119 protein-coding genes, 1 pseudogene, 7 riboswitches and 1 other annotated feature (2 of these 128 only partly in view) are annotated in these 115,343 nt (G+C 41.3%); of the genes and pseudogenes, 32 read left to right on the top strand and 88 right to left on the bottom strand.

Going from position 1 to position 115,343, the window contains the following annotated elements; all coding sequences use genetic code 11:
* From NSQ34_RS06675 to fadH, 3 genes are all read right to left on the bottom strand, one after another.
* Positions 1-883: the 5' portion of a manganese catalase family protein gene (locus tag NSQ34_RS06675; RefSeq protein WP_024424718.1), read on the bottom strand. It extends 14 nt beyond the left edge of the window; only the first 883 of its 897 coding nucleotides appear in the window; its start codon is at positions 881-883; the stop codon falls past the left edge of the window.
* A 429-nt stretch (positions 884-1,312) separates the two neighbouring features.
* On the bottom strand, positions 1,313-2,533 hold the full coding sequence (locus NSQ34_RS06670; RefSeq protein ID WP_034281946.1) for an EAL-associated domain-containing protein: 1,221 nt from the start codon (positions 2,531-2,533) through the stop codon (positions 1,313-1,315).
* Positions 2,534-2,597: 64 nt separating this feature from the next.
* Positions 2,598-3,362 carry a 2,4-dienoyl-CoA reductase gene (gene fadH, locus NSQ34_RS06665; protein ID WP_034281588.1) on the bottom strand — a complete coding sequence of 255 codons (765 nt, stop codon included), beginning with the start codon at positions 3,360-3,362 and terminating at the stop codon, positions 2,598-2,600.
* A 138-nt stretch (positions 3,363-3,500) separates the two neighbouring features.
* On the opposite strand from fadH, the gene NSQ34_RS06660 reads away from it, so the two are divergent.
* From NSQ34_RS06660 to NSQ34_RS06645, 4 genes are all read left to right on the top strand, one after another.
* The gene (locus tag NSQ34_RS06660) at positions 3,501-4,358 is read left to right on the top strand and encodes a metallophosphoesterase (RefSeq protein WP_081124329.1); all 858 of its coding nucleotides are present in this window, start codon (positions 3,501-3,503) and stop codon (positions 4,356-4,358) included.
* Between the two features lie 156 nt (positions 4,359-4,514).
* Positions 4,515-5,012 carry a L,D-transpeptidase family protein gene (locus tag NSQ34_RS06655; protein WP_342501057.1) on the top strand — a complete coding sequence of 166 codons (498 nt, stop codon included), beginning with the start codon at positions 4,515-4,517 and terminating at the stop codon, positions 5,010-5,012.
* Positions 5,013-5,085: 73 nt separating this feature from the next.
* Positions 5,086-6,363, top strand: a complete 1,278-nt coding sequence (locus NSQ34_RS06650; protein WP_034281582.1) for an MFS transporter — start codon at positions 5,086-5,088, stop codon at positions 6,361-6,363.
* Positions 6,364-6,622: 259 nt separating this feature from the next.
* The gene (locus tag NSQ34_RS06645; protein WP_024424712.1) at positions 6,623-6,838 is read left to right on the top strand and encodes a hypothetical protein; all 216 of its coding nucleotides are present in this window, start codon (positions 6,623-6,625) and stop codon (positions 6,836-6,838) included.
* Positions 6,839-6,990: 152 nt separating this feature from the next.
* Here the strand turns inward: NSQ34_RS06645 and NSQ34_RS06640 are convergent, their stop codons facing one another.
* A complete protein-coding gene (locus NSQ34_RS06640; RefSeq protein WP_217008572.1) occupies positions 6,991-7,887 on the bottom strand; it encodes an EamA family transporter in 897 nt (298 codons plus the stop codon).
* A gap of 113 nt (positions 7,888-8,000) precedes the next feature.
* On the opposite strand from NSQ34_RS06640, the gene NSQ34_RS06635 reads away from it, so the two are divergent.
* The gene (locus tag NSQ34_RS06635) at positions 8,001-8,918 is read left to right on the top strand and encodes an AraC family transcriptional regulator (RefSeq protein WP_268468668.1); all 918 of its coding nucleotides are present in this window, start codon (positions 8,001-8,003) and stop codon (positions 8,916-8,918) included.
* Between the two features lie 126 nt (positions 8,919-9,044).
* Here the strand turns inward: NSQ34_RS06635 and NSQ34_RS06630 are convergent, their stop codons facing one another.
* On the bottom strand, positions 9,045-9,221 hold the full coding sequence (locus NSQ34_RS06630) for a hypothetical protein (protein WP_169737552.1): 177 nt from the start codon (positions 9,219-9,221) through the stop codon (positions 9,045-9,047).
* A 498-nt stretch (positions 9,222-9,719) separates the two neighbouring features.
* On the opposite strand from NSQ34_RS06630, the gene NSQ34_RS06625 reads away from it, so the two are divergent.
* Positions 9,720-10,181 carry a YkyB family protein gene (locus NSQ34_RS06625; RefSeq protein WP_008356877.1) on the top strand — a complete coding sequence of 154 codons (462 nt, stop codon included), beginning with the start codon at positions 9,720-9,722 and terminating at the stop codon, positions 10,179-10,181.
* Positions 10,182-10,217: 36 nt separating this feature from the next.
* Here NSQ34_RS06625 and NSQ34_RS06620 read toward each other — a convergent pair whose 3' ends face one another.
* From NSQ34_RS06620 to NSQ34_RS06610, 3 genes are all read right to left on the bottom strand, one after another.
* Entirely contained in the window at positions 10,218-11,126 is a 909-nt protein-coding gene (locus NSQ34_RS06620; RefSeq protein ID WP_024424709.1) for a chemotaxis protein, read from the bottom strand.
* A 73-nt stretch (positions 11,127-11,199) separates the two neighbouring features.
* A complete protein-coding gene (locus NSQ34_RS06615) occupies positions 11,200-12,510 on the bottom strand; it encodes an MFS transporter (protein WP_144496614.1) in 1,311 nt (436 codons plus the stop codon).
* A gap of 124 nt (positions 12,511-12,634) precedes the next feature.
* The gene (locus NSQ34_RS06610; protein ID WP_024424707.1) at positions 12,635-13,174 is read right to left on the bottom strand and encodes an RDD family protein; all 540 of its coding nucleotides are present in this window, start codon (positions 13,172-13,174) and stop codon (positions 12,635-12,637) included.
* A 301-nt stretch (positions 13,175-13,475) separates the two neighbouring features.
* On the opposite strand from NSQ34_RS06610, the gene NSQ34_RS06605 reads away from it, so the two are divergent.
* The gene (locus NSQ34_RS06605) at positions 13,476-13,628 is read left to right on the top strand and encodes a hypothetical protein (RefSeq protein WP_162842519.1); all 153 of its coding nucleotides are present in this window, start codon (positions 13,476-13,478) and stop codon (positions 13,626-13,628) included.
* A 64-nt stretch (positions 13,629-13,692) separates the two neighbouring features.
* On the opposite strand, the gene NSQ34_RS06600 is transcribed toward NSQ34_RS06605, so the two are convergent.
* Positions 13,693-14,577 carry a cation diffusion facilitator family transporter gene (locus tag NSQ34_RS06600; RefSeq protein WP_024424706.1) on the bottom strand — a complete coding sequence of 295 codons (885 nt, stop codon included), beginning with the start codon at positions 14,575-14,577 and terminating at the stop codon, positions 13,693-13,695.
* 293 nt (positions 14,578-14,870) lie between these two features.
* Between NSQ34_RS06600 and NSQ34_RS06595 the strand changes: the two genes are divergently transcribed.
* The gene (locus NSQ34_RS06595) at positions 14,871-16,040 is read left to right on the top strand and encodes an aminotransferase A (RefSeq protein WP_024426854.1); all 1,170 of its coding nucleotides are present in this window, start codon (positions 14,871-14,873) and stop codon (positions 16,038-16,040) included.
* 25 nt (positions 16,041-16,065) lie between these two features.
* Here the strand turns inward: NSQ34_RS06595 and NSQ34_RS06590 are convergent, their stop codons facing one another.
* A complete protein-coding gene (locus NSQ34_RS06590; RefSeq protein WP_342501056.1) occupies positions 16,066-17,895 on the bottom strand; it encodes a PAS domain-containing protein in 1,830 nt (609 codons plus the stop codon).
* Between the two features lie 156 nt (positions 17,896-18,051).
* Complete coding sequence (locus tag NSQ34_RS06585) at positions 18,052-20,178, bottom strand: penicillin-binding protein 2 (protein WP_176967477.1); 2,127 nt, start codon at positions 20,176-20,178, stop codon at positions 18,052-18,054.
* Between the two features lie 337 nt (positions 20,179-20,515).
* On the opposite strand from NSQ34_RS06585, the gene NSQ34_RS06580 reads away from it, so the two are divergent.
* Positions 20,516-21,310 (top strand): CAP domain-containing protein, encoded by a 795-nt coding sequence (locus tag NSQ34_RS06580; RefSeq protein WP_176967478.1) that lies wholly within the window; start codon positions 20,516-20,518, stop codon positions 21,308-21,310.
* A gap of 97 nt (positions 21,311-21,407) precedes the next feature.
* Here NSQ34_RS06580 and NSQ34_RS06575 read toward each other — a convergent pair whose 3' ends face one another.
* The 10 genes from NSQ34_RS06575 to NSQ34_RS06530 form a co-directional block, all read right to left on the bottom strand.
* Complete coding sequence (locus tag NSQ34_RS06575) at positions 21,408-22,280, bottom strand: NAD(P)-dependent oxidoreductase (RefSeq protein WP_081124320.1); 873 nt, start codon at positions 22,278-22,280, stop codon at positions 21,408-21,410.
* 13 nt (positions 22,281-22,293) lie between these two features.
* Entirely contained in the window at positions 22,294-23,079 is a 786-nt protein-coding gene (locus tag NSQ34_RS06570; protein WP_144496611.1) for an SDR family oxidoreductase, read from the bottom strand.
* A 73-nt stretch (positions 23,080-23,152) separates the two neighbouring features.
* Positions 23,153-25,114: a methyl-accepting chemotaxis protein gene (locus tag NSQ34_RS06565; RefSeq protein WP_125586297.1), complete on the bottom strand. Its 1,962-nt coding sequence runs from the start codon at positions 25,112-25,114 to the stop codon at positions 23,153-23,155.
* 113 nt (positions 25,115-25,227) lie between these two features.
* Positions 25,228-26,256, bottom strand: coding sequence for a spore photoproduct lyase (gene splB, locus NSQ34_RS06560; protein ID WP_024424698.1), 1,029 nt, complete (start codon positions 26,254-26,256; stop codon positions 25,228-25,230).
* A gap of 82 nt (positions 26,257-26,338) precedes the next feature.
* On the bottom strand, positions 26,339-26,581 hold the full coding sequence (locus NSQ34_RS06555; protein WP_044331928.1) for a transcriptional regulator SplA domain-containing protein: 243 nt from the start codon (positions 26,579-26,581) through the stop codon (positions 26,339-26,341).
* A 100-nt stretch (positions 26,582-26,681) separates the two neighbouring features.
* On the bottom strand, positions 26,682-28,400 hold the full coding sequence (ptsP, locus tag NSQ34_RS06550; protein ID WP_041106058.1) for a phosphoenolpyruvate--protein phosphotransferase: 1,719 nt from the start codon (positions 28,398-28,400) through the stop codon (positions 26,682-26,684).
* Positions 28,400-28,666 (bottom strand): phosphocarrier protein HPr, encoded by a 267-nt coding sequence (locus NSQ34_RS06545; RefSeq protein WP_003211078.1) that lies wholly within the window; start codon positions 28,664-28,666, stop codon positions 28,400-28,402. Before NSQ34_RS06545 ends, ptsP begins: the two co-directional genes overlap by 1 nt.
* Before the next feature lie 93 nt (positions 28,667-28,759).
* The gene (gene ptsG / locus NSQ34_RS06540) at positions 28,760-30,859 is read right to left on the bottom strand and encodes a glucose-specific PTS transporter subunit IIBC (protein WP_024424696.1); all 2,100 of its coding nucleotides are present in this window, start codon (positions 30,857-30,859) and stop codon (positions 28,760-28,762) included.
* A 202-nt stretch (positions 30,860-31,061) separates the two neighbouring features.
* Positions 31,062-31,916: a transcription antiterminator gene (locus tag NSQ34_RS06535; protein WP_024424695.1), complete on the bottom strand. Its 855-nt coding sequence runs from the start codon at positions 31,914-31,916 to the stop codon at positions 31,062-31,064.
* A 55-nt stretch (positions 31,917-31,971) separates the two neighbouring features.
* On the bottom strand, positions 31,972-32,961 hold the full coding sequence (locus tag NSQ34_RS06530) for a LacI family DNA-binding transcriptional regulator (RefSeq protein ID WP_046310778.1): 990 nt from the start codon (positions 32,959-32,961) through the stop codon (positions 31,972-31,974).
* A gap of 93 nt (positions 32,962-33,054) precedes the next feature.
* Between NSQ34_RS06530 and NSQ34_RS06525 the strand changes: the two genes are divergently transcribed.
* Positions 33,055-33,198 (top strand): hypothetical protein, encoded by a 144-nt coding sequence (locus tag NSQ34_RS06525; protein ID WP_162842493.1) that lies wholly within the window; start codon positions 33,055-33,057, stop codon positions 33,196-33,198.
* Positions 33,199-33,251: 53 nt separating this feature from the next.
* On the opposite strand, the gene NSQ34_RS06520 is transcribed toward NSQ34_RS06525, so the two are convergent.
* The 6 genes from NSQ34_RS06520 to NSQ34_RS06495 form a co-directional block, all read right to left on the bottom strand.
* A complete protein-coding gene (locus NSQ34_RS06520) occupies positions 33,252-34,346 on the bottom strand; it encodes a Xaa-Pro peptidase family protein (protein ID WP_034281559.1) in 1,095 nt (364 codons plus the stop codon).
* 104 nt (positions 34,347-34,450) lie between these two features.
* Entirely contained in the window at positions 34,451-36,370 is a 1,920-nt protein-coding gene (locus tag NSQ34_RS06515) for a heavy metal translocating P-type ATPase (RefSeq protein WP_176967479.1), read from the bottom strand.
* A 288-nt stretch (positions 36,371-36,658) separates the two neighbouring features.
* Entirely contained in the window at positions 36,659-37,147 is a 489-nt protein-coding gene (gene stoA, locus NSQ34_RS06510) for an endospore biogenesis thiol-disulfide oxidoreductase StoA (RefSeq protein ID WP_065214300.1), read from the bottom strand.
* A 54-nt stretch (positions 37,148-37,201) separates the two neighbouring features.
* Entirely contained in the window at positions 37,202-38,518 is a 1,317-nt protein-coding gene (locus NSQ34_RS06505) for a polysaccharide biosynthesis protein (RefSeq protein WP_024424690.1), read from the bottom strand.
* 113 nt (positions 38,519-38,631) lie between these two features.
* Positions 38,632-39,282 (bottom strand): cell wall hydrolase, encoded by a 651-nt coding sequence (locus NSQ34_RS06500; protein WP_070325763.1) that lies wholly within the window; start codon positions 39,280-39,282, stop codon positions 38,632-38,634.
* 306 nt (positions 39,283-39,588) lie between these two features.
* Positions 39,589-39,783, bottom strand: a complete 195-nt coding sequence (locus NSQ34_RS06495; RefSeq protein WP_176967480.1) for a hypothetical protein — start codon at positions 39,781-39,783, stop codon at positions 39,589-39,591.
* Positions 39,784-39,950: 167 nt separating this feature from the next.
* Here NSQ34_RS06495 and NSQ34_RS06490 point away from each other — a divergent pair, with 167 nt between their 5' ends.
* The gene (locus tag NSQ34_RS06490) at positions 39,951-40,139 is read left to right on the top strand and encodes a DUF2187 family protein (RefSeq protein WP_003211747.1); all 189 of its coding nucleotides are present in this window, start codon (positions 39,951-39,953) and stop codon (positions 40,137-40,139) included.
* Between the two features lie 122 nt (positions 40,140-40,261).
* Here the strand turns inward: NSQ34_RS06490 and NSQ34_RS06485 are convergent, their stop codons facing one another.
* Complete coding sequence (locus NSQ34_RS06485; protein ID WP_176967481.1) at positions 40,262-40,480, bottom strand: hypothetical protein; 219 nt, start codon at positions 40,478-40,480, stop codon at positions 40,262-40,264.
* 368 nt (positions 40,481-40,848) lie between these two features.
* Positions 40,849-41,595: a glucose 1-dehydrogenase gene (locus NSQ34_RS06480; RefSeq protein WP_034281548.1), complete on the bottom strand. Its 747-nt coding sequence runs from the start codon at positions 41,593-41,595 to the stop codon at positions 40,849-40,851.
* A 168-nt stretch (positions 41,596-41,763) separates the two neighbouring features.
* On the opposite strand from NSQ34_RS06480, the gene NSQ34_RS06475 reads away from it, so the two are divergent.
* Positions 41,764-42,120, top strand: coding sequence for a winged helix-turn-helix transcriptional regulator (locus NSQ34_RS06475; protein ID WP_061109758.1), 357 nt, complete (start codon positions 41,764-41,766; stop codon positions 42,118-42,120).
* 476 nt (positions 42,121-42,596) lie between these two features.
* Here the strand turns inward: NSQ34_RS06475 and queF are convergent, their stop codons facing one another.
* The 5 genes from queF to NSQ34_RS06450 all read right to left on the bottom strand — a co-directional run bounded on the left by queF (position 42,597) and on the right by NSQ34_RS06450 (position 46,250).
* Positions 42,597-43,094, bottom strand: coding sequence for a preQ(1) synthase (queF, locus tag NSQ34_RS06470; protein WP_024426839.1), 498 nt, complete (start codon positions 43,092-43,094; stop codon positions 42,597-42,599).
* A gap of 15 nt (positions 43,095-43,109) precedes the next feature.
* Complete coding sequence (gene queE, locus NSQ34_RS06465; protein WP_176967482.1) at positions 43,110-43,841, bottom strand: 7-carboxy-7-deazaguanine synthase QueE; 732 nt, start codon at positions 43,839-43,841, stop codon at positions 43,110-43,112.
* Positions 43,834-44,274, bottom strand: a complete 441-nt coding sequence (gene queD / locus NSQ34_RS06460) for a 6-carboxytetrahydropterin synthase QueD (RefSeq protein WP_034281544.1) — start codon at positions 44,272-44,274, stop codon at positions 43,834-43,836. The genes queE and queD overlap by 8 nt, the downstream gene beginning before the upstream one ends.
* Positions 44,275-44,931, bottom strand: coding sequence for a 7-cyano-7-deazaguanine synthase QueC (gene queC / locus NSQ34_RS06455; protein ID WP_024424683.1), 657 nt, complete (start codon positions 44,929-44,931; stop codon positions 44,275-44,277).
* Positions 44,932-45,090: 159 nt separating this feature from the next.
* Positions 45,091-45,135: riboswitch (PreQ1 riboswitch) on the bottom strand.
* Positions 45,136-45,206: 71 nt separating this feature from the next.
* Positions 45,207-46,250 (bottom strand): membrane protein, encoded by a 1,044-nt coding sequence (locus NSQ34_RS06450; RefSeq protein ID WP_034623360.1) that lies wholly within the window; start codon positions 46,248-46,250, stop codon positions 45,207-45,209.
* A gap of 244 nt (positions 46,251-46,494) precedes the next feature.
* Between NSQ34_RS06450 and NSQ34_RS06445 the strand changes: the two genes are divergently transcribed.
* The 3 genes from NSQ34_RS06445 to motB all read left to right on the top strand — a co-directional run bounded on the left by NSQ34_RS06445 (position 46,495) and on the right by motB (position 50,532).
* Positions 46,495-48,597 carry an ATP-dependent Clp protease ATP-binding subunit gene (locus NSQ34_RS06445; protein WP_120207160.1) on the top strand — a complete coding sequence of 701 codons (2,103 nt, stop codon included), beginning with the start codon at positions 46,495-46,497 and terminating at the stop codon, positions 48,595-48,597.
* A gap of 377 nt (positions 48,598-48,974) precedes the next feature.
* Positions 48,975-49,769, top strand: a complete 795-nt coding sequence (gene motA, locus NSQ34_RS06440; RefSeq protein WP_024424680.1) for a flagellar motor stator protein MotA — start codon at positions 48,975-48,977, stop codon at positions 49,767-49,769.
* Positions 49,762-50,532: a flagellar motor protein MotB gene (motB, locus tag NSQ34_RS06435; RefSeq protein ID WP_144496609.1), complete on the top strand. Its 771-nt coding sequence runs from the start codon at positions 49,762-49,764 to the stop codon at positions 50,530-50,532. Before motA ends, motB begins: the two co-directional genes overlap by 8 nt.
* 193 nt (positions 50,533-50,725) lie before the next feature.
* On the opposite strand, the gene NSQ34_RS06430 is transcribed toward motB, so the two are convergent.
* Positions 50,726-51,181, bottom strand: coding sequence for a MarR family transcriptional regulator (locus tag NSQ34_RS06430; protein WP_034281539.1), 456 nt, complete (start codon positions 51,179-51,181; stop codon positions 50,726-50,728).
* A gap of 204 nt (positions 51,182-51,385) precedes the next feature.
* On the opposite strand from NSQ34_RS06430, the gene NSQ34_RS06425 reads away from it, so the two are divergent.
* Entirely contained in the window at positions 51,386-52,891 is a 1,506-nt protein-coding gene (locus tag NSQ34_RS06425) for an ATP-binding protein (RefSeq protein WP_034281538.1), read from the top strand.
* Positions 52,892-52,937: 46 nt separating this feature from the next.
* On the opposite strand, the gene NSQ34_RS06420 is transcribed toward NSQ34_RS06425, so the two are convergent.
* From NSQ34_RS06420 to NSQ34_RS06395, 6 genes are all read right to left on the bottom strand, one after another.
* Entirely contained in the window at positions 52,938-53,180 is a 243-nt protein-coding gene (locus tag NSQ34_RS06420; protein ID WP_024424676.1) for an aspartyl-phosphate phosphatase Spo0E family protein, read from the bottom strand.
* 300 nt (positions 53,181-53,480) lie between these two features.
* On the bottom strand, positions 53,481-54,011 hold the full coding sequence (locus NSQ34_RS06415) for a cupin domain-containing protein (protein ID WP_034281537.1): 531 nt from the start codon (positions 54,009-54,011) through the stop codon (positions 53,481-53,483).
* Between the two features lie 16 nt (positions 54,012-54,027).
* Positions 54,028-54,666 (bottom strand): methylthioribulose 1-phosphate dehydratase, encoded by a 639-nt coding sequence (locus NSQ34_RS06410; RefSeq protein ID WP_034281536.1) that lies wholly within the window; start codon positions 54,664-54,666, stop codon positions 54,028-54,030.
* Positions 54,630-55,325, bottom strand: a complete 696-nt coding sequence (locus NSQ34_RS06405; protein ID WP_034281534.1) for a 2-hydroxy-3-keto-5-methylthiopentenyl-1-phosphate phosphatase — start codon at positions 55,323-55,325, stop codon at positions 54,630-54,632. The genes NSQ34_RS06410 and NSQ34_RS06405 overlap by 37 nt, the downstream gene beginning before the upstream one ends.
* Positions 55,325-56,575 (bottom strand): 2,3-diketo-5-methylthiopentyl-1-phosphate enolase, encoded by a 1,251-nt coding sequence (gene mtnW / locus NSQ34_RS06400; RefSeq protein ID WP_176967483.1) that lies wholly within the window; start codon positions 56,573-56,575, stop codon positions 55,325-55,327. The genes NSQ34_RS06405 and mtnW overlap by 1 nt, the downstream gene beginning before the upstream one ends.
* A gap of 72 nt (positions 56,576-56,647) precedes the next feature.
* A riboswitch (SAM riboswitch) is annotated at positions 56,648-56,749 on the bottom strand.
* 44 nt (positions 56,750-56,793) lie between these two features.
* Positions 56,794-57,984, bottom strand: coding sequence for a pyridoxal phosphate-dependent aminotransferase (locus NSQ34_RS06395; RefSeq protein WP_176967484.1), 1,191 nt, complete (start codon positions 57,982-57,984; stop codon positions 56,794-56,796).
* Between the two features lie 163 nt (positions 57,985-58,147).
* Positions 58,148-58,307: riboswitch (SAM riboswitch) on the top strand.
* A gap of 79 nt (positions 58,308-58,386) precedes the next feature.
* On the opposite strand from NSQ34_RS06395, the gene mtnK reads away from it, so the two are divergent.
* Both mtnK and mtnA read left to right on the top strand, forming a co-directional pair.
* The gene (gene mtnK / locus NSQ34_RS06390) at positions 58,387-59,580 is read left to right on the top strand and encodes an S-methyl-5-thioribose kinase (RefSeq protein ID WP_061109968.1); all 1,194 of its coding nucleotides are present in this window, start codon (positions 58,387-58,389) and stop codon (positions 59,578-59,580) included.
* Positions 59,581-59,586: 6 nt separating this feature from the next.
* A complete protein-coding gene (gene mtnA / locus NSQ34_RS06385; RefSeq protein ID WP_176967485.1) occupies positions 59,587-60,648 on the top strand; it encodes an S-methyl-5-thioribose-1-phosphate isomerase in 1,062 nt (353 codons plus the stop codon).
* A 24-nt stretch (positions 60,649-60,672) separates the two neighbouring features.
* On the opposite strand, the gene NSQ34_RS06380 is transcribed toward mtnA, so the two are convergent.
* The 3 genes from NSQ34_RS06380 to NSQ34_RS06370 all read right to left on the bottom strand — a co-directional run bounded on the left by NSQ34_RS06380 (position 60,673) and on the right by NSQ34_RS06370 (position 63,603).
* On the bottom strand, positions 60,673-60,810 hold the full coding sequence (locus NSQ34_RS06380) for a hypothetical protein (protein ID WP_162860203.1): 138 nt from the start codon (positions 60,808-60,810) through the stop codon (positions 60,673-60,675).
* An 89-nt stretch (positions 60,811-60,899) separates the two neighbouring features.
* Positions 60,900-61,391 (bottom strand): methylated-DNA--[protein]-cysteine S-methyltransferase, encoded by a 492-nt coding sequence (locus tag NSQ34_RS06375; RefSeq protein WP_065214290.1) that lies wholly within the window; start codon positions 61,389-61,391, stop codon positions 60,900-60,902.
* 1 nt (position 61,392) lies between these two features.
* Positions 61,393-63,603 (bottom strand): PAS domain-containing sensor histidine kinase, encoded by a 2,211-nt coding sequence (locus NSQ34_RS06370; RefSeq protein ID WP_176967486.1) that lies wholly within the window; start codon positions 63,601-63,603, stop codon positions 61,393-61,395.
* A gap of 293 nt (positions 63,604-63,896) precedes the next feature.
* Here NSQ34_RS06370 and NSQ34_RS06365 point away from each other — a divergent pair, with 293 nt between their 5' ends.
* A complete protein-coding gene (locus NSQ34_RS06365) occupies positions 63,897-64,916 on the top strand; it encodes an acyltransferase family protein (RefSeq protein ID WP_041116436.1) in 1,020 nt (339 codons plus the stop codon).
* Between the two features lie 222 nt (positions 64,917-65,138).
* Here NSQ34_RS06365 and NSQ34_RS06360 read toward each other — a convergent pair whose 3' ends face one another.
* The 5 genes from NSQ34_RS06360 to htpX all read right to left on the bottom strand — a co-directional run bounded on the left by NSQ34_RS06360 (position 65,139) and on the right by htpX (position 68,679).
* Complete coding sequence (locus NSQ34_RS06360; RefSeq protein ID WP_170825835.1) at positions 65,139-65,312, bottom strand: hypothetical protein; 174 nt, start codon at positions 65,310-65,312, stop codon at positions 65,139-65,141.
* Positions 65,305-65,469, bottom strand: coding sequence for a hypothetical protein (locus NSQ34_RS06355; protein ID WP_087975542.1), 165 nt, complete (start codon positions 65,467-65,469; stop codon positions 65,305-65,307). Before NSQ34_RS06355 ends, NSQ34_RS06360 begins: the two co-directional genes overlap by 8 nt.
* Positions 65,470-65,475: 6 nt before the next feature.
* Positions 65,476-65,994, bottom strand: coding sequence for a YetF domain-containing protein (locus tag NSQ34_RS06350; RefSeq protein WP_176967487.1), 519 nt, complete (start codon positions 65,992-65,994; stop codon positions 65,476-65,478).
* 294 nt (positions 65,995-66,288) lie between these two features.
* Positions 66,289-67,635, bottom strand: coding sequence for a TrkH family potassium uptake protein (locus NSQ34_RS06345; RefSeq protein WP_080652937.1), 1,347 nt, complete (start codon positions 67,633-67,635; stop codon positions 66,289-66,291).
* A 144-nt stretch (positions 67,636-67,779) separates the two neighbouring features.
* Positions 67,780-68,679, bottom strand: a complete 900-nt coding sequence (gene htpX / locus NSQ34_RS06340; RefSeq protein ID WP_024424664.1) for a protease HtpX — start codon at positions 68,677-68,679, stop codon at positions 67,780-67,782.
* A gap of 278 nt (positions 68,680-68,957) precedes the next feature.
* Between htpX and NSQ34_RS06335 the strand changes: the two genes are divergently transcribed.
* Complete coding sequence (locus NSQ34_RS06335) at positions 68,958-69,674, top strand: DUF1836 domain-containing protein (protein WP_120207166.1); 717 nt, start codon at positions 68,958-68,960, stop codon at positions 69,672-69,674.
* Positions 69,675-69,797: 123 nt separating this feature from the next.
* Entirely contained in the window at positions 69,798-69,995 is a 198-nt protein-coding gene (locus NSQ34_RS06330) for an alpha/beta-type small acid-soluble spore protein (protein ID WP_034281522.1), read from the top strand.
* 36 nt (positions 69,996-70,031) lie between these two features.
* Here the strand turns inward: NSQ34_RS06330 and NSQ34_RS06325 are convergent, their stop codons facing one another.
* The 4 genes and pseudogenes from NSQ34_RS06325 to NSQ34_RS06310 all read right to left on the bottom strand — a co-directional run bounded on the left by NSQ34_RS06325 (position 70,032) and on the right by NSQ34_RS06310 (position 73,863).
* Complete coding sequence (locus tag NSQ34_RS06325; protein ID WP_342501055.1) at positions 70,032-71,210, bottom strand: anti-sigma factor domain-containing protein; 1,179 nt, start codon at positions 71,208-71,210, stop codon at positions 70,032-70,034.
* Positions 71,207-71,962, bottom strand: coding sequence for an RNA polymerase sigma factor SigI (gene sigI, locus NSQ34_RS06320; RefSeq protein WP_003210952.1), 756 nt, complete (start codon positions 71,960-71,962; stop codon positions 71,207-71,209). Before sigI ends, NSQ34_RS06325 begins: the two co-directional genes overlap by 4 nt.
* Before the next feature lie 215 nt (positions 71,963-72,177).
* Positions 72,178-73,069 (bottom strand): annotated as a pseudogene (locus NSQ34_RS06315) (TerC family protein).
* Positions 73,065-73,171, bottom strand: a riboswitch (yybP-ykoY riboswitch). It overlaps the preceding pseudogene by 5 nt.
* 77 nt (positions 73,172-73,248) lie before the next feature.
* On the bottom strand, positions 73,249-73,863 hold the full coding sequence (locus tag NSQ34_RS06310) for a DedA family protein (protein ID WP_342501054.1): 615 nt from the start codon (positions 73,861-73,863) through the stop codon (positions 73,249-73,251).
* 246 nt (positions 73,864-74,109) lie between these two features.
* Here NSQ34_RS06310 and NSQ34_RS06305 point away from each other — a divergent pair, with 246 nt between their 5' ends.
* On the top strand, positions 74,110-76,530 hold the full coding sequence (locus NSQ34_RS06305) for an EAL domain-containing protein (protein WP_342501053.1): 2,421 nt from the start codon (positions 74,110-74,112) through the stop codon (positions 76,528-76,530).
* 30 nt (positions 76,531-76,560) lie between these two features.
* Here the strand turns inward: NSQ34_RS06305 and NSQ34_RS06300 are convergent, their stop codons facing one another.
* The 3 genes from NSQ34_RS06300 to NSQ34_RS06290 form a co-directional block, all read right to left on the bottom strand.
* On the bottom strand, positions 76,561-77,025 hold the full coding sequence (locus NSQ34_RS06300; RefSeq protein WP_087975546.1) for a MarR family transcriptional regulator: 465 nt from the start codon (positions 77,023-77,025) through the stop codon (positions 76,561-76,563).
* 357 nt (positions 77,026-77,382) lie between these two features.
* The gene (locus NSQ34_RS06295; RefSeq protein ID WP_034281517.1) at positions 77,383-77,547 is read right to left on the bottom strand and encodes a stress protein; all 165 of its coding nucleotides are present in this window, start codon (positions 77,545-77,547) and stop codon (positions 77,383-77,385) included.
* A 37-nt stretch (positions 77,548-77,584) separates the two neighbouring features.
* Positions 77,585-77,740 (bottom strand): hypothetical protein, encoded by a 156-nt coding sequence (locus tag NSQ34_RS06290; RefSeq protein ID WP_087975683.1) that lies wholly within the window; start codon positions 77,738-77,740, stop codon positions 77,585-77,587.
* A gap of 192 nt (positions 77,741-77,932) precedes the next feature.
* Between NSQ34_RS06290 and NSQ34_RS06285 the strand changes: the two genes are divergently transcribed.
* Positions 77,933-78,262, top strand: coding sequence for a MerR family transcriptional regulator (locus NSQ34_RS06285; protein ID WP_024424656.1), 330 nt, complete (start codon positions 77,933-77,935; stop codon positions 78,260-78,262).
* Between the two features lie 34 nt (positions 78,263-78,296).
* Here NSQ34_RS06285 and NSQ34_RS06280 read toward each other — a convergent pair whose 3' ends face one another.
* The 7 genes from NSQ34_RS06280 to NSQ34_RS06250 all read right to left on the bottom strand — a co-directional run bounded on the left by NSQ34_RS06280 (position 78,297) and on the right by NSQ34_RS06250 (position 84,696).
* Entirely contained in the window at positions 78,297-78,695 is a 399-nt protein-coding gene (locus NSQ34_RS06280; RefSeq protein ID WP_268456748.1) for a hypothetical protein, read from the bottom strand.
* Positions 78,696-79,003: 308 nt separating this feature from the next.
* A complete protein-coding gene (mgtE, locus tag NSQ34_RS06275) occupies positions 79,004-80,362 on the bottom strand; it encodes a magnesium transporter (protein ID WP_024424654.1) in 1,359 nt (452 codons plus the stop codon).
* 207 nt (positions 80,363-80,569) lie between these two features.
* A riboswitch (M-box (ykoK) riboswitch) is annotated at positions 80,570-80,734 on the bottom strand.
* 132 nt (positions 80,735-80,866) lie between these two features.
* Entirely contained in the window at positions 80,867-81,007 is a 141-nt protein-coding gene (locus NSQ34_RS06270; protein WP_003212346.1) for a hypothetical protein, read from the bottom strand.
* 281 nt (positions 81,008-81,288) lie between these two features.
* On the bottom strand, positions 81,289-81,807 hold the full coding sequence (locus tag NSQ34_RS06265; RefSeq protein WP_122631240.1) for a PepSY domain-containing protein: 519 nt from the start codon (positions 81,805-81,807) through the stop codon (positions 81,289-81,291).
* 93 nt (positions 81,808-81,900) lie between these two features.
* Positions 81,901-82,590 (bottom strand): PepSY domain-containing protein, encoded by a 690-nt coding sequence (locus NSQ34_RS06260; protein WP_024426816.1) that lies wholly within the window; start codon positions 82,588-82,590, stop codon positions 81,901-81,903.
* A 66-nt stretch (positions 82,591-82,656) separates the two neighbouring features.
* Positions 82,657-84,006: an ATP-binding protein gene (locus tag NSQ34_RS06255; protein WP_268456751.1), complete on the bottom strand. Its 1,350-nt coding sequence runs from the start codon at positions 84,004-84,006 to the stop codon at positions 82,657-82,659.
* A 3-nt stretch (positions 84,007-84,009) separates the two neighbouring features.
* Positions 84,010-84,696 carry a response regulator transcription factor gene (locus NSQ34_RS06250; protein WP_024424649.1) on the bottom strand — a complete coding sequence of 229 codons (687 nt, stop codon included), beginning with the start codon at positions 84,694-84,696 and terminating at the stop codon, positions 84,010-84,012.
* Positions 84,697-85,139: 443 nt separating this feature from the next.
* Between NSQ34_RS06250 and NSQ34_RS06245 the strand changes: the two genes are divergently transcribed.
* The 3 genes from NSQ34_RS06245 (at position 85,140) to NSQ34_RS06235 (ending at position 89,452) form a co-directional block, all read left to right on the top strand.
* Positions 85,140-86,099, top strand: coding sequence for a S8 family peptidase (locus tag NSQ34_RS06245; RefSeq protein WP_024424648.1), 960 nt, complete (start codon positions 85,140-85,142; stop codon positions 86,097-86,099).
* Positions 86,100-86,212: 113 nt separating this feature from the next.
* Positions 86,213-86,404, top strand: a riboswitch (cobalamin riboswitch).
* A gap of 149 nt (positions 86,405-86,553) precedes the next feature.
* The gene (gene metE, locus NSQ34_RS06240; RefSeq protein WP_103132213.1) at positions 86,554-88,842 is read left to right on the top strand and encodes a 5-methyltetrahydropteroyltriglutamate--homocysteine S-methyltransferase; all 2,289 of its coding nucleotides are present in this window, start codon (positions 86,554-86,556) and stop codon (positions 88,840-88,842) included.
* Between the two features lie 139 nt (positions 88,843-88,981).
* Positions 88,982-89,452, top strand: a complete 471-nt coding sequence (locus NSQ34_RS06235) for a nucleoside deaminase (RefSeq protein ID WP_024424646.1) — start codon at positions 88,982-88,984, stop codon at positions 89,450-89,452.
* A 238-nt stretch (positions 89,453-89,690) separates the two neighbouring features.
* Here the strand turns inward: NSQ34_RS06235 and NSQ34_RS06230 are convergent, their stop codons facing one another.
* Positions 89,691-90,107, bottom strand: coding sequence for an organic hydroperoxide resistance protein (locus tag NSQ34_RS06230; protein ID WP_024424645.1), 417 nt, complete (start codon positions 90,105-90,107; stop codon positions 89,691-89,693).
* Between the two features lie 161 nt (positions 90,108-90,268).
* Between NSQ34_RS06230 and NSQ34_RS06225 the strand changes: the two genes are divergently transcribed.
* Complete coding sequence (locus NSQ34_RS06225; protein WP_024424644.1) at positions 90,269-90,715, top strand: MarR family transcriptional regulator; 447 nt, start codon at positions 90,269-90,271, stop codon at positions 90,713-90,715.
* 32 nt (positions 90,716-90,747) lie between these two features.
* Here NSQ34_RS06225 and NSQ34_RS06220 read toward each other — a convergent pair whose 3' ends face one another.
* The 6 genes from NSQ34_RS06220 to purU form a co-directional block, all read right to left on the bottom strand.
* The gene (locus NSQ34_RS06220) at positions 90,748-91,176 is read right to left on the bottom strand and encodes an organic hydroperoxide resistance protein (protein WP_024424643.1); all 429 of its coding nucleotides are present in this window, start codon (positions 91,174-91,176) and stop codon (positions 90,748-90,750) included.
* Positions 91,177-91,346: 170 nt separating this feature from the next.
* Complete coding sequence (locus NSQ34_RS06215; RefSeq protein WP_024424642.1) at positions 91,347-91,481, bottom strand: hypothetical protein; 135 nt, start codon at positions 91,479-91,481, stop codon at positions 91,347-91,349.
* On the bottom strand, positions 91,471-92,607 hold the full coding sequence (locus tag NSQ34_RS06210) for a Rap family tetratricopeptide repeat protein (RefSeq protein WP_024426809.1): 1,137 nt from the start codon (positions 92,605-92,607) through the stop codon (positions 91,471-91,473). Before NSQ34_RS06210 ends, NSQ34_RS06215 begins: the two co-directional genes overlap by 11 nt.
* Positions 92,608-92,731: 124 nt before the next feature.
* Positions 92,732-93,979 (bottom strand): glutamate-5-semialdehyde dehydrogenase, encoded by a 1,248-nt coding sequence (locus tag NSQ34_RS06205; RefSeq protein ID WP_268456753.1) that lies wholly within the window; start codon positions 93,977-93,979, stop codon positions 92,732-92,734.
* Positions 93,980-93,991: 12 nt separating this feature from the next.
* Complete coding sequence (gene proB / locus NSQ34_RS06200) at positions 93,992-95,089, bottom strand: glutamate 5-kinase (RefSeq protein WP_024424639.1); 1,098 nt, start codon at positions 95,087-95,089, stop codon at positions 93,992-93,994.
* 55 nt (positions 95,090-95,144) lie between these two features.
* Positions 95,145-95,363, bottom strand: a binding site (T-box leader).
* 43 nt (positions 95,364-95,406) lie between these two features.
* Complete coding sequence (gene purU / locus NSQ34_RS06195; RefSeq protein WP_024424638.1) at positions 95,407-96,309, bottom strand: formyltetrahydrofolate deformylase; 903 nt, start codon at positions 96,307-96,309, stop codon at positions 95,407-95,409.
* A gap of 161 nt (positions 96,310-96,470) precedes the next feature.
* Between purU and NSQ34_RS06190 the strand changes: the two genes are divergently transcribed.
* On the top strand, positions 96,471-96,656 hold the full coding sequence (locus NSQ34_RS06190; protein ID WP_024424637.1) for a hypothetical protein: 186 nt from the start codon (positions 96,471-96,473) through the stop codon (positions 96,654-96,656).
* 136 nt (positions 96,657-96,792) lie between these two features.
* Here the strand turns inward: NSQ34_RS06190 and NSQ34_RS06185 are convergent, their stop codons facing one another.
* Complete coding sequence (locus tag NSQ34_RS06185; RefSeq protein ID WP_024424636.1) at positions 96,793-97,107, bottom strand: multidrug efflux SMR transporter; 315 nt, start codon at positions 97,105-97,107, stop codon at positions 96,793-96,795.
* Positions 97,104-97,433 carry a multidrug efflux SMR transporter gene (locus tag NSQ34_RS06180; protein ID WP_025092310.1) on the bottom strand — a complete coding sequence of 110 codons (330 nt, stop codon included), beginning with the start codon at positions 97,431-97,433 and terminating at the stop codon, positions 97,104-97,106. Before NSQ34_RS06180 ends, NSQ34_RS06185 begins: the two co-directional genes overlap by 4 nt.
* 67 nt (positions 97,434-97,500) lie before the next feature.
* Positions 97,501-97,610: riboswitch (guanidine-I (ykkC/yxkD leader) on the bottom strand.
* A 222-nt stretch (positions 97,611-97,832) separates the two neighbouring features.
* Between NSQ34_RS06180 and NSQ34_RS06175 the strand changes: the two genes are divergently transcribed.
* On the top strand, positions 97,833-97,967 hold the full coding sequence (locus NSQ34_RS06175; RefSeq protein ID WP_073204910.1) for a YrzI family small protein: 135 nt from the start codon (positions 97,833-97,835) through the stop codon (positions 97,965-97,967).
* Between the two features lie 209 nt (positions 97,968-98,176).
* The gene (locus NSQ34_RS06170; RefSeq protein WP_025092309.1) at positions 98,177-99,220 is read left to right on the top strand and encodes a trifunctional transcriptional activator/DNA repair protein Ada/methylated-DNA--[protein]-cysteine S-methyltransferase; all 1,044 of its coding nucleotides are present in this window, start codon (positions 98,177-98,179) and stop codon (positions 99,218-99,220) included.
* A 14-nt stretch (positions 99,221-99,234) separates the two neighbouring features.
* Here the strand turns inward: NSQ34_RS06170 and NSQ34_RS06165 are convergent, their stop codons facing one another.
* The 5 genes from NSQ34_RS06165 to NSQ34_RS06145 all read right to left on the bottom strand — a co-directional run bounded on the left by NSQ34_RS06165 (position 99,235) and on the right by NSQ34_RS06145 (position 102,117).
* Positions 99,235-99,780 (bottom strand): GNAT family N-acetyltransferase, encoded by a 546-nt coding sequence (locus NSQ34_RS06165; RefSeq protein WP_024424633.1) that lies wholly within the window; start codon positions 99,778-99,780, stop codon positions 99,235-99,237.
* A gap of 17 nt (positions 99,781-99,797) precedes the next feature.
* On the bottom strand, positions 99,798-100,286 hold the full coding sequence (locus tag NSQ34_RS06160; RefSeq protein WP_025092307.1) for a small multi-drug export protein: 489 nt from the start codon (positions 100,284-100,286) through the stop codon (positions 99,798-99,800).
* A gap of 105 nt (positions 100,287-100,391) precedes the next feature.
* Positions 100,392-101,150, bottom strand: a complete 759-nt coding sequence (locus tag NSQ34_RS06155; RefSeq protein ID WP_198456772.1) for a hypothetical protein — start codon at positions 101,148-101,150, stop codon at positions 100,392-100,394.
* A 4-nt stretch (positions 101,151-101,154) separates the two neighbouring features.
* Positions 101,155-101,481 (bottom strand): PadR family transcriptional regulator, encoded by a 327-nt coding sequence (locus tag NSQ34_RS06150; RefSeq protein ID WP_024424630.1) that lies wholly within the window; start codon positions 101,479-101,481, stop codon positions 101,155-101,157.
* Between the two features lie 114 nt (positions 101,482-101,595).
* Complete coding sequence (locus NSQ34_RS06145) at positions 101,596-102,117, bottom strand: acyl-CoA thioesterase (RefSeq protein WP_008346212.1); 522 nt, start codon at positions 102,115-102,117, stop codon at positions 101,596-101,598.
* A gap of 179 nt (positions 102,118-102,296) precedes the next feature.
* Here NSQ34_RS06145 and NSQ34_RS06140 point away from each other — a divergent pair, with 179 nt between their 5' ends.
* Positions 102,297-103,178 (top strand): dimethylarginine dimethylaminohydrolase family protein, encoded by an 882-nt coding sequence (locus tag NSQ34_RS06140; protein WP_135031937.1) that lies wholly within the window; start codon positions 102,297-102,299, stop codon positions 103,176-103,178.
* A 38-nt stretch (positions 103,179-103,216) separates the two neighbouring features.
* Here NSQ34_RS06140 and NSQ34_RS06135 read toward each other — a convergent pair whose 3' ends face one another.
* From NSQ34_RS06135 to proG, 10 genes are all read right to left on the bottom strand, one after another.
* Positions 103,217-104,185: an oligopeptide/dipeptide ABC transporter ATP-binding protein gene (locus tag NSQ34_RS06135; protein ID WP_024426800.1), complete on the bottom strand. Its 969-nt coding sequence runs from the start codon at positions 104,183-104,185 to the stop codon at positions 103,217-103,219.
* Positions 104,175-105,092, bottom strand: a complete 918-nt coding sequence (locus tag NSQ34_RS06130) for a C40 family peptidase (RefSeq protein ID WP_268456757.1) — start codon at positions 105,090-105,092, stop codon at positions 104,175-104,177. Before NSQ34_RS06130 ends, NSQ34_RS06135 begins: the two co-directional genes overlap by 11 nt.
* On the bottom strand, positions 105,092-106,171 hold the full coding sequence (locus NSQ34_RS06125; protein WP_024426798.1) for a dipeptide epimerase: 1,080 nt from the start codon (positions 106,169-106,171) through the stop codon (positions 105,092-105,094). Before NSQ34_RS06125 ends, NSQ34_RS06130 begins: the two co-directional genes overlap by 1 nt.
* Positions 106,168-107,109 (bottom strand): LD-carboxypeptidase, encoded by a 942-nt coding sequence (locus NSQ34_RS06120; protein ID WP_041116390.1) that lies wholly within the window; start codon positions 107,107-107,109, stop codon positions 106,168-106,170. Before NSQ34_RS06120 ends, NSQ34_RS06125 begins: the two co-directional genes overlap by 4 nt.
* A 315-nt stretch (positions 107,110-107,424) precedes the next feature.
* Positions 107,425-109,047, bottom strand: a complete 1,623-nt coding sequence (locus NSQ34_RS06115) for a peptide ABC transporter substrate-binding protein (protein WP_041116388.1) — start codon at positions 109,045-109,047, stop codon at positions 107,425-107,427.
* Positions 109,047-110,057, bottom strand: coding sequence for an ABC transporter ATP-binding protein (locus tag NSQ34_RS06110; protein WP_268456758.1), 1,011 nt, complete (start codon positions 110,055-110,057; stop codon positions 109,047-109,049). The genes NSQ34_RS06115 and NSQ34_RS06110 overlap by 1 nt, the downstream gene beginning before the upstream one ends.
* A 7-nt stretch (positions 110,058-110,064) precedes the next feature.
* Positions 110,065-111,027, bottom strand: coding sequence for an ABC transporter permease (locus tag NSQ34_RS06105; protein ID WP_046310708.1), 963 nt, complete (start codon positions 111,025-111,027; stop codon positions 110,065-110,067).
* On the bottom strand, positions 111,024-111,959 hold the full coding sequence (locus tag NSQ34_RS06100) for an ABC transporter permease (protein ID WP_024424621.1): 936 nt from the start codon (positions 111,957-111,959) through the stop codon (positions 111,024-111,026). The genes NSQ34_RS06105 and NSQ34_RS06100 overlap by 4 nt, the downstream gene beginning before the upstream one ends.
* A gap of 18 nt (positions 111,960-111,977) precedes the next feature.
* Positions 111,978-112,802 carry a M55 family metallopeptidase gene (locus tag NSQ34_RS06095; protein WP_025092296.1) on the bottom strand — a complete coding sequence of 275 codons (825 nt, stop codon included), beginning with the start codon at positions 112,800-112,802 and terminating at the stop codon, positions 111,978-111,980.
* 189 nt (positions 112,803-112,991) lie between these two features.
* Positions 112,992-113,816, bottom strand: a complete 825-nt coding sequence (gene proG / locus NSQ34_RS06090; protein ID WP_268456760.1) for a pyrroline-5-carboxylate reductase ProG — start codon at positions 113,814-113,816, stop codon at positions 112,992-112,994.
* Between the two features lie 168 nt (positions 113,817-113,984).
* On the opposite strand from proG, the gene NSQ34_RS06085 reads away from it, so the two are divergent.
* Positions 113,985-115,274 carry a trypsin-like peptidase domain-containing protein gene (locus tag NSQ34_RS06085; RefSeq protein WP_268456761.1) on the top strand — a complete coding sequence of 430 codons (1,290 nt, stop codon included), beginning with the start codon at positions 113,985-113,987 and terminating at the stop codon, positions 115,272-115,274.
* A 33-nt stretch (positions 115,275-115,307) separates the two neighbouring features.
* Here the strand turns inward: NSQ34_RS06085 and NSQ34_RS06080 are convergent, their stop codons facing one another.
* Positions 115,308-115,343, bottom strand: partial view of a ring-cleaving dioxygenase gene (locus tag NSQ34_RS06080; RefSeq protein ID WP_268456763.1) — the final stretch only. It continues 921 nt past the right edge of the window; 36 of the gene's 957 nt are visible here — the last part of the coding sequence; its start codon lies beyond the right edge, outside the window; its stop codon occupies positions 115,308-115,310.

The following is a 115,343-nucleotide window of genomic DNA, read 5'->3' as shown; positions in this document are numbered from 1 at the left end:
ATCTCATCAGCCGTTTCGCAATTTCATCAAAATCCTCTTTTGAAATGCCTGGAGCAAACTCTTCCGGTAATTCTCTATAATCTGGCACAGGTGCACCTTGCGGGGTGCCCTCAATGACTGTCAGCGGCTTTCCATCAATCGGATGGCTGCCTTTCCAAATTTTATTAATATCCTTGTAATCCGTATCACTAAATGTATACAGCTTTGTATGAACATTCTGATCTTCAAATTTTCTCGCTGAGTCAAAGTATTTGTTGTCGAGGTTTGGGATTGGCAGCATTTTCCCCACATCTACTCCTGTAGCGACTTCAAGTGCCTTTGCATATGCCACAATATGCACGCCGCCCCTGACAAGTAAATAACCGATCATCTCTCTTGCTGTAGGATGGTCCGTCATTTCATATACGCGCATTTTGTGCGTACGTGCTCCGCATTCAAGAAAGAAATTATGGAGAAGATCAAGAATGAGGTTGCCGCTTGAGAACACATTCTCTCCGGTCCAAGGTTTTGCCATTGAATCAAACGGATAGCCTGTTTGGGCTGTTTGAATAAAATGCTGTGTATTTCGTTTATCGACAGCTGCCTTCATCGGCGTCGTATCTGGGTCCCCGCCATGGGTGGTTCCTGTAATCATGAGATTGATGGCTGTGGTTACAAGCTCAACATGACCGAATTCTTCAGCCGTAATACTGGATACGAGGTCATAAAACGGTTTAAGTTTTCGTTTTCCTCTAAAGTTAAAGGATTGAAACATGTAATTATTTAATGTGGACATTTCACCGAATTTTCCGCCGAGTAATTCTTGCACAGCAGCGGCACCATTTGCATCTGGGTGATCTGGCCTTGGCAAATCAATGAGCAGCCGCGTGTCACGTTTGATCATGATGTTTCCCTCCTACCGTCTAACTATCATCACTTAAGATGTATGGAAGGTTTGGGCTGTCCTATGCATGAAGGGAAAGATTGAAGCACAAAAAAAACTTGGCGGGGGTAGCGCCAAGTTTTTTGGATCTTGATCTGATAGAGGGGTTGGGGAACAGAGAGTAGCTTCTCTCTATAACTAAATGATAATGATTATCAGTTTCATTGTCAACCATTTTTTATTTCTTTTTTCTATCAAAAAAAGCAGCCTGCGAGGCTGCTCAGATTGAGACAAAAGGCTAAAATGCCTTTTGTTTATATTTCAGCGTGATAGAAAACCTTTGAAGTCTAGGAAGGACGAGTACCAGAGCGGAGCGAATTGTACATTCGTGAGCACTGGCACATAGGAGTGACAACAACGAATGCGAGGGTTTGTCTTCACGCCGCGTCTTCAAATTAATCCATCTTGCTCATATAAATAAGCATACGGAAGGTCTATAAACAAATACATATCACCCTCTAAAGGATAAGAAAACGTACGTATCCTCTCACCGGTTTCTAAATCACTGTAAATATCGCTGAAAAATCCTTTTCCGCTAATTCTCATTTGAAGAATATTTTCTAGGAAATAAGGACGCCAGCTCCAGTTTTTTTCTATATACTCCGGCTGAAACAGCCATTCTTCTTCTTTTTTAAACACATTTCCAGTGATTTGAAAGCCTTCTTCATTACACATATAAATCCGGAAGCTGCAATCTGTTAGTTCAAGTGCCAGTTTTTGAATGAGCTCATCATTTGTGCTGCACGATTTCTTTAAAGTCGTAACAGCTAGATGAATTCGTTTATAGAATGTTTCAGAATGTTCGTAGACAGCTTGCAGCTTCTTTTTCTCATGGGCAATAAATTGCTGGAATTCTTCTCTAAGCTGATCTTTTCGGTGGCTTCGGTCGATTAATTCTCCTGCAGGCTCATGAAGATAGAACCCTTGAAAATATCTCCCGCCATTTCTCCAAGCATACTGCAGCTGGAAATTTGCTTCAATATCCTCATAAATTAAGGCAGCTCCTATTTTTCTTGCAAGCAATGAAATGCTGTACAAGACATATTCATAGGAAGGAGATGGAGCCGATGCCTTTAATGCCTGTAAATCTATTTTTAATAAATCAGGTGAAAGCAAGGCAATCCGGTCCAGATTACTGCTTTCTTTTCCTATATTTGAGACGGCGATCTTAATCCCATATGTACGATAATACGTTAACGTATGGTATAGCTGTTCAATGTCGCCGCTAAACGTATGCTCTGCAAACTCAATAACAAACCGGTTAAGCTGAATGCCCCTTGCTTCATATTCCTTTAAAAGTTCTAAAAAGCTTTCACCATGATCCAGCATAAGGATATTGGCATCATGATTAATAAAAATGAGCAAATCGTCATCTGCAGTTGTGAAGAGATCAAGTGCTTGAGTCAATACTTTGTGATCTACTTCCAATTTATATTCGTCAGGAATAGATGAATCCGTAAAGAAGGAGCCTAGGCTGACCGTTTCTGACTCAAGCTTCATTCTTCCTAGAATCTCATAGCCTATCACTTTTTGCTCTTCCGCACTGAATATTGCTTGATAGTGCGGGAAAACATCTTCAATATTCGTTAAAATATCCAATGGATCGACCATTTTCATCACCTGCTTCTCTCTTTGTGTGATTATACCACATCAAAAGCAGGTCTTACATCGTCAATCAAAATGGTGATTGGTTGAGCCATTGTCCCCCATCCATCGTGATACAATCTCCATTTATATAAGACGCATGCTCAGACAATAAAAAGCTCGCAAGCGCTGCAATTTCCTCAGGTGTGCCCAGTCTGCCAAGAGGAACACTATCTAATGTTCTTTGCGCTGCCTCTTCAGATTCCCATAGTTTATCTGCACCGCCTGTTCTCTCAATTGGACCTGGTGCGATCGCATTGACGCGAATGCGATATTGCTTCCCCCATTCCACAGCAAGCGTTCGAGTAAGAGACAACACACCGGCCTTTGCTGCCGCCGAATGCGCCACGCCTACACCAGCACCCCATGCATAGGTGGCCACCATGTTAATCATACTTCCCCTTTTCTTTTGACGAATCCAGTAATTCCCCACTGCATGGCTGCAAAAAAATGTACCATTTAACACAATATCAATGACAGCCTTCCAGCCGTTAGGAGACAGTTTTTCTGCTGGCACTAAAAAATTTCCTGCTGCGTTGTTAATGAGGGCATCGACATCACCAAATGTATCCACTGCAAACTTGACCATATGGTCAGCATCCTCCGGGTTTCGTACATCCATTTGGAAATAAGCGACCGATCCGCCCTTCTGCTTCATTTCTTTTGCCGCTTTTTCCAGCGTCTCTTCCGTTCTACCAGTAATCACGACATTCCAGCCTTCAGCTGCCAAATGAGCAGCCATCGCCTTCCCCATACCGCTTGATCCCCCTGTGACAATCACTGTTTGTTTCGTCATTTGTTCTCCCCCTCTGTGTCATTTGAATGACTATTCATTCATTATTGTCTATCATATCATGATTGACCCTCGGTGCACCATATGGGAGATTTTCCAAATATGATGCTATACTTAATTTTATTTATAAAGGAGTCTTATATGAAGCAGCTTTCCCGCAGACAATTTTTAAAAGGAGCAGCTGGTGCGAGTATTCTCGGTTTTTTGGCTGCAAGTTGTGGATATGGATATGCCAGGTACATTGAGCCGCGCATGATCGATACCGTGTCACTGACCATTCAAGATGCTCAGCTTCCAGCTTCATTTGACCAGTTTAAAATAGCCCAATTTAGTGACGTTCATTTGAGTGATACATTCCCTGCGAAGGATCTACAAACCATCGTCCAGAAAATCAATGCTGCATCTCCAGATCTCATTGTGTTCACAGGTGATCTCGTTGATTTTCAAGCATCCTCTGAAGAGCATGAAAAAGCGAAGGCTTATTTGAATAAGCTTCATGCTCCGTTCGGTAAGCTTGCCATCTACGGAAATCATGACTACGGACCATTTGGCGTGGAGCTCTATGAGAAAACAATGGAGGCTTGTGGATTTACTTTATGTAAAAATGATGTGTTTCTATTAGAAAAAGATCATGCGCATATTCAGATTGCTTCACTGGATGATCTCATGATGAGCTTGCCTGATTACGATTTGATCAAACGGGAAGTATCAACTGATTTATTTACGTTACTGCTCGTCCATGAGCCTGATGCCGCTTTAGAGCTGAAAACAACACCTATTAACTTGCAGCTTTCCGGGCATACGCATGGCGGTCAAGTGCAGCTGCCTTTCTATGGACCGGTTCTCACAGCACCTTACGGCCGTACATATGTAGAAGGTTTATACGGCATCGATCAGCACCGCATCTATGTCAACCGTGGACTTGGAACAACGCGGCTGACGCTTCGGTTTTTAGCCAAACCCGAGTTAACCTTTTTTACCTTGACATCTCGCGTATAAATAGAAGCCAAACCGCCCTCTCCTGCATATGTATAATCAAAGTTCTTTTTCATGACAAATGTTAGGAGAAACCTTACTGGGCCTGATTCCGTCCATATAGTATGTCAAGTGACGGCATCATGGCTTCTTTTATTTGAGTAAAAGGAGTGTGCTTTGGTGCTTCGATACACGGTGAAAAGTGGAGAAACCCTTGCTTCTATAGCACTTGATTTTCGAACTACAACAAATGCCTTAAAGGCTGCAAATCCGTCACTTCAAGCTCGCGAGCCCGAACAAAATGAGGTCATTATCATTCCTGGTTTGCCGGATCCTAATACGATCCCTTACCGCATTTTTATTTCGATTTCAACGAAACGTCTCGTTTTGTTTTCTGGATCACAGCTTATTCGTTCGTATCCGATTGCAACAGGGAAAATTTTAAATATGACACCGACAGGTTCTTATTATATTGTCAACAGACAGCCAAACCCAGGAGGTCCCTTTGGCGCTTATTGGCTGAGCCTCTCAAAAATTCATTACGGCATTCACGGTACGAATAACCCGTCTTCAATTGGTAAAGCTGTTTCTAGAGGATGCATTCGCATGTATAATCAGAATGTCATCGAGCTTGCTTCACTCGTTCCAAACGGAACACCTGTGACCATTAGCCAGTAGATGAAATCAATTGTACGAATGGTTAAAATTTTATATGATATAAAGTGGGATCTTCAGGTTAAGGAGCGTATTTATGGATATTTTTAAAAACAGAAATTTTGTTCGTCTCTTTTTTGCAGCACTTGCTTCGCAAATGGGGACAACAGTAGGCAATATGGCGTTTGCCTTTTATTTGCTCGACCATTTTAGTCATCAGCCCGCATACGCCACATTGGCTGAGCTCATGTATTCTCTTCCTACCGTCTTTGTCTTTTTTATGGTCGGTGTAGTCGCAGACCGTTTTGATCGTAAAAAAGTCGCAGAGAATTGTGATTGGATACGAGCTGGGCTGACGATTGTATTATTCATCGTTATTTATTTTAATTCACTGCCACTTATTTTCTTGATCTTGTTTATTCGAAGTGCCATTACGAAATTCTTCTATCCAGCTGAAGCTTCTCTCGTTCAGGCCATTTTAAATAAAGATCAATATGCAAAAGCCGCTGGCTTAAATCAAATGCTGTTTAGTTTATTTATGGTATTTGGCGTTGGTATTGGTGCCATTATGTATAAAACGATTGGACTTCACGGTGCCATTACAATTGATTTAGTCAGCTTTATTATTTCAGGCATCCTGATTCGTTCATGTAACATTCCAATTGAAGCGCGCCAGCCAAATGGACAAGCTGGCTGGAGAGGCATGACCATCAAAACGTCTCTGAAAGATTTTAAAGAAGGCATTCTGTATATTTTAAAAAACAAATTATTGGCTTCTTTAATTTTTGGCTTTTTTGTTTTCGGTCTTGTCAATGGCGCATTTGCCGTTCTTCCGATGTTTACAATGAAATATGGACTTTCACCGGACCATTTTGAACTGCATACATCCTTCTTTACCATTGCGATTGGTGCAGGTCTGCTCGTTGGAAGCTTAATGGGCTCTGTCCTCGCTAAAAAGGTAAAGATGCAATATCTCATGTCGATTCCAATTCTGGTCGCAGGTATTTTGATTTTTGTCCTTGGCTCTACTCATACATTATGGTTGTTTTATGTCACATCATTTGTCATTGGTACATGCATTGGCCCAGTCAACATTGTCATTGGCGGCTGGCTGCCTAGAATCGTCCACCCTCGCCTGATGGGCCGTGTGTCAGGATGGGTTGATCCGCTCACTATGTTTGCTCAATCGATGACATTAGGTCTGATTGCTGTATTATTTCCAAAACTCATTACAAATGTTTCTTATATTTATTACGGAATGGGCTTTATTATTTTACTCGTCTTCCTTTTTTACTTCATTACACTGCCAAAGTTCAGCAGAGAAGCTGCCGACTTAGACGTGCAGCGTGAACTAAAGGGTCAGGGAGTTCAATAAGTAAATAGCAAAAAGGACTTTCTTTTCAGGAAAGTCCTTTTTGTATGGCTGAAACATCCTTCATGTCATTTCCTCTGCCCATAGAATCTGTTTGAAGCATGCATAAATAAATCGCATATACCTCGCTTTACTAACGCCTCCATCCTTTTAGCACCTCTCGTTTTGTTTTGTTGATCCATTTTTTCTTGTTTTTCACAATAAAATTCCTTTACATCATTAAACGTTTTATAGTAGGATAGTCAGGTTGGAGGTGAAGGAAATGCTAAAAAGTTACTATTTTATTCATACAAAGAATGAACAGGGACAGTTTGTTGTACATACAGAAGATTGTGCATTTTTAGGTGATGCTGCAAGCCGTACATTGATTGGCATGCATATGAATGGGGAAAGCGCCATGGGTGAAGCCAAACAAATGACGAATGAAACTGACTTTAATGGTTGTTTTTATTGCGCTTATTCTATTCATACAAAATAATTCATCTGCTTACATCATATAAAAAAATATCATTTGAGAAACTACCCATTTTAATAAATAGGTAGTTATCATGAACTAATAGTTCACTTTATTTATATTTCATTCAGTCAATTCTTCTTATCATTCCTTCTATTGTTCAACACCCATCCCTCTCATTTTTTCGGCTGATACAAAGCCAAGAATAAAATCATATAGACAATACAAGCTGTCCCTATCCATTGGAAAAGTCCGAATGGCTCTTTTAACCAGAAAACAGTCGTAACGACTGCTGCAAGGGGCTCAACACTTCCAATTAAGCTCGACTCTTTTGGTGATAAGTATTGCAAACTTTCTATGTAAAACCAAAAAGCGATCATCGTTCCAAATATGACCACAAATAATAAATAGACATACGCTTCAAAAGGTAAATGAGTGAGATTAACCTTCCATGGGGGATGGATCAAGCTAAGGGCGCCTCCTCCTATCAGCATTGCCCAGCCGACAATCACTAGAGAGTCGAATTGTTTTAACAGGCTAATTGGATATAACGTATAAAACGAGAGCGCCACAGCCGATAATATTCCCCAAATCACTGCCGCAAATGGAACGGTTAATGTTGAAATAGAACCATTCGTCAATAAGAAAAACATACCCGCTAAAGCCAATACCACTGTGACCAGATCTCTTCTAGTGAAGGTTGATTGCCTGCGAATGACCAAATACACGATAATCATAACAGGGGCAGTATACTGCAGCAGCGTTGCCACAGCAGCATTTCCATGTTGAATGGATGCCATATAAGTATATTGAACAGACAGCATCCCCATTAGCCCAAATAGAAGGATTTGCATCGCTGTCCTCTTCTTTTGCCACACACCCATCAGATGTGTTTTTTCTTTTGTCATCACATGAACAAATAAAAGCAATCCCCCTGAGATGAGCAGCCGGACCGTCACAAGCCAATCGACATCAATCCCATATTGCTGAAACAATTTTTGTGAAATCGTTCCTCCTACACCCCAGCAGATGGCGCCTATGAGTACAAATAAAATGCCCTTTCTCCTATTCATTTTCATTCTCCTCAATTCTTAACAAATCATGATAATATAGTTGATAGTAGTTCAATTTGTTACATATTGATATATGAATTGAACATAAAAATAAAAGAATATTGAGGAGAATCATGCACAACCATCATTTTCTGATTGACTACAACCTGAAAGAATTAACGGAGCATTCCACGACAACATGGCCTATTGCTCTTTATCATACGAAAATTCGTCTTCATAGAAGCGGCTATATTCCTCTTCACTGGCATGACGAGTTTCAATTTGTCTTTATTTTAGAGGGTGAGGCTGAATTTCATATTAATGAAGAGACATTATATGTAAAGCAAGGAGATGGCATTTTCATCAATAGTGGCTGCCTGCACATGGTAAAAGATGCGAATGGGACGGCATGTACTTATGTTTGTTTAAATGTCTCTCCTTCTTTCATCACAGCGAATGAATTATTCACCACTTTTGTCCATCCTTATATGCATGCGAGCCAGACACCTTATATTTTACTCAACCGAAAAGATCACTGGCCAAAGCAGATTTATCAATGTATTCAAACCATTCAACAATTAATTGATGAAACTCCAGTCTATTATGAACTTGAACTCAATATTCAGCTCATCACCATTTGGAAAAGCTTATTACAAAATGGCTTCCAAATGAAACATGATGCGCGTAAACACGATAAAAATGAACGGATGAAACACATGCTGAATTGGATTCATCAGCATTATCATGAAAAGATCCTTCTCCAAGATATCGCTCGTGCAGGTCAGCTTAGCCGCTCAGAATGCTGCAGATCCTTCAAAGACATTTTAAAGAAATCACCTATGCATTATGTAAATGAATATAGAATTCAGCAAAGCCTCATCCTGCTCCAAGAAACGGATCTCAATATCACAGAAATCGCCTACCAAGTAGGTTTCAACAGCACAAGCTATTTTATCAATTTGTTTAAAAGAATAAAAAATACGACACCTTTAGCATATAGAAAATTAAAACAGACTGATTCTCTTCAGATTAAACGGGTAGAAGAAAACTGATGACAGATAGTGTGTTTGCTAAAATGAAGAGGGTGTTTAAACCCATCATAAATAACTATTGAAAATACAAGCAATGAGAATGGCTTAAATTTCAATGCCCTCGACGAATGCAGACTAGGGCATTTTTTATTGCTGTTTTTGTTCTTTTAGTTTCTTGAAAATCACAAATTGATAAACTCCAAATAATACGGTTAGGATCATAATTGCTGTAAATAATTGATCGACTGGAAGCAAGAAATATACGACAATAAAAGATAAAAGCAAAACAAAATAACCTATATTGAACGCTTTTTTGAATGTCATGATATTACCTCCTTTTTACAATCATATCACGTTTTAACTAACCGAATAACCAATTTTATCCAGTTAAAGCCCCTATCCATTTATGGACAAAAGCTTTACTTGTTTTAACGCTTTTCGAGACTGTTCCTCTAACATCTCCTTTATGCTGTCAATCTAATCTAAAAATTTACCGTTCACAGTTTACGACATACTCATGCGACTATACTGATAAGCAAAAGAATAGTGCAGACCTTCTAAGAAATAACCCTCAAATGATTCATAACTTATATACTTACTATATAATCAACAGAAATAGAATCAGTTGAATTTTTTGAAGAGGCGATGAATTTATAAATTTTGGGGAAGTTGAGAAGGATTCAAACACACAAAAATTTTTAATCCTCCCTAATCCCTTTATACCAAAGGTTTTCTTTTTACAATAACTCTATTTGCAATTTACTAATAAAAACGTATAATTTATACTAAGCACAGGAAGACGAAAGACAAAGGAGAGAAAAAATGGACGATTATGCTCATACTAAAGACATAGAACCTACAGCAGAAAACATCGCAAAAGCCATTTATACTGTTAACCGCCATGCTAAAACCGCACCAAACCCCAAGTTTCTTTATCTTTTGAAAAAACGCGCGCTGCAAAAACTATTGCAAGAAGGTAAAGGAAGAAAAGTGGGCCTACATTTCTCTAACAATCCCAAGTATAGTCAACAACAGTCCGACGTGCTGATTGAAATTGGAGATTATTATTTTCACCTGCCACCAACGAAAGAAGACTTCGAATTTTTGCCACACTTAGGAAATTTAAATCAATCATATCGCAATCCGAAAGCGAATATGTCATTAAACCGAGCAAAGCAAATACTTCAAACGTATGTCGGTTTAAAAGAAAAACCTGCCGCCACAAAACAAAAATCACATTACACAAAGCCCGTCTTCAAACGACTCGGGGAAAGTTATTTTTAAACAGAAAAAAACCACTCATACCGAGTGGTTTTTTGTTTAGATAATAAAATGATCGACTTTTTCAATCAGCTGATGAATTTCTGGTTTACTGATTTGATCATCTGCCCCGATCGTTTCCCCTTTATGACGCAAATCTTCAGTGATTAACGAAGAGAAAATAAGAATCGGAATGGAATTTGTTAAAGGATTGTCCTTCAGCAGTTTTGTTAGCCGGTGGCCATCCATTTTAGGCATTTCAATATCCGTAATAATCATATCAATTTCTTCTGTGACACTGATTCCTTTGCTGACAAGGTCCATGACATGATCATATGCCTGTTTGCCATCTTCAAAGGTCACAATGTTTTTATAGCCTGCTTCGGTTAATTCATTTGTTAATAAACGCATGAGAAGCGGAGAATCTTCAACGACATACAGCTTCTTCCCTGTTCTTCTCTCGTCTTTCTCACCGTCAAACATATGATACGTATCAACACCAGAAGCGGATTCAATATCATAAATGATTTTTTCGTAATCTGGAAGGAAAATCATTTTTTCATCAAGCTTAATGATGCCCGTTAAATGACGGTCCATCCCTTGATTGAGTGCAGTCGGCTTCTCAATCTCTTCCCAGCTGACGCGGTGAATTTGTGATACCGTTCCTGTATGGAACACAAATTTCCGTTGGTTGAATTCAGTCACAATATATTTCTCTTGTTCTGACTGATCTGACTCGACATTAAAAAAGGAAAATAGATTGATGACTGGTAAAATCTCGCCTCGTAAACTAATCATCCCTTCTACATCTTGGTGAGAGTGCGGTACAACCGTCACCTCAACCGGCTGAATGATTTCTCTTACTTTCATGACGTTAATGCCGAATTGATTTGCACCAATTTCAAACTTCACAATTTCCAATTCATTGGTACCAGAGTCAAGTAAAATTTCTTGTTTGTTTAAAGCCACGGAAATCCCTCTATTCTTCAATATAAGATTGTACTTTTTATATCGGCAGCATAGGTAAAAAGTTGACGTTTCTTTACGCTTTCTCTCGAACGAATTGATGAATCACAAGTCCTATCGCTGCAAGGATGAGCAAAGACCCTAGTGCAAGGCGGCTTGCGAGATTTCCGTGCTCTGCAAACAGCAGGGTAACTGAGCCATAAATGATCGGCCCGATAATGGAAGATACCTTCCCTGAGAATGCAAAGAGGCCAAAAAACTGTCCCCTTTTTTCCTTCGGTGTAAGTTCAATAATCAAGATTCGTGATGCCCCCCAGCTTGCGCCAAGTGAAATCCCGAATAAACTGCCCGCTATCCAGAAGACCCATTCGGTTGCCGCTGTCACAGCCAGAATCAGCGCCACAATCAAAATGACATACACAACTGTAATCGATCGCTTTGCCCCTATCGCTTTTGTGATATATCCAAACAGAAAGGAGCCAATGATACTTGAAATGGTCGACACAAGATAGAGCAAAATAAATTGCCCAGCGGTAAAGCCAATGATGATTTTGGCATAAACAGCCATCATCGCAATCGCTGTTTGTAAAGCATCATTCATAAAAAAGAAAGCAATCATAAAGATAAAAGCTGGCTTGTACTTTTTCATCTCTTTAAACGTGTGAACAATCTCTTTGTACCCGCTGAAAAAAGACGCCTTTTTCTCTTGCTGAGGCAGCGGATGAGGATCTTTTACAAAAAAGAGAAAGGGTAGAAAAAAGAGAAGGAATAAAAGAGCTGTCGGAATAAATGCTTCATGAAACTGGTCATTGCCGACAAGTAAATAAACAGAGAGGCCGACAAGTGTTCCTAAATAGCCAACAGCGATACCAAATCCTGAAATAAGCGGGATTTCTTCCTTTGTCCCAAGATCGGGCAAAATGGTGTCATAGAAAACAAGACTAGAATGATAAAAAAACTTTGCGATCACAAACAAGGTGACCACGACCAATAAAGAAACAGGCAGCCCAAACCATTCACTTGAGAAATCAATCCCAGCAAAAATCCCCATCAAAAGCGTACAGGCAATACATATGAACGTAAACACCGTAATGTAGCGTTTCTTTTTTCCTGTACGATCAATCAGCACTCCGTATAAAGGTGTAAAAATGACGAGAAAAAAGCTGGCTAGTGCGTTTGCATAAGAAATAAAGGTGCTGGCGATCTGGTCCATTCTCGCACTGTCCCCGATCGTTTCCTGCAAGTAAAACGGGAAGAAAATGGTGATCATATTTGATGAAAAGATCGTATTTGCAAAATCATACAACGCCCAGGCCAGCACAGGTGCTGTCAAAAACAGCCCAAAGCCTGCCCCTTTTTTCTGTGCGGTCTTTTTTCCTGTTCTCAATCGATTGTCTCCCTTCCCTGCCTCATTTTCACTATCATTCTATTTTATGTACTGTTTCCCTCATCCATACAAGCGATCTATGAAAAAAAGCACCTCTTACCATATAGCAGAGGTGCTTTTTTCATTATTTCTTCACAACAATGGTACTTGCAATCAAATCGTGAAGTGCTTGTTTTTTTTCTGTGAAAAAAGCAATGATATAGCCAATATATAAGATCGGAGACAAAAAGCCTTTTGCAAAGAAGCGGCCAGTTGCACGTCCGAATGTGACCTTTTCGCCTGTGACTTTTGTTACTTTGATGCCGAGAGCCATCTTTCCAAGTGTTCCTTGCAATTTTGATGATTCCATGATGGCGTAATAAAGCCATGTCACCACGGTACCCATCAGGATTGCCCCTATATAGAAAAAGATCAGTCCCATAATAGCTTCCCATTCCTCATCCGTTATGACGGTTGAAGAATAGTAATAACTGTCGTCATCCATCATCATTGCTGCCTCTGGGCTTGAAATAAAAAAGACTGACGCCAAAATAAACATGATAAATGCAATTGGTACACCGATAATGATACCGTCCAAAAGGTGTGCAAGAAAACGATAGCCTACACCTGCTAGCTCAGGATGCTTCTTTTCTTGAATGTGTGGTTCTGTTATGTTGGTTTCCATCCTATTTCTCCTTTATTATGTATGTTTTCTATAAATTTCTTATAATCATTCGTTATTATATCCTATGAATATAGCAAGATCAATGGAGCTTTACACTTTTACATACATTTTAGATCAGTTTGATCTAAGCGATTTATGTGAATAAATACTGAAAATTTGTGAAAAACATGGAACTTCTAGTTCTTTTACCTCCTGATTTTTTAACATTTTGTGATATTTTCGTCTTGTTTCCATTCTTCTGTTGACAATGATTCTTCAAATGGTACAATAGTCAAGGATTTTTTAAAGAAAGGTGTTCATGATGGGAACTGTCGTATTATTAAAGAACAACGAAATGACTGTAATTGAAGATATTTGCGAGGCTGATTTTTTAGATATGAAGCATGGTTTGTCAAATGATGACACAGCTTATATCTCTTGGTATGAAGACTACGATACTGCTTATGGATATTGATTTCATTTCATAGATGAAGCGTAAAAAAAGGCGATACAACCTGAGAATAGGTTGATCGCCTTTTTTACGTTTGTGCGCTTCTTTCACTTTCAGGTTCCACATGAATAAAGATTTGTGCATGCGGAAATTCCAGCTGAATCTTCTCTTCAATTCGATCACATAATTGGTGAACATCTTCAATCGTTGTCTTTCCATCTACAATCAAATGAAAATCAATATATTCCTCGGCACCAGACCGCCTTGTTCGAAAGTCATGATATTCAATAAATTCTTGACTAAATCCTTGAATGATCGCTTCGATTGATTGTTCTTCCTCTGGTGTTAACCGAGCATCAACAAGCGGCGGGAAGGCTTCCTTCATGAGTTTAAACGCTTCACGCATAATAAAGAGGGCCAGAACCATTCCAATGATCGGATCTAGGAAATACCAGTCAGTTAATGCCACAAGCAATAAACTAAATGCCACCCCTAATGACGTAAACACATCCGTTAAAAGATGCAGTGCATTTGATTTCATGGCAACTGAATGTACTCGCTCAGCCTCTTTGTTCACAACCCTCGATACAACAAAATTGATGAGCGCGCCTAGCAGCATGACCACAATACCAAGCACAGGCAGCTTGACTGGCTCTGGATGCATTAATTTGTGAACACATTCGTATATAATCCAAATGCCAGCAACGAAAATCAGCAGGGTCTCAATCGTTCCAGAAATATTTTCGACTTTTCCATGTCCATAAGGATGTTTAGAATCTGCTGGCTTTCTTGAAATACGAACAGAAATAAATGCAATAAACGACGCCATTAAATCGAGAAACGAATGAATGGCTTCTGATAAAACCGCAACAGATCCGGTTAAAAGACCCACAATGATTTTTAAGATGACCACAAATGTGTTGCTCAGCACGGATAGGAACGCGATTTTCGATGTCTTCGCTGATTGTTCCATCTATCGTCCTCCTTTAGGAGATCGTATGTCTATGAAAGCCATTCCCATGACCCTGATTCTCATGTTCTTTCAGTTTACGCAGTTTTGCCGTTTTCTAATCATCTTCATCACAGCCTGTATTTTCTCTTGAGGTTACGCTATAATAAATGTTGCTCTTTCTTCAATATATCACTCATGCGGTGATGGATAGGAGAATAGACTACATATAACGATATCCAGTGCCTTTCGCAGGTGACATTTATGCAGTGAATGGTAAAATAGGATAAAAACATAAATTTTTAAGGTGATGAGAAATGGAGCATTTGCTGAATCCAAGAGTAAAGGATATTGAAATTTCAGGCATTCGAACATTTTCAAATCTCGTATCGTCATATGAAGATGTCGTTTCATTGACGATAGGCCAGCCCGATTTTTATACGCCGCATCATGTCAAAACAGCTGCCAAAGCAGCCATTGACGAGAATTTCACCTCATACACTCACAATGCTGGTTTCCTAGAGCTAAGACAAGCGATCCAGCATTATATCAAGAAGAAAGTGAATCTTGATTATGATGCAGAGTCAGAAATCATTGTGACAACAGGTGCAAGTCAAGCAATCGATGCTGCGTTTCGAACCATTTTAACAGAAGGCGATGAGGTCATTTTACCTGGACCTGTATACCCCGGATATGAACCGATCATTCGAATGTGCGGTGCCATGCCCGTACATATTGACACAACGAATGCCGGCTTTAAATTGAATGCCAAGCTGATTGAGGATGCGCTAACGGAAAAGACAAAGTGTGTGGTTCTTCCTTACCCTTCAAACCCGACTGGTGTCACGCTTTCAGAAGAAGAATTGAAAGAAATTGCCCAGCTCCTTGAAGGAAAAGACATCTTTATTTTATCCGATGAAATCTACAGCGAGCTGACATTTGACCGGCCGCATCATTCAATTGCCTCTTTCTTAAAAGAACAGACCATTGTCATCAATGGACTGTCTAAATCTCATAGCATGACTGGATGGAGAATTGGATTTTTATTTGCTTCAGCTCCAATTGCTAAACATGTATTAAAAGTACATCAATATAACGTGTCTTGTGCCTCGGCTGTCTCACAAAAGGCGGCACTTGAAGCTGTGACAAATGGTGTGGATGATGCACTGATCATGAGAGAGCAATATAAGAAAAGACTCGATTATGTATATGATCGGCTCATTTCTATGGGGCTTCCGGTGATTAAACCTTCTGGCGCTTTTTATATTTTTCCATCCATTGAATCGTTTGGGATGAGTTCCTTTGATTTTTGCATGGAGCTGTTAGAAAGTACAAGACTTGCGGTCGTACCAGGCTCTGCTTTCTCTCCACTCGGCGAAGGGTATGTGCGCCTGTCTTACGCTTATTCACTTGAAACGCTGAAAGAAGGACTTGACCGGCTAGAACAATTTGTACTCGAAAAACGTTCCATTCATTCGCTAGATTGAAACAACGGCTCTCTTGCCGTTGTTTTTATTTTGCAGGAAACATGATGTGAAATACGGTGCCCTTTTCAGGCTGACTATCCACACGGATCGTCCCGTTATGATTTTCTAAAATATTAAATGTGACCATGAGGCCAAGTCCTGTTCCTTTTTCCTTTGTGGTTAAAAAGGGCTCTCCAATCCGCTTCATCACCGATTCAGGAATGCCGATCCCTTCATCACGAATCGTGACAAGTATTCCATCATCTTCTGCTTTGGCTGTGATGTCTACCTTTCCTCCGTCCGGCATGGATTCTACGGCATTTTTGATTAAATTGATAAACACTTGCTTGAGCTGATTTTGATCCCCGTTCATCAGGAGACCCTCCTCTATCTCACTTGTGTTCATTAAAATGCCATTTAAGTTCGCTTGTGTTTCTAACAAGGCTGTGACTTCGCTGATGATTTTTTTCAAATCCAGCGTCTGCATTGAGGACGTTTGCTGCGGTTTCGCCAGCATTAGCAGCTCACTCAAGATAATTTCTATTCGGCTCAGCTCAGAGAAAACAATCTCGAAGTATTGATCGCGATCTTTTGTTTTCGGTTTAATGAGCTGTAAAAAGCCTTTGATGGCGGTCAATGGATTTCTGATTTCATGTGCAATGCCAGCCGCCAATTGACCTGCGATCGATAATTTTTCTGAGCGGAGCATGAGCTCTTCTGTCTGTTTACGTTCGGAGATATCTCTTAAAATAATTTGAACCGCTGTTTCTCCAAAAAATGTAGTTGGGATACAGACCATTTCTGTATAAATCAGCTTATGTTTAAACGTATGACAGCTCATTGTGACAATCTCAGAATCTGATGCTCTTTCAATAATACGTGATAAGCTCTTTTTGACCTTCTGCTGATCACAGGAATGAATTTGATGAAAGATATCCTTTCCTATTAATTTATCGTAATGCTCGGCTTCAAATAATTTAATGCCAGACTCATTCATAAACACCCATTTGTGATCATGGATGACCGCAATCGTATCAATGGAGTTTTGAATGAGCAGCTGATACCTCTCCCGGCTTTTTTGAAGAACGGTTTGGAATTTTTTACGGGATGAGATGTCCACGAGCAGTAAAAGCTCTGCCCGCTGATTTTGATAAATCGTCGGTGATGACTTTACCTCAATATGAATACTGCTCCCATCTTGACGCTTCCATATCTGTTCAATCATTCCGACTGGAAGGCCTTGCTGCAGCCTTGTTATTCGGCTTCTGACAATGTCATGGTACTCTTCAGCAATAAAATCAAACGCGGACTTGCCGATCATGTCATCTCTTGCACTTACCCCCATTAATTGCAGCATCGCATCATTCGCATACACAATTTTCCCTAAAGTCGTAATACATAACGGATTTGGCAGCATGGCAATCAATTGTTCAGCTTCACCGACATTTTGGAAAGCCGGCAGACTGCCTAACGACTGTTCTGCTACTTTTGATGTTGTTTGAAATGCTGCTTTTTGGGGCTCAGTATCCAGCACCCTCATTTTCAGGATCATTTCTCTACTTACTTCGCTACCTAACCCATCACAAGCAACAAAATCAATGCTTGCTTCGATCCATACAGCTGTCAGATCACTTCTTAGCAGTCTAAAGTGGCAAACCTCTAGCATGTGCTGATTGTAAAAATAACTTTCGACGAGAAATTGATCTTCGGTATGAACAAAGTCTTTCAAAAAACACCCTAGTAAATCCTTTTGTTCATAGAGCAAAAGCTGCTTACAGTTGGAAGAAATGTAGAGAAAGCGGCCATTAGAAGAAAGAACGGCATGTAAATCGATGTTCGAATACAATTGATTCGAATCTTTCATTTGTTGTTCCATCGTCGTCCGACCCTCCTTTTCATTTTTTAGGGTTGTCCTTAGATTGATGTATAAAAAAGATTCGCTAGAAAACCCGTATTTTCCTTCTGTCATCGAGGGAAACGTCCATAAATTCAGCAAAAAGGGAGCACTTTCTGCTGCTGTGCTCCCTGCGGTTTATTGTTTTTCATATTTCTTTTGCAATTCAACGTACTTATCCACAATTTTACTTGGGATGTTTTTGATGACAGGATCTTTATCTGAAACATAAGGTGTCACGACACTAAAGGCTACCTCTGGATTAGAAGAAGGATAATATCCTCCAAAGGTTAAGTTGTATGTTGAATTTCCCCACCAGCTGCGGTTGGCGCCATAGTAGAAGGTTTGTGCTGTACCCGTTTTTCCTGCGACATCATGCTGACCAAACCGGCCAGCGGCAGTTCCGCCTGTTGATGTGACCATTTTCAGTCCCGTTTTTACGCGGTCAATATCTGCTTTCGAGTTGTTAATCGTATTCAGCACCTTCGGCTCATATTTTTTTACGACTGGGCCTACTTCATCATTCTTCGTTGGAAGATGAACACTTTTCACTACTCTTGGCTGAATACGGCTGCCTCCATTGGCGATCGTCGACATGTATTGCGCCACTTGAAGCGGTGTATACGTGTCATACTGACCAATTGCTTCATCAAGCAAGAGTCCGCCGACCGTCTTAGGATGCGTCTGCATCCCGCTTGATTCCTGCGGCAGATCGATCCCCGTTTTCACGCCAAGACCGAATTGCGCATAGTAGTTTCTCATTTTTTGTAAGTGCTCAGGCCTTGCAGGTAACGGACCATCCTTTTGATAGGTGATGCCCGCCATTCTCATCGCTACTTGGAACATGTAGACGTTGGAACTTTTTTGGAGTGCCTGAATGTCGTTAACCCATCCAAGAACTTTGTAAGACTGTTTCGCCTTTCCATTACTTCCTGCAAAATAGAGCGGTGTATCCATATAGGCTTGGTTGTGTGACATTCCGTCCTGATAACCGCCAAGTACTGTGGCTCCTTTGACAACAGAGCCCATTTCGTACTGGGTCGTAAATGTTCCGATCGCATAATCTGTAATGTCTCTGCCGTCCATTTTCTTGCCCGACATGGCGAGAACATCCCCTGTGTGAGGGTCCATCATGACGACAAAGGCACGATCCATCATATAGTTTCTTGCGCTGGCAGATCTAAGCTCTGATTCAACAATTTTGTCGACTTCCTTTTGCAGCTCCATATCAAATGTCAGCGCAAGATCAAGTCCTCTTCGTCCTTCTGTCCGCTTGATTTCATCGAGCAGCTTCCCGCCAACCTGTGTATATTGAACGGTCGCTTTCTCTGGATTTAGAAAATCCTCGTACTGATATTCTAAATAGCTCTTCCCTACCCGGTCATTTCGCGAGTAGCCTCTTGCCATATAGTAATCTTCACGTTCTTTAATAATTCCTTGCTCTGGTGTCGTCACACCGCCAAGTACATTATAAAGGGTCTTTTCATACGGATATTTTCTTGTCCAGTCGTTGATGACGTTCACACCAGGCAGTTCATCAAGATGCTCTGAGACAAGTGAAATCTCTTCATATGTCAAACTCACGGATGAAGTCTGTTTTGATTCTTTCGTTTCATCGAGTAAAGCAACTTTTTCGTCCCCTTTTTTCTCTTCGTTTGGGTCCATTGCCTTCACGATTTGGGGCTCAAAGGCATATCCGCCTGTAAATCTACGGTAGATCGCTGCAACAGCTTTTTCCTCTGCATCCTTTTCGATGGCCTTGACTTCTTTCATTGGGACACGCTCTACTTGAAGCGGATAGACATCCTTTGCATCGATATCTTTTTTCTCCGCTTTTGAAATGAGTTTATCCGCTTCTTTCGGATGACTCGCCAGCCAAAAATCCCGAATGTCACGCTCTCTCAAAAAATCAGTATCCATTTTTATATAAGTCGCAAGTTTTCTTGCTACCTTAATCTTATCCTCCGCTTTCACACCGCTTTCTGATGTATAAACGATGGCAGGCACACTTTCGTTATCAACGACGACTCTTCCTCTCGCGTCATACATTTTTCCTCTTGGAGACGGGTATGATGCTGTTTTGACCTCTGTTCGGTTGGCTTGCTTTTTATAATCTTCACCATTGACGATTTGCAGCACACCAAGCTTGATCACAAGTCCAGCAAATAAACTAAATACAGCGAAGAAAAAGAGATTAATTCTCCAGGCGTTCCGGCGCTTCATTCTTTTTTGCTCGGCAGCACCTTGATGCTGTTTCTCTCCCACTTATGTAGCTCCTCTCATCCTTTTCAATCTTTTACAATTACCACTCATTATTGTAACACTTTTGTAATAGTTGTTACAGCGAAACGAGTGAAAAAAAGCTGTCAATCCCTAATCTGCAAAAAAATATACTAACACTTTAAAATATTGGTATGTTTATGTCGTTTTCTTTAAATGGAAGAATTCCCTATCCTTTGATATGAAGCGGCTCTTACGATGACTTTAACAAAAATGACAAACTGGCATTGTCAATGGAGGATGCTGGTACGTTTATAACAAAAAGTCCATGTTATGATTTTTTGTGAGAAAACAAAACAAAGATTTTAGGAGGAGTTACAATATGAAGAAGAAATCATTCTTTTTTTCAGCGCTGACAGCTGCTGCACTCATCACATTCACTGGAGGACATTCAGCTGATGCGAAGGAGCTTAACCTGAAACAAGTAATAAATGTACAGCATCAAGCCATTGATCTTCATACACTAGCAGCAAAATTACATATCTCTTCAGATGTAAACAAGCTAAGCAAGTCGAATCAAAAAGAGATCGAAGCTCTATTAAACAAACTGATCAAAAGCGGTCAACCTGTTACTGGAACAAAAGTAGTGAAAGAAGTAAACAAAGCAAAACAAGAACAAAAACAAGAATCAGTGAAAAAACCAACTGCTTCTAAGCCAAGCACTCCAGCAAAAGAAAACACAAGCAGCAACACTAAAGCTGACCAAAAAGACACAGCGGCATCAAAAGCAGAAAGCAGCTTAAATGCATTTGAAAAAGAAGTGGTTGAGCTGACAAATAAAGAGCGTGCAAAGCAAGGCTTAAAGGCACTTTCTGTTGATTCTAAATTAAGCAAATCTGCTCGTGCAAAATCTCAAGATATGAAAGATAAAAACTATTTCTCTCATACAAGCCCAACTTATGGATCTCCATTTGATCAAATGAAGCAATTCGGTATCACTTACAAATCAGCAGGTGAAAACATTGCCCAAGGTCAAAGATCCCCTCAAGAAGTTGTGACAGCATGGATGAACAGTGAAGGCCACAGAGCGAACATTTTAAACAAAAGCTATACACATATCGGTGTTGGTTATGTGAAATCTGGCAACTACTGGACGCAGCAATTCATCGGAAAATAATATCAAAAAAACCTGTCCCTATGTGGGACAGGTTTTTAGTTTGTTTTGAGAGTTTGTTTAAAGCTGCAAACTATTCCACCTAGGCGGGGCAGTTTATTTATTTGACCCATAATTTATAGATGCTCTGGGTCCCGCTGTTTTCTTCACCCTGTTCGCTCAGCTTTTCATAAAGTGACTTCGCAAGTGAGAGCCCTGGCATTTCTTCCCCCATCAGCTCTGCTTCTTCAAGTGCAATGCCCATATCCTTGATAAAATGCTTCACATAAAACCCTGGCTCGAAATCGCCTTTCAGCATTCTTGGTGCAAGATTTGACAAGGACCAGCTGCCGGCTGCACCTGTTGTGATGCTTTTGAGCACCTGCTCTGGATCAAGCCCTGATTTTTCGGCATAGGCCATTGCCTCTGCGACACCGACCATCCCCGCTGCAATGGCAATTTGGTTACACATTTTTGTATGCTGACCGCTTCCTGCCGGTCCTTGATATTGAATGTTTTCACCCATTTGCTTAAATAGCGGCAGACAGGCTTCATAGGCTGACCTTTCTCCGCCGATCATAATGGCCAGCGTGCCATTTTGGGCTCCTATGTCTCCGCCTGATACAGGTGCATCTAATGCATATACACCTCTTTCCTTCGCTTTCAGCTCAATTTCTTTTGCAAGCTGAGGCTTCGATGTCGTCATATCAATGAGATATGTACCTGGAGCGGCATGTGCCACAAGCCCATCTTCACCTAAATAGATCTCTTCTACATCCGATGGATATCCCACCATTGTGATGACGGCATCTGCACTTTCTGCAATCTCTTTTACTGCCGGCTTCCATGATGCCCCTTTTTGAATCAATGCGTCTGCTTTTGCTTTCGTTCTTGTATAAACGATAACTTCATAGCCTGCATCCATTAAATGCCCTGCCATACTGCGTCCCATTACACCGATTCCTATAAAACCAACTGTTTTGATTTGTGCCATCACTTGTTCCTCCTTAAAGAGACTTTGTCAATCCACCATCAATGATCAGTGTTTGACCTGTCATATATGTATTGGCTTCAGATAAAAGAAACACTGCATATGCTGCAAATTCCTCTGGCTGTCCGTAACGGCCAAGCGGGATCGCTCGTTCAGCCTGTGCTTTGATTTCTTCAACCGTTTGATTCTCTCTTTGTGCTCGGTGCTTTTCCAGCTGTTTCACACGGTCTGTTTCAATTTTTCCCGGTGCTAACGTATTGATCAAAATGCCATCCTTCGCAAGCTCCTGAGCGGCTGTTTTTGTCCAGCCGGCAATGGCTGGTCTAAATGTATTCGACAGCATCAAGCCCGGTATCGGTTCTTTCACTGACATTGACGCAATATTTAACACACGTGCGCCGCGTTTTTTCAAATAAGGCAATGCCTCTTTTAATAATCGAATATAGCTGAGTAAATGAAGTTGAAATGATTCGATCCAATCTTCATCTGTTAAGGTGTCGAGCGTTCCTGTTTTAGGCCCGCCTGTATTGTTCACAAGAATGTCTAGACACTTCTCATCACCAGCCGCCGCTTGAACAAGCGCCTTGATTTGCCCGGCGTCAGATACATCACATACTTGATAAGTCAGCTGTCCTTTGACAAGCGGAGACAGCTCGTTGACTGTTTCTTTCAGCTTCTGTTCATGTCTTCCCGAGAGCATCACATCTGCTCCCTCTTTTGCTAGAGCAAAGGCAATCGCTTTTCCGATACCTTGACTGCTTGCAGCTACCAATGCTTTTTTTCCAGTTAGATTGACATCCATGTCAACACCCCCTCTAGTTTATTTTATCATACAAAAAGAACCTTGCTCACATCACAAGGTTCCTTTCCGCTCATTACACCTTAAATCGGTCAACCGCCTGACGCAGTGCCTGGCTTGATTCGTTCAGCATTTCAGTTGAGGTTTTCGTTCTTTCTAACACTTGAACTTGTTCATCTGTAGACGCATGCACTTCCTCAGCTGAGGCAGCAGATTCTTCTGAAATGGCAGCAATACTTTGAATGGAGTCACTCATCTTCTGCTGTTCTTCTGTCATTTCATTAATCTGTGTATGAATGCTGTCGATTGAACCGACAAGTGCCTGCATTTCCATTGTGATGCTGCTGAGTGCCTCACCTGTTGCATTGATGGCGGCACCTTGTTCCTCATTCATTTTACTTGCTGTTGTCATCGCTTCAGCCGCCTTCTTCGATTCATCTTGAATGAGTTTGACGGTTTCACTAATGTGTTTTGTTGACTGCGCAGATTGTTCAGCAAGCTTTCTCACTTCTTCTGCTACTACAGCAAATCCTCGTCCGCTTTCTCCTGCTCTCGCTGCTTCAATGCTTGCATTCAGTGCAAGTAAATTCGTTTGATCCGAGATTTCAGAGATGGCGGTCACGACATTTTCAATATTTTTCGTTTTATGCTCAAGGTCTAGCAGCATTTGCTCAACCTTTTTCGATTCTTCACTCGCTTGTGTTGATTTTTGGACGAGCAAACCAAGTGCGTCAAGCCCTTTATAGCTTGCATCTTCAGATGATTTTGAGTTGGTTTGCATTTGCGTGGCAAGCTCACCCATATGGCGCACTTTCTCATACAAATACTCTGATTTTTCATTAATCGTTTCTGCATCTGATGCCTGCTTAGTCGCTCCTGTTGCCACCTCTTGAATGGCCGTTGCAATCTGTTCGCTAGACAGCAAAGTCTCATTTGAAATGTGGGTCACTTCATCCGCTGATTTCACAACTTGATCTGAAGCCCCTTTCACTTTTTCAATTAACTCCCTGATATCCTCGGTCATTTGATTAATGCTTTTCGTGAGGGAACCAATTTCATCTTGGGATTTCACTGCAAGCGTACTTGTTAAATCGCCTTCTGACACCTTACGCACATGCTCTATTAGACGCTTGATTGGCGTTGTAATGCTTCTTGCCAATAAGAAGCTGAGGATCATCGCAAGAATAATGGCAATGACGGAAATAATGATGCTTGTCTGATTCATTTGTTCTGTGATCCAAAGCAGTTTCTTTTTCTCAAAGCTGACACCAATCGTCCAATCAGCTTCTTTGATTTTAGATATGACCGTCAGTTCTTTTCTGTCATCAATACCTGAATTGTCGATCGCTTTTTTCACAGAAGCTACTTTTGATATGTTTTTTCCTTGCTCTGTTGGATGTGCTAAAATGGTTCCTTTGCCGTCAACTAAGAAAGCGGTACCCATATAAGGAATCTTTTGTTCCTTTATATAAGATTGAATGGAGGATAATTTCAAATCAAGTCCAGCGACCCCAACGACCTTTCCGTTTCTGACAATCGCCTTTGTGGCTGAGACGACCATTTCATTTGTTGCTTTATCGATATATGGATCAGTCCAAATGACTTCGTCAGGCTTTTCAGCTGATTGGATAAACCAATCTCGTTTAGATGGGTCATACCCTTCACCAAAATCGGACTCTGGGAAGGCGAACATTTTGCCGTCACTTGTTCCAATATAGGCAAGTGAAATAAGTTCATCCTGCTCCTGCAAGCCTTTTAGTTCATCGTTTTCGAAGACTAATGTTTGTTTTGTTTGTTTTTGCGCAAAATCTTCAGTAAGTGTACTAGTTGCCAGTTTATTAATTGTATCACTGTAATTATCAAGCTTTTGTGCAATGATGTCTCTCATGCTCTCTGCCGTTGCTGCTGTGGTGGTTTTTGCATCTCGTTCAATAAGTGGTGTTAATACTATGTTAGAACCCACTTGAACGGCCACGACGGTTAAAATTAAAATAACTGAGATGAAAACAGCTATTCTCACTTGAAGTTTCTTAAACATCTCATCACCCCTACATCTACTTTCACACCTTAATTTATATATCGGCAAAATGATACCGCATTCAATAGTTGTAAGAAAATTTAAATAGAAAAAACAAGCCGTATAGGCTTGTTTCAAGTAAAATATTCAATTTTTGCAGAAGGAAAGTACTGATCTATATATGATTCTAAAGTCTTTCTTAGTTCTTGTTCCTCATCTTTTTGATAGATATATTTTCCTATTCCGTATCTTCCCCACTTGTATCTTCTTTTTTCTTCGTCCAACTCTAATTTTGATTTTGGGTAGTTTTTTTGAATCACACGCTTTGCTGGTTTTGTAAAGCGATGCTGAATCATCTCAAAGGTGATATCGTCTCTCACATCTTCAGGAAGAGCTGCATCAAGCTTTTCAAAAAGAACTTTATATCCTTCCTGCCAGCCTTCATGGATATAGATTGGAGCAACAATAAAGCCTAGAGGATAGCCTGCCTTTGCGACCTTAACAGCCGCTTCAATCCGCTGATCTAGCGGTGATGTTCCGGGCTCAAAATATTTAATGACATAATCGGCATTGATACTAAAACGGAATCTTGTCCGGCCATTATGCTTTGCATCTAACAGATGATCGACATGATGGAACTTCGTGACGAAGCGAAGCTTTCCTAAGTCGGTCTGCCCAAAGTATTCAATCGCTCGTTTGAGTGTATGTGTCAAATGGTCAATTCCTACGATATCTGAAGTACATGATGCTTCAAATCTCGTGATATCCGGCGCCCGCTCGTTCATGTACTGCTCTGCCTGATCTAATATTTCTTCTACATTGACGTACGTTCGAATGTACGGCTTACTTCCCATTGTTGTTTGCAAATAGCAATAATGACAATGTCCCATACACCCTGTTGCAAATGGGATCGCATACTCTGCAGATGGTTTAGACGAGTCAAACTTCAATGTCTTCCTCACACCAATGACAAGCGTTGACTTCGCATTACGATACTTTTGCAAGTCATTTTTTCCCGGAATATTTCTGACCTGGTTATGTGAAGTCGTTTCTCTTATTTCGATTCCCATACCCTCAAACTTTTCCTTCAGCTCTCGTCCTAACGGGTACTCTAACGCCCGGGGTTCAATGTAAACAAGCTGGGGAACGAAAGGTTTGATCATATTAAGCACATCCTTACCTTTAAGGTTTTCATACCGTTACTTTAACCGCACAGGATGGCTTTTATCCTTTCTAAAATCTCCCTTATTCAAACAAGTCTTGATAAAGAGCTTCTGCTTCTTCATATGTTGGAAACACAGCATCATCAGGTGCTAGTGGATGATACGTTTCAAGTAAAAAGAGGGCAAGCTCTTCTTCGTTGTATGGATGTGAAACAATTTCTGCTTCTTTAATTTGTGCTACGTTTGCAGCATGTGGATTTCGATAAATCACATATACTTGATCACCCGGTTTGTAGTCTGAGAAAGGCAATCTGGTCACCTCCATTTTTTAATTATAGGGTGCCCTTCTCACTGCCCAATATGACTCAATATGATAAAATTCGACAAAAAAACCAGACAGTTTCATCTGTCTGGTTTTCATTCACTTAGTTCTGTTGAAACGTCTTCTTGACGAAATCAACCACTTCTTCTGTTGTGCTAAGTGATAAAATATGCTCTTTAAATGATGCAGCTTCTTCTTTAGAAAGCTTGCTTAGCTGCGTTCTAGCTGGAAGAATGGATGTTGCACTCATTGAGAATTCATCTAATCCTAATCCAAGTAGTAGCGGTATTGCGATTTCATCTCCTGCCATCTCACCGCACATGCCGACCCATTTACCCTCTTTATGCGCTGCTTCGATCACAAGCGTAATAAGACGTAAAATCGCTGGGTTGTAAGGCTGGTAAAGGTAAGACACTCGTTCGTTCATTCGATCAGCAGCCATTGTGTATTGAATCAAATCATTCGTTCCAATACTGAAGAAATCTACTTCTTTTGCAAATTGGTCTGCGATGACAGCTGTTGATGGAATTTCTACCATCATTCCGATTTCAATCGAATCAGAAACGTCTGTACCAGCGGCAACCAATGCTTCTTTTTCTTCAAGTAAAATGGCTTTTGCTTCTCTAAATTCTGATAACGTCGCGATCATAGGGAACATGATTTTCAAGTTTCCATATGTACTTGCACGAAGTAAGGCGCGTAGTTGTGTTCTGAAAATCTCCTGCTCTTCCAGGCAAAGGCGAATGGCTCTATAGCCAAGGAACGGGTTCATTTCTTTTGGAAGCTGCAAGTAAGGAAGTTCTTTATCGCCACCAATATCTAGTGTGCGGACAACCACTGCTTTCCCTTCCATCTTCTCTAAAACTGTTTTATACGCATCGAACTGCTCTTCTTCTGTAGGAAGCTGGTCTCTGCCCATGTATAAAAATTCAGTACGGTACAATCCGACTGCTTCGCCGCCATTTTCAAGTACACCTTTTACATCTTCAGGTGTTCCGATATTTGCAGCTAGCTCTACGTGAACGCCGTCTTTTGTAACCGTTGGCTGGTCAACAAGTTTCGCCCATTCCGCTTTTTGAGCTAAGTAGTCTTCATGCTTTTTTTGATACGCTTTCACTTCATCTTCAGAAGGCTGAATGATGACGTCTCCAGTAATACCATCCACAATGATCAGATCATCGTTTTTCACCGTTTTTGTTGCTTCTTTTGTCCCAACAACTGCTGGAATCTCCATAGATCTTGCCATGATCGCTGAGTGAGAAGTACGACCGCCGATATCTGTTGCAAAGCCTTTGACAAATTGTCTGTTCAGCTGAGCAGTATCAGAAGGTGTTAAATCTTCAGCAATGATGATGACTTCTTCAGAAATCATGCTTGGGTTTGGAATGTCAACGCCAAGCAAATGTCCAGTCACACGTTTCGTTACGTCGCGAATATCCGCCGCACGTTCCTTCATGTATTCATTGTCCATTGCTTCGAACATTGTGACAAACATCGTCGCTGTTTCTTTTAAAGCAAATTCAGCATTTACTTTATCAGATTTGATTTTATCCTTTACTGGGCTTAGCAGTTCAGGATCACTTAACACAAGAAGGTGGGCAGAAAAGATATCTGCTTTGTCTTGGCCAAGCTCTTTTAGCGCATGCTCTTTAATTGCTTCAAGTTCTTGTTTAGAAACATGAATTGCTTCTTCAAAACGCTTCACTTCTGTCTCTGGATCATTGATGTCTTTTTGGTGAACTGTTAAATCTGGTTCTTCCAGACGATACGCTTTTGCAATCGCAACGCCTGCTGAAGCACCGATTCCTTTCAGTTGTTGCATTACTCGCCTAGGCCTTCACTTTTCATTGTGTCTTTAAGCGCAGCAAGTGCATCATTTTCATCAGAACCAGAAGCAGAGATTGTGATTGTAGCACCTTTCGCAATTCCTAGAGACATTACACCCATAATAGATTTCAGGTTCACTGTTTTACCATTATATTCTAAGTTGATATCAGCATCATATTTACTAGCAGTTTGTACAAGAACTGTTGCAGGACGTGCGTGAATTCCAGAATCTGCAGTTACTTTGAATGTTTGTTGAGCCATTTTTATCAATCTCCTTTTTATACAATTAATACATCCACAATATTATATCATACTGCCGAGCTTGTCATCTAACAAGAACGGCAGTTATGAAAATTATTTTGAAATTTTCATGATGTTTTCTTGTCCAGCTTTGATTTCACCGGATGCTTGAAGGTCAATAAATTGTCCTTCACTTAAGTTGGTAAATACAATTGGAGTCATCAAAGATGGTACTTCAGACTTAATTTTATCAATATCAACCTCTAAAAGTTTTTGACCGATTTCTACTTGATCTCCCTCTTGTACAAATGCTTCAAACCCTTCTCCTTTGAGGCCGACCGTATCAATTCCGAAGTGGATCAAAATTTCAAGTCCACCATCAGATTGCAGGCCAATGGCGTGTTTCGTCGGGAACACATTTAAGATCTTCCCTCTTACCGGTGAAACAACCGTTCCATCTGTTGGCAAGATGGCGAAACCGTCACCCATCATTTTCCCTGAGAATACTTGATCTGGTACATCTGTAATTGGATGAAGCTCCCCTGTAATTGGTGAAGCAAAAATTTCTTCCCCTTGCTCATTTTGAAGCGGCTTTGCAATGACTTCTTCGACCTGCTGGCTGACTTCTTCTTTTGCAGAAGGGTCTTTCGCTGGACGAGGCGTGCGGCCTGCAATGATGTCCTGCATTTGTGTTTTTAAATTATCAGAGCGCGGTCCAAAGATTGCCTGGATGTTGTTCCCTACTTCGAGAACACCTGAAGCGCCAAGCTTTTTCAAGCGGTCCTTGTCCACTTTCTTCTGATCATTGACAGTAACACGTAAACGCGTGATACAAGCATCAAGGTGCTTAATGTTTTCTTGATCACCCATTGCTTCAAGGATTTCATAAGGCAAGTCATTCCCTTTTTCAGACTTCGCCTCACTTGCTCCGTCTGCTGCTTCATCCTCGCGGCCTGGCGTTTTCAGATTAAATTTGCGAATGGCGAATCTAAATCCGAAGTAGTAAATGACAGCAAGGACAAGACCTACTGGAATGACGAGCCACCAAGCGGTTCTATTTGGCAGGATACCAAATAGGAAAAAGTCGATTAACCCTCCTGAGAAGGTCATCCCGATTTTCACGTTTAGAATATCCATTATCATAAAGGATAATCCAGCGAATACACAGTGAATCGCAAATAATACTGGTGCAACAAACAAGAATGAGAATTCAAGCGGTTCAGTGATCCCTGTTAGGAAAGAAGTAAGGGCCGCTGATCCCATTATTCCTGCTACTAGCTTTTTATTCTTTGGTTTTGCTTCATGGTAAATCGCAAGTGCTGCTGCTGGAAGACCGAACATCATGAACGGATATTTCCCTGTCATGAATGTACCAGCTGTCAGCTGAACACCATCTTTGATTTGCGCCATGAAAATACGCTGGTCACCACGGACAAGCTCTCCTGACAAGCTCTTGTAGCTAAAGAACTCATACCAGAATGGTGAGTAGAAAATGTGGTGCAGACCAAACGGAATTAATGATCGTTCAATGACACCGAATACAAAGGCAGCCAGCGGCTCATTCGCTGCGAGCAGTCCTGTTGAAAATGAGTTCAGTGCACCTTGGATTGGCGGCCAAATGACTAGCATCAATAGCCCTAAAATAAGTGCTGAAATAGAAGTAACGATTGGAACAAAACGCTTACCAGCAAAGAAGCCAAGATATTGCGGGAGCTCAATTTTGTAAAATTTATTATACATATAAGCTGCTAATACCCCGACGATAATCCCGCCAAAAACGCCGGTAGACAAGGTCGGTATACCGAGCATATTAATATATGCTGGATGGCTTTCCTTGAAGAACTGGGCCAGTTTGAGTGAATCGGATGGAATGGATCCGTTGGCCATTAATACGGCACTCATCGTTACGTTCATGACAAGATAACCGATGATAGCGGCAATTCCTGCCACTCCGTCTCCATTGGCAAGACCGATGGCAACCCCTACAGCAAATAATAGCGGAAGATTCGAGAAGACGATGTTCCCCGCATTCTCCATGACACTTGCAACAAGCTGAATTGTATCGTTGCTTAAAAATTGAGCTACATCAATCAGCTGCGGATTTTGCATCGCATTCCCAAGTGCTAGTAAAATACCGGCAGCAGGAAGGATCGCAACTGGAAGCATGAGTGCTCGTCCAATTTTTTGCAACACACCAAAAAGTGATTTAAACACTGGTTGAACCTCCTTTTGTTTTCGCTTACAACATACATTTGGGATGCTCCCTGACGTACATTTCATAATTAACCGTTTACATTTCACTTTCAAACGCAAAAAAAGGCATGGTGATATAAGGTTGCGCAAATAACAGGATCTTATCCTGTATTTACCTTAAGTCACTCATGCCTGATCGAATCAGTTACACGTTTCAAGGAAACTATGAAATTTTATTTGTCAATCTGTACAGATGAAGTGTCAGGTAGACGGCCTCAGCATCCTGTACAGGCTTTTTCAATGCATGCTGCAAAATTTTGATCATTTTCCAAGCAGTATTGTAGCATAAAGGATATTCATTTTTCAATAGATGAAGCAATTTTTCTGGCTCCTCTAATGATTCTCCCCGTTTAATACGCTCAATTGAAAACGTAATATGGCGTAATAAGCGTAAATAATGAATACTTTCTCTGTCTACTTTCATATGAAATGAATCTTCAATGACTTGGACCATTTGTGTAATGAGCTGCGAATGACGGTTCACCTCAGATAAAGGCCGATTCGTCAAAGCTGAATGGATATGGAGCGCTATAAAGCCAATTTCTCCTTCTGGCAGCTTCGTTTCGACATCTGGCCGCTCGTTAATCAGTTCAACGACTTCCTTTGCAACCTCGTATTCTTTCGGGTAAAGCGATTGCGTCTCAAGCATAAAAGGGTTCGTGATATCATAGCCTTGCTGCACCCGCTTAAAACTAAACGCAATATGGTCGGTCAGTGCAACATGAATATGCTCATTCAATCGCTGTCCCATTTTTTCTCGTATATGATAAATGACGTCATTGGCAAGCTCAATCATGTTCTCATCAATATGATGAAGCAGCTGTTTATATTCTGTTTGTTCCTTCGTGTTTTTTAACACAAACATTTTTTCAAACACGTCTTGATCGAGAAGATCCCCCGATTTTTTACCGAAGCCGATCCCTTTCCCAATCAGAACCACTTCGCCCAAAGAAGGGTGTCTTGCGATGATGACATTATTATTTAACGCTTTATCAACGGTGAAGGATTCCATGAACATCCCCACCTCCTTCTTATTCAATCCCTCTTATCGTACAAAACAGATGAAACGTGCGTCAACGATTGTTTTTCAAAACGGTTGTTGTTCGCTCAATTAGGTGAAATGGCAGCATTCTTTTTTCTGATTTCTCTCCCTTTAATGCCCGGTCGAACAAGTCAAACGCTTCCTGTCCCATTTGTTTGAGGGGAATATGAATGCTGGAAATCCCCAAAACCTCACTCAATTGGTTATTTTGAAAGCTGAGTATGGCTGGTGATTCTCCTACTTTTATGTCATGACGCTGTGCCTCTAATAAAAAGCCTGCAGAGACTTCGTCATTTGTGATGAATAAAGCTGTAGGACGATTTTTCATTTCCTGCCATTCTGCAAATAATTGCTTCCCATCAAGCAGGGATAACTTCCCTTCGATGATCCATTCCTCATCAATGGTCTGCCCGAGCGATTGCATCATGTCTTGATAAGCCTGAAGGCGCGACTCGCTATTAGCTCCTTCTGTTCTGGCGAGAACGATCGCAATTCGTTGATGGCCGCATGCCGCCAAATGATACAGGCCTTCCTTAAATGCTTGATCATGCGCAATCGACACGGTTGAGCATTGATCGTGCAGCGCAGGATGACAAAATATAATCGGTCCTGATTCCTGCCACTTTAAAATGTGCCTTTCACTTAATGCATTTGAACAAAATATTAAACCGTCCACACGGCGTTCTTTTAAACTCATTAACGCTTCTTTTTCTTTTAATGGGTCATATCCTGTTTGAAATAAAGCAAAATGCATACCGCGCGCCTGTGCTTTTTCTGCAATACCTGTGACGAGTGTGCTGAAATAAGAGTGTTCAATGTTTGGAAGGACAATGCCAAGCATATTCGAATAGCCCTTCGCTAAATGAACCGCCTGGATGTTTCTCGTATACTTGAGCTCTTTCATCGCTTGTAGAACACGTTCCCTTTTTTCTTCTTTAACATAAGGATGCTCATTCAACACACGTGATACGGTTGTCACAGATACGCCCGCTCTTTTCGCAATCTCCCTTATGTTTGCCATTTTTTCTCCTACTTTCTCTTGATATGGTAAGCGTTTCATACTTTAAGATGTATGTGAGCTGAACAAATCACTGGATGGAAAGGGGAATTCAAGATGGGTTTCATCATATGGATTATATTATGTATGACTGTTTTGTTTTCTGCTCGTTTTGCATTACATCCTTTAGGAAAAGAACATAAAATCAAACCGTTTCAATCAATTGATGATTTTTTTGTTGATAAGGATCGAGAAGAGTGATAAAAAATCACGATGACACTTCCAAGACCTGGACGTTCATCGTGATTTTTTTATTACTTGATGATCGTCAGCTCTTTCGGATAATTGGTTAAGGTGACTGGACCATCTGCCGTAATGAGAACATCATCTTCAATTCTTACGCCGCCGACTCCCGGGACATAAATTCCTGGTTCAATCGTATACACCATACCTTCTTGCAGAAGGTCGTCATTTGCCTGACTCATAGAAGGAAACTCATGAACAGAAATCCCTAACCCATGTCCGAGGCGATGTGGGAAATATTCACCATACCCCGCTTCTGAAATCAGCCCGCGGGCTTTTAAGTCAAGATCGCCGATTCTCACGCCTGGCTTACTCATTTCAAGTGCTGCCATTTCTGCATTTAAGACGGTTTGATAGATGTCCTTTTGCTTTTCAGAAGCTTCCTGATAGATAAATGTTCTTGTGATATCTGAGCAATATCCATCGACAATGACGCCAAGGTCAAATAACACAAAATCGCCTTTTTTTAAGGCTGCCTGTCCCGGATTTCCATGAGGCTCGCCTGATTTTTCACCAAAGAGAACCATGGTTGAAAAGGACATGCCTTGAATGCCTTTTTTCTTTAGTTCATATTCTATGACAGCGAGCACTTCTGTTTCTGTGATTCCTTCTTTTAAGGCGTTAACACCAATTTTTACACCTTCATCTGCCAATTGAGCCGCTTTTTTCAGTGTAGCAATTTCAGATTCATCTTTGATCAGTCTGAGCTGATCGAGCGCATCTTCAGCCCGGACGAACGTTTCTGCCCCGGTGACAGCTTGGAGCTGTTCTGCTCTTTGAAGCGGAATCGATTCTTTTTCAATCGCAAGACGCGCCGCTTGAATACCTCGTTTTTCTATCGCTGATTGAATGAAATCAAATGGATTCTCATGATCTTCATATCCAATGATATCGCCGGACCATCCTGCATTTTTTGCCTGCTCGACTTCCATTTTAGGCAAAATAAAAAATGGTTCTGCCTCTTGGAACACAAACAGCCCCATCACTCTTTCATGCGGCTCTGTGAAGTATCCAGATAGATAAAACACATTTTCCTTTGTATGTATAAATGCACCTTGAATGTCTTCTTTCTTAAGCCAAGAAGACAAGCTCTTCATTCGGTTCATCATGATCCTCCTCACACGTTTTACTACTGGTCTATTGTATCAGTTTTTGCTGTATTTCGCACAAAAGCGCACTGGCATGAATCCAGTGCGCCCTGATGATTGATTTAAGATGCACGAAGCAGACGCAGACCATTTAAAATGACCAAAATCGTACTTCCTTCATGCCCGATGACACCAAAAGGCAAATCAAGCACTTGTAAGAAATTCGCACAAATTAACAGACAGATCACCGTTAATGAGAAAATAATGTTTTGCTTAATGATTCGATTCATTTTTCTTGAAAGACGGATCATCTTTGTTAGGTTACTTAAATTGTTCTTCATTAAAATGAGATCCGCTGTTTCTAAGGCAACATCTGTGCCTCCGCCCATCGCAACCCCAACATCTGCTGTGGCGAGCGCTGGTGCATCATTGATTCCGTCTCCTACCATGATGATTGAATTACCTTGTTTTTTTAATTGATTGACCTCATGTACCTTTTCATCTGGAAGACATTCAGCCACTACGGTTTGGATACCGGCTTCCTGCGCAATCGCTTCAGCCGTTTTTTGCTGATCTCCTGTCAGCATGACGGTTTGGATGCCTAAATCATTTAGTTCTTGAATCATTTTTTTGGCTTCAGGTCTGATTTGATCCTTAAGGCCAAGACAGCCAACAACTTCTTCACCCTTTTGAACGTAGACCACTGTGTATCCTTGAGCTGAAAGGTCATCACCTGTCTCTTCAATCTCGCGGTCGATTGACGCCTTACCCGCAAAGTCTTTCTTCCCAATCCGCCACGTTTCTCCATTTAATTGTGCTTTTACACCAAATCCAGAGGTTTCTTCAATGGTGACATGGACTGATCTTTCTGTTTGGTGTTCTTTTGCCATATCAGAAATTGCTTTCGCTAATGGGTGGTTTGATTGACTCTCAATTTGATAGAGTGCCTGATAAAAAGCAGATTCATCCTGCCCTTTAGCCATGACGACTTGTTCTACGGCTGGCTTCCCGCTTGTAATTGTCCCCGTTTTATCAAAAGCAATCATGCTGCTTGTGCCTAGTTTTTCTAAAAAGACACTTCCTTTAACAAGCATTCCATTTCTCGCGCCATTTGAGATCAGTGACAGTGCTGCTGGCATGATGGATGCAACTAGAGCACAAGGTGAAGCAACGACCATAAACACCATTGCCCGGTAGAAGGTTTCACTCATGCTCCAGCCGAGTACAAAATGTGGCAGAACCATTAAAATCGCGACCGTGATCAGCACACCTTTTACATAGGCGCCCTCAAATTTTTCGATAAATGCCTGGCTTGGCGAAACACTTTCTTGAGCGGATTCAACAAGTTTAATAATTTTATGGAATAGCGTTTCTTCATTATGTTTCGTGACTTCCACTGTTAAGGAACCATTTAAATTCACTGTTCCTGCAAATACGTCTTCCCCCTGCCCTTTTTCCTGTGGAATAGATTCGCCTGTGAGGGCAGATTCATCCACACTTGTTCTCCCGCTTAAAATGACACCATCTGCTGCAATGCGTTCCCCAGCTTTGACCATAATCCGGTCACCTGGTGTTAATGATGAAGCGGCGATTTGAATGGTCGTACCATCTTTTTCAATTAAAGTTGCTTCATCTGGTGCAATGCTCATTAATGCTGTTAAATCTTTCTTGCTTTTATTTGACGTATACGTTTCAAGCGCACCACTCAGTGAGAAAATAAAAATTAAGATAGCGCCTTCTGCCCAATAGCCGATTAGAGCTGAGCCTATTGCTGCGAAAATCATTAAAAGTTCCACATTTAAGGTCTTCGACGAAATCGTTTCTTCAATTCCTTCCTTCGCCTTTGCAAAACCTCCAATAACAAATGCTAGGATGAAAAGAGGAATGCTCCACATACTCTGATCCTTTAGAATCCATCCAGTTAGAATAAGAATCCCCGATATACCTGCTGCAATTAATTCTCCGTGCTGTGCCCATTTATGTAAGGACCATTTCGATTCCTTTTGATTTGTCGTTTGGTAAAGTGCTGTATTCTCATTCATGATTGTTTTCTCCTCTCTAATTGATAATCGTTTTCATATTATCAATCGTTGCCCGTTTCTTTTTCATCTATATTTTCTGCTATTTCAAGCTTTTTATTGGTCTGTCACTCATTATAACAGGTTCTGATTAATTTTCAATTAATAATTATTATAATTTCTTTTTGATAATAATTATCATTATTGATATAGACCGTTCCGTCTTCTTCTGAGCACAGTGTATTCAGATGAAAAGCAAACGAACACAAAAAAGAACCAACAGAATTGGTTCTTTCACATAAAGGATTTGTTCTACGAATTTGTCCACTCTTTGATTTGTTTTTTCGTCAGTGGACCTACATGATTTTTCACCACTTCTCCTTTTTCGTTAATCAAAAAGGTCGTTGGAATGGTGATGATTTGATATTTCTTCATCATTTCTCCGTGTTCATCTAGTATGATCGGGAATGTAAACCTTCTGTCTTTCACAAATTGGGCAACAGCATGTTTACTTTGTTCAGCACCTAGTAAATTCACGGTCAATATGTCAACATCACTCTGATTTTCTTTCACAATCTGTTCAAATTCGGGCAGCTCCATTTTACAGGACGGGCACCATGTTGTCCAAAAATGCAAAATGGTCTTTTTCCCTTTTTCGGGAACCATCTGCATGTCACCATTTAATGTTGGCGCCTCTATCTTTGGCGCCATCACAGGCTCTTTTGCTTCTGCTGCTGTGCTCGTTAGAAATAGAAGCAGGGTCATCATCAGAAGACTGGCGGGTAGATGTTTACGATTCATCATGATCTTCCTTCCCAGTTTTCTTCTAGCTTGCCCTCTCGATGGCGATGACATTCAAGCTTTTTTCAATGTAAGAAACATTGAAACGCCGAGCTCCTTACAAATCGTCGCATAATGCAGGGCAGTCAACAGCAGCATGCCTGTGTTCATCCCTAAAATGACCCCCATCATATTCAAGCTTTCAATTGAACCGAGGAAATACACCATAGAAAAAGAGACGACATGCACCCATATATTATGTAGGAACACATCTTTGATGAGCCCCATTCCGATTAAACACGCTTGAAACGGCATCACAAACAGGTGGCATAAAAAGTATGGCCATAGCAGCTGTAAATAGACAGCAGCTTGCGGTGAATCAAAAAAGAGCTGTGTGAGCGGGTAAGCAAAATAATACATGACCATCACTGCCGGCACCCCATATCCAAACGTTATAAGAATCGCCTGTCTGACACGTTTTTTCACAAGATCATACTGACCTAAAGCATAGGCTTCAGAGACACTCGGAATCATCACAATCATGATGGAATGAGCGATAAACGCTGGGAAAAAACCGATCGACATTGCGACACCAGCCAGCATGCCGTAATGATCAACAGCAAGTGTTCCAGAAATGCCTGCTGCTACGAGCGCTCCTTTGATTAAAAATGGTTCAACCGCATTGGCGATCGCATGAAAGATGCGCATGCCCGTTGTCGGAATGGAAACGGCTAATAGGCGCTTTCGCACATCACTTCCTCTTAATTCAACAGACCTGACATTCACAGCATTTTTTGCCATGACGTATTGGGAGTATAAATAAATAAAGACAACAAGATCACTCGCAACAATGACACCAATGGCGATGAGTACTGCTGTTTCAATATCAAACGAATACCAATGAAAAAACAAAAACAAGCAGATAAGCTGGATCGTTTTCTTCAGCATATTGGCTAAAGCAATTCTGCCCATTTGCTGCTTTCCCATAAAATAGCCGCGGGCAATGGAGGTAAACGCAATAATCGGGATAAGTGACAGCACTAGGCCCTTCATAAGCGGATGATACGACTGAAACACTGGAATGAAAGGCAGTACAATAGCTGCTATAGCTGTTGTTGTACTTGTCACCACAAGTGTCATTTTAAAGGCATGACGGAGCATGCTTTTGTGGAGACGCTCATGTGATTCTGCAATGAATTTAGAAATGGAGACTGGCAGCTCTAAACTGGCGATCACAAGGACAAGCATGATGATTGGAAGGATACTCATATATAAGCCCATTCCATGTTCTCCAAGCTCTCTCGCTAAAATCATATTGACTAAAAACTCTATACACTCCGCAATAAAAGCTGCGACAGATAGCAGAATGACCCCTTTTACAAATCGATTCATGTAGCCTCCCCTTGTCTAAAGCAAATTCTTTTCACATTCTATGAGACAAGTCCAAAAAATATTTTAATAATTGAAGACAAAAAAAGAGCAATCTCATTGATCGCTCTTTTTCTCTATACGGCAAACACGTGACGTCCGATACGTTCTACAATTTTGCGGGAACGAATCCAATGATCTGTTGCCGTTTTTGGATTATAAAAATAGATAGCCTTTGTTGTTCTGTCATGCTCTTTTACTACCTGCTTCACCGCTTTAATGGAATCTTGATCTGCCTTATCATGAATGCTTCCATTCGATACTGGCTGGAAGGCATTTCGCTGATAAATCACACCTTTCACGCTGTCAGGAAAAGAACGATGCTCCACCCTGTTTAAGACAACACTTGCCACCGCTTTTTTCCCTTCGTAAGATTCACCTTTCGCTTCAGCGTGTACCAACCGAGAAAGCAAGTCCATTTCTTCATTAGAATACTGTTTTCCGCTTGCCTTATTCGTTGTTTCAGATTTTACTTTTTTCTTTTGCTTCGGTTTTGAAGACTTTTCTTCTGTTGACGTACTTAGCAATTTCACTTTTGGCTGACGCTTTTCTTCAGAAAATGCTGGGATGACTTGCTCGTGGTCTTGATCTATATATGAAAGCTGATGTTTAACAGGTGCTTGTGAAAGTTCGTGACTTAATGTGCCTTGCTGCTCTTGTATATTGTCCATCTTCATTGCTGCAACGAGCATAAGGATGACAAAAAGAGCTGTATGAATTTTAATCATTCGCCTTTTTCCTCCTTTAATCAAAGTAGGCTGTAAGATACTTGTCCACTCTAACAAGAGCTCATTCTATTTTCACGCACAAAGATTTACATGCCTGTCCAAATTCCGTCATTAAATGGCATGTCCTAGTTGAGCGCACATAAAATGGAATTGTTAGCGCTTAAAAAGGTCCCTTTTTCACCTATCATCATCCTTATGCTCCTGATTATGGGTTATTACATTTTCTTTTCATATGTATCAGAGTCGTTTGAAGTGTGACAAAAGAACGAAAATAAAAAAGCTTTCTCTCATCAATGAGAAAAAGCTTTAGCTTCTTGCTTCTGTAAGATATTCAAAAATAACATCTCCACCATGTTTGGCGATCCCGCGAAAATGTTTAAAATCATCTTGATTCACCAAAACAGAACGAAACGTTAAAAAGTCATCTTTTTGGATGGCCACCTGTTTTTCCGTCCCTTTCCGTAAAGATTCGAGGATTGTGAGGATTTGTTCTTCAGTCAAAAAAACCGCTCCTTTTCAGCCATGATCAATTATTAAATATACCATTCGTTAGAAGAGCATACAACGAAAACAAAACAAAAACGTCTTTATCCTTTACATTGGTATGAAAATATTGCAAAATACTTTTTAATAGGGAATGAAATCTGTTTTTAAAGGAGAGGGATCGGTTGAAGATTGCAAAAATTGGAAATGTGATCGAATTTAGAAATGGTTTAACAGGTGTAGTTGAAAAAGTGAATGAAAACTCTGTCATTGTGGATGTCACCATTATGGACAACTATAGAGATCTAGAACTGGATTCACTAACAGTCGTTAATCATAAAAACTATAAAATCATCAAAGACTCCGTACATTAATTTGCAATCCTCAATTCAGACAATCGGTACATACGTATATATAAAGCAAATTTGGCTCGTTTGACAACTTTGCTCTATTTGAACAATCACATATGAAAAAGACTGATACCACTTAAAGAGGGTCAGTCTTTTTGCGTATGAAAAGTTTGCATTTCCGCCTTCGTCTTGTACATCTCGACTTCCTCGGGTGTGATCACTCCTTTATCAATCAAGAGGGCAATCACTCCAAGCAATGTGGAGGCACTCCATTTATACCGTTCTTTGTTTTGATGTTCAAGCATTTGAAGCTCTTCCTTTAGCTCCATTAGCAGCTGCTCTGTCCGCTCTTCTTTGTTTGCCAACTCAAACGCCTCCGTTTATCATTCATTCCCTCTATTTTATCTTACATCAAATGAGATAAGCAAAAAAACATGATCCCCCTTTACAAACGTACGTTCTGTCATGTATAATATGTTTACGAGCTGGTAGCCCTCAGCCGTCCTAGCAAGTTCTATTCCCATTCGTATGAGAAGAGTGACATGACTCTTCTCTTTTTTTATGGTTGATTCGCAAAAAAAGACATGCATCCGGCATGTCTTTTCCTTTTTTCTCATTTTACATGCAGCATTTGTGGTTACTCAGGACATAAGGAAAACGACTTTTTTATACGACTCAAGTAAATCCCCATTAACTTTTTTTGGGGACGATTTGTAATCTCTTCTCAGTGACATTATACCTGTGCTAGCCCGCCATCTACGAACAATTCAACACCCGTCAAGTAACTGCTTTCGTCTGAAGCAAGGAAAGTTACAGCGTTTGCTACTTCTTCAGGTGTCCCAACTTTTCCAGCTGGAACAGTATTTCTGGCATTTTCCATCGCTCCTTCAAGTGCATCACCAAAAAGCTCATCGTATGCAGGTGTAAGAATCACTCCTGGACTTACCACATTTACACGAATTTCAGTACCTTTTAGGTCAAGAATCCAGTTGCGAACTAGTGCTCTTAATGCTGCTTTAGATGCTCCATATACACTAAATGCTGGGTTGCCAATTGATCCAGCAGTAGAGCCCGTTACAATAATAGAACCTACTTTGTCCGGGAATAGTGATAGCGCTTTTTGAACAGTAAAAATGGTTCCTTTCACGTTAATGTCGAACGTTCTATCAACCTGCTCTTCAGTAATTTCACCTAATGGCAGGAAGTTGCCGATGCCTGCATTAGCAAAAAGGATGTCCAACTTACCTTTTTCCTGCTTTATCATGTCATATAGTTTGTCTAAGTCTTCAAGCTTAGAAATATCACCTTGAACACCGGTTACGTTCTTGCCAATTTGGTTAACAGCTTTATCAAGTTCGTTTTGTCTACGTCCCGTGATATACACATATGCACCTTCGTTTACAAATTTTTGTGCAGCAGCAAGACCAATCCCACTTGTTCCACCCGTTACAAGCGCTATTTTACCTTCAAATTTACCCATACTTAACACTCCTTTAGAATTCATATTATTTTATGTCTAGTACCTTTAAGTACTTGAAGAGCAACTTACAAGATATAGTATCCTCCAGCAAGCACATTATCGGAAGTACCCACTTTTTTGTGATATAGTTACTAAAAAGTAATAAATGTGGAATGGAGAGCTTTAGACATGAAAAAATTCAGCTGCGGGTTTGAAGTGACAAAGGAAGTGATTGGCGGAAAATGGAAAGGCCTTGTATTATACTTTTTAATGAATGGACCAAAGAGAACGAGTGAATTAAAGCGCATTATCCCAAATATCACGCAGAAAATGCTGATTCAAACACTTAGAGAGCTTGAGGCCAGTGGACTTGTGACCAGAAAGATGTATAATCAAGTACCGCCGAAGGTTGAATATTCATCCACTGAACTTGGAGAATCTCTTAAACCTATCTTGCAGGAGCTCTGTCAATGGGGGAGCCATTATGCGGAGCAAGAGTATGCAGAAGGTGAATATGAAATTGTACAACCAGAACAACTAAAGTGAGGATTGAAGTAGCTGCTAAAGTAAATGATAAACAACATCAATACCATCACCTAACAGATAAAGAACAGTCAGAAATAAATGAGATAGTCAATTTTGAAAGTGAAGTTCTAATCAGAAGTGTCATGGACTATATTCAAGAGAACTTTGATGAAATTCAAAAATGAGCTGTTTCAAATGTTAAAGAGAAGGATCAGAAACTTAACTTTAAACAATAAATGAAGATATGATCATAATATTTAATGCCTATGATCTCTAAATAGGCATTTTTTCTTTCGGATAAAAAAGAAAAGACGTACAAATTGTACGCCTTCATCTGCTTCTGTACTATCAATTTTTCACTGCATAAAAGTCACAGTTCAGGTTGCACCTCAGGTCACACTTTTTCATACAATTCCCATGAGTATTTTCAGGTGTGACTTTTTCCACTTTAATGTGACACCAATTCGTTTCACACTCCGTCTCACACAGCGGAATAATTACCGATTATCAATCGTCTCCGGATACATATCATGGTTCATCATACGGTATTCTGCCATTTCCTCATATTTCGTGCCAGGTTTCCCGTAGTTCGTATACGGATCAATGGAAATACCGCCTCTTGGCGTAAATTTGCCCCAAACTTCAATATACCTTGGATCCATCAATTCAATCAGGTCGTTCATAATAATGTTCATACAGTCCTCATGGAAGTCACCATGGTTACGGAAGCTGAACAAATATAATTTTAGCGATTTACTTTCGACCATGATTTCATTTGGGATATAGCTGATATAAACTGTCGCAAAATCAGGCTGACCTGTTTGCGGACATAGTGAGGTAAATTCTGGGCAGTTGAATTTCACAAAGTAATCTCTATTTGTATGTTTATTTGGAAACGTTTCAAGCACTTGTGGTGCATAATCAAACAAATAATTGGTTCCTTGGTTTCCCAGTAGCGTGACACCTTCTAATTCTTCTGGTTTTCTTGTCGTCATGTCATCTCTTCCTTTCTATACGCCTCGTTTATTTCCCCACAATAACGTGTGCAGCTGCGGCAGCACTCTTACGCGGTTTAAGTCTGGATCTTGCGCGACTTGATCGACAAGCGCTTCATATTTCTTTAATAAATGCGTCAATAAGTACGCATCATCAGCTGTCGTCGTGTCATCATTTCCTACCTGCAAATAAAAAGGAAGCTCAGGGTATTTTGCATGAACATCCTTCGCATACGCTAAGTCACGATCGTCAAAGATCACGACCTTCAGGCTAGCATGCTGCAACCTATTTCCGTTTTTCAGCTCATCTAAAATACGTGTTAGTTTCGTAAAATCTGTTTTCATATTCGAGCTTGGCGGCTTAGGAGAAATGGTTAAATCATCAATTTTCAAAAACCATTCCTGATACATCGTCCCTTGTGTTTCAAGCGCTGTATCAATTCCCTCTTCATGCAGTAAATCAATGAGGGATTCCATTTGTTTTAAAAGGGCTGGGTTTCCCCCTGAAATGGTGACATGAGAAAAAGCCTGTCCGCCTATTCTTTTTAATTCTTTGACAATGTCTTCTGCCTCAAGCCACTGAATGTCATGCTTCGCTGAGCCATCCCATGTAAAGGAGGAATCACACCAGCTGCACGAGTAGTCACAGCCAGCCGTTCTGACAAACATGGTTTTTTGTCCAATGACCATTCCTTCTCCTTGAATGGTTGGACCAAAGATTTCTAATACGGGAATCGCTTTAGCCATTGATCTCAACTCGTTTCGGACGGTAAATGCAATAGCTTGTTGGTGTCTCTCTGACAAAGACCTGAACACATGCCGGCTTGTTCGCTAAAGTCGATAAATACGCTGCGACTTTGTCATGTACGGTCTTTGCTACCACCTCAGTGGTTGGCATCGCGTATCGATCGTTTGATGAGAATTCCTCATGATCATTGAGCAGCGTGTGATCGTACTGCCCATGAATGAGCTTTTTCAATGTACTGAAATTGACAAGGAATCCCGATTCATCTAGCTCGTCTCCCGCAATCGTGATATTGATGGTGTACGTATGACCATGAACACGGCTGCATGCGCCCGCATCTTCTCGCGGGATGAAATGGGCAGCAGAAACATGCATGTCTTTATTTAATTCAAATGAAAATGGATGATCGGTTTGTGGATAGATTTGAGAAAGCATTTATTTTGCCTCCTTCATTTCCATATAAGTGTCATAGCCATTTTTCCGCAGCTTACACGCAGGACATTCCCCGCAGCCATCAGAGATGATGCCGTTATAGCAAGTGAGCGTTTCATTTTTCACAAAATCCAGCGCATTAAGCTCGTCTGCCAGCTTCCATGTTTCTGCTTTATTCAGCCACATCAGTGGTGTATGAATCACAAATGGTTTTTCCATTGCTAAATTCACTGTGACGTTGCAAGATTTCACAAACTCGTCACGGCAATCTGGATAGCCGCTAAAGTCTGTCTCACAAACACCTGTGATAATATGTCTTGCTCCAATTTGATACGCAAGAATAGAGGCGAAAGATAAGAACACTAAGTTTCTTCCTGGTACAAATGTGGAAGGAAGCTCTCCTTCTTTTTCCTCAATGTCAATGTCATCTCTTGTTAAAGCATTAGGTGCCAGTTGATTTAAAAGAGACATATCTAACAGATGATTCTTCACACCTAATTTGTCTGCGATTCTTTTGGCGACATCAATTTCTTCTTGATGACGCTGATTATAATGAAAGGTCACGGTTTCTACCTCTTCAAATTGTTGAAGTGCCCATAATAAACATGTCGTACTGTCCTGTCCCCCGCTAAAGACAACGACTGCTTTTTCATTTTTCATTTTCTGTTCTCCTCCTTTTGCAGATGAGTACAACCGTACAACACTGCATCTGAAAGGCTCCTGAAAACCCCTATTTTTCTCAAAAGAAAAGACACCTTTACATGTGTATGAGGTGTCCCAGCCATAAAAAATAAAAAATGCCACATCCAAGGATACGGCAAGTCCTTAGTTTTTTATAGAGGGTTTTGCTAGAACCTCTCCCGTCTTCACGGATTTTTGTTCAATTTTCACAGAGGATAGTGTACCACATATTTTTCATGCAGGCTATCCCTTCTTTACTTATCTAGCGGGGCAGGCACTTTTTTTAGACAAAGAAAGAGGATAAAAAAGATGCTGACATAGCCAAAAACCGGATAAACCGTTGAAATCAGTGTACCGTAACCAATTTTACTAATCACATAGCAGCATATGAGAATAAGGGATATCGTAAAGATGCTGTTCATTCGGATATATGCCCTCACTTGTCTCTCCAGCCCGTATAAATTGCCTATGACGGATGTAAAAACTTCACCGAAGATGACAAATAAATAAATGAGATGAATGGAGTTTGCGACTTGATACACTACCTGGGCCATTGGAATATCAAACGCCTCCAGCATATCTAATGAAGAAAGAGATAAGAAGCAAGCAAGCAAAATGAGTGTCAGCATGACGCCCCCAAGCACCGCTCCCTTTTTAATGACTGCTTCAGAGGTCATTTCATTTGCGACGGGTACTAACACTGCCTGTGACAGTGCTAAATTAAAGGCACCATATGACACTGCTGATAATATCCACTCGCCCTCACCCATTTGCAGCGCAAGAACATAACTTTCACTGCTGCTAAACACAAATGAATCAAGAAACACGATCATTGAAAAGAAAATCAGCATTGGAACGACAAGGACGTTGACTCCAAATAGCCCTTTTGAACCTTTAAAGAGTACAATGACGCTCAAAATGATCGTCAAAAAGATCCCATATTCCTTCGATATACCAAGCTGTTCTTCAAAAATAGCCCCTGCGCCTGAAATCATGACTGAGGTGACACCAAGTAAAATAAAAAACATGACAATATTAATATATCGACTCGCAGCTGCGCCAAATAAAAAACGGTTCATATCTTGATAAGATTCTGCTTCGATTCGTTTCGAAATCAGCATCATTTTTGCCCCAAGGCCAGTAAAAATAACACCGCTAATCAGGATCCCTAATAGTCCAATCCAGCCAAAACGAACAAAAAATTCTACGATTTCTTTCCCTGTCGCAAACCCAGCTCCAACCACTGTTCCTACATAAACAAAGGCAAGCTGAAAAGCGGATTCATTTGAACGTTTCATGTGACCCCTCCGCACCCATCACTTTCGATTGTCTCTTTTTTATCCTATGAGACAAGTTCCTTGAAAAGAAGGACAAACCATGATTAAATGCAAAAAAGGATTTTTATTCCCCTTTGAGCAAAACAGTTGAAAGTCAAAATAGGTCAGAGTATACTATAGTCAAAGATGGTCAAACAATAGACCATTTTCTTTAACATTCATTGGTCAAATAAAGTCAAACTTTATTTTAAGGAGGTCATGGCAAATGCGTTGTCAACATTGTCAAGTAAATGAAGCAACTATTCGCCTGAATATGCAAGTAAATTCGTCCCGGAGCCAAATGGTTTTATGTGAAGACTGCTATACCTCTTTGATGGAGCAGTCAAAAATGAAAATGGGACCTCAGCTTTTTGGAGGAAGTTCATTCTTCTCTCAGGCAGCAAGTCATGCCCCAAACATGGAGCAGCCAAAGCAAAAAGGCTTACTCGATGAGCTTGGCCGTAACTTAACAGATGGAGCAAATGCTGGTTTAATTGATCCAGTCATTGGCCGAGATGAAGAAGTCGCAAGAGTCATTGAGATTTTAAATAGAAGAAATAAAAATAACCCTGTTCTTATTGGTGAACCTGGTGTTGGGAAAACAGCGATCGCAGAAGGACTCGCGCTCAAAATTGCGAGCGGCGATGTGCCAAATAAATTAAAGAACAAACAAATCTATTTATTAGATGTCTCCTCACTTGTCGCAAACACAGGTGTACGCGGTCAATTTGAGGAAAGAATGAAGCAGTTAATCAAAGAACTGCAAAGCCGTAAAAATATCATCTTATTTGTAGATGAAATCCACCTTCTTGTGGGCGCAGGATCTGCAGAAGGATCAATGGATGCTGGAAACATTTTAAAACCAGCCCTTGCAAGAGGCGAGCTGCAGCTAGTAGGTGCGACGACATTAAAAGAATATCGCCAAATTGAAAAAGATGCTGCACTCGAACGGCGCTTCCAGCCCGTTATCGTAGATGAGCCAACACAAGATGAAGCAATCGACATCTTAAAAGGCATTCAAGATAAATACGAGGCCTATCATGGTGTCACCTATTCAGATGAAGCAATCAAAGCGTGCGTTCAATTATCTTCGCGGTATATTCAAGACCGTCATTTGCCGGATAAAGCCATTGATTTAATGGATGAAGCTGGTTCAAAAGCGAACCTCTCCATTGATGCAGCAAGTGAAGATCAGCTGACAAACCGACTAGCGCAAATTGCCGCAGAAAAACAAGCTGCGCTAAAAGAAGAACAATATGAAAAAGCAGCGAAGCTTCGCGATGAAGAAGAAGCCATTGAAGCAAGACTTCAAAACAAAACAACTGAAAAAGAGCATATCGTTACAGCAGAGGACATTCAGGCCATTGTGGAACAAAAAACAGGCATTCCTGTCGGGAAACTCCAAGCAGACGAACAAACCAAAATGAAAGAAATTGACGTCCGTCTAAAAGCACGAGTGATTGGACAGGAACATGCGGTTGATAAAGTGGCGAAAGCCGTGAAAAGAAGCAGAGCTGGTTTAAAATCGAAACATAGACCAACAGGCTCCTTCCTTTTCGTTGGACCAACAGGTGTCGGGAAAACCGAATTGTCTAAAACGTTAGCTGAAGAATTATTCGGTTCAAGAGATGCGATCATTCGTTTAGATATGAGTGAGTACATGGAAAAACACTCTGTGTCCAAACTCATCGGTTCTCCTCCTGGTTACGTTGGACATGATGAAGCTGGCCAGCTGACTGAAAAAGTGCGCAGAAAACCATACAGCATCATTTTGCTGGATGAAATCGAAAAAGCACACCCAGATGTACAGCACATGTTCCTGCAAATCATGGAAGATGGCCGCTTAACAGACAGCCAAGGCAGAACGGTCAGCTTTAAAGATACAGTCATCATCATGACAAGTAACGCAGGCAGCGCAGATAAAACGGTCAAGGTCGGCTTTCAGTCTGATCAGGAAGAAGCGATTGAGGAACAATCACTCATTGATTCACTAAGCAGCTACTTCAAACCAGAATTTTTGAACCGTTTTGACAGCATCATTCAGTTTGAATCATTAGACAGAGATGATTTAGTGAAGATTGTTGATCTTCTGCTCAATGAGCTGTCAGAGCAATTAAAAGAGCAGAATTTAACAGTCCATGTCACAAATGAAGCGAAAGAAAAAATCGCAGAGCTTGGATATCACCCTGCATTTGGTGCTCGTCCACTTCGAAGAACCATCCAAGAGCACGTTGAAGACCAAATGACGGAGATCCTGCTTGAAGAGGAGCAGCTTTCTGGATTTACTGTGGATGTTGAACATGACGAAATCGTCGTAAAAAAAGGATAACTACATCTTCAGGATGATATGCATCTCCATCATGTTGCGGCGTCTAAGTTCCATCTGAACGACGACGCTCCCCCGCCTCTTTTCCTTTACGATAAAAGAAAAAGAGGTGGATCACATGATGAATTGGAGCTACGATCTTGTTAAAATCATGTATGAAGAAAAATTAAAAGAGCTGCTTCATTTAGATGAACCCGCTCAAAACGATTAAATGGAGACTCCCTTTATATGAGAGGGAGTTTTCTTTTTATGCAGATAGAAAGCGCTTTCGTCAAAAATTCTTCACAGAAAGTGTCTTAATTTTATATTCTGACTAAAACCCTTCTGGAACACACCGATATTAACTATAGAAAAAGATAGTTAAAGGATTTGGTGAGATAATGGACAAAACATCGTTAATTGGTATTATTTTAGCATTTATTGCACTAGGTGTCGGTATGGTTTTGAAAGGTGTGAGTCTAACTGCTCTTCTCAACCCGGCGGCTATATTAATCATCATTGTTGGGACGGTTGCAGCTGTTGTCATCGCATTCCCTTCTAGTGAAATTAAGAAAACACCAAAATTGTTCGGCAAAATTTTCAAAGACAGCCAGCTTCCAACGATTCAAGAAATGATCCCTCTATTTTCAAACTGGGCACAAATTGCGCGTCGTGAAGGTCTTTTGGCATTAGAAGCAAGTCTTGAGGAAGTCGATGATGATTTTCTAAAGAACGGGTTAAGCATGGCAGTTGACGGTCAAAGTGCTGAATTTATTCGAGACGTCTTAACAGAAGAAGTTGACGCCATGTCTGAACGACATCAGTCAGGTGCATTAATCTTTACACAAGCTGGTACATACGCTCCGACGCTAGGGGTACTTGGCGCCGTTGTCGGACTTATTGCCGCACTTGCCAACATGGGAGATATTGAAGCACTTGGACATGCGATCAGTGCTGCCTTCGTCGCCACACTGCTTGGGATTTTTACCGGATATGTGTTATGGCATCCATTTGCCAACAAGCTGAAGCGTAAATCAAAGGAAGAAGTAAAGCTTCGTCTGATTATGATCGAAGGTATTCTTTCTGTTCTTGAAGGTCAATCTCCAAAAGTCATTGAACAAAAACTTCTTATGTACTTACCAGCAAAAGAACGTGCAAATCTTGTCATTGAAGAAGGAGAAAATCAAAATGGCTAGGAAACGTAAAAACCATGATCATGAAGACCATGTAGATGAATCTTGGCTTATCCCTTATGCCGATCTACTAACGCTTCTTCTCGCCCTCTTCATTGTGCTCTTTGCATCTAGTTCAATTGATGCGGCAAAATATGAACAGATGGCTAAGTCTTTTAATGTAGTTTTTACTGGCGGTACTGGTGTTATGGATCAATCCAGCATGCAAAGCACGGAAGAAACTGAAAACAGCAACCAAGTCAAGAAAGCAGCCGAGGAAGAGAAAGATGAAGAAGCCAAAGCAAAGGCTAGGGACCAAGCGATTCTCACAAAGGTCAAAAAGCAGGTCGATTCATTCATTGCAAATAAAAAACTTGGTTCAAAGCTCGAAACAAAGCTTACGGATGAAGGTCTTCTCATTACGATTGAGGACAGTATCTTCTTTGACTCTGGACGGGCAGTTATTCGCCCTCAGGATGTCCCGTTAGCAAAAGAAATCTCAAAACTGCTCGTCATTAATCCTGCTCGTGACATTGTCATTAGCGGACATACAGATAATGTACCGATCAGAAATTCAGAATTTGAATCAAACTGGTATTTAAGCGCCATTCGCGCTGTGAACTTTTTAAATATTCTTCTTGAAAACAGCAATCTAAACCAAGAGAACTTTAGTACAAAAGGATACGGCGAATTCAAACCGATTGCCTCGAACGATACAGCAGAAGGCAGAAGTAAAAACCGGCGTGTAGAAGTACTCATTTTACCGATTGAGAAAAAAGCGAAATAAAAAAAGAAGCCAGCGGCTTCTTTACAGATTGTTGACAAAGGGCTAAAATGATCTCTATTTTAGCCCTTTGTCTTCTTTTCAGCGTGATAGAATACCTTTGCAGTCTAGGAACGAGCACCGGCACGCAGGACTGACAACTGAATGCGAGGGATTGCTTGCGCGCTGAAAAGGAAGCCAGCGGCTTCCTTTTTATTTATTCTTGATGATCATATAAATGCTTTGCACGCAGCCCTACATGTTTGAGCATATCGATGCAGGCATCTTTCTCTTCTTCGCTGAGGACACTGATCATCTCATGAATTTCTTTCGCATGATCTGGGAAGATGTCATCAAGCAAAGCTCGTCCCTGCTTGGTAATATGCGCAAATGTCACCCTGCGGTCTTCTGCACAAGCCTTGCGGCTGAGGAGTTCTTTCTTCTCCAATTTATCAACCACATACGTGATGCTGCCGCTTGCAAGTAAAATCTTATCACCGATTTGCTGAAGCGGCTGATCACCTTTATGATACAGCAATTCTAGCACAGCAAATTCAGTTGGATTCAGCCCGTGCTTCACAATATGTTTGTTCATGTGATGATTAATTGAGCGATAGGCACGTGATAATACAATAAATAGTTTCAATGATTTTTCAACATTATGATTTTCCATTTTTTATCATCCTTTATGAAATGCAACCCACTAATGTGACATTAATAAACAATAAGTAAAATGTCAACATTTTGATCCATCTTTAGCACGAAAATGAGACCAGAACGAATCACCTAATTTTTTAAAAATCACACAAGTCATCGTAATAAAGATAGGTTCAATGCTATAATAAGTCTATTAGGTAATACGTTGGAGCGATGAATGATGAGTATACTGAAAGGGTTTTGGAAGAAGATCAGGCTTTACCTTATTTTGGTCATGCTTCCAACCCTAATCATTAGTTATTTTATCTATGAAAAAGAAACTGAAAAAATCGATTTAAAGAACAAACAAACCGCTACACTTATGTTAAATATTCACAAAAATCAAATGAATTATTTAATAAGTGAAACAGAAGCGAGATTAACTTCCCTCGCCATGGGATTTGACCAGCCGCTTGAGACGAAAAAAGTACAAAACATCCTAGAGAAAATCTATAAACAAGAACCTCGTTTTTCAGGTCTGTATCTCCTAGACAAAAAAGGAAATGTAACAGCAAGCACCACCCCGTTAAAGGAAAAAATTAACCTATCATTCAGAGATTACTTTAAACGCATTCAAGTGACCAAGCAGACCGTGATCACAGACAACTATGTAAGCCGAATTACAAAACAGCGGATTCTCTCCATTTGTGTGCCTGTTCTCGATGAAAACGAAGAGGTCACCAATGTACTGATTGCCGCCATTCAAATTGATTATTTAAGAAATATTATGAATGTATTGAACCCTGATCTTCATTTTAAGATGCTGAATCAAAATGGACATGTCGTCTTTACAAGCGGTCCACAGCCAGTACCCGAGGGCGGCAGCACCGTATCTACATATTTAGATGAAAACAGCTGGAAGCTGGAGGTCTTTCCGCAGCGTGCTTCAACAAGTGAAGTGCTGTCTGTGATGCTCATCCCTTTATCCAGTGCGTTTATATTATTAAATATTTTATTCACACTCGTCCAATATATCGTGTTAAGGCGGCAAACTCAGCAGGAGCGTCATCAAAATGAAGCGCAAAAGCTTGAATTGATCGGAACACTCGCAGCAAGTACAGCACACGAAATTCGCAACCCATTAACAGGGATTAGCGGATTTATCCAGCTATTGCAAAAGAAGTATCATTCAGAAGAAGATCAGCTCTATTTTTCTGTCATCGAGGAAGAAATTAAACGGATCAACCAAATCGTCAGTGAATTTCTTGTATTAGGAAAACCAACGGCAGAAAAATGGCAGAATAACTCTGTAAAAGAAATTGTAAGTGAGATCATGCCGATCGTTTTCTCTGAGGCAAATCTTTATAATGTTGAAGTGGATTTGCAAATCAATACGATTCAAGATGTGGGCGTGTATTGCACAAAGGATCATATTAAACAAGTTGTTTTAAATGTAGCAAAGAACTCTTTAGAAGCGATGCCAAACGGCGGTCATTTGAAGATTGTGATCGAAGCTGAAAAAGAACATGTCATCATTAAAGTAGAGGATACAGGTGAAGGCATACCAGAAGAGATGTTAAAGCACATCTTCCTCCCCTTTATTACATCGAAGGAAAAAGGCACAGGTCTTGGGCTTGTCGTGTGTAAACGAATCATTTCGATGTATGGCGGAACAATTGATATTCATAGCGAAGTGAATAAAGGAACGACTGTCATGATCATGCTTCCTTCTGCTCACTCAGCATAACTGAAGATGTCAGCCGGTTTTGCTTATGCAAGACCGGTTTTTCATGTCAATAAGAGGGGCGGTTCACAGATAAAAGACTCATTTGAGACACAAGATCATGAAAGGAGGGGGCAGATTGTTTCTCATGAAAAAGAAGATGCTGATACTCATTCATCAGGTTGTCCAGTTCTTGACTATATTTAATTGTCTTCTCACCAGTGTAACCTTCCACTTGAGCAGCTTCTACCATTTGTTTTCTCTTCTCATCAATGGACATCAGCAATTGTTCTTTCCTTACGTAAATATTCATGATCTCAGCTCCCGCAATGATTTCGACTGTCTATGTTCAAAATGATCCGACACCAAAATTATACTTTATTTGTAAATTAAATTAAATATGCTTATTTTATTTAATTTTTTACAGCCTAAAGACCTTTTACCCAATCAAATTTGGGGGTAAACTTCAAATTTGGACAGGACTGACACATTGATTAAACAGAATTTTATCCTATGCAGAAGATCAAAATCAACTATTTTCTTTCTCATTTTATGTCTAATTTCCTAAAAAAAAGCTGATCTTCCGCCTCATGCGGAATGATCAGCTCTATCATTAAACCGTTTCTTCCTCGTAAATCGGCACCCAGCCCTCAGTTGTGACAAATATGCGAACTGCGACCACTTTGCGATCCTCTTGAAGTGTAAAGTAATGACGAATGTTTGGCGGAACAGAAATTAAATCACCTGGATTCAATCTCACATCAAAAAAGACGCCATCCTTGCCTTGAATAGCAAAGATTCCGTGCCCGCTCACAATAAAGCGTACTTCGTCATCTGTATGGTGATGCTCACGTTTAAAGTTTTGGAGCAGCTCATCAAGATTTGGCGTGGCATCAGATAATGAAATGACATCCTGCGCTTTGTACCCTCTTTTTTCAGAAATACTTTGGATTTCCTTTTGGAAAACAGTCAAAATCTCTTCCTTTTCCTCATCGGTTAAATCATACTTTTCTGATAAACGGTTTGGCAGCTTTTCAATATCCCAATGCTCATAAATGACCCCTTGGTTTTCCAAATATGATGCTACCTCTTGCTCGCTTTCAAGTAATGTGTTCTCTTCATTATGAATCAAAATCGTCGCCATGTGTTTTTCCTCCTTTTTATCTTACAAGCTGCTGTTGATAAAGCGCTAATTTTAAGTGATAGCTAAATAAAAATTCATATGCTTCTAATACTCGTTTTGCTTCAAAGGCTGTTTTTCCCCAGACCGTAATGCCATGATTGCGAATGAGTACAGCACCAGATGACGCCTCTAGTGTCAAATGTTTGGCAAATTGCTCTGCAAGCTGCGGAATATGAGCTGGATTTTCAATAATCGGAATCGACACTTCTGCATCCTCTTCCCAATAACCAAGCGCTTTGATGATTTCGTTGCCTTTAAAACGAATCTCTCCCTTATCCCCATACAGCTCTGACATCACATTATTATCGATTGTATGGACATGGAGGCAGCAGCCTGCTTTCGTCCGTTCATATACGTACGTGTGAAGCAGTGTTTCAGCTGATGGTCTAAGCGGCTCGTTCGGATCATGGGGCTGGCCTGCCGCATTTACTAGCACAAAATCTTCGTTTGTTTCTTTTCGTTTATCTTTGCCGCTTGCCGTCACCAAAAACGTGATTGGATCATCCGACACCTTGATTGATAAATTACCGCTTGTTCCGAAAAACCAATCTCTTTGAGCCAGTTCACGTTTAACGTCTGCTAGCTCCTGCCAGCGTTTGCTCTTTGCGTCTGCCATTCCTTCACTTCCTTTATTTGAACAAATTGCGCTTGTAGATCAATAAATGTGTCATATTCCTTGTGTACGAGCCCGAGCTCTTGACATTCATTGAGCAAGTAGTCGCGCGCAAACGTAAGATCCGCATGCTTCGCCGCCTCCACATCAGTCACTGAATCTCCGATCATGATGATGAAGTCATCCTCATGAGTCAGCTTTCGAATGATTGAGGGCTTGCAGCATCCGCAGCCATTTTGACATTGCTTATCGCAGGCATGCGGCCATTCAATCTGAATATGGTCTTCCACAAATGATGCATGGTTGCAATAAATATCGTCTCGATCGACAATGCCTTCGAGGATGGGGTAGACAAAAAAGTCCATCCCCCCGCTAAGTACATAGAAAGGAATATCTGATTTTTTTACCTCATCGACAAATTGCTTAAATCCTTCTCGAATCTCTGTATCCTCTAAAATAAATGATTGAATGGCATCCTTCTGATCACTTTTCAGTAATTGAAACATCTGCCCGACGCCTTCTTGAATGGTGATTTCCTTTGACAGGACACCATCCTTCAGCTTCGTCCATTCACTTGGTGCAAACTGTTTCATGATGCGGATGATATTATCATTTTTTGTAATTGTTCCATCAAAATCACAGCATACAATTGGTTTTTTCATTATTCTGCTACCCTTCCCCAAAGATCAAGTGCCGCTTTTAAGTCTTGGCAGGAAGCCGCCTTATCTCGGATGGACTCTTCGTGAATCACTGCATCAATGATCGAACGAAATGCCTTCCCTCCGCCAATGGCTCCCCCCGGATGTCCGTGAATGCCTCCACCTGCATTTATCACATGATCAATTCCAAAATCTTTGATCAATACTGGAACCATTCCTGGATGAATGCCTGCTGACGGGACAGGGAATGTTTTTTGAACCGTATCCTCTTTCACGCAAGCTTCATAGATTCCAATGGCATCTTTTTTCGGAAGTGCAACCGATCCATAAGGTGAGGGAAAGAGGCTCAAATCAGCGCCAGCATATCGATTTAATTTGCCTAAAAGAAGAGAATGCGAGAATCCATATTCAGGAGAGGATGTCAAAGCACCACTCACAGCGGGATGCGCCATAATCGGCAGTGGAATGTCTGGGTCCTCAGCTAGGCTTTGCATGACATCAAGGCCGTATGCAAAGACATTGAATAAGAGCGCATCTGCCCCAAGTTCAGCGGCCTTTCTCGCTCGATCCTTCAGGTCAAAGGTTCTGCCCGTTAAATTGACAGCATACAGTGTGCGGTGTCCTGTTTCTTCATAGGTTTCTTTTAAAATCGCTTTTCCTTCTTTGATTCGCTCTTCAAAAGGAGCTAATGGACTTTCAAATAAAATTTCATCGTCTTTGATGAAGTCAACCCCGCCCAATGCCTGTAAACGGAGCTGCTCTTTTAAATCCTGCATATCACGGCCGATAACGCCTTTAAAAATACTCATCAATAATGGACGATCAAACACATTTACCTTTTTTCGTATGCCATCAATTCCAAATACAGGTCCTGGCAGGCTTTTTTTAAATTCTTCAGAAAATTGGATATCGACTAGCTTCACTTTTCCGTCTAGTGAAAGCTTTCCAAAAATGGTCGTGAAAACAGCTGGTAAATCAGCTGAAAAGTTTGCCTCAGGATAAGCAATGGTCACCTCTGATTGATAAAGGCCATTTTCGGCTGGAACAGCCTTTTCTAATACTTTTTCAACTCGGCCTTTATGCTTTTGAACCTGCTCCTTTTTGAGCTGCGGCAAATCCGTCCATGATCCAACTGTTAAACCAAGCGCGATCTGCTCTGCTTTTCGATTTATTTGTTCATCCTCTCGATGTGTTAATACGTATGTTGCCAGTAATTCACTCACTAGGAATCCCCTTTCGATTGCGTCATGCATATGTTCAATAAAAAAACCTCTTCAAGTGCTTCATGAGCGCCTTAAAGAGGTTGTTTCGTGTCATTCATCCGAATCTTATCTCTCAGCGCTTGCTGCAAGAATTAGCACCGTGCTTCATGGAAGTCGGTTGCCGGGCTTCATTGGGCTAGTCCCTCTGCCTACTCTTGATAAGAATATTCAATTTTCTTAAATATTGCCTGAATTATCGCACCATTTTTTTATGTTGTCAATGGCTTTTTTTCAAACAGCTTCAAAGCAGCGATACGCTGAGCGGCTTCTTGTAACCGCTCCTCACTTGTTAGAAGCCCTACTCGCACGTACCCTTCACCGTGAGCACCAAAGCCATTACCTGGCGCAACAACAACATGTGCCTTCTCTAATAATAAGTCAGAAAAGGCTTCAGATGTATATCCTTCCGGCACCTTTAACCAAGCAAAAAATGAACCCTTTGGTGCACTGACTTCCCAGCCAATTTCTTTGCAGGCAGCCATCCACACATTCCGCCTTTTCTCATATCGATCATTTTGCACCTGCACGCACGTTTGATCGCTTAACAGCGCTTCCGCTGCTGCATCTTGAGTGGCTTTAAACAGCGAGACAAACAGATGATCCTGATAAAGCTCAATCGCTTCAATAACAGACGAATTTCCTGCTGCAAATCCTACTCTCCACCCTGCCATATTGTACGTTTTAGATAATGTGTAAATTTCTATTCCCGTCTCTTTCGCTCCCTCTACTTGCAGAAAGCTGAGCGGCTTTTCTCCATCAAATCCAATGCCGCCATATGCAAAATCATGGACTACACATAGCTCGTGATCTTTCGCAAACGTAACGGTTTCTTCAAAAAATGCACGGCTTGCCGTAGCACCCGTCGGATTGTTGGGGTAATTTAAATACATTAATTTTGCCTTTTTCTTATCATCTTCAGGCAGCAAATCGTAGTCAGGTAAAAAATCATTTTTTTCAAGAAGTGGCATGGTTACCATATGCGCTCCAGCAAGCACAGCGCCTGACCAATAATCAGGATAACCAGGATCAGGGACAAGAAGCGTATCACCCGGATTCAGCAGACATTGCGGCAGCTCAACAAGCCCTGCTTTCCCGCCAAATAAAATCGCAATTTCCGTTTTTGGATCAAGTGCGACCCCATATTCTCTTTCATAAAAAGCGGCAGCAGCCTTTTTTAATTTCGCTGTTCCACGGAATGAGGAGTATTGATGATTTTCAGGTTTTGCTACCGCTTCCTGCATGGCTTTTACAATGTGCGGAGGAGTTGGCTGATCAGGATTTCCCTGCCCCAAATTAATGATATCTGCCCCTTCCCGTACTTTTTTCTGCACCTTTTGGACAAGGGACGCAAAAAATTGTTTCGGTAATTGTTTCAACACATCTGATTGCTGGAATTCCATTTCTTCACCTTCTATTCAAGTTACGTGACAATACAATCACTGTAATGGATTGTTTTATGAATTGTAAAGCAATTTTGAAAAAAGATTGACATGTAAAGCGCAGCTCTGATAATATCTTGAATTAAGAAATGCAATCAGACACGAAACAATTACATATTGATTTCTCTTATCGAGAGTTGGGCGAGGGATTTGGCCTTTTGACCCCAACAGCAACCGACCGTTAATACCACTGTGAAGTGGGGCGCAGCAAATAAAGCGCCAAGACAATTGTCTTATAGGGCACGGTGCTAATTCCATCAGACGTATGTGCTGAGAGATAAGAGAGGCTTTGGGCATACACACCATCAAGCCTCTTTCTCTCAGGAGAAAGAGGCTTTTTTATATGATTTGGAGGGGAAGCAATTGGTTACACTTACGGCATCATATGAAGAACTAACAGAAAGCTCGGCAGTTGCACTCGCAATTAGACTTGGCTTGATCCAAGAAAGCAGTCATTTGACATGTACTGAAATCGGGGACGGGAATTTAAATTACGTCTTTCATATTTATGATCACAAACAAGAAAAAGGATTGATCATCAAGCAGGCGCTGCCTTATGCAAAGGTGGTAGGGGAGAGCTGGCCGCTTACATTAGACCGGGCAAGAATTGAAAGTGCCGCCCTGATCAAGCAGTCAGAATATGCGCCTCACCTCGTACCAGCAGTCTATTATTCAGATACAGCTCTTGCAGTGACAGCCATGGAGGATCTCTCCCACTTAGAAATCGTCAGAAAAGGGCTAATTGCCGGAAAACAATACCCGCATTTATCTGATCATGTTGGAGAATTTTTAGGAAAAACACTTTTTTACACATCTGACTTTGCTACAAATCCTAAAATCAAAAAACAATTTGTGAAGCAATTTACGAACCCTGACCTGTGTGATATTACAGAAAAACTCGTCTTCACAGACCCTTTCTTCGATAGTGAAACAAATGACTTCGAAGAAGAATTAAGAGAATCAGCAGAAGCGCTTTGGGCAGATCTTGAAGTGCAAGCTAGGGCAGCAGAATTAAAGCGTATCTTCCTGACATCAGCTGAAACATTGGTTCATGGAGATCTTCATACAGGCAGTATTTTTGCAAATGAAACTGAAACGAAAATCATTGATCCAGAATTCGCGTTTTACGGTCCCTTCGGATTCGATATCGGCCACTTTATCGCCAATCTGTTCCTGAATGCTTTATCTCGCGAGAATGAACACGAGCAGCAGCACCTTTTTAACCATGTCGTCAATGTATGGGCAACCTTCAAAGAAGTGTTCACAAAAGCTTGGAAAGAGGACAGCATTGAAGCGTTTAGTGTATCGGACAGCTTTTTAGAAACAACCTTTGACCGGATCTTACAAGAAGCGACAGGCTTTGCCGGCTGTGAGCTTGTCCGCCGAACAATTGGTCTTGCTCATGCCGCTGACCTTGATGCAATTCCATCACCAACTAGACGGATTCAACAGAAAAAAGCAGCACTGACACTTGGAAAAACATTTATCAAACAATATCATGCAGTGGAAACAGCGTCTGACCTCGTCGCATTATTCCAGCCATCTGTAAAGGAGTGACGGGTTTTGTCAAAAGAATTTGAAGTCCCCCGTTCTGTCGAATGGGAAGAAAACCGTATTAACATTTTAAATCAGCAAAAATTACCAACCGAAACCGTATTTGAGCATTTATATACGAAAGAAGATGTGTATGATGCGATTGTGTCATTAAAAGTACGCGGAGCGCCTGCGATTGGCATTACAGCAGCTTTTGGGCTGGCGCTTAGTGCACAAGCAATTGAAACAGAAGAATTGGATGTTTTTAAACAAGAAGTCATTCGAATCAAAGAATATTTAAACAGTGCTCGTCCAACCGCTGTGAACCTCGCCTGGGCATTAGACCGGCTGCTGCAGCGCATTCAGCGTGCAGCATCAGTGAATGCAGCCAAAACAGACCTTGTGCATGAAGCCATTCAAATTCAAATAGAAGATGAAGAAACATGCAGACAAATCGGTCAAAATGCACTTCAGCTCTTTAAATCAGGTGACCGTATCATGACCATTTGTAATGCAGGCTCCATCGCAACGAGCCGGTATGGAACAGCCCTTGCTCCCTTTTATTTAGCCAAAAAGAAAAATCTTGATCTTCACATTTATGCATGTGAAACACGCCCTGTTCTTCAAGGCGCTCGTCTGACAACATGGGAGCTCATGCAAGGCGGCGTGGATGTGACGCTCATTACAGATAACATGGCAGCCCATACGATGAGGGAAAAGCAAATTTCTGCTGTCATTGTTGGAGCTGACCGTATCGCCCGTAATGGAGATACAGCGAATAAGATTGGAACGTTAGGTCTTGCCGTTCTAGCCAAGCATTTTAACATTCCGTTTTTTGTAGCAGCACCGCTTTCAACCTTTGATGTATCCACCCGCGACGGGTCAGATATTCCAATTGAAGAGCGCGACCCGCTGGAAGTAAAGGAATTAAACGGCGTCCCCATTGCACCGCCTGATGTTCAGGTATTCAATCCCGCCTTTGATGTCACTCCTCATCATCTTATTTCAGGCATCATTACAGAAAAGGGAATTATCACATCGAACTATGCAGAAGAGATTGATGCTCTTTTCGCCGAAAGCATCTCTCAATGATCGCAAAAAAGCGCCGTGTTCTTGTCATTTAAGAGCACCGCGCTTTTTTGTTTCTTGATTCGTTTTTGTTAAGATTTCTTTTTTTTGTTCTTCTGTCAAAACGTTCATTTTGACACATAGTGACGTAACGGCATACATTTTGCCTTTTTTGCCCCAAAACATGCCAGCGCCCTCCTTTTTCCCTAAACCAACTTTTTTAGCTTAATAAAAGGATATGTCGCTTGACAAACATTTGGAACAGGTCAATCGATTTATTTTTGAACAAATGGGATGCCTTCTAATTCAAGCAGGACCGCTTTCATGTCTGTCTTCGATCCTGCATAGCCCGTCAGAGACCGGTCTTTTCCAATCACCCTGTGACACGGGATAAAAATAGGTAATGCATTTCGTCTGTTAGCTTGTCCGATGGCTCTTACAGCCTTTGGATTGCCAATCGCTTCTGCAATGTCTGCATAGCTTTTTGATTCACCATATGGTATGGCCGACAATGCTTCCCACACCTGCTCTTGGAACGGAGAACCTGTTTGCTTGAGCGGGAGATCGAATACTTGCCGCTCACCCTTGAAATATTCATCTAGCTGCTTTTTCGCTTCTTGTAAGACAGGCGTATCTGCTTGCTTTAGATTCGCTGCCTGCTTTTTTGCTAAAAACGGTTCATCATCAAACATCACCTCGATGATGGCACCGTCCTTTTCTAGTATGTATAATTCCCCGATGGGTGCGTGATAGACGGTATAATACACGTTACTGCTCTCCTTCTTGTTTCTGCTGCCTAAGTGGCAGCGTGAGATGGAAGACGGTTCCTACGCCTTCCTCACTTTCTACCTCAATGGTTCCTTGATGCTCTTCAATAATTTTATAACTAACCATTAAGCCAAGTCCAGTTCCTCTTTCTTTCGTTGTATAAAAAGGCTCGCCTAGACGCTTTAGCTTATCCTCTGCCATTCCGCAGCCTTCATCACGCAGTGAAATGACAATATGCTCCTCGCCCTTCCGCTGAATGCTCACATAGACATTTCCTTTGCGCGGCATGACTTCAATTGCATTTTTTAAAATGTTAATAAAGACCTGCTTTAATTGGTTTTGTTCACAATAAATGAGCGGAATCTCATCCAGCACATTGAGATGCATTTGAACATTGCCAAGATTCGCCTGTGCGTGCAGAAGATCCATCGTGTCTTTCACAATTTGCACCACATTTTTTTCTTCATATACAATGGCTTGCGGTTTCGCTAAAATCAAAAATTCGGTGATGATGGATTCAATCCTTTTCAGCTCTGATGTGATGACATTAAAATAGAGCGAATATTCCCCTTCTATATTTCCTTTTAACAGCTGAATGAAGCCTTTTAATGCTGTCATCGGGTTTCTAATTTCATGAGCAATTCCAGCGGCAAGCTCTCCGACCACATGAAGGGTATCTGATTTTCTCACCCGCTCTTCTAATTCCTTCCGCTCTGTCACATCTCTAAAGATCGCCAAATTCATATTATGGATAATGTTGCGTTTAAAAGAGAATTCCAGGATACGCTGATCTGGATGGTTCAGTACAAACGGAACCTCATTATCCATTTCATCTAATGACATCGCCTCGGCGGGCTGAGCCAAATTTTCTATTTGATAAGGGGCAAGGATGTGGAAAAGATTCATTTCTGTTATTTGATCGTCCTTCAATTGAAGCAGCTCGCTGGCAGATGGATTGACTTCAATGATTCGGTATTGATTATCAAAAAGAACAATGCCGTCCATTGAGCCATTAAAGACTTTACGGAATTTGAGCTCACTTTCGCGCAGCTCCTGCTCCATTCTTTTTCGATCACTTACATTACGTAAAATGGTTAAGTGCTGTCCTTCTAATACCGCATGCTTTGAAGTAAACTCAAGCTCTTTATACTGTCCATTAGCCATTTTGAACAACAGCTCTTCCCTTATTTCATCATTCCTGATATAGCGTCTTCTTGTTGGTCTATATCTCTTATCAGATTTGACGAGAAAGTCGGTGAGTTTTTTGCCAATCAGCGAGTGCATCGGTAATTCAAAAATTCGGCAGGCTGATTCATTGGCTTTCACAATCTCTCCATCGTCCGCCCATATGATGATGGCATCCATTGCATTTTCAAAAATTTCTCTAAAGCGTTCTTCACTTTTTAACAGCTTCTCTTCCATCAGTCTTTTTTCTGTAATATCCCGCATGATGGACATATAAAAACCACTCATCACATTTGATGTAATGGTGAGTTCAAATAATTTTTGCTGGCCAGATTGAAGGGTAACAGGAAGCTCCCCTTTTGCTTTCCCTGTTTCTTTAAGTGACGTTAAAAGATGCTGCAAGGCGGGAAGATTTTCTTCTTCGACAAATTCATGTAAATAGCGATCGGTTAAATCAGTCTTTTGCAGCTCAAAGCTCTGACAAAAAGAATGATTCGCATCAATCATGCAGCCATCCTGATCAAAAATGACCATCCCGTCAATGGCTCGGTCAAACAAATCTTTGAACAGCTGCTCATTCATGGAGCGTTCTCGTTCTAATATTTTCTTTGAAGAAATATCTCGCATGACCACAATATATTGCTGACTCATGGTATCGTGCTCTGCGACAAATTCAATGTATTTTGTCTCACCATTTTCCAGCTGAATGGAGATCTCTCTTTTTAACGTACCTTTTCGAAAAAATAGATCGAGTGAGCATTCAATTTTATCTTTCGGGATGCCGTATAGGAAATCTAGAACGGATTTATTGAGGAGGTCTTCTTTCGGTGTCTGGACAAGCCTGCATGTTGCTTCGTTGGCTTGGATGATGTTGAGGTGCTGATCAAATATAAAAATGGCATCTAGCGTCTTATTTAATAGCATTTTTTGTTGCATTAACTCAGTTCGCAAATATTCGTTCTCTTTTTCTAATTTTCTGATATCTCCCGCAGGGGTTAACCTATTGCCATCGAGCGTTTCAGTCATTCTCTTACACTCCTTTTCCAGCCTCATTCCTCTACAATATTTCTACAATATTTTCATTGTTCCTTCATTCGACTCATAAAAAAAGATAACTTTTTACACGAAGACTGTCTCATTTATTTCATTTGGATGACAGGATTGTACAACGGTTCACTTTTCTTACGCTTCTTTTACAACCATTCTACAATTTCACATCAAATAGCGAATTGAGCGAAAATGTATTTTAGAATGAGGCAAATAAGGGAACAGTGCACTTAGAACATTTATGTTTGAAATCGAGCAGGAAAGGTGATGTTATGGCATCTTCACGAGATAGTTATTTTGATAATGCGAAATTCCTTCTGATTTTTCTAGTTGTTTTTGGTCATTTGTTACGATCATTCATTCATGATAATGACTGGATGCTCTATTTATACAAGTTTATTTATACCTTTCACATGCCCGCCTTTATTTTAGTTTCTGGCTTTTTTGCAAAAGGGTTTAGAAAACCGGGCTTTATGAAAAAAGTCGCCGTTAAGCTGATCATCCCATATTTAATCTTTCAGGTGATCTATTCGGTTTACTATTATCTCTTGCAGGATCAAAGCATGGCCAATTTAAATCCAATTGATCCACAATGGTCCTTATGGTTTTTAATTAGTTTATTCTTTTGGAATTTGCTGCTCATTCCTTTTTCAAAACTGCCGTTTCACTGGGCGATGATCGTCAGTTTATCGATTGCTTTACTCGTCGGTTATGTGGACAGCATCAGCGATACACTCAGCTTATCACGTACGTTTGTCTTTTTGCCTATGTTTTTAGCTGGATTCTATTTAAAAAAGCAGCATTTTGAATTCATCCGTACAAGCAAAGGAAAGCTGGCAGCACTTTTTGTATTAATGGCTGTGTTCCTGTTTTGCTACTTCTATGAATTTGATTATTCCTTCTTATTTGGCTCAAAGTCGTATGCTTCTCTTGGGGATGAAGGAATGATTGCGGCGATGAAACGAATGGCATGGTATTTGCTTGCATTTGGCGCTACTTTCAGCTTCTTTGCATTAGTTCCAACACGCCGTTTCTTCTTTACAAAATGGGGAACAAGAACGTTATATGTTTATTTATTACACGGCTTTGTGATCAAGCTGCTAAGAACCACTTGGTTTGATGACTGGGCGCTAAATGCAGCAAGTGTACTCATTTTATTGCTGCTGACCATTCTGTTAACCTTTACCCTGTCTAGCACCTTTGTCAAAACCGTTGCACAGCCAGTGATCGAGCTCAAAATGACCAATCTCATGCGAACGATCACCGGCAGGCAAGGGAGTTATATCAAATAAAAAACGATCCTTCATGGATCGTTTCAGATTGTTGACAAAGGGCTAAAATGATCTTTATTTTAGCCCTTCGTCTTCCTTTCAGCGTGATAGAAAACCTTTGCAGTCTAGGAAGGGCGAGTACCGGAGCGGAGCGAATTTGACATTCGTGAGCACCGGAGCGCAGAACTGCGGGCGAATGCGAGGGTTTGTCTACACGCTGAAAACGATCCTTCATGGATCGTTCTATTTCTTATTCTGCTGACATGCATCATCTTTCTTTGGCTTTACCAACGTATCAATCCATTTGCTGCTGTTAATATCTCCAAGCTCACTGCCAAATTCCTCTTCTAAAATATCTGGGTCCATTGGCTTTTTATGGTCCTTCATCTCTTTGCTCTTCATATGCTTCTTAGTCACGAGATGCTCCCCCTTGTTTCCCTTTATGAGAATTTCGGTTTGCCTGACGATCTCTTGATTGTTCGTCAAATTGAGTTTGTCCTTGATCATGTGCCATGCTTTCTGTCGGCGTCATATTATTTGTTAATGCTTCATTTTTCGCTGCTTTTCTTTTCATCTGCATTCAGTCCTTTTTTGACAGGTTTAGTTCTTCTCTTAATTGGTCAAGGAGTTCCTTCATTTGCTTGACCGTCACTGGCTTTTCCTCAGGTTTTAACTCATAGCCAATTTGCCCATTGGCTTCTAGCGTGGCTTTTTTGAGACAGCTGATGTCAGTGATGCCTTGCTGCTTTAAACGCATTTTAAATTCGTCCCTTGTGAGCCTTGTTTTCTTCAGCTTATGATCAATCATTTGGCCATCCTGTAAAATCACGACCGATTTGCCTGAAAGCAATTTTTCAAAAAAATCCGATTGAATCGACAGCTTCTCCATAATGACAAGTGCCACAATAAAGATGGTAGCTGCATAAATGGTTTCAAGTAAATTATGCTCAATAAAGGGTTGGATAATAATCGATCCGATTGAAATCATGATGACTGTTTGTTGTACAGTTAATTGACTAATCGATTTAGGCCCTGCTATTCTCAGCAGCAAGGTACCAACTAGCAGCATGACAATTGCTTTCCATAACACATCCAGCACGTCTCGTTCACCTCTTACCTATAGATTGCGAACATCCCATGTGATTTAGCCAGTTAGATAATGGAAATAAAAAAACAGCATTCGAATTGAATGCTGTAAGATGTTGACAAAGGGCCAAAATGAAGATCATTTTGGCCCTTTGTTTTCATTTCAGCGTGATAGAAAACCTTTGAAGTCTAGGAAGGACGAGCACCGGAACGGAGCGAATTTGACATTCGTGAGTACCGGAGCGCAGAACTGCGGGCGAATGCGAGGGTTTGTTTACACGCTGACAGCATTCAAATTGAATGCTGTTTAGCCAATAATGACGCGCTCTTTCGGATAATGATAATTTGCTTCGCTTTCTCTTCGGCCTATTAAATATAAAAAGCTTGGAATACCGATCCGGCCAATAAACATGACAACCATGATGATACATTTACCAAACACAGTGAGATCTGAGGTGATCCCAAGCGACAGCCCCGTTGTTCCGAAAGCAGAGCAGACTTCAAATAAATTTTCAAGAAGTGTATTATGCTCTGTTAAGGATAACAGGAACGTAGCACCAAAGACCAAAATAAAGGCCATCATGGTTACCATAAGAGATTTATTAATATCCGCTTGATGAAGCTCTCTCTTGAAGATTTTGATGGATTTATTTCCCCTAGCAAAATGAAACAAGGCAAGTAAATTAAGAGCAAACGTAGTTGTCCGAATGCCGCCCCCCACAGAGCTTGGGGAAGCCCCGATAAACATGAGCATACATAAAAATAAAAGCGTCGGTTCCGTCAGCTGCGTAATATCTAACGTTGTCAGCCCCCCGCTTCTTGTTGCAGTTGATTGAAACAAAGAATAGAACAAGATTTCGTGCCAGCTTTTCCCTACAAAGCTAAACCCGGCTTCAAGTGCATATATTCCAATCGCTCCAACAACGACAAGGCCGCCGAACGTGAGCGTGGTGATTTTTGTAAACAATGAGAACGATGCGTGCTTACGGTCCTGATTGAACAAATAATCCTTTACTTCCACAAGCACAGGAAAGCCAATCGCTCCAAAAATGATCAGCAGCATCGTAATAAACTGGACGAAATAATCATCTTTGTAAGGGATAAGAGAACTCCCTGTAATATCGAAGCCACCATTGGTTGTCGCACTAATACTTGAGAAGAAGCCATGCAAGAAAGCGCTTTGCACATCGTAATACTTGAGAAAATACATGCTTAAAATCAGCCCGCCGACAAACTCAATCAGCAAAATTAAATATAAGACCTGCTTCATTAGTTTCACAATTCCAGATAAATTGCTTTGGTTTTGATCTGCCATGATCAGCTTTCTTTCTTTAATTCCAATTCTTTTTCGCATGACAAGCCATACGAAGGTACCGAGCGTCATAATGCCGATGCCTCCAATTTGCAGAACAAACGCAAGGATCCACATCCCTGCCACACTAAATGTTTGTGAGGTGTCGACAACAGTCAGTCCTGTAACACTTACCGCACTCACCGCTGTAAACAAGGCATCAATGAATGTCCATTTGACTCCCTCTTGATGAGCCACTGGCAGGCTGAGAAGAATAAACGACACGGTCACAGCAAGAAAATAATAAAGGGCAATCAACTGAAAAGCTGACAGCCGGTCAATTAGCTTTTTTATAGGATTCATTGTCATTCCTTCTTTTATCTATCTTTTCGAATACCTTTATCATTTTAATGAAAAGAGACATGATTTTAAAGCTATTTTATGCTTTATTTTCTTTTTCATCAAAAAGAAAAAGACATCCTGTTAAAGAATGTCTTTTCGTCTTTCTTATTTTGCTTCTAGTCTTCTGATTCTTTCGTTCAAATCAGGGTGTGTTGAGAAAAGAGAAGCTTTTCGTTTACCGCTGATTTTCAGCGTAGCGACTGCTGTTTGATCATCATCTTTGATTCTTGACGTGTACGCCTCAAGTGAACGAAGCGCATGAATCATTTTATCTTTACCTGCAAGGTCGGCTCCGCCGCGGTCTGCATGGAATTCACGGTGTCTAGAATATGCAAACACGACAAGGCTTCCTAGGATAGAGAAAATGATTTGGAAGACAATCACAGCGATAAAGTGAACAATCGGCACAAGCTCTTCACGTGAAACAAAACGGCTTGCGATCCATGCCGCAATTCTTGAAAGGAACACAACGAACGTGTTGACGATTCCTTGAAGCAGCGTCATCGTCACCATGTCACCATTCGCAACGTGAGCGACTTCGTGGGCGATGACACCTTCAACTGCTGCATCATCCATTTCATGAAGCAATCCTGTTGATACTGCAACAAGTGATCTCCTCTTAGAAGGACCTGTTGCAAATGCATTGACTTCAGATGATTGATAAATACCAACCTCAGGCATTTTAGAAAGGCCTGCTGCTCTTGAAAGTCTGTGCACGCGGTCAACAAGCTGCTGCTCATCATATGTTAATGAATCCTTTTCTGGATTTAACACACGTACACCCATCATCATTTTTGCCATCCAGCGAGACATTGCAAGTGACATAAACGAGCCAACAAAACCAACAACTGCACTGAATACAAGAAGATAAAGGATATTAAGTCTTCCGTCTGCTCCTATATAAGAACCAACACCAGTTGCTGCACTAATAACCGACAGTACAATACCAATCGTAGTGATAACAAGAATGTTCGTTAATATAAACAGAAATATTCTCTTACCCATACATAACCTCCGCTGTCATATTAAGTTCAAATGAACTTATTAATAAAATTATAAAAATAAACGTCTCAAATTGCAAGGAAAAAGGAATCACTTTCTCTGTTTATCATAACGGCTAAAGCCCCATCACATCAATATTTACGACATTTGCCCCAGCAGAAAAGTGAACAAATTGTGACGCACAGGTTTGAATTTGAGTTTATTTTGCATTTTCATCAAAAAGAGACTATGATGTTGAATTAGATCAATAATCACGTTTTGACGTACAAATGAGGTGGAACATGGTTACTTTTAAATTAACGAGAATTGACATGACAAGACTTCTGTATTCTCTAAAAGGAGAGGGAGATCTGACTCCGCTTCAGCTTTTGAAACTATCTGTAAAAAATGGCAAGGATCATGACTATGATGAATTAAAGATCCCGTCTTTTTTTGAGAAGCTTGAACGGCGGAAGCAAAAATCAGAGCATGGTCTTTCTACAAATGAAATTGTTGAGCTTGGCAACTTGTGTGAGCTGACTTCTCTTAAATCGACGGCGATCCAAAATTGGATCAAACGTGATATTAAAGATATGATTGGCCATCCAGAGCTTGGCAAAAAGTACTCTATTGATCAGGTCGTTATTTTATTAATTGTCAGGGATTTAAAATCAGTTTTTGACTTCGATACCATACGTATGATCTTATCTGCCTTATTTAACACCATCACAGATCGAACAGATGATATTATTAGTCCAATCCGTTTTTATGAAGCATATGCGTACGTCCTTGATTTTATTTATCACCATACACAATTTCCATTAAAGGAAACAAATTTACGAGAAATAACCGAGGAGCAGACAGACAAGCTTCATGACGAGTTTACAGAATTGACGAAGAGCCAATGGAATTTGATTAAAGGGATTATCAGTTCTACCGTCTTCTCTGTATTTACTTCTCATTTGCAAAGTACAGCTCAAGAAATGATGTATAATACGCTGCAGCTGAATAAGGGATAAATAAGAACCGAGGTGACCTTCATCATCTCGGTTTTTTGTACAGCAATTGCCAGCATAATTGTACGGCTTTTTTTTCAAAATAAGAAGGCGCAACAAACATGAGGTGAAAGGAGGAATACGAACATGGCAAATCGAAATCAACTTCTTGTTCCTGGAGTAGAACAAGCTTTAGATCAATTTAAATACGAGATCGCTCAAGAATTTGGCGTCACTCTCGGTTCAGATACAGTTTCACGTGCAAACGGTTCTGTTGGCGGTGAAATCACAAAAAGACTCGTTCAACAGGCTCAATCACAAATGGGTAATCAATCTAAATCATGACATGGTGAAATACGCCGGAGCTATTCTGGCGTTTTTTTATTGTTGATATGTGTGCTCATGCCGGTTCTCGCGATAAGGAAACGGTGCACCTTTCCCTTTTTGCTTTGCATGTTCTCTTTTTTGTTCAGCGGATGGATGGTTCTGATCCCTGCCGTTTTGTTTTGCGTGTTTTTCTGCATCACCACGTGATGTACCGTTCCAGTGTCTTCTTTCATCAGGATCAGTTGAGTGATTTTTTTTTTGCTCTTTATCGAAAGAATGATCCTTTTCTTCCTTTATGTTGCTGTCTTTGCTTTCATTATCAGGTTTTTGAGGCTTTTGAACAGATCCTTGCTCTTCCCTCTCTGCCTCCTTCTGCTCTTTGTGCTCAGCTTCAGGAGCCTCTTGATCTGGCTGCATCTCTTCGCTATCGTCTGTCTTTACGTCTTCTTGATTGTCTTTATCTGCTTGTTCTTCTTCATGTTTCTTAGGATCTTCTTCCTTCACAGCATCGTTCTCTGCTGCGTCTTCATCCTTTTTGATGTCTTCATGTTCTTTATTTTGCATTTCTTGATTTCTAATATATGTTCCTGTTGAAATGCCTGCCTTTTGAGCTTTTTCTCTTGTTTCCAGGTCACTTTCCACAGTTTCCAGCTTATAATTGCGTTTTTGATATTCACCAGAAATGGTGTTAATTTTGCTTTTTACGTTTGTTTTATATGTATTGTCCTGCTTGTTTTCATAAACGGTTGAAATATAAATACTTTTAGAATTGTTCACATATCCTTTTTTGTCACAGTCATCTATAATTTCCTGCACGACTTTGGTCATGTCGTTTTTTTCTAAATCCTTCATACTCGCCAGTACTTGCTTTGCATCTTTATTCAGCGGTGTGACACCGATCACTTGATAATTGTGATCAAGCTTCAGCTCAAAGCTTGGATTAATGTCAATTGTCATATACGCATATGCTTTTTGACTTGAGAAAGATGACATCATAGTAAAAATTACGACAATAATCGCTGCTATTGATAGGATTCCTGCATTTAACGGAAGTAAACGAAGCAGGTCAAAAAAACCGGCTCTTTTTCTTTCGAGACGTGATTCATTCGGAAATGTCACTTCTTGGCCGATTTCATAGTTTTGCTCTTCATATTTTGTCCGCAGAAATTGTCCATCAGGGGTCAGCAGCGTGACATATTTTTTGTTTTTCTCTACTATAATGCCTCTTCTCATGAATTAAGCACCCCTTTAAGGTAATCTTTCAAATACACATAGTCACCTGTCATAATGATCGCCATCGCAATGATATATTTTCTATTTCTCTCAATCGTTTTGCGGCTGACTTCCACTAGCTTTTCCAGCTGTTTGACAGGCAATTGTTTTTTCTGAAATAAAATGGTTCTCAGCTCATCATGTTCAACGAGTGTATGGGCTACTTTAATGGCATTTTGCCTGGCATCTGCATGCTTTGGTGAATGCTCAAGCAGCTCTTGAAACGTGAGACCGTAAACTTTCAATCGTTCTTTAAAATGTTCAATCTCTTCTCTTCTATGTTCTTGTTCAATTAAACGCCTATATTCATTTGCAGAGAGCTCTGCTTCAATCATGCTTTGAGAGTATTCGCCATTCTCACTTTCTTGCAGGTCCATTTGAACCGTTGGCGCATTTCTTGCTTCTTTTCGAATATAGTCAATCACTTTTCTTTTAATAATTAATTCTGCGAAAGCAAGCAGTGAGTTTCCTTTTTCGGCAGAGTATTTTTCTATCGCTTCATTAAAGGCTATTAAGCCTATGCTGAATTCATCATCTTTTTCATCTATATATCGTTTACAAACGGATGAAACCGTCTTAGCGACAAATGGTTTGTATTGCTCTATTAATGCATTTTGCAGTTCGATATCACCTTGTTGAATACTGATAGCCGACTGCTCTAATGTTTGCTTTTTCTTTCCTTTTTTAAACAAAAGGCTAAGCAATGGTTTCACCTCAGTTCTCCCTATATTACTCATTTATGATAGCTAATTTATGAGGGAAGCGCAAAGGAAGAAATGAGGAATTCATTTCCTGTTACTCAATTATGACATGTATGTCACCATCTACTTTACAATGTTTCGTCTAAAAGCAAAGAAATAAGGGGGTATCTCCCCCTTATTTGTAATATACGTGTTATGAAAATGAAATGATATTTCTTTCAAAAAACCTACTCTCCCAGGCGTGCCTCTTGTTTCTCCTCGTTTTCCTGCCCGCCTTTTCTTGATGGACTTGATAAAAACCAGCCAAATGCTGCAATTGCGAGAAGCACTGTCCAGAAAATGACTTTCCATAATGCTGAATGGATAAAATGAGACGATACGACCCCAATAGCTGGATGTGACAGTGTATAAAGCGTGAGCTTCACACCCACCCATCCGACAATGACAAATGCTGCTGTTTCTAGGCTCGGTCTTGTTTTGAGCAGTTTCACAAAGACCGTTGCTGCAAATCGCATAATAACAAGACCAATGATACCGCCTAAAAGAATAACAATAAATTGACCGCCATCGAGTCCGCCGATTTGCGGAAGACTTGTTTTTGGCAGTGTCACAGCTAAAGCGACTGCCGCTAAAATGGAATCTACAGCAAAAGCAATGTCGGCAAGCTCTACTTTCACGACTGTTGCCCAGAAGCCGCTTTGTTTCATGTTTGTATCTGTTTCCTTTTTCTTAAATACGTGCGATTTTAAAATATGGTGAATGGAAATATAAAGAAGATAAATGGCACCAATGGCTTGAACTTGCCACACATCCACTAAAAACGAAATAAGAAACAGAGAACCAAATCGCATAATAAATGCTCCTGCAAGTCCGTAAAACAGTGCCTTTTTTCTTTGTTTTTCTGGAAGGTGTTTGACCATCACGGCCATGACCAGCGCGTTATCAGCTGCTAAAATCCCTTCTAATCCAATCAGTACGAGCAGAACCCACCCGTACTCTAAAATAATGGCTGCATCCATCATCATTCCTCCTTGTTTTTATCTATTGTCCCACAACAGACAAAGGCTTATGAATGCAAAAAAGACCTTTGCCTGTAATGGCAAAGGTCTTGCTAGACATGTGATATGTAGAATCATGCCAACAAAGCCGATGAACATCAGTCCATGTAATGACGACTTTGTTTCCGGTAAAAACCGGACGCTACTCCCCTTTGGCGGGATTTAGAATATTTAGATTACTTATATCTTAATCAATAGTCACTGAATTGTCAACAGGTGACTTTCTGTTCGATCCATTGATTAGGCAGTTGGCGTTTCTGTTTTTCTTTTTCTTCGTTTTATATATAGGTACAGAACAAACAGTAACACAACACCGATCCCAATTGGTAAAAGATAAGGATCTAACATAGCGCCAACCTCTTTCCAGTTCTCCCCAAGCATAAACCCAAGATACACATATACAAACGTAATTGGTGTAATCGCCAAAAACGTATACAGGCAAAAGACCCACACATTCATCTTAGCAATACCGCACGGGATGGAGATAAGCGTCCTAACCCCTGGTATAAACCGGCCGCTGAATGCGACCAATCCGCCATGCTTTTCAAAGAAAGCATCCGATTTATCAAGTGACTCAGGTTTTATAAAAAAGTACTTTCCATATTTATTTAAAAAGGGTCTGCCGCCGTAACGTCCTAACCAGTACAAGGTCAAAGGGCCAGCCACGCCGCCAATGGAGCCGGCCGCCACAACACCGATAAAGGCCATGTCCCCTTCTGAGACCCAGTAACCCGCAAGAGGCAAAACCACTTCAGCAGGTACAAATTCAATGCATAATGCGAGGAAGATGCCAAAGTATGACAAGTTCTTAAAGGCATCAGCTAATGAAATAATAAAATCTTCGATGTTTATCAATCCCTTTCACACATAATCATTTGACTGATTCTATCTCTTTTAGAATCACACCATATATTAAACGAATAAAACCGAAGAAACGATTCACTTTTCATCGTTTTTTTACATTAAATTTGATTTTACTATAAAAGAAGGATGAAAAAAACGTTGATTGTTTTATTTAAGTGAAGGAAAGGTGAACACAGAAGCCATTCGATCCGATATATTAAGTATATGTCTGTTTTAAGATACAGGAGGTTTTCTTACATGACCCATTTAACAGGAAGCTACAATGGATGGCTTGTCTTTCTGTCAATCGCTGTCGCCGCTGTCGCCTCCTACTCAGCTCTTCATATAGCCAGCAGGGTAGCACAGTCAAGCGGTGCAAAGAAAAAGGTATGGCTGCTCATTGGTGCAATGATCATGGGAATGGGGATATGGTCGATGCATTTTATTGGCATGATGGCATTTCAAATGCGTGTTGGCATTACATATGATACGTCCTTACTGATTTTATCGATTTTGGCCTCATTTATCGGATCCTTGATTGCTTTTTCAATATGCATTCAAAAGCAGGTCTCTAGAAGACGGCTGTTCATTAGTTCAATCACCATGGGTACAGCTATTTGCAGCATGCATTATCTTGGAATGGAATCAATGGCCAATGTCTCAATCAGCTATGATCCAGTCCTCTTTTTTCTTTCATTTTTCATCGCTGCCATTGCCTCCTACTTTTCATTGAAGCTCTTCTTTCGTGTTGACCACATGAAAAGTAAACGGAAGAATTATCTTTTAAAGAGCCTTGGTTCAATGTTGATGGGCGGTGCTATAGCAGGCATGCATTATACTGGTATGGCTGCCTCTACCATGTTTTATCATTCAAATGGACAGGCTGCTGCAGGCGGCTATCTTGAAATGTCACCATTCAGTCTATCGATTTTCATCGGATTGATGACACTTATTGTTCAAACGCTGATGATCTTTGGTGCCTATATTGATCACCGGATCATGACGCAGTCAGATCAGCTGAAAGAAAATGAACAGCGGTTTCAATCGCTCATCAAACATAATATAGACGGCATTATCGTGTTATCTGTCGATCGAAAGGTTCTTTCTGCAAATGACTCTGGTAAACAAATCTTAGAGTTGTGCAATTCTAAGATTGGTGATGATGTCAGCCAATATGTGATGCCGACTGAGTTGTGGGAAGAATTTATTTCTCAGTCAAAAAAGGCCATCACACGCGAAGCAGAACTGAAAGCAGCAGATCGTTTTTATTATTATCATGTCACTTACATACCTGTTCATGTGAACAATTCACTCGACAGCATTTATCTTGTTTTAAAAGATTTAACGCAGCAGCGGATTGCAGAAAAAGAAATTCATGTGATGGCACATTATGATGCACTAACAGAGCTTCCTAACCGCCGCCACGGCATCAATCATTTAAATGATGTTCTCTCCGCTCAAGAAAAGTCAAAAACATCAACAGCGGTTCTGTTTCTGGACCTAAATCGTTTTAAAATTATTAATGATGCACTTGGTCATAACATAGGAGACTTACTGCTGAAAGCTGCCGCAAACAGACTAACGCAATGTTTACCGGACAATGGCTTTATCGCAAGACTTGGCGGTGATGAATTTTTAATGATCTTTCCCCACATGGATCATGATACACATAAAATCGAACAATTTTCTAAAAATATCATCCATCAATTTGAACGTCCTTTTTTCATCCAGAACCATCAGCTTATTACGTCAATCAGCATTGGGATCGCTATCTCTCCGCAAAATGGCAAAGACGGGATGGAGCTGATGAGAAAAGCCGATATGGCCATGTATTTATCCAAAAAACATAAGCAGAGCCGTTATGAGTTCTTTACCGAATCCATGGAAAGATTAAGTGAGGACAGGTTAAACCGGGAGCTGGAGCTGAGGGATGCCATTCAAAGAGAACAATTTGTCCTTCACTACCAGCCGCAAGTCAGTGCCAAAACAAGAAAAATGACTGGGGTTGAAGCCCTTTTAAGAATGAAGGCACCAGATGGTTCCTTAAAGTCACCTGAAGCTTTTATTGAGCTGGCAGAGGAATCAGGACTGATCATCGATATTGGCAGATGGGTCATTGATACGGCTGGCAAGCAGGCAAAAAGGTGGTATAACGATGGGCTAAAGATCCCTGTGGCTGTCAATTTATCTGCGAAACAATTCAATTCTGAAGACTTAATTGATTTGATCAAGCTGACACTGAAAAAATACGATCTGAAACCGTCACTCTTGGAGCTTGAAGTCACAGAAAGTATGACAATGGACAATATCAAGCAATCAAAACAGGTGTTAACGTCGTTGAAACAGCTTGGCGTCCGCATTAGTATTGATGATTTCGGTACAGGCCACAGCTCATTAAGCTATTTAAAGGATTTACCGATTCATCGACTGAAAATTGATAAATCCTTTATAGAGGATATTTTAAGTGATTCAAAGTCTGAACAGATTACAGGGGCTATTATAGCGATGGGACATCAATTATCTCTCGAAGTGATAGCAGAAGGTGTTGAAACATTTGCACAGGCTCAGCTATTATCTGCCCAGGGCTGTGACGACCTGCAAGGGTTTTATTATGCCAAGCCGCTGCCAGCAAGCGATATTGAAAAATTCATCGCCTATCCGGCGCTGCTTGACACATAAAAAAGGTGCCATCATTGGCACCTTTTCGTTTTATCTAAATAATAAATGTTGACTGTGAATACCTGCTTTTTTCAATAGACTAATCAATTGCTCTTGCTCTTCACGCGTCAGACCAGAGAATGCACGCGCAATCCGAAGAGAGTGGATCGGATAAATCTTGTCAAGATAGCTTCGCCCTTTTTCCGTTAAATGGGCATAAACAGACCGTTTATCCTTGGGGTCCTGTTCTCTTTCAATGAAACCATTTCGTTCTAATTTGTCAATTACGTACGTCACATTCCCGCTGACAAGCAGGAGTCTTGAGCCGATTTGCTGAAGCTTTTGAGCACCTCTTGTGTACAGTAATTCAAGAACGGCAAATTCAGTTGGATTGAATCCATGCTCTTTGCTGTCTCTAATACTGTGTTCTGAAACGCTTTTAAATGCTCTTGCAAAAACCTTGTAAAGCGTCATTGAGCGTTCTACTTCTTCTTCATTAAACGATAGTCTCATCACATATCTACCTCTTATAATATTTTTTTAACTTCAAGGCTGTCTTGCGGTGCAGTTGGAGCCTTTCGTAAAAAATAGAAGTACGTTTTTGAAAACCCTTTCAACCACATAAGTGACTCCATTCGTGTTATGTATAAGGTTTCGATATAAACTTTTAAAATCCTTCTTATTTTTCACAATCATCTCGAAAAAAAGCTTTTTCAGCAAACCATCAAGATGCGACACACTTTAACAAAATCTGTAAAGAATCTATGGTTTCTTACACTTCATTCGCCAAATTTCTACAAAATTCAATATTGCTATAATATTAAACACAAAAAAAGAACCCTTTATGTGACATACGCACATTTCAAGGGATTTTTACAAATAGCGCTCTGTTTTGTTGAAAAAGAAATGATACTCTTTTTTTAAGTCACTAATTGTCATGTCCTTGGCCGCATCAGGGCTGTAAACCCCTAATGAACATAGCTGCTTCGTATAATAATGTCTTTCCTTTGCTAAAGCTTCTTTTAATATACGCCGCACCGATTATCCCTCCTATCAAGTGATTTGGATCGGTTGCTTATGAAGACTTCTTATACAAATCATTTTGCATGGCTCTTAGAAGCGCATGTGCATTCTGACCTGCAGCCTGCATGAATTGCTCAAGCAATTCATCCCTCTTCACATCTAATGCGATGATTTCTTTTGCCATACGAATGATCTGTGCTTGCTCCATCATATGCTCCTCCTCCTATGTCAACTCACCATGATTATATGCCGCCGTAAGATGTATTGCACACTCCCTGTTATCTTTCCTTCCATGGTTTTTTCTTTTTTTTCGTTTTTGTGTTATATTTTCTAACAAACGATAGGTTTTTTCACTTCTCGTTCTATATAATATGAAGAAAAGACTTGCAGGGGTGAGTATATGACGCAGGAAGATGTATCTTATAAAGATAAAAAAGTCATTTCAATCGGGATTGTCAGTGAGCTAACAGGGCTTTCCGTCAGGCAAATCCGATATTATGAGGAACGTAAACTCATTTACCCCCAGCGCTCAACAAGAGGCACACGGAAATATTCTTTTGCAGATGTTGAACGTTTGATGGACATCGCCAATAAACGGGAAGACGGTGTGCAGACAGCTGAAATTTTAAAAGACATGAAGAAAAAAGAACAAGCGCTAAAAAGCGGACAATTTAAGAAAAAAATGCTGGAAGGCCAGATTAACGCACACTTTCGGTATAAAAATCGTTAAACAAAAAAAGAATCGCTCTTTTGAACGATTCTTTTTATTTAGAGGAAGCTTCAGTACCTTCTACAACCCCTACAAAGTCAATCAGCACGCCGCCTCTTTCAGGATCTTCTTTCACCCGCAGGGCAAGTGCCTTTTTCTTCCCGATTTTTGCATCTTCATAATTCGCGTGGAACACATGAATGCTGGCTTCTTCCAATTGAAAATCCTCATAAGAAAGCGTGTCTATGCCCCATTCTTTTTTCAGTTTCAGAATGTCATCTGGGCTCGGGACTGCGCCTTCGACGTAGATGTCTTCCATTTTTCTTTTGTTTCCTTCGGTGATGGCTTCAAGCATATGCTCTGCAGCCACTAGCCTTCGGTCTTTCCCCTCGTCCTCCCTTTGACATGCACTCAGCAAAAACATACATATCAAAACGAATAAGAATTTCTTCATGTTTCTCTCCCACCTTCTCCTTAAAATGTAAAGGATGGAAGCGCTATATGCAATCTTTATACAAAAAAAGACTGTAAAACGTCATGTTTTACAGTCTTTTTTTGTGGACAAGGGGCTAAAATGATGTTTATTTTAGTCCTTTGTCTACCTTTCAGCGCGATCTGAAAACCTTTGAAGTCTAGGAAGGACGAGTACCGGAGCGGAGCGAATTGAACATTCGTGAGCACCGGCACGCAAGGACTGACAACGAATGCAAGGGTTTGTCGGCGCGCTGAGACTGTAAAACGTCATGTTTTACAGTCTTCTTGCTACATAAGTGTATGAAGGAAAGCTGTCGCAATACCAAAATAGATGAGCAGTGATAAAATATCGTTCAATGTTGTAATCAGCGGCCCAGATGCAATCGCAGGGTCCACGTTTAATCTGTGTAAAATAATAGGCACGATCGTACCTGCCATCGTTCCAATAATCAGTGTGGCAAGCAGTGACGAACCAACAACAAACCCTAAAATCATATTGCCCTGCCACACCATTGCGACGACTGTAATAATAATGGAACAGACAATCCCAATGTAAATACTTGTTCGGAGCTCTCTAAAAATCAGGCGCATAATGGTTTTTTTCGTTAATTCTTCTTTTGAAAGTCCTCTAATGACGACCGCAAGCGACTGTGTGCCTGTATTCCCTGTCATTCCGGCAATCATCGGCATGAAGAAGGCTAAGGCGACGACTTGCTGAAGGGTATCTTCAAAGTAATTTAAAATACTGCCTGAAATCAGCCCAATGAATAAGAGCAAAATGAGCCACGGGAGACGCCGGTATGCTGCAACAAAAGCGGGCGTGTCGAACGTAATATCTTTACCAGAGGCAGCGAACTTCTCATAGTCTTCTCCTGCCTCTTGAATGACGACATCAATGATATCATCGACTGTGACGATTCCGACCAGGACATTGTTCTCTTCTACAACAGGAATGGCAAGAAAATCATACCGTTCAATCAGCTTTGCGATTTCCTCCTGATCCTGAAAGGCTCCAACGGCAATGACTCTTGTAAACATAAGATCCTGCACTTTTTCATCTGGTTCACCTAAAATGAGATCCCGGTACGACAGAACCCCTACAAGCTGCTTTTGATCATTAATGACATATAAATAGTTGATCGATTCTGCAATTTCAGCAAAGCTTTTCAGCTTTACAACTGCGTCCTGAACCGTATAGTGCTGAGGAATCCATACGTACCGGTTGGTCATGATCCGGCCTGCTGTCTCAGCAGGATAATTCATGAGAAGCTGGACGGCCTTTGATTCCTCTGCCTCCATGTTTGATAAAAGCTGATCTTTCAGCTCATCATCCATTTCATCAAACAAGTTGGCTAGGTCATCGTTATCCATTTTGTTTGTGACGAAGGTGGCTTTGTCTTTTCCTACTTTTTCAAGCACAATTTCTTGGTATTCGCGCTCAAGCTCACCCATCATTTCCGTCACATCATCGATTGTTAAAAAGCTGAGGAAACGACCGCGGTGTTTTTCCGGAAGTTCTTTAAATAAATAGGCCATATCATATGGCTGAAGTTCTTCCATAATGTTTTTAAATTCTTTGCGTTTGCCATCTCTTAATAAAATAATGATTCTTAAAATGAGTTCATCGTACGTAATGTTCTGTATCATCGCTGTTACCTCCCCAAAGTCAGGAGATACCCGAATCCCTTAGAATGTGCGGGGTCAGGATCTCCTCTGTCTGATGCGTCAATCTGATCTTTTGACATACTCTCTATGTGTCTCGAATCGGGATGATCCATCCCCACACCTCCTTTTCTCATAAAAAAGCACCTTCAACCGAATGAAGGCGCTTTGTAAGCATGACAAAATAAACACTTGCTCCTTCAATCGTAGAGCTTTAGCACTGTATGGCATAGGATAAAATCCAGCTGCATTAAAAATCACCTTATGTCGATGATTTCTGTTGACCCATTGGCGTCTTTGGACATTTTTGGGCAGCAGCGTATCTCCATACAGGAGCCTCACCTAACGAAGTCTCATATTGTTAACACACTGAGATTACAGAAAAAGCGGAATGATGTCAATAAGCAAGATGCCAAGTATCCTTATGTATTCGCTTACTTTTCAAAAAAAGAGCGATAGACAGCTCAGCCATCGCCCTTTCACGTTTTTTTATTCCTCTTCCGGCTGATTCATATCCTCTTGGGAGAGGAGATGAAAGGAATCATGCAAAAACAAAGCATATCCTTCTCCATCAGGATGCGGAACGTATTCCGCGTGATCCATTGTTTGCTCTTCTTCTTTTTTCTTCATATTCTCTCGCCTCCTTTCCCGTAGTTTGTCCCAATGAAAAAACCTTACACATGAAAGTGTAAGGTTTGCAGATTGTTGACAAAGGGCTAAAATAAAGATCATTTTAGCCCTTTGTCTTCTATTCAGCGTGATAGAAAACCTTTGCAGTCTAGGAAGGGCGAGCACCGGAGCGGAGCGAATTCGACATTCGTGAGCACCGGAGCGCAGACCTGACACCGAATGCGAGGGTTTGTCTACACGATGAAAACCTTACACATGAAAGTGTAAGGTTTGGTCATAGCTTAATCATCCCATTCTTGCTTCAGGATTTTGCCTGTTTTAGCGGAAATCTCAAAATCAACTTCCTCGCCGCTTGGTGTTGTGATTTCAATTTCGTAAATGTACACACCATTTTCTTTATCTAGATCAGAATCAGTGACTGTGCCTTTTACTTTTGCAAGAGCCATTTTTTCAGCCTGTTTTTTCGTGATCTTCACGTTCTGTTTCTTTTCTTTGACTGGATCATTCAACGCTTTTCCAGTTTTTGCATCGACATATACTTTATATTCAAAGCCGCCTTTTTTAATCTCGACCTCATACACCCATTTTCCTTTTTTACGTTCAAGATCCACATCATCCACATAGCCTTTTACCACTTTTAAGGCTGCTTTTTCAGCTTGTTTCTTTGAAACAAATGACGATTTCTTTTGCACGACTTGCTCGGCGTTTGCTGTTTGATTTGTATTTTGCGCTTGAAGTGTGAAACCACCTGCGACAAGAGTTCCCGTTAATGCTGTAGCTACTAGTACTTTTTTCATCATGTTCATTTCCTCCTCTGTTTGATTTCTTCTATATCTTAAGAAAACAAGATGATAAAGGAAGGAAAGAAACATGAGAATATCATGAGAAAAGGATTAGTTTTCGTACGTAATGCCCTCAATGTCTCCTGTATAGGCGTTCACAAGCACCTCTGCCTCTCTGCCGTCAGGCAAATCCAGCTCCACCTCAAATACGAGCATACCGCTGAATGTTTCAAGATCAGCATCATCCACTGTTCCGCCAACTTCTTTGACGGCAATTTGGATGGCTTCCTCGACGGTGATTTTCGTGAGCTTCTTTTCTTTAGAGGTTGGTTTTTTCTTTTCTGCTTCAAGTACCTTAAATGACTGTTTGTCGACCTCAACTTGATACAATTCTTTTTTTGATTGGATGGTAAAAATGAAACGATCTGACGTCTCCTTTTTTTGAATGACGGTTCCGCTCACCTTTTTAACAGCCGCCTCTTCTGCCTGGAGCTCAGCATTTTTTTCATTTGGCTTCTGATAGCTTTTTAACTGTCTAATTTCTTTCATTTGACCGCTTGCAGAAGATGCAATGATTTGATAGATGCCATTTGCATTTTCCAGCGTCATTGTGTAGTCCTGTTTATGATTGATTAAATCAATATGTGTAATGTTTCCATTATAGTCTTTTGAGATCATTTTTTTCATTTCTGCTTCACTTAATATTTTTTGATCAATGGTTTGAATCATGAGCATTGCAAAGGCCGCAAGAATCACAAGACATCCTGCGAGCGCAAGCACCATTTTCGTTTTTCTAGACATGCAGCGCCTCCTTCCTATTTCCTATTTTATAAGGAGGAAATGAGAAATTGATGAGAAAAGACCCATTTATTTCTGAAAAAGAATGGTCATGGCTGTTCCTTCGTCGATACGGCTGTCTACCTTCAGCTCGGCCTCATGTTCTTCTGCAATTTGCTTCGCAATTGAAAGACCGAGTCCGGTTCCGCCCGTCTCACTGTTTCTCGCTTCATCCACACGGAAAAAGCGGTCAAAGATTTTCGGCAGATCCTCTTCTTTTATGCCAATTCCTTGATCAATCACTGAAATAAATGGCTTGTCTCCTGCCCATCCGCAGGTCACATCAACTGGCTCTCTGCTATATTTGACCGCATTATCAATTAAGATAGTCAAAAGCTGTTTGATTTTCTCTTCGTCTCCTTCTGCGATCAGCGGCTGATCTGTCTGCACATGAGATTGAATCGTTCGATTGGTAGCCACTTCAAGTGTATGACATAGCTGCTTGCACAAATGACCAAGATCAACCGGCTTCATATCCAAGTATAACGGCTGGCCGTTTTTCGCCAATGTCAGTAATTGATCTGTCAGTCTTTTCATTTTTTTCGCTTCATCATGAATCGCTTGGGAGGATTCTTCTACAACCTCTGGACGTGTTTGCCCCCAGCGTTTGAGTAAATTGCTGTAGCTCATAATGACGGTAATCGGTGTCTTCAATTCATGGGAGGCATCATGCAAAAATTGCTGTTCTTTTTCATAATGCTTCTCGAGAATCTCGGACATTTCATTAAAGGTTTGTCCCATTTGATATAGTTCATCCTTTGAATCGCCTGTTAATTCAATTCGTTTAAACGCCTTCTCTTTCATACTTGCCTTCATGGTATTCGTCATTCTGCTAATCGGCCGGACAATTTGCTTTGTTAAAACGTGGCCTGCAAAATAGGAAAGCACAATAAACAAAACGCCGGTAGCGATTAAAATCATTTTTAATAACGCTAAGTTCTCTTCCGTATTTTCGATTTCTTCATATACTTGAAGCGACATAATCTCACCATTTGTCCAAATGACCGGAATAGCAGCGAACGCAATCATATGCTTATTGTATTCTTTGATTTCTGCTGTCTGGCCAGATTCGTATGTAAAAGGCAGTGAGCTAAACGTTGATTCCTTTGTGACAGTCAGTTTTGACTCTCCCGTTTCTGTCACGACACGGATCATACCATTTTGAGGCAGGTACGCCTTCAGCAGCTCCGAGGACGGAAGACCCTCTTCCTCTGATTTTTTTAAAGCAATCGCAATATTTTCAGCCACCTCAGACAAGCGGGACATATCTTTTTGCGTCAAGGTCATCGAAAAAATAAAATAAATGGCTGTATGAAACAAGAGCACCATTAAAAACAAAGACAACGACGTATAAAGCTGAATCTTATTTTTTAATCTCATTCTTTATCCTTTCATCACATAACCCACACCTCTCACTGTGTGAATCAGCTGTTTTTCGAATGGGTAATCGATTTTTTTCCTTAAATAACGGATATAGACATCTACCACGTTTGTATCACCGAAATAATCAAAACCCCAAACCGCTGTTAAAAGCTGATCTCTTGTGAGCACTTGCTGCTGATGGTTCAGTAAGTGAACAAGCAGGTCATATTCTCTCGGTGTGAGTTCAAGCATTTGCCCAGCCCTTTGTATTTCTCTTGTTTTCTCGTTGACCGTTAAGTCTGCTATGCTCAGCTCTGTCTCCTTTTCTTCTTGTGCATGTATATTCAACCTTAGCTGTGCACGAATTCGTGCTAATAATTCTTCTATATCAAAAGGTTTTGTTATATAATCATTCGCCCCAAGATCGAGCCCGCTTACTTTATCAGGAACACTTCCCCTTGCTGTAATCAAAATAATAGGTGTCGCTGTATTTGTCTTTCGAACCCTTCTCAGCACTTCAAGCCCGCTTAACTCTGGAAGCATGACATCAAGCAGAACCAAATCGAAGCTATCTTCTTCAAGAGCCTGAAGCCCGTCTATTCCTGTCTCTTTGACTGTTACCTCATATCCTTCATATTCAAGCTCAAGTGACAGCACCCTTGCGATTTTCTTTTCATCTTCGACTACGAGTATCTTCCCTTTGTTCATCTCTATCTCTCCTATCTAAAAGGCAAGCTTGTCTTTCCATTATTATATGTTGCCTTTCTTATTTGGAACAGTCACAATCTTCACATCTATTTTTTTATGGAGGGAATTATTTTTGAGAAAAAACATTTAACTTGAGCCTTCTTCTCAAGTTGTTACTTCATCTCATTATTTTTTAGTCTGCCGCTTTTAGTTCTATTCACCCATTTTCATCTGTACAGGTGCAACCTCACTATGCAGCATTTCCTTCTTTTTCATATGATATCAAGAGTTTTCTTCAAAAGGTGAGCTCTTTCGTCAATATGTGAGGAGAACTGCACTTTTGATAATAGATTGATTATTTGAAAAATTATTACAATTGACCCTTTCCGATCAAAAGTTTCTTTTATACAATAACATTATGCAGCCTGAATCTACTTTGAAAACAAAATAAGGAGGGCTTTCTTATGAAAGGTGAAATTCGCTTAATTCCGTATGAAGTAAAAGCCAATGTGATGGAAGCGAAAGAGACGCCGGAAAGTATTCAGGAGATTAAAGCACCCGAACTTTGGTCAAGTGGCTTCAAAGGAAAAGGCATAACCATTGCTGTCCTTGATACAGGCTGTGACACAGAGCATCCCGACTTAAAAGATCAGATTATCGGTGGGAAGAACTTTACCGATGATGACGATGGAGATGCTGAAAATGTAAAAGACTACAATGGGCATGGTACCCATGTAGCAGGAACGATTGCCGCAACAGATCAAAATGGCGGAATTTTAGGGGTTGCCCCTGAAGCCAAGCTTCTCATCGTGAAAGTTCTTGGCGGTGAAAATGGCAGCGGAAAATATGAGTGGATCATTGATGGCATCAACTATGCCGCAGAGCAGAAGGTGGATATTATCTCCATGTCTCTCGGTGGTCCAAGCAATGAGCCTGCCCTGCAGGAAGCCATTCAAAATGCGGTAAAAAGCGGTGTTCTTGTTGTGTGCGCAGCAGGAAATGAAGGGGACGGGGACGAGCGTACGGAAGAGTTCTCCTACCCAGCAGCATACAATGAAGTCATTGCCGTCGGTTCTGTTTCCCTTGCTAGAGAATCCTCTGAATTTTCTAACGCCAATAAAGAAATCGACCTCGTCGCTCCAGGAGAAGATATTTTATCCACACTCCCTAACCATAAATACGGCAGGCTCACAGGGACTTCAATGGCTGCCCCTCACGTAAGCGGTGCACTAGCCATTATTAAAAATGCCGAAGAAGAAGCGTTCCAGCGCAAGCTGACAGAGCCTGAGGTTTATGCTCAGCTTGTCAGAAGAACCCTTCCATTAAAACAGTCGAAAGCCCTTGTAGGGAATGGATTTTTATATTTAACTGCGCCTGATGTCCTTTTAGAAAAAACATTGGAAGCAGATCTTTTATCTCTATAGCTTAAATAGAGGTCCTGAGAAAAGATAGAATTTTCTCAGGATTTTTTTAATTAAAATTATTCAAAATTTACTTTGACGAAATGAAGTGAACGTTATATAATCGAACACAATAAATTCATAGTTTGAGAGTCGGTAATTCGATTACACGTCGAATTTTAATTGGGAAGACCGGTGAAAATCCGGCGCGGTCCCGCCACTGTGAGTGAGGAGAGCTTTTCTCAGGAATCCACTGTCATTAGGATGGGAAGGATGAAAAGCTTGCAGATTCACCAGCCAGGATACCAGCCGCTCTATCACATCAAACCCCCTACGGTTGATAGGAGATGTCGGAAAAGCGTCAGTGATACTCACGCCTTATTTCGCACACACATTTTGTCTTTTAAACCAGACATTTACCTCATCAATCATGATCATGAGCGTAAATGTCTTTTTATATTTAGAGGAGGAATTGGAATTGACAATTGTTAAAACAAGTAATCTAGGCTTTCCGCGAATTGGTTTAAACAGAGAATGGAAAAAAGCACTTGAGTCTTACTGGAAAGGTCAAACAGACCGCGAAACCCTCTTAAGCACACTGGATGAACAATTTTTAACTGCCATTAAAACACAAATCGATCAACAAATTGATGTTGTTCCTTCTGGAGACTTTACCTTCTATGATCACGTGCTGGATACCGCTGTTATGTTCAATTGGATTCCAGAGCGCTTCCGCAGCTTAAAAGACCCGCTAGATACATACTTCGCGATGGCAAGAGGAACAAAAGATGCCGTCTCAAGTGAAATGACAAAATGGTTTAATACAAACTATCACTACATCGTTCCAGAATACGAAAAAAGCACAGAATTTAAACTCACACACAACAAACCGCTTGAAGCTTACGAAAAGGTGAAAAAGGCGTTTGGTGTTGAAACAAAACCGGTTGTACTTGGTCTATATACATTTGTCTCACTTTCTAAAGGTTATGAAGCAAATGAAGTGAAAGAAATCCAGCAGCGTCTAGTGCCGCTTTATACTCAGCTTTTAAAAGAACTTAAAGAAGCAGGCGTCAAATGGGTTCAAATTGATGAACCTGCACTTGTCACAGCTTCAAGTGAAGACGTAAAAGCCGTAAAAGAAATCTATCAAACGATCAAAGAAGCCGTACCTGGCTTGAACATTCTTCTTCAAACATACTTTGATTCAGTAGATGCGTATGAAGAGCTTGTCACATATCCTGTTGAAGCAATCGGTCTTGATTTTGTCCATGATCAAGGGCGCAACCTTGATCAAGTGAAAAAGCACGGCTTCCCGAAAGATAAAATTTTAGCAGCAGGCGTCATTGATGGAAGAAATATTTGGAGATCAGACCTTGGCGAAAGATTATCCTTTATTTCTGAAGTCATTGCTGACGTTCAGCCGAAAGAAGTATGGCTGCAGCCATCAAGCAGCTTGCTGCATGTGCCAGTTGCCAAACACCCAAGCGAACAGCTTGAAGAAAAACTATTAAACGGACTGTCTTATGCCACTGAAAAGCTGGCTGAATTGACACTGCTAAAAGAAGGTTTAACAAAAGGAGCAGCTGCCATTGATGCTGATATTAACGAAGCAGCACAAGCACTTCTTACCTTAAAAGAGTTCGCAAAAGGAACAAATGCGGATCTAACAGCGGAACGCAACAATCTTTCATCGAAAGATTTTAAACGACCAGCTGCCTTTGAAGAACGCCTTCGTATCCAAAACGAATCTCTTGAGCTCCCGCTTCTTCCAACAACAACAATTGGCAGTTTCCCGCAGTCTGCCGAAGTGCGCAGTGCTCGTCAAAAGTGGCGCAAAAATGAGTGGACAGATGCAGAGTACGATGAGTTTATTAAGAAAGAAACAAAACGATGGATTGATATTCAAGAAGAAATTGGTCTGGATGTGCTCGTACATGGGGAATTTGAACGTACAGACATGGTTGAATACTTCGGTGAGAAGCTAGCCGGATTTGCCTTTACAAAATTTGCTTGGGTACAATCCTATGGATCACGCTGCGTGAAGCCGCCAATCATTTATGGAGATGTAGAGTTTACAGAGCCAATGACAGTGAAAGAGACAGTTTACGCACAAAGTTTAACAAAGAAAAAAGTCAAGGGCATGCTGACAGGACCTGTTACCATCTTAAACTGGTCTTTCCCAAGAACGGATATCTCTCGCAAAGACATTGCTTTCCAAATCGCTTTCGCTTTGCGTAAAGAGGTAGAAGCTTTAGAAGCAGCTGGTATTCAAGTGATCCAAGTGGATGAGCCTGCGCTAAGAGAAGGACTTCCGCTCAAAGAAAGTGATTGGGCAGAATATTTAAACTGGGCAGCAGAGTCATTCCGTTTATCCACATCATCCGTTCAAAATGAAACACAAATTCATACACATATGTGCTACAGTAACTTCGAGGATATTGTCGATACAATCGAAGACTTGGATGCTGACGTGATTACAATTGAACATTCACGCAGTCATGGCGGATTCCTCGATTACTTAGAAAAACACCCGTATTTGAAAGGACTTGGACTAGGTGTTTATGACATCCATAGCCCGCGCGTTCCATCTGTTGAAGAAATGAGCGAAATTATTGATGATGCGCTGAACGTTTGTCCAACAGATCGCTTCTGGGTGAATCCGGATTGTGGTCTAAAAACTAGACAAGAGCCTGAAACCATTGCTGCTTTGAAAAACATGGTCACAGCTGCTGAAGTCGCTCGTAAAAAGCTGGCGCAGCACGCTTAATTGAATGTCTCTCCCCTGCTGAACTCGGCAGGGGTTTTTTATGCGCAAATTGGCCTGTTCGATCTCCTACTATGATGATTTCTTTTCTAGCATGATTCGTTTATACTAGAGAAGTCAGTCGAACAAAGGGAGGAAGACAATGAATCACGAAGATTTTTTACAACGCGCAATTGATCTTGCAGTAGAAGGAGTCAATAGTGGTACTGGCGGCCCTTTTGGAGCAGTCATTGTCAAGGATGGTCAGATTATTGCAGAGGGCAGCAACAACGTGACAACGAGTAACGATCCAACCGCACATGCAGAAGTCACAGCCATTCGCAAAGCGTGCCAAACTCTACATACATACCAATTAGAAGATTGCATTCTATACACAAGCTGCGAGCCTTGTCCGATGTGCCTTGGCGCTATTTACTGGGCTAGACCAAAAGCTGTGTATTTTGCTGCTGGACATCAGGATGCAGCGGATTCTGGTTTTGATGACTCATTTATTTATGAAGAAATCAACAAAGAATACGAATCAAGAAATATACCATTTTACAAGCTGACACCTCAAAAAACCCTTGCACCATTTGAAGCATGGGAAGCATACGATAAAAAGAAAGAATATTAAAAAAAGACACCTGCTCGTAAGCAGGTGTTGCGGATTGTTGACAAAGGGCTAAAATGATCTTTATTTTAGCCCTTTGTCTTCTTTTCAGCGTGATAGAAAACCTTTGCAGCCCTAGGAAGGACGAGCACCGGAGCGGAGCGAATTCGAGATTCGTGAGCACTGGAGCGCAGACCTGACACCGAATGCGAGGGTTTGTCTACACGCTGGACACCTGCGGGTAAGCAGGTGTCTTCTACTATTACTCCGCCACTTCAAGCTCTACTTCAATGTTCCCTCTTGTTGCTTTTGAATATGGACAGAATTCATGTGCAGCATGGACAAGCTCTTTCACTTTGTCATGATCATGACCTTTCGCAGACACAATCAGCTTTACGCCAAGCTTAAAGCCGCCGTCGCTTTCATCTTTTAAAAGACTGACATGTCCTTCTACTTCCGATTCTATTTCTATCCCTTGCTTCTTCGCTACGTGCTCAAGTGCTCCTCCGAAACAAGCTGCATAGCCTGCTGCAAATAATTGCTCTGGGTTTGTACCAGTCTCTCCATCTTTCTTTGCGTTAGGCATGACAATGTTATGGTCGAGCACACCATCCTCTGAACGAACATGTCCAGCTCTTCCATGCTGCGCCTTTACTTTTGCTGTGAATAATGGTTTCATCTTCATCTCCTCCTTCATCTATTCATCCTTTTCACGTTCTATTCATTTCTCAAACATTTATCGCACATTGAAGAATTTTTCATTTTTCGTCTGTATTTATTTTAAAAAGGAAGAAAATCTTATACAATGATAAGTATGACAAAAAATAGTTGGTGACTGACATGACAAATGAATTTGAACATATGAAGCTGGAAAATCAGCTTTGTTTCTTGTTATATGCAAGTTCACGAGAGATGACGAAGCAGTATAAACCGTTGTTAGAAGAATTAAACATTACGTACCCGCAATATTTGGCACTGCTTTTATTGTGGGAGCATGGAACATTAAATGTGAAAACGATGGGAGAGCTTCTCTATTTAGACTCCGGTACACTCACGCCCATGCTGAAACGAATGGAGCAAAATGGACTCATTATCCGAGAACGTTCGAAAGAGGATGAGCGGTCTGTACAAATTCGTTTAACGGAATATGGAGAGCAGCTAAAAGAAAAGGCCACTGCGATTCCGTCTCACATGCTGACTGGGACAGGCAGATCGGAAGAAGAGCTAAAAACACTGCGTGCCTCTTTACATGAGCTTTTGCAAAATTTAACACAATCAAAAGGCTGAGGGAACATTCCCTCAGCCTTTTATAATGTCTATTATTGTGCGACAGCTACTAGTTCTACTTCGATGTTTCCTTGAGTTGCTTTTGAATATGGGCAAACGCCGTGTGCTTTATGAACAAGTTCTTCTAATGCTGACTGCTCAATTCCAGTTCCTTTTACCTCTAATTGAACGCCTAGTTTGAAGCCGCCATCTGAACTGTCTTTTAATAAGCTGACATGTGCTGTAACTTCACTTTCAAAGCGAATACGCTCTTGTCTCGCTACCATTTGAAGGGCTGAATCAAAACATGCAGAGTAGCCTGCTGCGAATAATTGCTCTGGATTTGTTGCTTTTTCAAGTTTTTTTGCTCTTGGTGTTCCAGGCATTGCTACATCATGTTCAAGTACACCATCTGTTGAAACAACCTTACCTTCTCTTCCTCCGACAGCTGATACCGTTGCTGTAAATAAAACGTCTGACATGAATATAACCCTCTTTCTCTCCAATAATGTTTTCTACAATTGAATTGTACACAATTTAAATTACAGAGTCAATCAATAAATACTCTTTTTTAAGTTTTCCTGCCTGAACCCTTTTTATGAGTATGTCCGGAAATTGTTAGGCAGTAAAAAAAGCCCTTTAAAAAGGGCTTTTAGATCGTGTCATGCTGCGGATTCGGTTGTTCTAGCGTATGGTTTCTGTTATCTGGGTCGGCATTTGCTGCTGCCAGCCACAATGCCATAATGGTGATGCTTGTACAGACGACTGCCCATTTTTTAAAATTCATATAAACAATCCCCTCTCTGAATATAGATTCGAGCATGTTCCGCTTCCCCATAGAACATGGAAGATTTTTCATAATCCCCCATTTCATTATAATACTTTGCGGTATCTAATGCCAGCTCCTCTATATCTGGATATGCATAGGCAGACTCTAAAAAATGGAAAATTCGTTTAATATGCTCAGCATCTTGTCTTAAATACAATGCTTCTAGAAATATGGTTTTCTGAATATGAATGTCATCTTGAAGAGCTTCTGCTCTCTTCATACATTCTTCTCTGTAGTGTAATGCTTCTTCGTGTTTTCCTTGTTTGTATAATATCTGAGCGGCTGTATAAAGAGGGTCTATAGATCGACGAAGATGATCGGATTGATTTTGATCAAATAACGAGATGGATTCTTTCATTAATTCGAGTGCGCGGCCCAAGTCTCCCATTCGGTAATAACTGTTGCCCATATTAAACAAAGAGGAGGCAATAAAACGCACATTTTGAAACTCTCTTGATCTCGCAAGTGCTCTTTCGAGATGTGGTAATGCTTTTTCATGCCTTCTCATATCATCGTAGTTACCGGCCACAATAAATTCACACTGAATCGTGCGAAGCGCATACAGTTCATGCTGAACATAAACATCCAGCGCTAGTTTAGCATGGTGCATCGAGATATGAGTTTGTTTCATGTGATAATATATTTCTGACATTTTAAAATGAAATTCCGCACGTTCAATATCATCTGATACAAAAGAAAGCTTATGCTCTGCCTTTTGATAAGACGATATGGCAGCAATATACTCCCTCCGCCCGAATTCATACATGCCTCTAAAAAAATGATAGTAGTATTCAAGCATGCCTGTGACATGCGTTTGATGCTCATCTATTTCTTTCGAAAGCTCGGAAAAGTTGGCGCGAAGCTTTCCTTCCTTTAATGGCTTTAAATAATCGAGCATGACCTCATGCCTAAATTCCATTAAAGAAAAATAGAGAAGCAAATTCTGATCTTCTTCCATTGAATCAAGAGAGGTGCGAATTTCCTGCTTTAACTGTTCTGCTTGTTCGGAATCAAATCTGCGAATTAATTCATACCACTTGTTGATTTTCACTCCAATATCCGAAGAGGGAATGATTTTCGCCATACGTTGCCTTCTCCAATCTTCTCAAAATATAAAACATTACCATATTTTATCATACTTGACCGGAGAAATACAAAAATGAAAGGAAAAAGAGAGTCTGTTGTCACAAGACTCTCTTTTAAATTCGTTATTCTCTTATTTGTCCTTGACCACGAATGACAAATTTTTCAGACGTTAAGGCTGGCAGACCCATTGGCCCTCTTGCATGAAGTTTTTGCGTACTAATTCCTATTTCCGCTCCATAGCCAAATTCAAATCCATCTGTGAAACGAGTAGAGGCATTATGATAAACAGCAGCAGCATCGACAGCTGTTAAGAAAAGGGCTGCATGCTCATCGTTTTCCGTAATGATCGCTTCAGAGTGCTTAGAGCTATATGTTTGAATATGCAGAATCGCTTGTTCTATGTTTTCTACAATTTTAATACTGACGATCGGTGCTAAAAACTCCGTTGCATAGTCCTCATTTGTCGCTAATGCAGCACTAGGAGCAAGCGCGCAAACGGCTTCATCACCGCGTATTTCTACCCCATTGGATTGAAGGGCTTCAAATAAAGAAGCACCGTAGTTGTTTGCCCATTTTTTATGAATGACAATGCTCTCGATCGCATTACAAACAGAAGGTCTTTGAGTTTTGGCATTCAGCACAATCCGCTCAGCCATCTCGTTTTTCGCTTTTTCATCAATGTAGATATGACAATTTCCTGCACCTGTTTCAAGCACCGGCACAGTTGACTCTCTCACGACAAGATCAATTAAATTCTTCCCGCCGCGCGGAATGAGGACATCCAGGTATTCATTTAAAGTGAATAGCGTTTTCGCCGTTTCACGGCCAGTATCTTCAATTAATTGCACACTGTCTACTGGAATATCCGTCGTATGAAGCGCTTCATGAATCACCTTTACAATCGCTTTATTACTATGAATAGCAGATGAGCTTCCGCGCAGAATCACAGCATTCCCAGTTTTCAAGCAAAGGGTCGCAGCATCGACTGTCACGTTTGGTCTTGCTTCATAAATCATTCCAACCGTTCCAAGCGGTACACGAACCTTTTCGATGAACAGACCGTTTTCTTTTTGAATGGTTTCTAACGTTTCACCAATTGGGTCTTTTAGCTGAATGAGTTGAAGGGTCGCATCTGCAATGGCTTCAATTCTCTCTTCCGTGAGTGTGATCCGGTCAATGACAGATGGCGTGAACTGCTTTTCCTCAGCAGCCTGAACATCCTTTTGGTTCTCTTCTATTAAATAAGCTGAAGATGCTTTTAGTGCACTGGCAATGGCGTGCAGGGCAGCATTTTTTTGTTCCGTCGTTTTTAGAAGCAGCTGATCTTTGGCTGCACTTGCTTTTTTTGCTTTTTCAAGAACTTCATTCATCGTATTCCCTCCTCAGTTTTGTACATGCTGTACCCAGTGATCTCGGTGTATGACCTCAGGCTTCTCTTTTGCAAGCTCGTCACTTCGCATTCCTTTAATGCCGAGAAGCTCGTCGGAGGCGTACAAGGTTTGTCCCTTACCAACTAATCCGTTTGGACCGACGACTTCTACGACTTCTCCTTTAGAAAAGTCACCAGCGACATCAATAACTCCTGCCGGAAGAAGGCTTCTGCCATTATGCAAAATCGCCGCTTCCGCTCCTGCATCAATCATGATCTTCCCAGAGACCGGTGAGTGGAATTGAATCCATTGACGGCGGTTGTTCACAGCTGATAAATCCTGTTCACCGATATACGTTCCGTCGCCTTGACCCGCAAGTATGCGAAGCAGCTTGTCTTCCCCAGTGCCTGTGCCAATGAAGACTTTCACGCCAAGTGAAAGTGCCGTTTGTGCAGCTGAGAGCTTCGATTTCATTCCGCCTGTTCCAACCTTTGAACCGGTGCTCTTTGCATATGAAAACAATTCTTCTGAAATGTGGGTCAGGACATCAAATCGCTTCGCCTCAGGATGCTCATTTGGATTTGCATCATAAATGCCATTGATGTCTGTTAATATGATCAATTGGTCTGCATGGATTAATCCACTGACAAGAGCTGACAGCATGTCATTATCCCCAAAGGTAAGCTCCTCGATGGAGACTGAATCATTTTCGTTTATGATCGGCAAGATTTTTCTTTCAAGCAGCTCCATCATCGTTGCGTACGCATTTCGATATCTTGTTCGATCTGAAAAATCATTACGTGTTAAAAGCATTTGAGCAGGTGTCATATGAAACTGTGAAAAAAGCTCTGTATATTTCTGCATTAACAAACCCTGTCCAACGGCGGCAGCTGCCTGTTTCCCCTTTAAGGTCACAGGTCTTGATGGATAGCCTAAACTGCCAAACCCTGCTGCAACGGCTCCTGATGAAATTAAAATGATTTCATGACCTGCTTCTTTGAGCTTTGCTATGGCTCTTACATGATCCTGCATCTTTTGTTCATCAATGGCTCCTTTTTGCTCTGTTAATGAACTGCTGCCAATTTTTATGACGATCCTTTGCTTTTTCATCCTTGATTCCCTCCGCTATACCTTTAGGCACAAAAAAATCCCTATTTCTCCTTATGTAAAGGACGAAAAGGGATTTTCCGTGGTACCACCTTCATTGAATAAGCATGCGATCTGCTTATTCCACTCAACTCCTGTAACGCCAGGCACGCGCTTAGATTTTTCCTCTAAGGCTCAAAGGGCAGGTTCAGCAGCTGTCTGCGGCAAATGTTTCAGCACATCATTTGCTCTCTTTACGCATCAGTTCCTGCTTACTATTCCTTTTCAACGCTCGTTAATTTTTTTATATTATCACCAATTGCTAAAGAAAAGTCAAGCGGTCAATTAAAGACAATCGTTTTATTCTCATGAACAATAATGCGATCTTCAAGGTGCCATTTGACAGCACGTGCAAGCACACTGCGCTCAATTGTCCGGCCAATATTTTTTAGGGCTTCCGCATCATCCCGGTGATCGACCCGCTCAATATCCTGTTCAATGATCGGGCCTTCGTCTAAATCATTGGTGACATAATGAGAAGTCGCACCAATTAATTTGACTCCCCGCTCATATGCCCGCTTGTATGGGTTTGCACCAATAAACGCTGGCAGGAAGGAATGATGAATATTAATGATTTTGTTCGGATGCTCTTCAATGAATCCAGGCGTTAAAATTTGCATGTATCTAGCAAGCACAACCACATCAATATCGTACTCTTCTAATAAGGCGAGCTGCTCTTTTTCAGCTTCTTTGCGAATGTCTTTGTTCGCCTTTACAAAATGGAATGGGATTCCAAGCGATTCTACTGTATCTTTTGCCGTTTCATGATTGCTGATCACAACTGCGATTTCAGCCATTAAATTTCCGCTTTGCCATTCCCACAGAAGCTCATGCAGACAATGAAGCTCTTTTGAGACAAAGATTGCCAGTTTTTTAAGCTCACTTGCACGCGACATGCTCCACGTCATTTGAAATGATGCTGCGATTGGCTCAAAACTATTTTTCAATTGATCCATATTCGCCGAGATGTCTTTCCAATCAAATTCAATTCTTAAAAAGAACCTGCCGCTTTCATGATCGGTTGTGTATTGGCTCGATTCAATGATGTTCGCTCCGTGCTCAAATAAAAAGGAAGAAACAGCTGATACAATACCAGGCTGATCTGGGCAGCTGACAAGTAATCTGCCTTTTTGCTCGTGCTTTTGTCTGTGTAATTCAAGTTTCTCTGTAATCAATGTTCTCATGTATCATGACCTCATTTGCGTTTTCATTCTAATGAAATATTATACTGGACTGGAAAGAGAAAAAGCAATGAAGAGTCCATTTTTTATTGAATATTCATTCAATTCTGCACCTAGCGTGATATAATGTGAGTAGACCTTTTATCACAAAAGGAGTGATGGAGATGAAAAGCATGACTTTGTTTGGTAAAGTGAGCTTTTGGCTCGGCATCGTATGTCTGATCACAGGTATTTATCTTTTTATGGCCGGTGAGAGACTCATTCCTTTGCTCACATTTGGTGTCTGTTTTCTTCTAGTGAGTCAGCTTTACCGCAAAAATGAAAACGATTCCAATCATCATTCGATGTAACAAAAAAGGGCTAAAATGATTTTTATTTTAGCCCTTTTTCTTCTTTTTCAGCGTGATAGAAAACCATTGCAGGCCTGACAAAGAATGTGTGGGTTTGTCTACATGCTGAGGCTGGCAGATAGATGACAGCCTTTTCTTATTCAATGATTTTTAACCCGACCGCCGCAGATAAAATCAGTGCGATAAAGAATATACGTTTTGCGTCCTTCGACTCACCGTAAAACAGCATGCCGACAATGGCTCCTCCAGCAGCTCCAATGCCAGTCCAAATGGCGTATGCCGTTCCCATCGGAATTGTATTCATCGCAAGAGAGAGCATGAGAAAGGACAGCGAAAATCCAGCTGCAATGAATAAAATCCATTTGACATGCCGGTCTTTCTGGAATTGATTCATCATGGTGACACAAAGCATTTCTAAAATGCCTGCACCAATGAGTAAAAGCCAGCTCATGATTCAGTCTCTCCTTTCTTTTCACCTGTGGTTAGTTTAAGCCCTAATACACCACTTAAAAGCACCATGATTAAAAGTAATTTCACCAGCTGTACTGGCTCTCCCAGTACCATACCTACTATGACAGTACCTGCTGTCCCAAGTCCGGTGAAAACGGCATAAAGTGTGCCAACTGGCAATACAGTGGTGGCTTTCAGGAGTAAATAAAAGCTCACGACAATACAAACGATGGTTGCGGCCCATTCCAATAAAGAGTCAGCATATTTCAACCCCATCACCCAGCCAACTTCAAAGATGGCTGCAATCAATACATTTCCCCATTTCATCCGATTCTCTTCCTTTCTGAACGATTCCAAGCAATAAAAAAAGCCCGGAAATCGATCGTTTGATCAAATCTCCCGGGCTTTTATCCCTCCGTGTCCATACGGTCTATTGTCTAGACCCTATGTGTTTTCTCTCGGTCCAGACTGCGCCACCCGCACGGAACCCTAGAAAACCATTTCTTAATAAGCAGATCTGACTTAAAGCAGATTCTGTGTGTCAAAATTGTATCACACCCCGAAATACCGGTCTACCGCTTTGCTTTCCACATGCAAATATACTTGTTCATTTTTCGAAAGAATTTTTATGGAACCGCCGTATACTAAGTGTTAGAAGCAGGTCAACTGATAAAGAAGCTTTGCGGGCTGTTTCGCGTGAAGCGGACTGAAGGGAAATGAGCGTATATGACAATCCATTTATTTTTTATGACATTGACGATCAAGCGTAAATACAAGGACATGGAGACCGTACTTTACGAACAAGAAGTTGAAGCATTTTATGAAGAAATGAAACAGAAGCAACTAAAGTATATGAACTAAAACAGGAATGAGAAAAGGAGGAGATTGACATGTTTATGATGCTTGATTGTTCCTTAAAGCACGGATACGTCAATGATCACATCGCTGATATAATGAAATCAGATTGATGCGATGAACGTCCAACTTTAGGATGATGTATTTACAGATCATCCGTCGTACCCCAAACAATGCTGAAAAACATTTTATAGAAAATCAAGAGGTGGCTTCATATGATGATGACCGATGAACAAAAACATGAATTTTATCAAGCACTTGTTGACAAGAATCCGCAATATGACGGCACATTCTTTGCCTGTATTAAGACAACCGGTATCTTCTGTCATGCCACATGTACGGCCAGAAAGCCAAAATTTGAAAACTGTGAGTTTTTCTTTACAGCGGAGGAAGCACTACTGGCAGGGTATCGCCCGTGCAAGCGCTGCACACCATTAACATACCCTAACAGCATTCCTGAAGAAGTCAAAACACTCGTTTCAGCAGTAGAAAAAAATCCTGAGAAACGCTGGAAGGAAGAGGACTTCCGCCAATTAGGGATTCACTCTGCCACAGCTCGAAGAAAGTTTAAAGACATTTACGGCATGACCTTTGTTCAATATGCAAGATCACGCCGAATGGGACTTGCCTTTAAAGAAATTTTGAACGGAAAAAAAGTAATCGATCAGCAGGTCACTTTCGGCTATGAATCTTCAAGTGCCTTCAATGATGCATTTACGAAAATCATGGGAAATCCCCCTAAAAAAGCGCAGATTCACATTCTCTATGCTAATTTTATTTCCACACCGATCGGGCGGATGATGAGTGTGACAGATGCCACACATGTGTATTTACTGGAGTTTATGGACAGGCGGGGACTCGAAAAAGAAATTGAAACATTAAGAAAGAAGCATCATGCCCGCATTTTAGTTGGAGAAACAAACGTCCATCAGCAATTAGCAAAGGAATTGGCCTTATATTTTGAGAAAAAGCTGACCAAGTTTACTGTACCGCTTTCTTTACATGGCACCCCTTTTCAAATGAAGGTGTGGGACCAGCTCTCACGCATTCCAGCAGGCGAAACGAGATCCTATCGAGATCTAGCCACGAAACTAGGCGATCCGCATTTGGTTCGTGCTGTCGGTAATGCAAATGGTGCCAATCAATTGGCGATTATCATTCCCTGCCACCGCGTAATTCAAACAAGTGGTGAGCTTGGAGGCTACGGCGGAGGGATTGAACGGAAGAAATATTTGCTTCAGTTAGAACAGCGTGCATAAAAAAACGGCTCTGCTTATTCGGTAAGCGAGCCGTTTTCTCCGTTACGGGTGATGCTGTATACATCAATGATTTGGTCCCATTTTGAAATGGTTTTTTCTTTTTTCATGCCCATTTTTAAAGCGACCTTCACCGACGCTTCATTCTCAGGACGAATTAGGCTGACCATCCGTCTGACCTTCATTTCTTCAAATCCATAGGTAAGGCAGCCTTTTGCAGCCTCAGCAGCATAGCCATTCCCCCACGCCGCTTTCTTTAGCATATAGCCAATCTCAAGCTCGGTTTGTCCTTCAATGTTTTGCAGGACAATGCCGCTTTGTCCAAGTCGTTCATTTGTTTCTTTATCTTCAATGATCCATAGCGAGGTGTGGTACATGCGGTCATTTTTTTGATTCCATGCAATCCACTCTTTTGTCTGCTGTTCATCCTTCAAAGAAGGATAATACTTCATCACTTCTTCATCCTGGAACAGCTCGTCATATAAAAATGACGCATCATGTTCATTCATCGTTCTCAGTTTCAGGCGCTCTGTTTCAAATACTGTTCTTGTTTGAACTGTCATTGATGATCCCCCCTTTTTTACTTGCTAAAAATATCTCCGAACAATCCATTTGAATCTGGGGCAAAGTAATGGAAGCCCGCACCGGTTAAACTTGCAGCCAGCGCTGTCCACATCATTAAACTGACAGTCATCCACACCGCGACTTGCTTTCTTTTCGTTCCAAAGCTCATGCACATCAAGGCTGCTAAATGACTGCCGATGATAAAAGGTCCTATGAGTGCTAACCCAGGCAGACCGTATCGTTCCCAAATTTTTCTCGCCCGCAGCTGCTTTTTCTCTCCTTTTTCATCACCTTTTTCCTCTTTTCTTTTTAACCACCACGCTTTAAACCGGTCCACGAACACAATGAGAAGCAAGACTGTCAAAAAGTTGCCGATGAATCCAATCACAGCCGTTGTCACAGGATGCAGCCCACTTAAGATTGCGAATGGAACGACACCAATCACTTCAAAAAAAGGCAAGGCAGCCAATACAAAAACGAGTACATATCCCCATACAATATCCAAAAACAGAACCCCTTTTCATTTTTGTCCTCTCCCCATTGTAATGAAAAAGACAATTCCATTTCTACATTTTTTTAGAAAAAGAAAAGCACATCGGATAGGATGTGCTCAGTTTACATTCGTATTTTCATTTTTCTTATTTGTCCGGCGCAGTACAATGAATATAAGCCCTATTAAAATCACAATAGATAGCAGACTTTGCAGCAAAATCACACTTGGTGACGTCCAGCCAATCCATTCGAAGATGAGCTGCGGTCCGAAAAAGATAATCGGAATCAATGAAACGACATTCGCCTTTAAGATTGCATTAAATACAACGATACATAGCAGCATGAGCAAAATGACGCCCCACCTTTGACCAGAAGTAAGGACAAGTAGTGGTGTGCCGACTTTTTGATCCAATAGTTTGATTGTGACCATCGCTGTCAGCTGAAAGATTCCTAACATCCAAAAGTAGAGAAATACCCGGCTGCTTGTTTGAAAAGCGGACGCTCTAAACATCACAATGATCATGATGACATTGGCCACTAAAACGAGCGGATATCCAATCAAAGCAAACCAAGAATAGGATAAGTTTTGGCTGATTGCATCTGCTAAAATCATGTAAAAAAGCGATCCAATTAAGAAAGCACTGACGAATGGCACCCAGTCTTTATGATTCCCTGACAGCTCTTTTGCCAGTTCATCAGCATAGCCCCGCGGATCTCCACCGAACACATCCTCACCTGTTTTCCCATCTTTTTCAGCCTCAACCGCATGTGCTGTCAGTTCGTCCATCAGCTCATCGATTTCACCCTGATTTTTTCCCTTTGATATGAGATAAAGTTGCAGCTCTAGTAGAATGTGTCTTGTTTCTTTTGATACCATAATCTCACTTCCCTTTTTGTAATAAGCGGTTTACATTTTTTGAAAGCTCATTCCAGCGGTCAATAAACTCTGTGAGCGCTTGTTCTCCCGCTTGTGTGAGCGTATAGTATTTCCTTTTCGGGCCGGTCGCTGACGCTTTTGTGACGGTGGTCACCAGCTGTTCCTTTTGCATACGCAGCAAAATCGGATAGATACTGCCTTCACTTATTTGATCAAACCCATAATGCGCGAGCTTCTTCGTCATTTCATACCCATAAATTTCGCCCTCAGAAATAATCGACAGCAGGCAGCCTTCTAAAATTCCTTTTAGCATTTGTGTGGATGTTGTCATGATTGTTCCTCCGATTCCAGTACCTTGCATCACAAGATAGCTTCATCTTACCACACACTATCTTGCCATGCAAGATACTGACACAGAAAAAAATCACCGCTTAAAGGGTGATTTTTACGCCCAAGGCTTATCTGTCCCAAGTGCGTCAGCAAGCGCCTTACTATGCTTTCGGCGGCTTTTTCTTTCCTCTGCCCGCTGCTTCGCTGTTTGATGAAGCATGATCTCTTCCTCTGTTTCCGGCATCACCTGCGGGACTCGTTTAGGCTTTCCGTTTTCATCTAATGAGACAAATGTCAGAAATGAAGTTGCTGCGAGTCTGCGCTCTCCAGACATCAAGTTTTCTTTAATGACTTTGACGAACACTTCCATAGAAGACGTGCCCACCCATGTGACATAGGATTCCAAGCATACGGACTCCTTTTGTCCAATCGGCTCTAAAAAGTCAACAGAATCCATTGAAGCTGTGACCGTTTCACTGCGGCTGTGTCTTGCAGCCGAGATGGAGGCAATGTCATCTATATAACTCATTAATTTCCCGCCAAATAACGTTTGGTGGTTATTCGTATCAAGAGGAAACACCCTGCTGGTTTTAACAACTTTCGATTCCTTGCAGTATTTGAAATTTTCTTCACTCATCATCATAGCTCCTTCTTGCTGTTTTCGTGGATGCGGAACGACTTTTATTAAACACTATTCTTTTAGGTTTGTCTAAACTTTTTGCTTTAGTCTTATGTGAGAGATTTTCTTTCGGAAATGTTTCAACCATGGCTAGAAGAAGGAATAATAGAACTATGAATGAACAAGGAGGCCATTTGATGGATTCTATGAGAGCAGAGCAATTATACAAAATGCCCCAATGCATGAGTGAATACGACGATTTAGAAGAAGTTCTTTTATGCAGTCCTATTTATATGGAAATCAAACAAATTATTAACGAAACCCAGAAACATTTTGCGAAAGAAAATATTTCTCAAATGAAAGCAGTCGCTCAGCATAAGCAATTGATCCAAACCCTTAAAGAGAATCAAGTACGGCCCATCCTGCTCCCGGCGAATGACCGCTTCCCTGAGCAAGTCTTCACTCGGGATATTGGGTTTACGATTGGACATACACTGTTTGTTTCAAGTATGGCCGCTCCGGTTCGGCAAGGGGAAGAACAATACCTAAAAGAATGGGCACACGCAAAAGGGTGGTCAGCTGTCACTTTGACAGACGGAACGATTGAAGGCGGCGATGTGCTTGTAGATCAGAACCGTGTGTTTGTTGGCACGAGCAAAAGAACCAGTCCAGCCGCTATCTATCAGCTCAAAAAGGAACTGCCTGATCATGACATCATTCCGATTCACCTTCCTCCTCACATTTTGCATCTTGATTGTGTGATGAATATTCTGTCTCATAACGAGATCATCATTTATCCTGAAGCGTTTAAGCAAAAGGATCTCCAGCTGCTCAAAACGTATTATGATTTGATTGAAATCAGCGAACAAGAGCAATTCACACTTGGACCAAATGTTTTATCCATTGGGCAGAAAAAAGTGATCAGCTTGCCCAGCAACCAAGAAACAAATGCTGCGTTAACCGCTCACGGATACACCGTTATTGAAGTGGATTTTTCTGAAATTATTAAATCTGGCGGCTCTTTCAGATGCTGCACATTGCCTATTCGGCGTTCATCTATTAAAAAAGCCAGCATGTAGAACAGCTTGTCTACTTGCTGGCTTTTGTCTAGCTTATCCTATTTTCTATTATATAAATGACAGGCGACTTCATGTCCTTCTTCCACCGCTTGTAATGCCGGCTTTTTTTCAGCACACACATCCATCGCGGCAGGACATCTTGTTCGAAATACACAGCCGCTTGGCGGGTTCACTGGACTTGGAATTTCTCCTTTTAAAATAAACCTTTTGCGCTTGTCCTCTACGTCAGGATCTGGAATGGGGATTGCAGACAGCAAGGCTTGTGTATATGGGTGAAGCGGTGTTTGATATAATGCATCGCTTGTCGTCAACTCGACGAGATGGCCTAAATACATCACACCGATCCGGTCACTAATATATTTCACCATTGACAAGTCATGTGCAATAAACAGAAATGTTAATCCTTCCTCTTTTTGCAGTTTTTTCAGCAGATTCACGACCTGCGCTTGAACGGAGACGTCTAGTGCAGAAATCGGCTCATCTGCCACAATAAACTTTGGCGCTAAGGCAAGTGCTCTTGCAATGCCGATTCTCTGCCTCTGTCCTCCGCTAAATTCGTGCGGATAGCGGGTAGCAAAATCATAGCTTAATCCTACCGCTTCGAGCAGTTCTTTCACGCGGGCAATCCTTTTCTTTTGACTGCCATAAAGCTGATGAATCTCCATTGGCTCAAGCATAATATCTTTTACTGACAGTCTTGGATTTAACGACGAATACGGATCTTGAAAGACCATTTGCATTTGCCGGTTGAAATCAAATGATTCTTTTTTAGAAAGGTGGTGAAGACTTTTCCCTTCATATAAGGCTTCACCATCTGTAGGTTCATAAAGACGCATGAGCACTTTTCCAAGTGTGGATTTGCCGCAGCCAGACTCACCAACGAGACCAAAGGTTTCACCTTGTTTCAGCTGAAAAGAGACACCATCCAGCGCTTTTAAGGTTCTCCCTTTCGATAGATGAAAATGTTTTTTGAGGTTGTTTACTTGTAAAAGTGGTTCAACTGTCATGTTCGCTCCTCCTCTCACTTGGTAAATACCGCCTTGCACCTGCCCATTCCTTTTCATATGAAGTGCCAGAAAGGGAAAGAAGCTCAATTTGTCTGCCGGTTTTAGGCGAATGAAGCATCATCCCGTCCCCAGCGTAGATCCCTACATGGCGGACCGCTCCCTTTCCGTTTTCATTTGCAAAAAACAGCAAGTCACCTTGTTCTAAATGGCTTGATGTAACCGGCGTTCCTTGAACTGCTTGGTCACTTGCGTCTCTCGGCAAAAGATATCCGCACGCTTTGTACATGCTGTAAGCAAAGCCTGAACAATCATAGCCAAAGCTGCTCATGCCTCCCCATAAATAAGAAAGGCCAATAAATTGTTTTCCTGCGTTTACGACATCTTTGCCGGTCATAGAGAAAGCTTGCGATACTGGGCGTACATCCGCTTTGTTGATTTCTCTTATTCCTAATGGGGTGACAACATGAAATTGATCATCTGTTTCTTTGGCGGCTGCCAGCTCTGTTAAAAAGCTAATCTCCATATCAGGTTCCCCGTTTTGATAGAGTGTGGCTTTTTTCTGACAAACGATAAGAGATGCAGCTGACGCACTTCCCTCTGTTACTTGTTTTAATTGCTCAGCAGGTATATAGCCTGGATAGCCTTGCGGATGTTTCCGGCTGGCCTGCTGCGGAATGACGACTTTCATCAAGCCATCTGTCTCTTCTAATCCAATCACTCGTCCGCCGAGCAGTACTTGAGATTGAATCAAATTTTCTTCACATAAAGCCAGCTTTTCTTCATATGTTTGCTGGTCAATCCATTCTTTGATGTTGATGGAGTCCTGAAGTACCTTTCGATCGATTTCTCGGGGAGACTGCGGCGCTGTCCATACGTTAGCGACTGGAACCTTTGATTCGTATATCATCATGAGACTCCTTTCACCCCTTGAATGCCTAACCCATGATGCAGCGGTAAAAATATATCTTTTCCTTTGTACACGATTCCTCCGTCTATCATGTCCTCTTTCAGCATAAGCGGGGCATCAAAATCGCAGCGGGTGATATTCGGCTGGCTTGCGGCGAAATGTGCCGCTGCTGTAATGCCAAGCTTTGACTCAATCATGCTGCCAACCATGCACTGAACACCGTATGCTTCGGCAAGGGCATTGATTTTTAATGCTTCTTTTATGCCGCCTGATTTCATTAATTTTAAATTGATCAGATCACAGCTTCTCGTTTCAAGCACCTTAATTGCATCATGAAAACTGAAAATGCTTTCGTCTGCCATGATCAATGGATCAACTGCTTCTGTCACACGGCGCAGACCTTCGATATCTTCTTTCGGCACTGGCTGTTCTACTAGTTCAATATTCAGCGCTTCCATTTTTCGAATGGCTGTGATCGCTTCCTTCCATGTCCAGCCCTGATTGGCGTCGAGCCTGATCTGAATATCCGGTCCGACTTTTTCTCGAATCCGTTTGATCCGCTGAATGTCCGTGTGTATATCATCTTTTCCTACTTTGATCTTTAACGTCTGAAAACCTTCAGCTGCGTATTGCTTCGCATCTTCTGCCATCTCAAGCGGCCGGTTTACACTGACCGTATAGTCGGTTTCGAGCTGATGACGATATCCGCCAAGGTATTGATAAAGCGGAAGTCCTGCCTGCTTTGCTAAGCCATCATAAATGGCCATATCGATTGCAGCTTTTGCGCTTGTGTTGCTTGCGAGCACGCGGTTCATAGCAGAAAAGATTTGTTCATACTCTGCCAAGGAAGCCCCGAGCAAAATGGGTCTGATCACTTCACAGATGGCATAGTCGATGCTTTCCAGCGTTTCTCCTGTAATCACCGATGTGGGAACTGCCTCTCCGTAGCTGACATCACCTTGATCATATGTGATGATAACGATCAGAGATGCTGCGTCATACACCGTTCTTAAAGCGGTTTTGAAAGGCTTTTTTAGCGGTACACTTGTTCTGCATGTACGAACATCGACAATTTTCATTTGATCGCCTCTTTCGCTGCAACGCCTGGAGAAATGTGCAGTTTTTTCCCTGCGGCATCTAGTGCAGCCTGCACGCCCATCGGAAAGGCAAAGTTCGGTGATGAATGACCGATCCGAAAACCGCCGAGTGCGGGTTTCTTTTGCGGCACAATATAGGTTTCCCACAGCTGTTCCAAGGTTAAGGACTGGTCTTTCTTTTTTGGTTCACATTGATGAAAATCTCCAATGATGAATCCAGCCGCATCATCCAATTTTCCAGCAGAGGTGAGGTGCTGCATCATACGATCGATTTTATAAGGCTCTTCGTCAATATCTTCAATGAACAACAGCTTTCCCTTCGTATCAATTTCAAAAGGTGTACCAAGTGTTGTCACGATGAGAGCAAGGTTCCCTCCTATGATGTCACCTGAAACGGTGCCGGGGTAGAAGGTATGAAGAGGTGACAAGTGATGCGTATACGTAAAGGCCTTCGGCGTGAACAGCTGCAAAAAGGTATCCTTCGTATACGGATGGACCTCTTCAAGCCCCACATCAGAGGAAAGCATTGGACCATGAAAGGTCACAAGACCGGTCTGCTGCTGGATGGCCGTATGTAAAAACGTAATGTCACTATAACCCCAAAAGATTTTTGGATTCCGGCGAATGAGGTCATAATCAATGACTTCCGCAAGTCTTCCAGTTCCGTACCCTCCGCAGGCACAAATAACTGCTTTGACTTCTGGATCTTGAAACATGCCATGAAGATCTTCCACTCTTTCATGATCACGCCCTGCTAAATACCCGTACCGGGAATCGAGATACTTCCCTTTTTTCACCTTTAGCCCAAGGCTCTCTAAAAAGGCAATCCCTTTTGCTAATTTCAATTCATCAGGCGGACTTGCTGGTGCGATAATCCCCACCGTATCCCCTGTTTGAAGCGCCGCTGGCAGCTGGTTCATGCCAATCCCCTCTTTCTCTTTATTTCTTACAATCTATGGGCATTTTCTCCATAACATGAACAAATAAAGGAACAGACGCTTTGTTCAAAGCGTCCCATATTGTTGACAAAGGGCTAAAATGATCTTTATTTTAGCCCTTTGACTTCTATTCAGCGTGACCTGAAAACCTTTGCAGCCCTAGGAAGGGCGAGCATCGGAGCGGAGCGAATTTGACATTCATGAGCACCGAAGCGCAGGACTGACAAAGAATGCGAGGGTTTGTCCGCGTGCTGAGACGCTTTTGTTCAAAACGTCCGTGTCCCTCATTCCCTTCAATTACTCTCCATCTACTTGTGCCCATTTCAAATCGATATACCCAACAGGGTGGCGGACAATTCCCTTCACGCCCTCTTTTTGCAAATGAACTTGGTTATAAAAATGAATTGGAATGATCGGTGCTTCTTCAATGAGAAGTGCCTCTGCCTCATGAAGGATGCTGTTTCTTTTTTGTTCATCTGCTTCCTTTCTCGCCTTTTTCATCAGCTGATCATAGGTGTCGTTTGACCATCCAGTCCGGTTCATCGCATTCCCTGTTTGAAAGCTCTCTAGGAAATTAATCGGATCTGCATAGTCTGCTAAAAATGAACTTTGCGAGAATTGGAATTTCAGTGCCTTTTGATCTTCTGCAAATACATTGGCTTCCATGTTTGCAAGCTTCACGTCCACACCCAGCGCTTCTTTTAATTGCTGCTGGATGGCTTCAGCTTTTTTCTTGTTCTCAGGCTTTGTACTATATGTCAATGTGACGGGCGGCAGCTTTGAATAGTTCTCTTCTTTCAGCCCTTTTTCTAATAGTTTTGCAGCTTCACTCGTATCTTGTTTGACAAGATCACCGCCAGCTTCTCTGAAATCCTCACCCTTTGAATCTAAAATCCCCGGTGAAACGAAGGCGCGGGCTGGCTTCTCTTTATTTTTCGTGACATAATCCACGATATCTTGCGGATTGATCGCCATTTGAAAGGCTTTGCGAATGTTCTTATTTTGAAAAGGTTCCATGTTCACATTCAGACGATAAAAGAACAGTCCAGCCTGATCTTCAATTTGTACATCTTTATTTTTCAGCAAATTTTCACTTTGTTCTGCTGGGACGAAGGCAGTATCTAAATCTCCCGATTGATACATTTGATAATCAGTGTTTCGATCGCTGATCATCAGCCACTTTACCTGATCCAGCTTGACTGATTTTTTGTCCCAATACGTCTCACTTTTTTCCATAGTGAAGCTCTCATCATGCTTCCATTCTGTCAGCTGAAACGGTCCATTCCCAACAAAGGTTTTGGCATCCTTTGCCCAGTTTGGATCCTTCTCTGCTACCTTCTCATTGACAGGGAAAAAGGCAGGGTTTGCGGTCATATTTAAGAACGATTTCTGCGGGTATGCCAGTGTGACCTTTAGCGTTTTGTCATTTTCAGCACTGACTTTTACATCCTCTTTCTTTCCTTTTCCGCTGTTAAATGCCTCTCCGCCTTCAATCATGTAAGCTAAGAACGATGCAGAAGAGCCTGTTTTCGGATCAAGCAGACGCTTCCACGCATATTCAAAGTCACTCGCTTTCACTGGATCACCGTTCGACCACTTGATGCCGTCTCTTAAATGAAATGTGTACGTTTTTCCATCCTCTGAAATTTCCCATTTTTCCGCCATTGCAGGAGATGGTTCGTGCTTTTCATTCAGTCTTGTTAATCCCTCCATTAAGTTATTCAGACCTTGCCACGATACATTATTAAAACCAATCGGCGGGTCAAATGACGTCGGTTCGTTTTCGTTATTTAAGGTTAATACTTTCTTTTCATCCTTGTTGCTTGATGATCCTTTACCTGCTTGCTCATTGGCTGTACATCCAGCGAGCAACATGATGATAAACAAACAAATACTGATGATCCACCCTTTTTTCCTCATCAAAAACTCCCCCTTTGTATTGAAGATAACATCGCTTGGTTCGCTCGCTCATCCTGGAGCCAGCAATGCACTGTATGAGTAGGTGACCGCTGCGTTTCGTGCGGCATGATATGATCGCACACTTTCATGGCAGCCGGGCAGCGATCGGTATACGGACAGCCCTTTGGCGGTGCAAATAAATCAGGCGGGCTTCCTTCAATCGGAATCAGTTCATCTTTCATATCAAGTCTTGGAACGGATTGCAGGAGTCCTTTTGTATAAGGATGCTGCGGACTGTAAAAAATATCTTGCCTTGTTCCGGTTTCAACCATTTTCCCTCCGTACATGACTGCTACCCGGTCGGCAACTTGGGCTACGACCCCTAAGTCGTGTGTGATTAAGATAATGGTAACCCCTGTTTTCCTCTGAATCTCTTTAAACAGTTCTAAAATTTGTGCCTGTATGGTCACATCCAGCGCGGTCGTCGGTTCATCTGCGATCAGCACCTTTGGCTCACAAATCAGTGCCATGGCAATCATGAGCCGCTGCCTCATTCCCCCGCTGAATTGGTGCGGGTATTGCTTTAATCTCTCCTTCGGCTGCGGAATACCAACCAAATCAAGCATCTGTATGGCAGCTTCTTTCACTTCTTTTTTCGTCAGCTTTTGATGCTCCTTCGCCGCCTCCATCAGCTGATCCCCTATTGTCAAGGTAGGGTTCAGTGCCGTCATCGGATCTTGGAAGATCATCGAAATATCGACACCTCGTATGGCGCGCATTTCTTTTTCAGATAATGACAGCAAGTTGCGGTCTTGAAACCAGATTTCTCCCTGATCGACATGCGCGCTGTATGCAGGCAGAAGCCTCATAATGCTTTGTGATGTCACACTTTTCCCGCAGCCTGATTCTCCCACAATGGCTAAGGTTTCTTTTTCATATACATCGACATTCACTCCGCGTACTGCTTGAACTGAACCGCCGTATGTCCGAAAGCTGACGTGCAGATCGATGATTTGTAGAACTTTTTTCAAAGCGCCATCACCTCTTCATCTTTGGATCAAGCGCATCTTGCAAGCCATCACCTAAATTGTTAAAGCAAAACATCGTGAGTGAAATAAAAAATGCTGGAAAAAATAAACGCCACCAATGTCCATTGTCTGACAGCACAGTCGGCAAAGCATCATTGGCCATCACGCCCCAGCTTGCAAACGGTGCTTGAATACCTAAACCGAGAAAGCTTAGGAACGCTTCAGCAAATATCGCGGTCGGCACAGTCAGGGTCATTTGGACGATAATCGGCCCCATCGTATTCGGCAGCAGGTTGCGGCGAATGATCCGCAGGCTTTTGGCACCAAAGGTCTTTGAGGCAAGGACATATTCCTGGCTTTTCAGCTGAAGAACCTGACCTCTCACAATTCTTGCCATTCCAATCCATCCGGTGACAGTGAGCGCTACAATAATGGTGACAAGCCCTGGCCCCATGAGCACCATCAATAAAATGACGACAAGTAAATAAGGAAGTCCGTAGAGCACCTCGACAATCCGCATCATGACATGGTCATAGCGTCCGCCTTTATAGCCGGCTATGCCCCCATAAATCACACCGATGGCAAAATCAATCAAGGCTGCCATGACACCCACAAATAACGAAATGCGTGCTCCGTACCAAGTACGAGTAAACACATCTCGCCCAAGCTCATCTGTTCCAAACCAGTGAGCAGCTGAGGGCGGCAGATTTTGCATCGAAAGACGCTGCTCTGTCACACTATTTGGTGCAAGCAATGGACCTAAGACTGCCATGACAAAAAGAAAAATCAGAACCGATAGACTAAACATCGCAAGCTTATTTTGCTTCAGCCGCCTCCATGTATCTGCCCAATAGGAAAGAGAGGGTCTTTTAATGGCATGGGTTTCTGTTTTCTTTTGCTCTCGTGGAGAAAACCATTCGTCCGGCACTTCAGGATGCCTGTTCGGTGGATCATGCTGAAGGTGTATACTCATGCCTTTCCTCCTTTCTGATGCAGCTGAATCCTTGGATCAAGGAGACGATACGCCACATCGACAATGAAGAGAAGTGTGATTAAAATAATGCTGTAAAAAACAGTGGTTCCCATGATGACAGGATAATCACGATTGTTTATGCTCTCGACAAAGTATTTTCCCATTCCAGGAATGGCAAATATTTTTTCAATGACAAAACTTCCTGTTAAAATACTTGCGACAAGTGTTCCAAGAATGGTCACAACGGGTAAAAGGGCATTCCGAAGCGCATGTTTAAATACAATTTTAAAGGGAGAAAGTCCTTTTGCTTTGGCCGTACGGATATAGTCTTGCGACAGCACTTCAATCATGCTCGATCTCGTTAACCTGGCAATAATGGCCATTGGGCTGACAGCAAGGGCGATTGTAGGCAGCACCATATGCATTGGACTTGTCCACATCGCTGTAGGAAAGAGCTTCAAATTGACAGCAAGCTGCTGAATTAATAAGGTAGCAAAGATAAAGTTTGGAATGGATATACCGAATACAGCAATCGTCATGGCGATGTAATCAATCAAACCATTATGCCGGAGGGCAGCCATAACCCCTAGCAGGATGCCAGAGATAACAGCAATCAATATTGAGATAAGACCAAGTTCTAATGAGACTGGGAAGCCTCTCGCCAATAAATCATTGACACTTTCAGAAGGCTTTTTAATGGAAGGACCAAAATCAAAGGTAACAATGGATTTTAAATAGATGACATATTGAACATAGAGTGGTTCGTCTAAGTGATAGTAGCTTTCGAGGTTTCGCTGGACGGTTTCGTTTGTATTTCGTTCTTCATTGAAAGGCGATCCTGGGATGACCTTCATTAAAATAAACGTTAAAGTCGTAATCGTTAAGATCGTAGCAATCATCGCAATAAAACGCTTGAGCAAAAAGCTGGCCATCTGCTGTCTCCCCCTCACTTAACAAAATGTTGTACGTGCGGCAAGCTCTGTCATGACAAGCATTGCTTGATAGGCTTCTAATATATTGTCTGCCTGGTACGTCACCGTCGTTGTTCCTTCTATGATGGCAGTACCGGGCATTAAATTCGCCCATTCAGCTTGTCCATAATTGGCAAACTCAATCTTAAGCAGCGGCTGATCAGGAGGCGTCAGCGGCTTCATTTGATCAATCTGTTTCATCGCGGCTTCCACTTGCTGCGAGATTTGTTGATTGACTTTGGCTGGAGGTAAGCATTTCACAGCAGATCTTGAGATGGTTTCTTTCACTGCCACTGTTTTCACACCAGGCATCAGCTTTTCTGCCTCAAGTGCTGCTTGATCATCCCCGCAAACAAGAATCACCGGCACACCATAGTAGCCTGCCACATACGCATTAAAGCCCATTTCACCAATTGGATGATCATTTATGTAAAAATGTCTGACCCCAAAAATCATACTGTGTGACATCACACCTTTCATTGATGCCCTTGCATGATAGCCTAAAAAAACAGCTGCATCATAAGTTTGATCCAATCCTTGCACCATTGAATAAGGCTTTACGTCACCTGATATGAGAACTGCCTCTTCATGCAGCTCTTCGATCAAAAGATTATTCATTTTAGAATGACTGTCATTGACCAAAATGTCGGTGGCACCATGCTGGACAAGCGCCTCTACACAGGCGTTCACTTCACCAGTCATAATGCGTCTGCCACGCTCATAGTTATGCTGGCGTGAATCAACAAATGTATGATCAGCTAGACCAGTAATTCCCTCCATATCGACAGATAGATAGAGCTTCATTCCCATCCCCCTTTAATTAAACATAAAATTTGTGCATATTTTTCTAAATTTTCTAAAAAATTATATGAGAACTTGATTGATTTTTCAATACAATGTCCGAAAATAAGGAGTTTAGACTCAGATAATACAGGTCAAATGGCTTTTTTAGAAAGGATTTTTTTAACAAATAAAACACCACTAACTATGTCTTTAGTGGTGTTTATCCGCTTCGTTAATCTGAGATTTCAGCTGTTCATATTTCTTCATGGTTTGTGTAAATAAATCATCAAACATCTGAGGTGCCTGCTGTTGAATGACCTCAGCACCTTCTCCTGTAATTCCCCCTTTTGTCGCCACTCTATCGACAGTTTCAGCAAAGGTTAGGCCTCGTTCTACGAGGATCTGGCCAGTTCCTAAAAGGGCATACGTTAAAAATTCATTCGCTTCCTCTAAGGAAAGATCACTATTTCTCACAGCCGCTTTTGCCATTTCTTCAAAAAGAGCAGCGATAAAACCAGGAGATGAGCTTGTCAAATTGCTCGCCGCATCAAACCAGTCTTCCTCTACTTCCCTGACGATGCTAAAAGCTGAAAGCAGCCGGTGCAAACGCTCCTTGTCCTCACGTCCTGCGGCTGCACCATGCGCAACAAGAGATACGCCTGTCCCAACAGCTGACGTGAGCGTTGGAATGTATCTGGATACTGGCTGCGCTGTATGCGCCTGTAACTTTTCTAATGTCACAGCTGCTGCTACTGACACAATATGTACCGCTCTCCCTTTAGAAGGCAGCTGATCCAGAACATTTAGTACAGCAAGCGGCGGCACGCAGACAAACAATATATCACATGACGCAGAAAGTTCGTCTAATGAACAAATGTTGATTTCTTGGTGCTTTTCTTTGAGCTGATGAAGGCGCTCCGTTTCACTTCTTGTATGGATCATGATTTGATGAGCATCCAGCACCCCATTTTCCAGCCACTTTTGCACCATCATATCAGCCATACTTCCATATCCAATGATTCCAATTGTCTCCACAGTTTAATCTCCTCTATCTTGCTTAGATTCACTACTTATTTTAACAATTTCCCACAATGTTTTCATTTTTATCCCACACTTTTTTCATACGATAAAGTCAGTCCCCACCACATACGGTAAAACACCCAAACACATACATGAAAAAATCATTGAAAGAGAGTGATTGAATTGACACAGCACAAAGATGACAAACAAACAATTGAACAACCTCAAAAGCAGAAAAAGCCAAACGGCTGGTTTAAGCCATTTGTCAGCGGTGTTGTAGGCGGTACATTAGCGTTAGGTGTCTACGTTCTTACGCCATATGCTCAGCATTCATCAGACAGCACCGCAAATGATTCAGCAGCGAAAACTGAAGCAGTATCGACAAATCACACGAATTCGTCAAAAACAACAGCCGTCCAAACATCAAATTCATCAAGCAGCATCTCCAGTATGGTCGAAAATGTATCACCAGCTATCGTCGGCATTACAAACTACCAAGCACAAACTCAAACAGACACGAGCTTTGGCGATTTCAATACGCCTTTCGATGAATCACAGCAAAACAAAAGCAGTCAAGAGGAAGAAACCGGTACAGGCTCAGGAGTGATTTTCAAAAAATCAGGCAATAAAGCCTATGTCTTAACAAACAACCACGTCATTGAAGGGGCAAATAAACTAACCGTATCCTTACACGATGGCAAAACCATTGAAGGAAAACTGGTTGGAGCTGATCCGCTCACTGACTTAGCCGTTGTGGAAATTAGCAGCAGTCATGTGACGAAGGTTGCGGCATTAGGCAATTCCTCCTCACTGCGTGCTGGAGAAACCGTCATTGCGATCGGAAACCCGCTTGGTGAAGATCTTTCAAGAACGGTGACACAAGGAATTGTCAGCGGTGTCGACCGAACAGTCTCTATGAACACATCAGCAGGCGAAAGCAGCATTAATGTTATTCAAACAGATGCAGCCATTAACCCAGGTAACAGCGGAGGCCCGCTTCTGACGACAGACGGAAAGGTTGTGGGGATCACGAGTATGAAAATCTCTGAAACAGGTGTTGAAGGCATTGGGTTCGCACTGCCAATCAATGATGTCAAACCAATCGCTGATCAGCTTCTCGCAAAAGGAAAAATTGAACGTCCATATATCGGCATCAGCATGCTGGATCTCGAACAAGTTCCAAATGTGTATCAAAAAGAAACTCTCGGACTTAAAAGCAGTCAGCTCAATCAAGGCGTGTATGTCAAAGATATCGCCGCAGGTTCACCTGCCGCCAAAGCTGGCTTAAAGTCAGAGGATGTCATTACCGGCATCAATGGGAAACAAATCAAAACTGGCAGTGAATTACGTCACGAGCTATACACGAATGCAAAAGTAGGAGACACCGTGAGCATCACCCTCATTCGAAACGGAAAACAAGAAACAAAGCAGGTCACATTAACACAATTTGAATCTAAGCAGGTCAGTTCCTAATAAAAAAAACAGCTCAGTTGATGAGCTGTTTTTTTATGACGACTGAATTGGCGTTAATCTTTGTTCAAT

The organism is Bacillus sp. FSL P2-0069 (genome assembly GCF_038593315.1).
In the GTDB taxonomy this organism is placed as follows: domain Bacteria; phylum Bacillota; class Bacilli; order Bacillales; family Bacillaceae; genus Bacillus; species Bacillus safensis.
The sequence above is the reverse complement of the archived record's forward strand: the minus strand, read 5'-3'. Positions and strand labels throughout refer to the sequence as shown.

Bases quoted from the DNA above. Each gene is read 5' to 3' on its own strand.
- NSQ34_RS06280 (WP_268456748.1), bottom strand. From the start codon at position 78,695: ATGAAGAAATTCTTATTCGTTTTGATATGTATGTTTTTGCTGAGTGCA.
- NSQ34_RS06250 (WP_024424649.1), bottom strand. From the start codon at position 84,696: ATGAACAAAGGGAAGATACTCGTAGTCGAAGATGAAAAGAAAATCGCA.
- NSQ34_RS06220 (WP_024424643.1), bottom strand. From the start codon at position 91,176: ATGTCAGACGTTTTATTTACAGCAACGGTATCAGCTGTCGGAGGAAGA.
- NSQ34_RS06285 (WP_024424656.1), top strand. From the start codon at position 77,933: ATGACGCAGGAAGATGTATCTTATAAAGATAAAAAAGTCATTTCAATC.
- NSQ34_RS06155 (WP_198456772.1), bottom strand. From the start codon at position 101,150: ATGGTATCAAAAGAAACAAGACACATTCTACTAGAGCTGCAACTTTAT.
- NSQ34_RS06205 (WP_268456753.1), bottom strand. From the start codon at position 93,979: ATGAATGAAGTTCTTGAAAAAGCAAAAAAAGCAAGTGCAGCCAAAGAT.
- NSQ34_RS06190 (WP_024424637.1), top strand. From the start codon at position 96,471: ATGAAAAGCATGACTTTGTTTGGTAAAGTGAGCTTTTGGCTCGGCATC.
- NSQ34_RS06450 (WP_034623360.1), bottom strand. From the start codon at position 46,250: ATGAAACGTTCAAATGAATCCGCTTTTCAGCTTGCCTTTGTTTATGTA.
- NSQ34_RS06355 (WP_087975542.1), bottom strand. From the start codon at position 65,469: ATGAAAAGAAAAGCAGCGAAAAATGAAGCATTAACAAATAATATGACG.
- mgtE (WP_024424654.1), bottom strand. From the start codon at position 80,362: ATGATACAGAACATTACGTACGATGAACTCATTTTAAGAATCATTATT.
- NSQ34_RS06480 (WP_034281548.1), bottom strand. From the start codon at position 41,595: ATGGGTAAATTTGAAGGTAAAATAGCGCTTGTAACGGGTGGAACAAGT.
- NSQ34_RS06130 (WP_268456757.1), bottom strand. From the start codon at position 105,092: ATGATATACGAATCAAAGGTTCCAGTCGCTAACGTATGGACAGCGCCG.
- NSQ34_RS06120 (WP_041116390.1), bottom strand. From the start codon at position 107,109: ATGAACCAGCTGCCAGCGGCGCTTCAAACAGGGGATACGGTGGGGATT.
- NSQ34_RS06125 (WP_024426798.1), bottom strand. From the start codon at position 106,171: ATGAAAATTGTCGATGTTCGTACATGCAGAACAAGTGTACCGCTAAAA.
- NSQ34_RS06530 (WP_046310778.1), bottom strand. From the start codon at position 32,961: ATGGCAAACATAAGGGAGATTGCGAAAAGAGCGGGCGTATCTGTGACA.
- NSQ34_RS06345 (WP_080652937.1), bottom strand. From the start codon at position 67,635: ATGAATCCTATAAAAAAGCTAATTGACCGGCTGTCAGCTTTTCAGTTG.
- stoA (WP_065214300.1), bottom strand. From the start codon at position 37,147: ATGAATCGTAAACATCTACCCGCCAGTCTTCTGATGATGACCCTGCTT.
- NSQ34_RS06370 (WP_176967486.1), bottom strand. From the start codon at position 63,603: ATGACTGAAACGCTCGATGGCAATAGGTTAACCCCTGCGGGAGATATC.
- NSQ34_RS06605 (WP_162842519.1), top strand. From the start codon at position 13,476: ATGGGAACTGTCGTATTATTAAAGAACAACGAAATGACTGTAATTGAA.
- NSQ34_RS06570 (WP_144496611.1), bottom strand. From the start codon at position 23,079: ATGGATGTCAATCTAACTGGAAAAAAAGCATTGGTAGCTGCAAGCAGT.
- NSQ34_RS06635 (WP_268468668.1), top strand. From the start codon at position 8,001: ATGCACAACCATCATTTTCTGATTGACTACAACCTGAAAGAATTAACG.
- NSQ34_RS06265 (WP_122631240.1), bottom strand. From the start codon at position 81,807: ATGATGAAAAAAGTACTAGTAGCTACAGCATTAACGGGAACTCTTGTC.
- purU (WP_024424638.1), bottom strand. From the start codon at position 96,309: ATGAGAACATTGATTACAGAGAAACTTGAATTACACAGACAAAAGCAC.
- NSQ34_RS06515 (WP_176967479.1), bottom strand. From the start codon at position 36,370: ATGAATGAGAATACAGCACTTTACCAAACGACAAATCAAAAGGAATCG.
- NSQ34_RS06475 (WP_061109758.1), top strand. From the start codon at position 41,764: ATGAAAAAATTCAGCTGCGGGTTTGAAGTGACAAAGGAAGTGATTGGC.
- motA (WP_024424680.1), top strand. From the start codon at position 48,975: ATGGACAAAACATCGTTAATTGGTATTATTTTAGCATTTATTGCACTA.
- NSQ34_RS06245 (WP_024424648.1), top strand. From the start codon at position 85,140: ATGAAAGGTGAAATTCGCTTAATTCCGTATGAAGTAAAAGCCAATGTG.
- NSQ34_RS06140 (WP_135031937.1), top strand. From the start codon at position 102,297: ATGGATTCTATGAGAGCAGAGCAATTATACAAAATGCCCCAATGCATG.
- NSQ34_RS06555 (WP_044331928.1), bottom strand. From the start codon at position 26,581: ATGGAGGTGACCAGATTGCCTTTCTCAGACTACAAACCGGGTGATCAA.
- NSQ34_RS06395 (WP_176967484.1), bottom strand. From the start codon at position 57,984: ATGGAATTCCAGCAATCAGATGTGTTGAAACAATTACCGAAACAATTT.
- mtnW (WP_176967483.1), bottom strand. From the start codon at position 56,575: ATGCATGACGCAATCGAAAGGGGATTCCTAGTGAGTGAATTACTGGCA.
- NSQ34_RS06670 (WP_034281946.1), bottom strand. From the start codon at position 2,533: ATGGTCGATCCATTGGATATTTTAACGAATATTGAAGATGTTTTCCCG.
- ptsP (WP_041106058.1), bottom strand. From the start codon at position 28,400: ATGCAACAACTGAAAGGAATCGGTGCTTCAGCAGGCGTTGCGATTGCA.
- NSQ34_RS06255 (WP_268456751.1), bottom strand. From the start codon at position 84,006: ATGAGATTAAAAAATAAGATTCAGCTTTATACGTCGTTGTCTTTGTTT.
- NSQ34_RS06580 (WP_176967478.1), top strand. From the start codon at position 20,516: ATGAAGAAGAAATCATTCTTTTTTTCAGCGCTGACAGCTGCTGCACTC.
- NSQ34_RS06535 (WP_024424695.1), bottom strand. From the start codon at position 31,916: ATGTTCATGGAATCCTTCACCGTTGATAAAGCGTTAAATAATAATGTC.
- NSQ34_RS06230 (WP_024424645.1), bottom strand. From the start codon at position 90,107: ATGAAACCATTATTCACAGCAAAAGTAAAGGCGCAGCATGGAAGAGCT.
- NSQ34_RS06135 (WP_024426800.1), bottom strand. From the start codon at position 104,185: ATGACAGTTGAACCACTTTTACAAGTAAACAACCTCAAAAAACATTTT.
- NSQ34_RS06500 (WP_070325763.1), bottom strand. From the start codon at position 39,282: ATGATTAAAATTCATACAGCTCTTTTTGTCATCCTTATGCTCGTTGCA.
- NSQ34_RS06330 (WP_034281522.1), top strand. From the start codon at position 69,798: ATGGCAAATCGAAATCAACTTCTTGTTCCTGGAGTAGAACAAGCTTTA.
- NSQ34_RS06595 (WP_024426854.1), top strand. From the start codon at position 14,871: ATGGAGCATTTGCTGAATCCAAGAGTAAAGGATATTGAAATTTCAGGC.
- NSQ34_RS06115 (WP_041116388.1), bottom strand. From the start codon at position 109,047: ATGAGGAAAAAAGGGTGGATCATCAGTATTTGTTTGTTTATCATCATG.
- motB (WP_144496609.1), top strand. From the start codon at position 49,762: ATGGCTAGGAAACGTAAAAACCATGATCATGAAGACCATGTAGATGAA.
- NSQ34_RS06640 (WP_217008572.1), bottom strand. From the start codon at position 7,887: ATGAATAGGAGAAAGGGCATTTTATTTGTACTCATAGGCGCCATCTGC.
- NSQ34_RS06425 (WP_034281538.1), top strand. From the start codon at position 51,386: ATGAGTATACTGAAAGGGTTTTGGAAGAAGATCAGGCTTTACCTTATT.
- NSQ34_RS06290 (WP_087975683.1), bottom strand. From the start codon at position 77,740: ATGGAGCAAGCACAGATCATTCGTATGGCAAAAGAAATCATCGCATTA.
- NSQ34_RS06645 (WP_024424712.1), top strand. From the start codon at position 6,623: ATGCTAAAAAGTTACTATTTTATTCATACAAAGAATGAACAGGGACAG.
- proB (WP_024424639.1), bottom strand. From the start codon at position 95,089: ATGAAAAAGCAAAGGATCGTCATAAAAATTGGCAGCAGTTCATTAACA.
- queC (WP_024424683.1), bottom strand. From the start codon at position 44,931: ATGAAAAATGAAAAAGCAGTCGTTGTCTTTAGCGGGGGACAGGACAGT.
- queF (WP_024426839.1), bottom strand. From the start codon at position 43,094: ATGACGACAAGAAAACCAGAAGAATTAGAAGGTGTCACGCTACTGGGA.
- NSQ34_RS06610 (WP_024424707.1), bottom strand. From the start codon at position 13,174: ATGGAAACCAACATAACAGAACCACACATTCAAGAAAAGAAGCATCCT.
- NSQ34_RS06165 (WP_024424633.1), bottom strand. From the start codon at position 99,780: ATGACAGTTCAAACAAGAACAGTATTTGAAACAGAGCGCCTGAAACTG.
- NSQ34_RS06410 (WP_034281536.1), bottom strand. From the start codon at position 54,666: ATGGCAGACGCAAAGAGCAAACGCTGGCAGGAGCTAGCAGACGTTAAA.
- NSQ34_RS06630 (WP_169737552.1), bottom strand. From the start codon at position 9,221: ATGACATTCAAAAAAGCGTTCAATATAGGTTATTTTGTTTTGCTTTTA.
- NSQ34_RS06095 (WP_025092296.1), bottom strand. From the start codon at position 112,802: ATGAAGCTCTATCTATCTGTCGATATGGAGGGAATTACTGGTCTAGCT.
- NSQ34_RS06520 (WP_034281559.1), bottom strand. From the start codon at position 34,346: ATGAACCGAATGAAGAGCTTGTCTTCTTGGCTTAAGAAAGAAGACATT.
- NSQ34_RS06105 (WP_046310708.1), bottom strand. From the start codon at position 111,027: ATGAGTATACACCTTCAGCATGATCCACCGAACAGGCATCCTGAAGTG.
- NSQ34_RS06420 (WP_024424676.1), bottom strand. From the start codon at position 53,180: ATGAATATTTACGTAAGGAAAGAACAATTGCTGATGTCCATTGATGAG.
- NSQ34_RS06445 (WP_120207160.1), top strand. From the start codon at position 46,495: ATGCGTTGTCAACATTGTCAAGTAAATGAAGCAACTATTCGCCTGAAT.
- NSQ34_RS06150 (WP_024424630.1), bottom strand. From the start codon at position 101,481: ATGACAACATCCACACAAATGCTAAAAGGAATTTTAGAAGGCTGCCTG.
- NSQ34_RS06270 (WP_003212346.1), bottom strand. From the start codon at position 81,007: ATGAAGAAAAAAGAAGAAGAGCAAACAATGGATCACGCGGAATACGTT.
- NSQ34_RS06590 (WP_342501056.1), bottom strand. From the start codon at position 17,895: ATGGAACAACAAATGAAAGATTCGAATCAATTGTATTCGAACATCGAT.
- NSQ34_RS06185 (WP_024424636.1), bottom strand. From the start codon at position 97,107: ATGAGCTGGCTTTTACTCATTGGTGCAGGCATTTTAGAAATGCTTTGT.
- fadH (WP_034281588.1), bottom strand. From the start codon at position 3,362: ATGACGAAACAAACAGTGATTGTCACAGGGGGATCAAGCGGTATGGGG.
- NSQ34_RS06180 (WP_025092310.1), bottom strand. From the start codon at position 97,433: ATGAAATGGGGAAATGTATTGATTGCAGCCATCTTTGAAGTTGGCTGG.
- NSQ34_RS06545 (WP_003211078.1), bottom strand. From the start codon at position 28,666: ATGGCTCAACAAACATTCAAAGTAACTGCAGATTCTGGAATTCACGCA.
- NSQ34_RS06525 (WP_162842493.1), top strand. From the start codon at position 33,055: ATGGGTTTCATCATATGGATTATATTATGTATGACTGTTTTGTTTTCT.
- NSQ34_RS06335 (WP_120207166.1), top strand. From the start codon at position 68,958: ATGGTTACTTTTAAATTAACGAGAATTGACATGACAAGACTTCTGTAT.
- NSQ34_RS06405 (WP_034281534.1), bottom strand. From the start codon at position 55,325: ATGAAAAAACCAATTGTATGCTGTGATTTTGATGGAACAATTACAAAA.
- NSQ34_RS06380 (WP_162860203.1), bottom strand. From the start codon at position 60,810: ATGTTTTGGGGCAAAAAAGGCAAAATGTATGCCGTTACGTCACTATGT.
- NSQ34_RS06660 (WP_081124329.1), top strand. From the start codon at position 3,501: ATGAAGCAGCTTTCCCGCAGACAATTTTTAAAAGGAGCAGCTGGTGCG.
- NSQ34_RS06100 (WP_024424621.1), bottom strand. From the start codon at position 111,959: ATGGCCAGCTTTTTGCTCAAGCGTTTTATTGCGATGATTGCTACGATC.
- NSQ34_RS06225 (WP_024424644.1), top strand. From the start codon at position 90,269: ATGACAAATGAATTTGAACATATGAAGCTGGAAAATCAGCTTTGTTTC.
- NSQ34_RS06575 (WP_081124320.1), bottom strand. From the start codon at position 22,280: ATGGCACAAATCAAAACAGTTGGTTTTATAGGAATCGGTGTAATGGGA.
- NSQ34_RS06565 (WP_125586297.1), bottom strand. From the start codon at position 25,114: ATGTTTAAGAAACTTCAAGTGAGAATAGCTGTTTTCATCTCAGTTATT.
- queE (WP_176967482.1), bottom strand. From the start codon at position 43,841: ATGGCTAAAGCGATTCCCGTATTAGAAATCTTTGGTCCAACCATTCAA.
- queD (WP_034281544.1), bottom strand. From the start codon at position 44,274: ATGCTTTCTCAAATCTATCCACAAACCGATCATCCATTTTCATTTGAA.
- NSQ34_RS06215 (WP_024424642.1), bottom strand. From the start codon at position 91,481: ATGAATTTTAAAAAATGGGCAGTCGTCTGTACAAGCATCACCATTATG.
- NSQ34_RS06365 (WP_041116436.1), top strand. From the start codon at position 63,897: ATGGCATCTTCACGAGATAGTTATTTTGATAATGCGAAATTCCTTCTG.
- NSQ34_RS06650 (WP_034281582.1), top strand. From the start codon at position 5,086: ATGGATATTTTTAAAAACAGAAATTTTGTTCGTCTCTTTTTTGCAGCA.
- NSQ34_RS06505 (WP_024424690.1), bottom strand. From the start codon at position 38,518: ATGAATCGATTTGTAAAAGGGGTCATTCTGCTATCTGTCGCAGCTTTT.
- splB (WP_024424698.1), bottom strand. From the start codon at position 26,256: ATGATCAAACCTTTCGTTCCCCAGCTTGTTTACATTGAACCCCGGGCG.
- NSQ34_RS06260 (WP_024426816.1), bottom strand. From the start codon at position 82,590: ATGTCTAGAAAAACGAAAATGGTGCTTGCGCTCGCAGGATGTCTTGTG.
- NSQ34_RS06235 (WP_024424646.1), top strand. From the start codon at position 88,982: ATGAATCACGAAGATTTTTTACAACGCGCAATTGATCTTGCAGTAGAA.
- NSQ34_RS06625 (WP_008356877.1), top strand. From the start codon at position 9,720: ATGGACGATTATGCTCATACTAAAGACATAGAACCTACAGCAGAAAAC.
- NSQ34_RS06430 (WP_034281539.1), bottom strand. From the start codon at position 51,181: ATGGAAAATCATAATGTTGAAAAATCATTGAAACTATTTATTGTATTA.
- NSQ34_RS06145 (WP_008346212.1), bottom strand. From the start codon at position 102,117: ATGAGTGAAGAAAATTTCAAATACTGCAAGGAATCGAAAGTTGTTAAA.
- NSQ34_RS06170 (WP_025092309.1), top strand. From the start codon at position 98,177: ATGATGATGACCGATGAACAAAAACATGAATTTTATCAAGCACTTGTT.
- NSQ34_RS06325 (WP_342501055.1), bottom strand. From the start codon at position 71,210: ATGAGAAGAGGCATTATAGTAGAGAAAAACAAAAAATATGTCACGCTG.
- htpX (WP_024424664.1), bottom strand. From the start codon at position 68,679: ATGGGTAAGAGAATATTTCTGTTTATATTAACGAACATTCTTGTTATC.
- NSQ34_RS06305 (WP_342501053.1), top strand. From the start codon at position 74,110: ATGACCCATTTAACAGGAAGCTACAATGGATGGCTTGTCTTTCTGTCA.
- NSQ34_RS06210 (WP_024426809.1), bottom strand. From the start codon at position 92,607: ATGGCGAAAATCATTCCCTCTTCGGATATTGGAGTGAAAATCAACAAG.
- NSQ34_RS06600 (WP_024424706.1), bottom strand. From the start codon at position 14,577: ATGGAACAATCAGCGAAGACATCGAAAATCGCGTTCCTATCCGTGCTG.
- NSQ34_RS06415 (WP_034281537.1), bottom strand. From the start codon at position 54,011: ATGGCGACGATTTTGATTCATAATGAAGAGAACACATTACTTGAAAGC.
- NSQ34_RS06175 (WP_073204910.1), top strand. From the start codon at position 97,833: ATGACAATCCATTTATTTTTTATGACATTGACGATCAAGCGTAAATAC.